This window comes from Cryobacterium sp. Y62 (genome assembly GCF_002929785.1).
Classification (GTDB): domain Bacteria; phylum Actinomycetota; class Actinomycetes; order Actinomycetales; family Microbacteriaceae; genus Cryobacterium.
This window is the reverse complement of sequence record NZ_PJJK01000121.1, coordinates 1-115343: the sequence shown is the minus strand read 5'-3', so window position 1 is coordinate 115343 and position 115343 is coordinate 1. Positions and strand designations below refer to the sequence as shown.

Below are 115343 nucleotides of genomic sequence, written 5' to 3'. Positions count from 1 at the left end.
CGCCTGGACTTACGATCACCTGTCCTGGCGGTCGCTCGCCGACGAACCCTGGAATGCGACTATTCCCACCCTGACCGCCGCGGCGGCCGCGACCGAACGCATCGCTCTGGGTACCTTTGTCTCCTCACCGAATTTTCGGCATCCGGTGCCGTTCGCCCGGGACATAGCGACGGTCGACGACGTGTCGAACGCACGGTTCCTGCTCGGTATCGGGTCGGGCGGCACCGGGTTCGATGCCACAGTTCTGGGCCAGCCGGAGTACACGCCGCGGCAGCGGCACGAACGGTTCGCCGAATTCGTCACCGACCTCGACCTCTTGCTGCGCGGCGAGGAGCCGGGTTCCACCGCGGGAATCAGTTTCGTTGGTGACTGGTACTCGGCCGTCAATGCGCGCATGGTGCTGCCCGAGTCGGCTGCCCCTGTGCGCCAACGCGTGCCGTTCGTCATCGCCGCCAACGGCCCCAAGGGTCTCGGACTGGTCAGTCGGTTCGGCCAGGGCTGGGTGACGACCGGCCAGGAAGGATCAACGGGGGAGGCCTGGTGGGATGGCGTGCGCGGCCTCGCGCACCGGCTGAACGACGTGGCGACCGCCGAAGGCCGGGACCCGGCCACCATCGACCGTTACCTCTCACTCGACAGCGGCGGAACATATTCCCTGCAGAGCATGAATGCATTCGAGGATGCCGTCGGCCGCGCTGCCGACCTCGGTTTCACCGACGTGATCACTCACTGGCCACGCGCCAGTGGAATCTATGCCGGCGACGAAGCCGTGCTGGAGGCGGTTTCTGAGACCCTCCCTGTACGCCGCCGCGGCGGAGATTCCGCGGTAGCCCCCCCCGAAACGATCCGAAATTGACATAGTCACGTTAATCTCCGCAGTTGTCCCGGCCGGAGGCAACGAAGTGGCCGGTCGATCGGGGTTTCTGCCCGATGCCTGTCTAGGCTGGGTGCATGCGCGCACATGACGACCCCACGCCCCTGGCACCTCGCACTCCGCTGAACGACCGGCTCGGCTGGCTCGGCCTGCGCAGCGGGCAAATTCTGCTCGTCATCGTGCTCGCGTCCGCCGTCATCTACGGACTCGTGCAGCTCAAGCTCGTCGTCATCCCGGTATTGATCGCCATCATCCTCGCCTCGGCGCTCAGCCCGGTGATCAACGGCCTGCGCAAGCGCGGTGTCGCCGCGATCCTGGCCACCTGGATCACCCTGCTCGGCGGCATCGCCGTGTTCGGCGGAATCATCACGCTCATCGTCTTCGCGGTGCGCGACCAGTGGGACGAGCTGTTCTCCTCGGCCTCCGAGGGCATCGACACGCTGCAGCAGTTCCTCATCGACGGACCGATCCGGATCGACGAGCAGCAGATCACCGACGCCCGCGATGGCGTCGTCGACTTTCTCACCAGCAGCCAATTTGGCACCGGGGCGCTCGCCGGGGCCTCCGCTGTCTTCGAATTGATCACAGGCGCCGTACTTCTCGTGGTTATCCTGTTCTTCTTTCTCAAGGATGGCGGACAGATCTGGAACTTCTTCCTGAGTCCGTTCAAGGGCGAGCGCCTAGCCCGTGGCCGACGCATCGGTCACACTTCTCTGCGCGTGCTGGGCGGGTACGTGCGTGGCACCGCGATCGTTGCCGCCGTCGACGCCACCGCGATCGGCATCGGCCTGGCAATTTTGCAGGTGCCGCTCGCCCTGCCGCTCGCGGTCATCGTTTTCCTCGGAGCGTTCGTTCCGCTGATCGGAGCGACGGCGGCCGGTGTGCTCGCCGCGCTCGTTGCCCTGGTCGCGAGCGGCCCGGTCGTGGCGCTCATCGTGCTCATCATCGTGGTCGCCGTCAACCAGCTCGAGGGCAACTTTCTTCAGCCGGTCGTCATGGCGCAGTCACTCAAGCTGCATCCGCTTGTCATTCTCGTCGGCCTGACCGCTGGAACCATTCTCGGCGGCATCGTCGGTGCCGTGCTCTCGGTGCCGATCGCTGCCGTCGCCTGGGCCATCGCCAAGGCTTGGAACACCCCGAACGCCCCGGGCGCCATTCCGCCGAAGCGGCGCGTTCGCAAGCGCTGATCTGCAGCGTTAGCGCGCCGCAGCTGCCACCCGTATGACTGGAGAACCATGACCGTGCCGAGTCCATTTCACCTGCCGCGCCCGCGACTGACGCTCGACCAGGCGGCCGAGCTCGGGCGTGCCCGGTTCGGCGTGACAGGCACCATCACGGAGCTCGGCAGCCACCAGGACCGTAATTTTCGTATCAAATCGGATGCCGCCACGCTCGTTCTCAAGGTCTCCAATCCGGCCATCGCCCCGATCGAACTCGAGGCGCAAAACGCCGCCCTGGCCCACCTGCGCGTCTTGGGACTCGACCTGCCAGCGGCGCTCAAGGGGATCGACGGCGGCGAGATCCAGCGCGTCACCCTCGACGGACAGACCCTCGATCTGCGCCTCCTGACCTACGTGCACGGGCAGCCGCTGACCGACTCACTCCGCCTGTCGGACGTGCAGATCCGCTCGCTCGGCGATGTAGCCGGCCGGATTACGCGTGGCCTCCATGACTTCGAGCACCCCGGAACCGACCGCGTTCTGCAGTGGGACCTGCGCCGCGGCGGCGAAGTCATCGACGTGCTCCTGCACTTCGTCGACGACGATAGCCACCGCGATCGCCTCCGGGAGGTGACCAGCGCGGCACGGCAGCAGCTCGCGCCGGTCGCGGCCGACCTGCGGGTGCAGACCATTCACGGTGACCTGACCGACGACAACGTCGTGTCGCGCGATGACACGGCAGACACGATCACCGGAGTCATCGACTTCGGCGACGTGGCGCTGGGCTGGCTCGTGGCCGAGCTGGCCGCGACCTGCGTCTGCGTGCTGTACCGCAGCCCGCAGCATCCGCTCGCCATCCTCGACACGATCGAGGCGTTCGCAGCGAGTGTCCCGCTGACCGAGGGGGAAATCAGCGCGCTCTGGCCGCTGATCGTGTTGCGCAGCGCGGTGCTCGTCGTGAGCGGTGAACAACAGGTGCGGCTGGACGGTGACAACGACTACGCCGACGCGAACCGCGCCCGCGAGTGGCGCGCCTTCGAAACAGCCGCCGATCTCGATGGCGCCGAGGTTGAAGCCCTCATCCGGTTCACGCTGACGGGCACCGGCGCCCCCATCGTGACAACCGAACACCCCCTGGCTGGGCCGCTCGATCCCGCGGTCATCATCGACCTGTCCGTGACGAGCGCCGGTTACGACGCCGGAGTCTGGCTGGAACCGGGCATTGATGCGCGCATTGCAGCGGATGTTGCAGCCCAGCTCGGCCACGCCGTCACCCGCTACGGCGAATACCGGCTCTCCCAAACGCGCATCAACACGGCCGAGGAATCGGTCACCCTGGTCCTCGGTGTCGAGGTGTTTCTGCCGGCCAGCAGCCAGATTACCGCGCCGATCGCGGGGACCGTTATGGTCGTCGATTCCGACACTGTGCGGCTCGAGGCCGGCCACTTCGACCTGTGGCTGACCGGTATCGACGCGGCAGCCCTGGCCGGCCAGACTATCGATGCCGGAACGATTCTCGGTACCGTTCCGGCCAGTTCGGCTGATGCACGCCACTCCAGCGCAGTGGCCCGCGTGACCCTGCAGACCAGTCGACTCCGCGGCATCCGCCCGCCGTTCTTCGTCGCACCGTCACACGCGGCGCTCTGGCAGCGGGTCTGCCCCGACCCGTCAGCGCTGCTCGGGCTGGAAACTGCCCGACCACTGGTCGATGCCGGTGCCCTGCTGCAGCGTCGGGACGAGTCCTTTGCGCGCGTGCAGGAACACTATTACGAGGCCCCGCCCCAGATTGAACGTGGCTGGCAGCACCACCTCATCGATACTCATGGCCAGGCCTACGTCGACATGGTCAACAACGTCACGACCGTCGGACATGGGCACCCGCGTATTGCCGAGGCCGCGCGCAGCCAATGGTCGCTGCTCAACACCAACTCCCGGTTTCATTACGAGGAGCTCGTGCGATTCACCGAACGCCTCGCCGAGCTCGCACCCGACCCGCTAGACACCGTCTTTCTGGTCAACAGCGGAACCGAGGCCGTCGATCTCGCCCTGCGCCTGGCCCTCAGTTACACCGGCCACGACACCGTGCTGGCGGTGCGGGAGGCGTATCATGGCTGGTCGCTGGCGGCGGATGCCGTCTCCTCTTCGGTGGCCGACAATCCCCGGGCGTTCGAAACTCGCCCCGACTGGGTGCATCTGGTCGAGGCTCCGAACGCCGTCCGTGGCAAGTATCGGGGCGCCGACTCGGCCCCGCTGTACCTCGACGATCTCGATGGCGACCTCCAGCTCCTCGCCGACGATGGGCGCACGGTAGCAGCGTTCATCGCTGAACCCGTGTTCGGCAATGCCGGCGGCGTGTTGTTGCCCGACGGCTACCTGACCGGCGTCTACGAGCGGATGCGCGCCCGCGGCGCACTCTGCATCGCCGACGAGGTGCAGGTGAGCTACGCCCGGCTCGGCAAGCACTTCTGGGGGACCGAGCAACAACGGGTGGTTCCCGACATCATCACGATTGCCAAGGCGATGGGCAACGGGCATCCGCTCGGCGCGGTCATCACCCGTCGCGACATTGCCGAGCGCTTTGCCGAAGATGGGCCGTTCTTCTCCTCGGCCGGCGGCAGCCCGTTGAGCTGCCGCATCGGCCTGACCGTGCTCGACATCATGCGTGACGAAGGCCTGCAGCAGAACGCCGAGGTCGTCGGCCGCTACCTGAAACAGGGCCTCGAACAGCTGGGCGAACGATTCGATCTGGTCGGGGCTGTCTACGGCATGGGGCTCTATCTCGGCGTCGAGCTAGTCAGCAACCGGGCCGCCTTCACGCCGGCGACCGGCGCCGCCGCCCGGCTCTGCGACGAACTCCTGCTGCGGGGCTGCATCGTGCAGCCCACCGGCGACTTCAAAAACGTGCTCAAGATCAAGCCGCCGCTCTGTCTCACCATCGACAGTTCGAACCATTTTCTGGCGTCGCTGGCCGACGCACTGGGTATCATCGCCCTCAGTGCGGTATAGCCCCAGACGCTTAGCGCCGCGTTTTCGCGCTGATGCTCGGCGGCGGCGAGGGCGACGGTGTCGGCTCGGCGATGAACACCAGGCCGCCGGCACTGTTGGCCGAGAGCATGAGGGCTTCGATCCAGTCCCGGTTGATCGACGGGGTTCGACTGCCAAAATATCGGTAGTACAGCGTGCTCGTCGGGTCGAGCCAGATGGCGCTGCGACCGCTTCCCTCGTCGGCGGAATCGGACCAGGTGAAAATGAAACTCTCCCGGCGCCGCAGCTTGGTGCTGATCACGATTTGCAGATGCATGAGGGTACGATCGTCGAAGGTGGTCACGATGCCCGGATTGCCGTACAGCAACGTACCCATGTTCGTGCACCTCCTCGATTATTCCCCCACTGTAGCGCTATGAGCGGGCTGGAACAGACCGGGTGAACCACACACTGCGTTCGCTCCGCTGACTGCGGGGGGCGCTGACTCTGCTAAAGTATGAAGGTTGCCGTTCAACGGCCGCGGATAAAGAGAGCTCAGGCATCCTGCCAAGGGCACCGCGCAGTGAGAGAAAGGGGATCCCACTTTATGGCACTCGAACCAGATGCTAAGAAGGCGATCATCGAAAAGTACGCTACCCACCCAGGCGACACCGGGTCCCCGGAAGTTCAGATTGCAATGCTCACGCAGCGCATTCTTGACCTCACGGAGCACTTGAAAGAGCACAAGCACGACCACCACTCACGTCGTGGTCTGCTTCTTATGGTTGGTCAGCGTCGCCGTCTGCTCGGTTACCTGTCGGACATCGACATCACTCGGTATCGCACACTGATCGGCAGCCTCGGCCTGCGTCGCTAATTCCGTGCAGTTTATTTGCACGTAGCGAATGCAGCGTTGATAACGCGAACTTCTTCACAACGGGTCGTCACCTTTTCAGGTGGCGGCCCGTTGTGCGTGCCGCCGACGAACGGGTGTAGAACGGCGGCTTGCTAACATGAGCGGTCGGCAATAACGAACGGATATCAGCATGAGTCTTAGGCGCACCAAGAGTATTGAAGATTCCATAGCAGACTCGCTGGAAAAGGGCCACAGCCTCAAACGCACCCTTAGCACCTGGGACCTCATGATCATGGGCGTTGCAGTCGCCGTCGGAGCGGGAATCTTCTCGGTCGGCGCCAAGGCTGCCGGCAGCTATGCCGGACCGTCGGTCACCCTGGCCTTTCTGCTCGCAGCTTTCACCTGCGCGCTCGCGATCATGTGTTACGCCGAGTTCGCCTCGGCCGTGCCCGTCGCCGGGTCTGCGTACACCTTCACCTACGCGACCCTCGGCGAGCTGCTCGCCTGGATCATCGGCTGGGACCTCATTCTCGAGATGCTCACGGCGGCCGCCGTCATCGCCAAGTACTGGGGCATCTACCTCAGCACAGTGTTCGACCTGGCCGGCTGGAACATTCCAGCGACGATCCCAGTACTCGGCCTCGACGTCAGTTGGGGAGCTTTCGTCATCGTCGCCATCTTCACCGCACTGCTCGTACTCGGCACTCAGCTCTCTGCCCGCGTTGCCAGCGTCTTCACGATCATCAAGGTCGCAATCGTAGTCTTCGTCATCATCGTCGGCGCGTTCTTCATCAACACTGCTAACTACACGCCGTTCATTCCGGCCGAAGTCCCCTCGACCGGCGGAGAGGGCGACGTCTGGATGCAGTCCCTGTTCTCCTTCATGACCGGTGCGGCTCCCGCCCAGTACGGCCTGTTCGGACTGTTGGCCGGTGCGTCCCTCGTGTTCTTCGCGTTCATTGGCTTCGACGTGGTCGCCACGAGCGCCGAAGAGGTCAAAAACCCGCAGAAGACCCTGCCGCGGGGAATCTTCGCCGGCCTGACCATTGTCACGGTGCTCTATCTCGGCGTCAGCCTCGTCCTCACCGGCATGGTGCCGTACACCGTACTGGCCGACGACCCAAACGCCTCCCTCGCGACCGCGTTCGTTGCGGTCGGCGCCGGCTGGGCCGCTCAGGTTATCTCGATCGGAATCCTGGTCGGCCTCACTACCGTGATCATGGTGCTCTTGCTTGGCCTGTCCCGCGTGCTGTTCGCTATGAGCCGCGACGGCCTGCTGCCGCGCTGGCTCAGCGTCACGAGCGAGAAGCGACGCACGCCGGCTCGCATTCAGATCATTTCCGGCACCGTCGTCGCGCTCATCGCGGGGCTCACCGACGTGGGGGTGCTCGAAGAGATGATCAACATCGGCACGCTGTCGGCCTTCGTGCTCGTGAGCATTGCCGTCGTCGTGCTGCGCAAGAAGCGCCCCGACCTGCCGCGCGCGTTCAAGGTTCCGTTCTCGCCGGTGCTGCCGATCCTGTCGGCCGTGCTTTGCGGCTGGCTGATGCTCAACCTCACGACCCTCACCTGGGTACGGTTCGCGGTGTGGCTGGTCGTCGGCTTGCTCGTCTACTTCGCCTACGGTCGCCGCCACTCCGTGCTCGGCATCAAGCAGCGTGCGGCTGCTACCGAGGCGGTTCGAGTCGAAGTTGGCGGCGCGACAAAGCCCGTAGGCTAGCTGGCGAACTCGCCTTTCGCGTGCATCTCTTCCTGAATCATGAGGGCGAGCTGGCGCAGCAGGACGGCATCGACCCCGGAATCCGCGCGCGGTTCCGGATCAAACACGCCGAGCGCGCCGATGCGCTCACCCGAGGCTGCTTCGATGGGGAATCCGGCATAGAAACGCATGTGTGGTGCGCCGGTGACGTAGGCCTTGCGCCGCCAGCGGTGATCGGCGAGCGTGTCGGGCACGATGACGGCACCGCGTGCGCGCACGACCATCGCCGACATCGAATCGTTCCAGGCCGGGCTGTACAGGGCTGGGCCGGTGCTCGACCGAATCTGCAGGCGATTATTTTCCCGAATAGCGAAGAGAGCGGATGCCGTACCGAAAGACTGCTGCGCCAGCGCCACAATATGATCCAACCGGGTATCACAGCCGCGTTTGAGTCGGCGCTGGCCATCGCCGCGAATGGGCGCCGTCCGGGACGGCGCGTCGGTGGATCCGAGCGGTACCGGATAAGGGCTGCGCTGCACGACGTCCAGACGCCCCGCCATCTTCTCGGCCAGCAATTCGCCCCAGTGTCGATAATCGGTTGAATCCGACAGACCAGTGGAGGCCAGAAACTCGGCGTCCGTCACGGGGACGAAAACGGAGCGACGCATCGACAGGCAGACCTGTTCGGTGATCGTGTCGAGCGACCGGGCGTGCCGATCAGCGATCGTTCCGCCGAGGCTGTTGAAGATTGGAATGGCGCGAATGGGTTGGATGCCTTGAACATAAATGTAGGCACTGTCATTCGTGTGTCGCTCGAGAAAATTCAGCAGCCGAGTGAGATCGGCCTGCCACGTTCGTTCGGCCGTGAGATGCAGCGCGTCACCGACGCCCAGAATGACGACGACCGCATCGAGGCGCCGAAGGTCGGCCCCGCGCAGTTGTACCTGAGCGGAGGCCAGCAGCCCGATCGAGCTCGCGATGAGGACGACGTCTGCTCCGCGCTGCGTGCGCCCCGATAGTGCGCGAGCGAGCGAACCGGGCAACGCGAGGTCGTGGCTGCTGACGCCCCAGCCGGCGGCCGGCCCGCTGCCGAGCACGAGAATGCGATCGCTGTCGATGCCGGGGGAGTGGGCCTCCGGGGTGTCGCTGGGCTGCGGAATGGTGACGCTGCCCTGCATGCTGATCGCGGCCCAGGCGCGCATTATTCCGGCTGCCGCCACTCGCGCGAGTCCCTGCATCAGTGCATCCCCATTTCAGTCACTAACACTCTGCCCGACACCGGAACCTGTGCCACCCATTCTCATGGCACCAGTTCGGGGCGCACTCGTGCCGGGAATACGGGCGACCAGACGGCGGTTACTGGTAATATCAATGCAAACGCATTGTTTTTCTGGAGGCTGGCATGCAGTTCGGAATCTTCACCGTCGGCGATCGTACCGTTGACCCCACGACAGGGCGGGAACCGTCCGAGCACGAACGCATCTCCGCAATGGTCTCGATCGCCCAGAAAGTCGAAGAAGTCGGCCTCGACGTCTTCGCCACCGGTGAACACCACAATCCACCCTTCGTGCCGTCGTCTCCGACCACGATGCTGGGTTACATCGCAGCAAAAACGAGCTGCATCATCCTCTCAACGGCGACCACCCTGATCACGACCAACGACCCGGTGAAGATCTCCGAGGACTACGCGATGCTGCAGCACCTGTCGGAGGGTCGGGTCGACCTCGTGCTCGGTCGCGGTAACACCGGCCCGGTGTACCCGTGGTTTGGCCAGGATATCCGCCAGGGTATTCCGCTGGCTCTGGAGAACTATGCGCTGCTGCGTAAACTCTGGCGTGAAGACGTGGTGAATTGGGAAGGCCGGTTCCGCACCCCGCTGCAGGGTTTTCAATCGACGCCGCGACCCCTCGATGGTGTGCCGCCCTTCGTCTGGCACGGCAGCATCCGCAGCCCGGAAATCGCCGAGCAGGCCGCCTTCTACGGGGATGGCTTTTTCGCCAATCACATCTTCTGGCCGGCTAGTCACACCGAGAAAATGGTCGGCTACTACCGCGAGCGGTTTGAGCACTACGGGCACGGCACGGCCGAGCAGGCCATCGTCGGTCTTGGTGGCCAGGTCTTCATGCGTAAGAATTCCCAGGACGCGGTGAACGAATTTCGCCCCTACTTCGATAACGCACCCGTCTACGGACACGGCCCGTCGCTGGAAGACTTCACCGAGCAAACCCCGCTCACCGTCGGCAGCCCGCAGCAGATCATTGACCGCACCCTCGGTTTTCGCGACTACGTCGGCGACTACCAACGCCAGCTCTTCCTCATGGATCACGCCGGCCTGCCGCTGAAGACCGTGCTGGAACAGCTCGACCTTCTGGGCGAAGAGGTCGTGCCGGTGCTCCGCCGCGAGTTCGCGCAGAATCGCTCGGCCGCCGTGCCCGCTGGCCCGACCCATGCTTCGTTGGTCGCGGAAGCAGCGAAAACGGATGCCACAGCTCCCGCCTCCGGTTCGCGCACCGGGGCAGCCTCCGGGCGGTCCGCGTCGGCGAAGCTGGCTTAGTCATGGCCCCAACGACCCGCACCATCGCGGTGGTTACTGCGGGACTGAGCCCGCCGTCATCCACTCGGATGCTCGCCGACGAGCTCGCCCGGGCGACCGCTGACCGTCTGATCGAGCGATCCGATCGCTCCACCGCGGTGCGCGACCCCCTCGCTGTAAACCCGTCCTTCAGTCTGACGAACGGCTTCTGAGACCGATTGCCACGGCGAACGCCTCGTCTTGGAAAACAACGACGACCCTGGCTTTCTCGGGGGCCAGAACTCTGGCGCTTGTACCGAGTTTTAGGCAGCTTTGGCCAGGTAGGCGTCGTTGAGGTAGCTGTCGATGTGGTCGTCGATAGCCCAAAATACTCGTATTCTGACGTTGGCACCGCCTGCTGCGTTATCCTCGCTGACCCAGCCAAATTATGAAAGCACCCAGCCGAAGTGTTGTCGCTGACCGTACACTACTGTCGGGTGTATAATTGACCAGAATAGATAAGATCATAGTAGGCACTCGTGCCACTGTTTCTTGATTTTGAACTTGAACTTGTCCTTGGTTAGCAGTCACCTGAACTTTAACGAGAGATAACGATAATCTTGCATGCGTGAATTTTTATCTAAAATCATTCAGACACCTCGGCTCTTGACGCCAACTCGTCATATTATGCAGCAACTACCAGAACTAGAAGTGATTGGTTCGGCCTTGCAGGATAACGTGCGACGGCTATTTAAGGGGTCGCTGGCTATACGACAGATTGATACTGGTTCTGACAATGCGACCGAACAAGAACTGGCAGCTTTAACGAACGCTTATTATGATATTGAACGGTTCGGTATTCACTTTGTCCCCTCTCCGCGCCACGCCGACATGTTGCTGGTGACTGGGCCGGTGACGCGTAACATGGCCGAAGCATTAAAGCGGGCGTATGATGCCACGCCCCATCCAAAGTTGGTGGTGGCTGTGGGTGACGATGCGATCGGCGGTGGAATTTATAAAGGTTCCTATGCCGTGCTTGACGGCGTCAGTCAGGTTATTCCAGTTGATTATCAGATTGCCGGCGACCCGCCATCGCCATTAGTAATTATGCAATCATTGCTGGCGATTTTGGACGGAGCAAAAAAGGCTCCCAAACAAAAGGGCCAGTCATGATGAGCGCCCTTGCCTCTCCCACTATGTTGATCGCCGCGATGGCCCTGTTTGGGATCGGTGGAGTTGGCGCTGTGTTGCTCCGAAAGTCAGATCGGCTAGCGAATTACTGGTCGAGTGCCTTCGCACTGTTCGGGTCCGTCGCCGCGCTGGTATTTGCAGTTTCGATGCTGGCGAGTGGGCAGACATTTGTGGCCCAGATTACCAGTGATAGTTTTCCGTTGCTGTCGTTCGCACTGAACATTGACAGGTTGGCAGCTTTCTTTTTAGTGACAATTTCGATCGTAACGTTTTTTTGCTCACTGTACGGAATCGGTTACATCAAACAATATTATGGCCGCTACAACATCGGGTACTTGGGATTTTTATACAACCTGTTTATTGTGGCGATGCTGTTGGTAGTCACGTCGTCAAACGGCATATTTTTCTTGATCGTGTGGGAAATCATGTCCCTGGCCTCTTACTTTTTAGTGGCCTACGATCGTCATGACCCCGAAAACGTAAAAGCCGGTTTCTTATACCTGGTGATGACCCATATTGGCACGGCTTTCATTTTGTTAGCTTTTATACTCCTTTACGTTCACACGGGAAGCTTTGACTTCACGGTTATTCAAGCCGCGATGCCGACGGTGCCGGCGCATATCAAAGACAGCGTATTTTTGCTGGCGTTGATTGGCTTCGGCGTCAAAGCCGGCATTATTCCACTCCATATTTGGCTGCCGGCTGCTCATCCAGCTGCCCCGTCGCATGTCTCGGCGATCATGTCTGGGGTGATGATAAAAACAGGAATTTACATGATGATCCGGCTCTTTTTGGACGTCCTGCAGCCAGCTCCGCTTTGGTGGGGCATTGTCGTGTTGGTGATTGCGGTCGCATCGTGTGTATTGGGGGTTTTGTATGCTTTGACCGAGCACGACATAAAGCGACTGTTGGCCTATCACAGCATCGAAAACATTGGTATTATTTTGCTCGGAGTGGGCAGTGCATTGGTATTTTCTGCCCTTGGAATGTCAGGGTTGGCGGTGCTGGCCTTGACTGCTGCGCTGTTTCATACCCTCAATCACGCGATCTTTAAGTCGTTATTATTTTTGAGTGCGGGCTCGGTCATTCATGCCACTGGAACTAGAAACATGGAAAAATACGGCGGCCTCATCAAGCTGATGCCAGCCACCGGGTTGTTCTTCTTAGTGGGTTCGATCGCCATTTCGGCGTTGCCACCGCTGAACGGCTTTTTTAGTGAATGGCTGACATTTCAGGCGCTATTTCAGGGTATCGCGCAGACTGACTTTTACATTAAGTGGCTGTTTATTGGGGTCACTGCCGCCCTGGCACTCACCAGTGGCCTGGCCGTGGCTTGTTTCGTTAAGGCTTTTGGTGTCACTTTTTTGGCCCGGCCGCGCAGTCAGCGAGCCGAAAAAGCCCACGAAGCTTCGGCGGTCATGATCGCTGGCATGGCGGGTTTGGCGGTCCTGTGCGTGGCTGTTGGCGTTGGCTCGTCATGGATTATCGCCCAGCTGCAAACGATTGCCCAGGGTGTTCTTTCGGCTGGTGACCACGCGACGCTAGTGACGGTCACATCGGGTCATATTCTGTCTATCGCGGAGGGTTTTGCTACCGTATCGGCACCGCTGCTATCACTGCTATTGATCGCGGTGCCATTGGTGGTATGGACGATTACCAGGTTTGGCATCAACCGTTCGCAGCGTGTGACGACTGGACGGACCTGGGACGGTGGAACGGATCTCACTAGCCGGATGGAAATCACCTCAACTGGTTTTGCCCGCTCGATCATCCTTATATTTCGGGGCCTCCTGAAGCCAAGTTTACAGCACAGTGTTGAATACGAAGACGCCGCCAGCCGCCTGATTCCCCGCTCTCGCTCGGTAACATTGAGCGTCCAGGATGTCTATCGTCGCTATCTGTATCGTCCAGTATTTATCGGCTTTATTCATCTGTCTCACTGGATTAAAAATGGTATCCAAAACGGAAACATTAATGCCTATATTTTGTACATCTTGGTGGTGTTGCTGGTAATGCTCGGATTGGTTGGTGTCTGGTGAGTTACCTCCTATGGATTATCCAGATCATGTTTGTGCCCCTGGTGGCGCCACTTGGCGTCGGCCTGATCAATAGCTTGAAGGCAAGAATTCAAAAACGGCGTGGTGCCAGTCTGTTGCAGCCGTACCGAAATTTGTGGAAGTTGTTTTACAAAGACGAAGTGATTAGCCGGGACGCGTCATTCATCTTTCGATTTGCGCCGTTTATCGCCATGGGAGTCACTATTATCGTTGGTGCCTGTCTGCCAATTTTTACGTCAACGCTCAGCACACCGATGAGTGATTTGCTGGCGGTTGTTTACACCTTGGCACTGGGGACGTTCTTTATGGCGCTGGCTGGTATGGACAGCGGCAGCGCATTTGGTGGTTCTGGGTCAAGCCGTGAAATGACGATATCGGCTATCGTCGAAGCATCATTCATTTCCTCGATTCTGACCGTAGCGTTCCTGAGTGGCACAACCAATATTGCCGTGATGTCTGCCGGCCTGTCGCCCGGTAGCGGCAACTTTTTGATCCCAATCGTGTTGGCCTTTGCTGCTTTTTGTATCGTGTTGCTCGCCGAAACTAGCCGCTATCCGTTTGATAATCCTGATACGCATTTGGAACTGACGATGATCCACGAGTCGATGTTGTTGGAGTTTTCTGGTAAGCGATTAGCTCTTATGGAATGGGCAGCTGCAAACCGGCTGCTTATCTTTTCAATTTTGGCGGTCAATTTATTTTTTCCGATTGGCATCGCGCACGACCAAGCGGTACTGTCGGTGCTACTCGGCATTAGTTCAACCCTTTTGAAAGTAGCAATTGTGTACATCGTGTTGGCTGTTCTAGAGTCAACGATCGCTAAATATCGCTTCTTTCGTCTGCCGGATTTGCTACTGGTGGCGTTTGTGTTGAACGTCGTTGCGATTGGGTTGGTCCTATGAACAGTCCACTGCTCGTCCCGATCTTGATAACGGTCATATATTTGACTAGCATTTATATGCACCTGGCTAAAAAAAACAATGGCGTCGCTGGCCTGTATGCGCTTCAATCGGTAGCCTTGGTGCTGCTGTTTGTTTCGTCGTTTCTTGCCAACCCAACCGTTTTACTTTTTCTGGTTATTGTCGTGTCCATAATAGTAAAAGTGATACTGGCACCGCGCTTTTTTAACCGACTGGTGACGCGTCATAAGGTGAAGTTTACGGTAAGTTCATACGCTAATACGCCCGTTACGTTGATCGTTATTATGTTCATTACGGCTTTTGTTAATTCAGACGTTTTTTTGCCGATCACCGATCTTTCGGCTAGCAATAGTACGTATGTTGCGCTAGCGATTGCTGCCATGCTGGTGTCAATATTTTTGATGGTCAATCGTAAAAGTGCACTGTCGCAGATTGTGGGCGTGCTATCGCTCGAAAACAGTATTGTAGCGTTTGGCATTATTGCTGGGCTCGAGCAATCCGCACTGCTGCAGCTGGGTACACTGTTTGACATCTTTGTTTGGATGTTGGTCGCGACGGTCTTTGTGTCGATGGTGTATCGGCATACGGGTTCGCTTGTCGTCACGACCATGCGGCATTTGAAGGATTAATATGATTATATATATTGTCGTTGGTGGACTATTGACAGCGAGTTTGTTGAGCCTGCTGTTTAAAAACCGGGTTGTGGGCGCTGCCGCCAGCATTATCGCTCATGGGCTGGGGCTGATTGGCGCCGTCGCCCTCTGTTTGCGAGTGGCCTCCGACGGCGACTACATCCCCTCTCTGTTTACGCTGGTGGATCCACTCAGCGCGCTGACTGTGCTGATCATTTCTATCGTTGGTCTGGCCGCCAGTGTGTACGCTGCCCCGTATTTAGACCGTGAAGTCTCGAAGGGAATTATTGGTCCCAAGCGCTTCCGGCAGTACTTTGGGCTGGTGAATTTATTCATGGCGTGCATGTTGTTATCGGTGACTGCCGCGCACCCGATTGCAGCTTGGATTTTTCTGGAGGCGACGACGCTGTCGACGGCCTTTTTGATTAGCTTTTATGACAGACCGTCAACGATCGAGGCCGCCTGGAAATATTTGATTATCAATTCAACGGGATTGCTGCTCGGGTTCTTTGGCGCGTTGCTGTTCTTTAGTGCTACTAGCCGATCTGGCCTTGATGGCTTTGTGACCTGGCAAAGTTTGCTCCAGCAGGCGCAGTCGATTGATCCAGGCGTCGTCAAGGTCGCCTTTGTATTTGTGCTGGTTGGCTTTGGCACTAAAGTTGGTCTGGCACCGATGCATGCCTGGAAACCCGATGCCTACAGTAAATCACCGGCTCCGGTTGGCGCCCTATTGTCGGGCGCGTTGCTGCCGGTTGCACTGGTGACGATTTTGAAGTTCAAGGTAATTACTGACACGGCCGTTGGGGTTGCGTTTAGTAGTCACCTGCTAATGGTATTGGGCGTGCTGTCGCTTCTCATTGCCGCCTTTAGTATTTTGACGATCCGCAACTACAAACGCATGATGGGATATTCGAGTATTGAACACGCTGGTCTGATGGCACTTGGTTTTGCGTTTGGCGGGCTTGGTGCCTTTGCTGCAATTTTACACCTGATATATCATTCGCTTATCAAAGCCGGACTCTTTTTTACTGCTGGTAACCTGCGGCTGTCGTTTCATTCGGCCAAGATTAAGAATGTTAGCGGCGCCCTGAAAGTGGTACCGGTCACAGCTGGTTTGTTTATGCTGCTGTTTTTGGCAGCAACGGGCCTGCCGCCGTTTGGCATTTTTATGTCCGAATTGTACATATTCGGGGCCGGTTTAAAGCAATATCCGATCGTGACGATTGTGGCACTGCTGGCCGTCGCGTTGGTGTTTGTCGGCTTTTTCCGGCAGGTATCGGCTGTGTTGTTTGGGGATCCGCCAGAGGGAGCGCAGGATGCAAAGTCGAATAAGTGGTTGCTGATCCCGCCTATTGTGCTGCTATCGCTGGTACTTGTTTTTAGCTTTTACCTGCCGCCCCCATTGCTCGATTTAATCAACGAAGCCGTCAGGAGGTATGACCTATAATGAACCAGTTATACCCCGACTACCTAACACAAATAGCGAATGTGACGAGTGATGGCTCTGTGCACCAGTTCGTCATCGAGTCGGCGGAAACTACCAAGACGTTGAGGCAGCTGCTTGAAAGTGACGATCTGACATTTAAGATGATAGATGCTACTCACGATAACCATCGTGAGTTCCGGTTGTACTATATTTTTACCGATACAAAACGGCATACGTTTATTGTTGCGGTGCTGCCGATACTCGATACGATGGAATTTGCCACCATCGCGAATGTGCTCCCAGCCGCAGGTAAGTATGAAGACAAGCTGTGCGAAATGTTTGGACTGCACGTCACGGGCCGAGGCCCGTCGCAGCGCATGCTGCTACACGAAAACTGGCCAGAAAACCTGCACCCGCTACGCAAAGACGTTAAGTGGGATACGCGGCCCGAACCTGCAGGCGGTAACTACCAATTCCAGGATGTGAGCGGTGAAGGTATCTATGAAATACCGGTCGGTCCGATTCATGCCGGCATTATCGAGCCAGGACATTTTCGCTTTAGTGTGGCTGGTGAAGAGATCGTACTGCTAGAGCCGCGCCTGGGCTACGCTCATAAGGGGAGCGAAAAGTTGTTTGAGCAATTACCCTTCGCTAGACAGATTGCATTGTCAGAAAAAATCGCTGGCGATACATCATTTTCGTACTCACTGGCCTATTGCCAAGCAGTCGAGTCACTAGCTGGAATATTGGTTACACCCGAGCACGGCCAAGCGCGCGTCCTATTCTCCGAACTTGAGCGGCTAGCCAACCACTTTGGTGATATTGGCGGTATTATGCTTGATGCGGGGTTTAACTTTGGCGGTGCCGGCGGCGCTAGAATGCGCGAGACGATATTACGGTTGAATGGTCGGTTGTCGGGCAGTCGTCTATTGCGCGGCATTAACACGTTTGGCGGTGTGGCGATTAGGCTGTCACGGGCCCAAATCACGGACTTGCGGGCTGAGCTGCCTCTTGTCGAAAAGGATTTCGAGCAAGTTGTGAGTATTGCCGAAAATACGGTGACGTTATTGAATCGGCTAAAAGGTACCGGCGTGCTTACGCTAGACGTTGCTGCTCGCTTTGGCATGATGGGTCCCGTCGGCCGAGCGAGTGGCCAAGATGTGGACGTTCGACGAGATTTTCCTTACGCCGGGTACGACACGCTGCCTGCAACACTTGTTCCGGTCGAGACCAGCGGTGATGTCTACGCTCGGTTTAGGGTGCGGGTACGAGAAGTTGGTGTCTCTTTCAAGATAATCGACGAGGTGCTCAGTAGCATGTCGAGTATTGCGCCTATACCTTCCAACAAAACGATTAAATTGTGCAGAAATAGCCTGGCCATAGGGTGTACCGAAGGCTGGCGCGGCGAGATACTCTGTGTCGTTCACACCAACGCCGAGGGGGTCGTCTCGCGCGTTGCTGTTCGTGACCCGTCTTTTGTCAATTGGCAGGGAGTAAGCGAAGCCGCGTTTGGAGGAGTGGTTCCCGACTTCCCGCTGGTGAATAAGAGCTTCGGCCTTTCTTACTCGGGGAACGATACGTAGAAAAAGCAGACCCGCTGCTTTACACGAAGGTCCATTACCGGCTTCTCATCGCGCTCTGCACTGCCGATCATCCACCCGCACCCACCGAACTCAGGAACGCTCTATGTACCATCGACGCACTTGAGCTACCGTGTCGCCCGCTGAGCCACGTAGTGCCTGTCAGCCGGTCTGATAGCATTACAGAGTTCAATCCTCGGATTGGCCAGTTATCTGGAGCGGCCAGGTAGGACGCTGGTTATCGGTGGTGATTTTCCAACACGGTTTGCGTGGTGGTGAGTTTCCTCTGGTGGCCAGCAAATACGCTGCCTGACACTGCTCGCTGACATTGCACGCTGCCCAACTCGCCTGTCATACGGGCATGCGAGCCTTCGTCGCCAGCATGGCGAGAAGCAAACTTAAAGGAGAAAACCCCCACATGGAGGGTCCAGAAATCACGTTCGCCGAGACCGTTATCGATAACGGCAAGTACGGCAAGCGCACCATCCGTTTTGAAACCGGGCGCCTCGCTCAGCAGGCACAGGGATCTGCCGCCGCTTACATCGACGAAGAGACGATGCTGCTCTCCGCCACGAGCGTCAGCAAGCAGCCGAAAGATAACTTCGACTTCTTCCCGCTCACCATCGACGTTGAAGAGCGTATGTACGCTGCCGGACGCATCCCGGGCAGCTTCTTCCGCCGCGAAGGTCGTCCCTCGACCGACGCGATCCTCACCTGCCGTCTGATCGACCGGCCGCTGCGGCCGTCGTTCGTCGACGGTCTCCGCAACGAAATCCAGGTTGTCATCACCGTCCTGGCGATCGAACCCGACGAACTCTACGACGTGCTCGCGATCAACGCGGCATCCATGTCGACCCAGCTCGCCGGCCTGCCGTTCTCTGGACCGATCGGCGGCGTTCGCCTCGCTCTCATCCCCGACGAGAACGGTGGCGGCCAGTGGGTTGCCTTCCCGAAGCACTCGCAGCTTGACGACGCTGTCTTTAGCATGGTCGTCGCCGGCCGCGTGGTCACGGATGCAGCGGGAGTGCAGGACGTCGCGATCATGATGATCGAGGCCGAAGCCACTGACGCCGCCTGGAACCTGATCAAGGGTGGCGCCATCGCGCCGAACGAAGCCGTCGTTGCCCAGGGTATCGAGGCTTCCAAACCTTTCATCAAGCAGCTTGTCTTCGCGCAGCAGCAGGTAGCGGATGCCGCCGCCAAGCCGACCGCCGACTTCGCGCTCTTCCCGCCGTACCAGAGCGCCACCTACGACGCGGTCGCCGCGCTGTCCTACGACCAGCTCAAGACGGTCTACACGATCGCCGACAAGGTCGAACGTCAGAACGCTGACGACGCGCTCAAGGCATCCGTCAAGACTGCCGTCGCGGCCCAGGTTGAAGCCGGCGAGCTCGATGCCAGCGCCAACAACCAGGTCAACGCGGCCTACAAGTCGGTCACCAAGCTTGTCGTTCGCTCGCGCGTACTCAACGAGGGCATCCGCATCGACGGTCGCGGGCTGGCAGACATCCGTCCGCTCGACGCCGAGGTTGCGGTCATCCCGCGCGTGCACGGTTCGGCCATCTTCCAGCGCGGCGAAACCCAGATCCTGGGTGTCACCACGCTGAATATGCTGAAGCTCGAGCAGTCCATCGACTCGCTCAACCCGGTCACCAAAAAGCGCTACATGCACAACTACAACTTCCCGCCCTACTCGACCGGTGAAACCGGCCGCGTCGGAACGCCGAAGCGTCGCGAGATCGGCCACGGAGCGCTCGCTGAGCGTGCCCTGGTCCCCGTGCTGCCGACGCGTGAGGAGTTCCCCTACGCCATCCGTCAGGTCTCCGAGGCGCTTAGCTCCAACGGATCCACGTCGATGGGTTCCGTCTGCGCTTCGACCCTGTCGCTACTGAACGCCGGGGTGCCGCTGCGCGCCCCGGTCGCTGGCATTGCCATGGGCCTGATCAGCGACACCGTTGACGGTCAGACCCGTTATGCGGCGCTGACTGACATCCTCGGTGCCGAAGACGCTCTCGGCGACATGGACTTCAAGGTTGCCGGTACGAGCGAATTCATCACCGCGATCCAGCTCGACACCAAGCTCGACGGCATCCCCGCTTCGGTTTTGGCTGGCGCGCTGACGCAGGCGAAGGATGCCCGAACCACGATTCTCTCCGTGCTGAACGCCGCGATCGACGCCCCAGACGAGATGGCGCCCACCGCGCCGCGCGTCATCAGTGTGCAGATCCCGGTCGACAAGATCGGCGAGCTGATCGGCCCGAAGGGCAAGACGATCAACTCGATCCAGGACACCACCGGTGCCGACATCTCGATCGAGGAAGACGGCACCGTGTACATTGGCGCCGTTGACGGACCGTCGGCTGAGGCCGCTCGCGCGCAGGTCAACGCCATCGCGAACCCGACCAATCCGGAGGTTGGCGAGCAGTTCCTCGGAACCGTCGTCAAGATCGCCGCGTTCGGTGCCTTCGTTTCGCTGCTCCCGGGCAAGGATGGGCTGCTGCACATCTCCGAGGTGCGTAAACTTGCCGGTGGCAAGCGCGTTGAGAACGTCGAAGACGTGCTCGGCGTCGGCCAGAAGGTTCTCGTGGAAATCACGAAGATCGATGACCGCGGCAAGCTGTCGCTCGCTCCGGTGCTCGATGAGGCTGCCGATACCGAGGGCCGCGACGCGTCATCGGCCGGCCCCGAGGCTTCGGCCGAGGGCTAGTACTAGCTGAAAACCTTGCTCCCACAGATCTCCCGATCACCTCTCGCCAGGTCGGTCGGGTAGACGGAAGACCCGCACTGCTTGCAGTGCGGGTCTTCTCGCGTCCGCCTTGTGGCGTGCTGCAGAAGGGGATCATTTACGCGCCTTGCCGAGTCTGATGTCGGGGTCTACGTTCGTCGCATGACAAAACAACGCTTGGTTTCACGATTCCTGCCGCGCCTCAGTGCCGTCGCTGTGCTCACAGCGGCCCTGCTGACTGGCGCGGTGAGCGCCCCGGCGCTCGCACACACCTCGCCGACCAGGCCGGCCGTGGTTGCCGGCCCAGCCGTCAAGGCCCCTGCAACCCGTTACGTCGCGCTCGGCGATTCGTTCACGTCTGGTCAGGGCGCCCCGCCGTACGTGCTCGACGGTACTCCATGCCTGCGTTCCAAGCAGGCCAGCTACCCGATTTTTGCGAACCTGGTCAGTCCCTTCAAACGCGTGTCGAATAAAGCATGTTCCGGGGCCAGCACAGCGGATGTTCCCGCTCAGCTCGTCGGGGTCAGCAAGGAAACTGCTCTGGTCACGTTGACCGTCGGAGGCATCGACGCCGGCTCCAACATCGTTTTGGCGGCGTGTGCGCCCGACCCGGTCAGTATGATCTGCCTCGGTACCATCCAAAACAGTGTCGCCCAGCTGAACGTTCTCGCCCCCAAGCTCGTGGGCACCTACGGTCTCGTGGCGGCGACGTTGCCGCAGGCGAAGATCGTGGTGCTCAGCTATCCGCGGCAGTTCAAGCCGGGATTCTCCCCGCTGGGCGATATGCTCAACGGGGCCACCGACGCGCTAAACACCGTTATCGCCGGATCCGTCGCGGCGATGGCGACGCCGCGCGTCCGCTTTGTTGATGCATCGCAGGAATTTGCCGCACACGGCGTTGGGTCGCGGGTTCCGTACTTCGCATTTGATCCGCTGAACCCGTACGCGCCGGCCAACTTTCACCCGAACGCGCTCGGCAACAGCTTTGGTTACACTCGCGCCCTCGTGCATGACGGGGTGCTGCGTGTCCGTTAGCGCCGATTCAGCGTTACGCATTCAGCGGCGGGTATCTAGTTGAAAGAATCATTAGGTAGCGATATACTAAACCTGTGTTGTCCTCTGGTTTGCCCGCCGCCCAATTGAAGTCCGACCTGTTCAAGGCGCTCGGGCATCCGCTGCGGGTGCAGGTTTTGGAACAGCTCGTCGCCGGCGAACGTTCGGTGGGGTCACTCGCCGAAGCCCTCGGCTGCGAGCTGTCCCACCTGTCCCAGCAGCTCGGTGTGTTACGGCGGGCCGGCGTAGTAGTGACCCGGCGCGAGGGCAACTCCATTTTCTATGCCCTGCGCGATCAGGGTGCGGTGGAGCTGCTGACCGCGGCCAAGCGCATGGTGCTGGCCAGCCTCACCGACTCGCACGCACTCCTGCGCCACCTCGAACAGGAGTAAGGCGCGCCCGCCGCGGTCAGCTCACGCGACGCGGCCTACAGGTCGTTGCCGGCGTAGGAGAGGTTGAAACTCTTGTTCGCGAGTGGAAAGTCGGGAACGATTGTTTCCGACAGGGCCTGCGGCACAGCGGGCCAGTTCAGGAACGACGGGTCGACGATCTTGACCCGGGCGAGCGTGCCGTCGGCGGCGAGTTCGACCCTGTGCGTTGCCGTACCCCGCCACGCCTCGACCAGAGCCAGCCCGGTGCCGGCCGAGGTCGGGTTCAGGCTGTGCGCGGTGCCCGTGTGCCCCTGCAGTCGCTTGAGCAGGTCGAGCAGGATAGCGGTCGACACCTCGACCTCCCGAGCGCGCACGGTGTAGCGAGCGAGCACGTCGCCGCCGTCCTCGGTCACGACGTGAAAGACCTCGCCGAGATTGACGAACGGATGCTCAAGGCGGGCATCGGTGTCGATGCCGGAAGCTCGGGCGACATAGCCGAGCGTGCCAAGCGTGGTCGCATGGGCGCGGGAAAGGCGGGCCGTGCCGGTGAAGCGGCCACGCACGATGGCGTGGCCGAGCGTGATCTCGGCTAGTTCGGCCATGGCTGCGGCAATATCCGCCAGATCGTCGGAGCTCGGCAGGGCGTTGACCCTGGTGCCACCGACGCTGAGGGCGCTGCGGAGCAGACGATGCCCGGTGACTGACTTGTTGATACGCATGAGTTGCTCACGCAGGCCCTGAGCCCGCGCGTCAATGATGCCAAAGCCCACATCGTTGGCGAGCGAGCCCAGGTCTGTGACGTGGTTGTACAGCCGCTCAAGCTCCAAGAGCAGGGCGCGCAATAGCCGGTCGGGTTCGGAAACCTCGATGCCAGCGGCCTGCTCGACAGCCATGACGAATGCGAGGGAATGGCCGACGGCAGTGTCCCCGCTGATTTGCTCGGCGAGCAGCACGCCCTCGGCGGCGCTCTTGCCCTCGAAGACCTTCTCGACTCCGCGGTGCAGGTACCACTGACGGGCTTCCATGCGCACGATCGTCTCGCCGACGACCGAGAAGCGAAAGTGTCCGGGCTCGATGATCCCGGCGTGAATCGGTCCGACGGCGATCTCATAGACCCCGGGACCTTCGACCGGGACAAACGGGAAGGATTCCACGTCGGGCTCGAACTCGGGTACGACCGAGTTGGACTTGAGCATCGGATACCAGCCGCGCGGCCAGTGGCCGTGGCGCACCAGGCGGTGAGGCTGCGGGTGATCCCGCGGCTCGACACCGTACAGATCGCGAATCTCCCGCTCGAAGTTGCCGGCCGAAAATGACAGTTCGGCGAGGCTGGGAATCCAGGCGTCCGTGCGGGGCACGCTCACTGAAAGGTCAGCGCGCAGTGAGGGGTCGGCTCCGACAAAGGAATATATGATGCGAAACTGGTCGTTGTCTTCGTGACACGCGATCAAGGCCAGACGGCTGCCGGCATCCAACAAGGCACCGGCTGCCGTGGCCAGCCTCGAACGGTCGAGGTGACGTAGCTCGGCACCGTCGCCGGCGGCCAGTCCGCGTTCGGTGGAGCGGCCTGAGGCTAACTCGTCGGCGGCGTGGTCTTCAGGGGTCCGCTCATCGCGCATCAGTTGGTACCTCCCAGAACGGCTGTGGCCTGCAGCAACAGAGCGCCGACCGGCTCGGCCACGAAGGCGATCGTCGCTGTGGTCGCCAGGGCCAGAATGATGGGCAAAATCGGCCCATGGGTGGAATAGTCCGGGGTGAAGGCTTGCGGGCTCGGGGGCACCGTGGCCGCGGGAGCGCCGATGGTCATCTGCACGGTCAGACGGGTGAAGGCGGCGAAGATGACGAGCAGCAGCACGAGGGCAACGCCGACGACTCCGCCAAGTCCCACCGACCAGCCGGCCATGATGATGCCGACCTCGGAGAAGAAGATGCTGAACGGGGGAAAGCCTACGATGGCCGCCATGGCGATCAGCCACGGGATGGCGAGCCCGGGTCGTCGCACCAGCAGGGCCCGCACATCGGCGATCACCGGGGTGCCCTCGATCTTCAGGATCCGTCCGGAGAGGACGAACAGGGTCGCCTTGATCAGGCCATGGCCGAGAATGTAGAGCAACACCGACGGGAGGGCAGCTGGGCCGATGGCCACACCGATTGCCATGAGGCCCATGTGTTCGATGCTGGAGTAGGCCAGCATCCGCTTGTAATCGCGTTGCCGAATGAGCAGGGATGCGGCAACGAGCAGGGAGAGCAGGCCGGCGATGCTGAGCATGGTGCGCAGAAACTCCGGGCCGATCACGAGGTTGGTGATCGACTGGATGCGCAGGATGGCGTAGAGCGCAACCGAGAGCAGCACGCCGGACATGAGGCCGGAAACCGGAGCTGGGGCCTGGCTGTGGGCATCCGGCAGCCAGCTGTGCATCGGGGCCAGGCCGGATTTGGTAGCGAATCCGAGCACGGCGAGGGCGCCGCCGGCCGTGATGAGTGCCGGGTCGAGGCCTCGCGTGGACTGGCTGAGGAGTATCCAGGAGAGCGTCGGGGTATCGGTGCCGACCGAGGCGGCGTAGATCAGCACGATCCCGAGCAGCGCGATGGCTACACCGACCGAGCCGAGAATGACGTATTTCCAGGCGGCTTCGAGCGAACGACGGGTGCGGTGGTGGCCGACCAAAAAGGCGGTGGCAATGGTCGTGGCCTCGACGGCGGCCCACATCAGGCCGATGCTGTCGGCGAGCACGGCGACGGACATCGCGGCCAGGAACAGGGCGATGAGTGCCTCGTAGCCGGCGGCGTTCTTGGTGCGGCTGGACGCGGCACTGCTGAGGCCGCCCCAGGTGGAGATGAGCCCGACCGCTCCGACGACACTGAGCATGTAGGCCGAGAGGGCGTCGGCACGCAGTATTCCGCCGCCGCCTTCGGGGATATCGCCGTTCAGGACGGCGCTGATCAGGAACAGACCGGAGACCAGCACGGCGCTCGACGCTGCGACGCCGACGAAGCGTCGCAGCGATGAGCCGCGCAGCAGCAGGCTCAGGGCTGCGAAGACGAGCGGGCCGACCAGGGGAATCCACAGAACAAATGACATCAATCGTGCAACTCTCTGAGCTGATCGACGGCCGTGCCGCCGAACTTGGTGCGCATGCGGCCGGTGAACACGTGCAGAATCAGCACGACCAGCAAAACGTCGAGGGAGACCGCGAACTCGAGCAGAATCGGCACACCGCCGCTGGTGAGGAACGTCGTGGTGGCGATGCCGTTGTCGAGTACCAGAAAGCCGATCAGCTGCGAGCGGGCCCGGCGGCGGCTGATCAACAGCAGAAAGCCGATCAGTACCATGGCGAGCCCGATCGGAGCGGCGTGCCCCGTGCTGCTGTCGCCTAATCCGAAGACTCGGCTGACGACGACGTAGCTGAGGATGCTCAAGAGTGTGACGGCGAGCAGAGCGGCCGTGGGGTTGAGTCGGGTCGATTCCTGAATCTGTTTGATCGACGCCTTGGACTGGTACGCGAGCACCCAGGGCAGGCCGATGCCCTTGACCGAGAGAATGAGCAGCGACACCAGCCCCAGTTCGGATTCGCCCTCGGCGATGCCGATCACGGCCACAAGCGCGGCCAGGGCCACGCCCTGCAGCGCGAGCAGACGGATGGACGCCAGTAGGGAGTGTCGCCAGACCATGAGCGCGCTGGTCAGCAGCAGGGCTCCGGTGCACAGGCCGATCAGTTGGGGAAAGAAAGTTTCAAACACGACGGATGCTCCTCAGGCGACCAGATAAGAGGCGGTAACGGCCAGGAAGGCGAGGGCGAAGGAGCCAGCGAGCAGCTCGGGCACCTGGAACAGTCGTACCTTGGCGAGAAAGATCTCGCCGACGCTGAGCAGCACCCCCAGCACCAGCACCTTCACGGCGATCGAGACGACGCCAATTAGGAGGCCCAGGGCACTGAAATCGGTGACGATGCCCCACGGCACGATCAGGTTGCTGACCAGGCCGAGCAGGGCGGCCAGCTTCAGCCAGGAGCCGACTTCGAGCCAGGCGAGGTCGCGTCCGCTCGCTTCGAGCGTCATCGCCTCGTGCAGCATGGTCACCTCAAGGTGGGTGCCGGGGTTATCGATGGGTAGTCGGGCGGTCTCGGCCATGATGGCGATCGACAGCGCGACGAGGGCCAGCACGCTGACCGGCGAGATGATCAGCTCGGGGGAGAGCAGTCGGGTTTCAACGATGACCGACAGGGTGCTGGTTCCGGCCGGAATCGAGAACGCGTAGACCGAGAGCAGCAGGGTTGGCTCAACCAGCGCGGCGACCGTCATGTGTCGGCTGGACCCCATGCCGCCGAAGGCGGTACCGCCGTCGAGGCCGACGAGGGCGAGGGCGACGACGCCGATCAGCATGATGGAGACGATGACGAACAGGTCGCTGGGAATCAGCGCGAACGGAATGGTTCCCACCAGCGGCAGCAGCACGCAGAGCAGCAGGCTCGACACGACCAGGGCGACCGGACCGACGCGCAGCATCCAGCTGCTGTCGGTGCCGCGCACCGGGTTCTTCGCGAGCAACTTGCGCAGGTCCCGCCAGGGCTGCCAGATTCCGGCGCCGGCGCGGCCCTCGATCGTGGCTCGCACCTGCCGGATCACACCCATTAGCAGTGGTGCAAGGAACACGAACAGGACAACCTGCACGAGGGCGATGATGATGGCGCTCATATCGTTCACAGGGAGACCACAATCAGGACGATCAGTAGGGCGACGAAGGAATAGGTGAGGTAGCGGTGAATGCTGCCGTTGGCGACGTGGCGAGCGGCTTTGCCGTAGCGCTGGAACAGGTTGAGCACCGGCCGATACAGTCGGGTTTCAATCACGTCGGAGACGGTTTGTTCGACCCGCACGTGTTCCACTAGGTAACGGGACTCAGCCACGTGGGTGACCTGTACGTCTCGCGAGGGCTTGAGCACGTCGTCGAAGACTCGAACCAGCGGCTCGGCATACGAGGTCGCGGTGTACTGCATGCGCGGCCGAGCCCTGGAGCCGCCGCCGCCCCAGGGCAGGTCGACGGTGCGATGCGGATGCCGACGGGCCGAGACGATGATCGCGACGATCACCGGGATCGCGACGAGGGCCGACAGCACGACGAGCATGATCGGGTCGAGCACAGCGCCGATGCCCGGCAGCGAAACGCCGCCGAGGCCGACCGTTTGCACCGCGGCCGTCGGGTCCGAGCTGACCGTGGTGGCCACGAGCGCGGCGATCGGTCCGGGTAACAGTCCGAGGGCGAGCACGGACAGGGCGCCGAGGGCGAGTGAAATACGCATCAGCGACGGCACTTCGCGGGCATCCGCTGCCTCTACACTGCGTGGGCGAGCGAGGAAGGCGATGCCGTAGGCCTTGACGAAGGTCAGCAGGGCCAGTCCCGCGGTCAGGGCGATCACCGCGACGGCGATCGGCATGGCAACGGATGCTGCGATCGAGACGACCGCCCCACCCTGGCGACCGCCGTGAATGAGCGACTGCAGCAGCATCCACTCGGCGACGAAACCGCTTGTGATCGGGATGGCGGCGGCGCCGAGGCTGGCGATGCCGAAGGCGACAGCGGTAACGGGCATGCGGGCGCCGAGCCCGCCGAGCCGGTCGAGGTTGCGTTCGCCGGTGGCATGAATGATGGCGCCAGCACCGAGGAACAGCGTGGACTTGAACGCGGCGTGACTGACCGCGAGAAGCAGAGCAGCGACGAGCGCGGCATCCGCTGCCGCCGTCGCGTCGTAGCCGCGCAGCAGCATACTCGCGCCGAGGCCGAGAAAGACCAGGCCCATGTTTTCGGTGGTGGAGTAGGCGAGCAGCACCTTGAGGTCGCTCGAAACGGAGGCCTGCAGAATGCCGTAGAGCGCTGACGCCCCGCCGACCAGCATGATCGCGATGCCCCACCAGGCCGGGCCGTCTGGCAGGAGCCGAACGCAGACCAGCAGGCCGCCATAGACGCCGATCTTGACCATGGCGCCGCTCATCGCGGCCGAGACGTGGCTCGGGGCTTCTGGAAGCACCCGGGGAACCCAGACGTGCAATGGTACGAGCTCGGCCTTGCCGCCGAAGCCGAGCAGAAGCAGCACGAAGGCAACGTTTGCTGCCGCGGAGCCGGGTTCGATGGCCTGCAGGTTGCTGAAGCTGGTGCCTCCGGAGGCGGCGGCGAGCACGGCGAATCCGGCGAGGATGAAGAAGAAGCTCAACTGCGACATAGCTGAGTACCAGATGCCGGCTGAGGCGACCGAGGCGCGGCTGGCGTGATCGGCCAGCAGCAGTACCGTGGAACCGAGGGTCATGATCTCCCAGGCGAGCAGGAACGACACCGAGTCGGTCGCGGCCGGCACCAGCTGCATACCCACGAGGAACACCGGCATGGCGACCCAAGCGGTGCGGCTCGCGTCCGGCCCGCTGGTGGAGCTCATCGAGTAGATCGAGACAAGAATGCCGACACCCGACACGATGAGCATGAACAGGCCGCCGAGGCGGTCGGGGGCCAGCAGTAGCGGGTCCATCGGCAGGGCCACGGGAATGAGCAGGCCTCCGGTCGCGCCGAGCATCGCGGCGAGACCGGTGATAAAGCCGGTCACGGCGATTAGGGTGCAGAGGATGCCGCCGGCTCGCGACCGCAGAGACGGTGCGGCCAGGAGGGCGGTCACCACGGCCAGCGCGCCGAGGCCCAGTTGCAGCAGAAGCCCCGCTCCGATACCGGTCATCGGCCGGTCATCCGGCGTAGGGCCTGCACGATCTCGGTCGGTTCCGGCGGACTGCCCGGCACTTCGATATCGACGTGCACGAAATCAGAAACCGGCCCCACAATACCGTAGCCGTCGCGGAAGGCGCCACCGTGGATGGCGCAGTCGCCGACCGCGATGACAAATCGGGGGGTGGGGGTGGCCTCGATCGTGCGGCGCAACGGCTCGGCCATATTGCGGGTGACGCTGCCGACGATGAGCAGCACGTCAGCGTGCCGCGGTGAAGGCACCAGACGGGCGCCGTAGCGTTCCACGTCATAGACCGGGCCGAACGCGGCAGAAACTTCCAGCGCACAGTCATTGCAGCCGCCGGCGTTGATGTAGCGCACCTGCACGCTGCCACCGAAGACTTCGGCTCCGGGAAACAGGGGCGGGGCGGTCGGTGCCGGTTCGGCGATGCGTCCGCCGTGGCGAATGAGGGTGGCCAATCGAAGAAAGCTCATCGGAGCCCCTGGTATGCATGCATGTTCACGAAGCTGGAGCCTTCTATGGGGAGCGCGAAGTCGAAGGGTGAAGGGCAGGCGACGGATTCTGCGGCGCGTCTGGTTAGGTGTAAGACTACCAGCGCAATTAACTTCATTACTTCTTTATATATCTATATGAAGAATTTAGCAAATAGATCAAACCGTGCTCAGGCGTGTCGGTCGAGCAGTGGGGTGAGTCGATAGGGGATGACCTCGCCCATCGCGAGCGAGGTCTCGGTGCGCTCGACCCCATCACAGGCGAGGATCGTGCCATCGATCCGAAACAGATCGGCGGCATCCGTGCAGACCACGCGTACGAGCAGATCGGCCTGCCCGCTCATGCCGTGCGCTTGCACGATTTCAGGAATTTTGGCAAGATCGATCACGATTTGACCGAGGCGCTTCTGCTGCACATGTACCTCGATGAACGCGGTCAGTGGGTAGCCGAGAGCGGCCGGATTGATGCGGCGGTCGAAGGCTAGAAAAGCGCCCGAATCTTCCAAACGTTTCATGCGGGCCTGCACGGTATTGCGCGACAGCCTCAGGGTGTCGGCGAGGGCGACGAAGGTGCTGCGCGGGTCGGCCGAGAGGGCTTGCAGGAGCTGAGTGTCGGTTTTGTCAAGGCTGTACATAGTGCAAAATTTTAACATGGTCCGGCAAGTCTGAATAGGGCACTCTGCTCACTTTTTTCGCCGGTGGTTGTGCTCTCTGTGGGGTCGACATAGGCTCAGGCCAACTTTAGCAACGACGCTCGGAGCGAACCATGATCGATTTCTCCCCTCAACCGGTGCAACTTCTCTCGCTTGACGGCGAGCGGATGCCCCGGCCTGACTTAGACCCTTGGGTCGATGATCTCGACGGGCTGGCACTGCTGGCCCTGTACCGCGACATGGTCGTGGTGCGCCGGATCGACACCGAGGCGACCGCGCTGCAACGACAGGGCGAACTCGGACTGTGGCCGCCACTGCTCGGCCAGGAGGCCGCCCAGGTCGGCTCCGCCCGTGCCCTGCGTGACGATGACTTTATCTTTCCGAGCTACCGCGAGAACGCCGTCGCCTACTGCCGCGGAGTCAACCTGACCGACATCGTCAAGGTCTGGCGTGGCAACGCCCAGTCCGGCTGGGATCCGTACACGGTCAATATGGCGACCCCGGCGATCATCATCGGCGCGCAGACCCTGCACGCCACAGGGTGGGCGCTCGGCGTGCAGCGGGATGAGGTCGATTCCGTCGCCATCACCTACTTCGGCGATGGTGCCACGAGTGAGGGCGACGTGAACGAGGCCATGGTGTTCGCGGCAAGCTTCCAGGCTCCGGTGGTCTTCTTCTGCCAGAACAACCACTGGGCCATCTCCGAACCGGTGGGGCTGCAGGCGCACCGCCAGATCGCTGATCGAGCGCCGGGCTTCGGTATTCCGAGCCTGCGCATCGACGGTAATGACGTGCTCGCGGTCATGGCAGCGACCCGCATCGCTCTCGACCGGGCCCGCACCGGTGGCGGCCCTACCTTCATCGAAGCGGTCACCTACCGTATGGGACCGCACACCACAGCGGATGACCCCAGCCGCTACCGAGACCCAGCCGAACTTGCTGAGTGGAAGACCCGTGATCCGCTGCTGCGGCTGCACCGGCTGCTGGAACGGCTTGAGGTAATCACCCCCGAGGTCGAAGCCGAGACCCAGGCCATTGCCGATGCCGTAGCCGCCGAACTACGCGCTGGCTGCATCGGTCTGGCCGACCCGGAACCGCTGAGCGTGTTCGACCACGTATACACCACCCCGAACGCGACCCTGGAGCGCCAACGCACCGATTATGCCGGCTACCTCACGAGCTTCGGCTCTCAGCCTGGAGAAGGACGATGACCATGACTACCCTGATGACCCCCGCAACCGTGTCCACCGTTCCGGGCCTCACTGTGCCGGCTTACACCGAACCGGCGCCGACCCCGTTGAGAGAGACGAAGACCCTCACCCTCGGCAAGGCCATCAATGAGGGCCTACGACAGGCGATGCTCGACGACCCCAAGGTCGTGCTGCTCGGCGAAGATATCGGAGCCCTCGGCGGCGTCTTCCGCGTTACGAGCGACCTACAGGCACAGTTCGGCGTCCGCCGCGTCATCGACACGCCGCTCGCCGAATCGGCGATCATCGGCACCGCGGTCGGTCTCGCCTACCGCGGTTACCGCCCGGTTTGTGAGATTCAGTTCGACGGTTTTATCTTTCCAGGCTTCGACCAGATCGTCAGCCAGGTCGCGAAATTCCACTACCGTACCCAGGGGGCTGTGCGCATGCCGATCACCATTCGGGTGCCGTTCGGCGGCGGTATCGGCGCGGCCGAGCACCACTCCGAATCGCCGGAGGCCTACTTCGCTCACACCTCCGGCCTGCGGGTGATCGCTGTCTCCAACGCGCAGGATGCCTACAGCCTCATTCGGCAGGCCATCGCGAGCGACGACCCGGTGCTCTACTTCGAGCCCAAGCGCCGCTACCACGTGAAGGGTGAGGTCGTGCCAGAGCTCGGCGCTCCAATGGAGCAGGCCGTCATCGTCACTCCGGGAACGGATGTCACGCTCCTCACCTATGGCGCGCTCGTGTCGACCGCGAAGGATGCGGCGCTCGCCGCGGGCGATGAAGGCGTTTCGATCGAGGTCATCGACCTACGGTCGCTGTCCCCGGTGGATTATGCGGTGGTGGAGGCATCCGTTCGTAAGACCGGGCGTCTGGTCGTGACCCACGAGGCGGCGCAGTCGGGCGGACTCGGCGGCGAGATCATCGCGACCGTCACCGAACGCTGCTTCAGCTACCTGGAATCCGCCCCGGTGCGGGTGACCGGCTTCGACGTGCCATACCCGCCGGCCAAGCTCGAAAGCCACCACCTGCCCGACCTGGACCGTATTCTCGACGGCGTCGACCGCGTGATGGGGCGACGATGATCAAGGTGTTCAAGCTGCCCGACCTCGGTGAGGGGCTTACCGAGAGCGAGATCGTAGCCTGGCTGGTCGCGCCGGGCGATGAGGTCGCGCTCAATCAGCACATCGCCGACGTCGAAACGGCCAAGGCCGTGGTCGAATTGCCGAGCCCGTTCGCCGGTGTGGTGAGCGAGCTGCACCGTCCGGCTGGTGTGGTCGTGCACGTCGGCGAGCCGATCGTCAGCTTTGACGTGGTTGGCGATGCCGACACCCCCGATGCCGGTGCAACGGATGCCGACACCCCCGATGCCGGTGCAACGGATGCTGCGGCCCCCGCTCAAGCTGAGAAACGCGAGGCCAACCTGGTCGGCTATGGACCCGCCGTCGAGCGCGGCGGCCACCCGCAGCGCCGAGCCCGACCGGGTGGCGGAGCGGCGGTCTTAGCCAGCGGGCTCGCCGTTGATGATCCTGCAGAAGATGGTTCCGCTGGCGGTCAGGCCGTTGGCGACACTGCTGCTTCCGTCGGCCGGGCAGCGCCAGACGCCGGGACCTCTGCCGTCACCGACCAGGTGACGTCCGTCGACCAGCCCGCAGTAACATCCGGTGCAGACCGGCCGCGCTCGACGCCGCCGGTGCGCGCCCTGGCCCGCGACCTCGGCATAGATCTCACCACGGTCACCGGAACCGGGCGCGACGGCCTGATCACCAGAGATGACGTGCGCGCCCACATCACCAAGTCGGTGCCGGCGACCGGTCTGCCCGTAACGACGCCCGACCGATCCGGGCCAGAAGCGTTCCCGCGGGAGACCCGCGCGCCGATCAAGAGTCTGCGTAAGCTCACGGCAAAGGCCATGGTGCAGAGCGCGTTCACGGCACCGCACGTGACCGAATTCCTCACCATCGACGTTACGCCGACCGTGGAGCTGCTCTATTCCCTGCGTGCCGACCGGGGCTTTGCCGATGCCGGCATTGGAATCCTGACCGTGGTGGCCAGGGCGCTCTGCATCGCCGTTGGCCGCACGCCCGCGGTGAACACCCGGTGGGATGAGTCGGCCGGCGAAATCGTGCAGTTCCACTACGTGAACCTCGGCATCGCTGCGGCCACCCCGCGTGGCCTGGTGGTGCCGAACATCGTCGACGCCGACCGACTCGACCTGCAAGGCCTCGCCGCGGCGCTCGCCGAACTCACGACGGCAGCCCGGGCCGGCACGACCGCCCCGGCGGCACTGTCCGGCGGCACGATCACGGTCACGAACATCGGGGTGTTCGGTATCGATGCCGGCACGCCCATTTTGAACCCGGGGGAGGCGGCGATCCTCGCGATGGGCGCCATCCGTTCGCGACCGTGGGAGTATCGCGGCCAGATTGCATTGCGCAAGGTGCTCACGCTCAGCCTGTCCTTCGATCATCGTCTGGTCGATGGCGAGCAGGGCTCCCGCTTTCTCGCCGACATCGGCACCATCCTCGCCGACCCGGCCCGGGTTCTGACCATGATCTAGCCCGGGCTGATCCGCGCTCACGCCTGCGCGTCGTGGCCAATTCAGGAAATCAGGTCGAAGTGAGGGCCTCAAGCGCGATTCTCGGGTGGTTATCCGACGGTTTTCCTGAATTAGCCACGCGGTGGGCCGGCATTTCTGCAACCATCCCCGGCACTCGTCGACCTCACCCAGCTCGCTGCGCATAACTCCTGCATCTTGTATGACTGACCGAAAAGTTCCGCGGAATTCCGGGGTACCTAATTTCTAATTCAGCAGATTTCAGGAGTTATGCACCAGACGGGCGGTTGACCGGGGCGCGGCAGCGGAGGACAGTGGAAGCATGAACGCTCACGGAGCACTCCTCGCCCCCTTCACGACGAAGAAGCAGTTGGCCGACACCGCTTTTGTGCACCTCGACGGGTGCCTGCACGCCTCTTTCCGCACCAAGAACTTCGCCTCAGCCCTCGAACTGGTCAACCGCGTTGGCGAAGTGGCGGAGCAGATGAACCACCACCCCGACCTGCGCCTCGGCTACGGCACCGTCTCGCTCATTCTCACTTCGCACGATGTTGGAGGAGTCACCGCTCGCGACGTCGCGCTCGCCGCGCGGGTGCAGCAGATCGCCGACAGCCTTGGTGCGACCGCTCGCCACCAGCAGCCAGCCCGCTACGACATCGCAATCGACTGCGCAGACGCGGATGCCGTGCGCCCATTCTGGCGGGTCGGTCTCGGCTACACCGAGGTCGCCGGCGACGACGGTATCGAGCTGGTCGACCCGCGTGGTCTCGCCCCCAAGGTCTGGTTTCAGCACATGGAAATCGCCCGCACCGACCGTAACCGCATCCACTTGGACGTCTACGTTCCGAGCGACGATGCCGAAGGTCGGGTCGCGGCCATGCTCTTGTGCGGCGGCGTACTGCTCACCGACGAACACGCACCCGACTGGTGGGTCCTCGCCGACGTCGAGGGCAACGAGCTCTGCGTCTGCACCGCCGCCTTTTGATTCGAGCGTGCAGTGCAGCTTCCGTCACGCGGAGGTGGCTACTGCATGGGGTGGTAGAAATGCAGGCCCACAAGCGCGCCAGCAGGGTCTGCCAAACAGTTCTACCGGTGTCGATTAGGACGCCCATATGCGACACTGGCGATCCGCCGCGACGAGACCGTTGGTGCTGCTGATACTGGCTGGCTGCTCAGTGCCGCCACCCACAACCGCCACCCACAACCGCAACCCACAACCGCAACCCACAACCGCTCTTGTCGGTGAAATACTCCTCGTCGCTCGGTCTCTGCTTGTAGAAGGGCCAGTCCTCATCGACCTCTCGAAACCTGTGGCTGAACTGGGATCTACCCATAACGATGGTGAGGCGCGGAGTCAGCGGACGCTGATCGCACAGTGTGGAACGAGGAGGGCTCCGTTCAGGTCATCGCTGGTCAACCGGGACCAGTGCAGCGAGTGCCATTTCGGTCAGCACCCTCCGCACATCGGTGCGCGGAGCGACGACGGCGCTGTGCGGCGTCGAATTCAGCAGGCCGAAGGTCGCGTGGGAGCGAATGCGCAGCAGCGTCTCATCGACCGTGGGATGCACCCGGTGCAACACCTCCACCCAAAGTTCCACGTACTCGCGTTGCAGCAGGCGCACGCGGTGGCGGTCGGACTCGGCGAGGCTGTCGAGGTCGCGGTCCTGCACCCGGATCACCTCAGGGTTCGACAGAGCGAAGTCGACGTGAAAGCGCACGAGGTCGCTCAGCGCGGCCGCGGCATCCGTTGTCTCAGCCACGACGGCCCTGCCACCTGCCACGAGGTCCTCGCTCACGTCGATGAGGAGAGCGGCGAGCACGGCTTGCTTGCCGCTGAAATGCCGGTAGACGGCGGGTCCGCTCACCCCGACGGCCGCGCCGAGATCTTCGATCGAGACCCCGTTGAAGCCTGAGCGCGCGAACAAGGAGGCCGCCGCACGGAGCAGGGCGGAGCGCCGGTCGGCCTTGGCCTGGCTGCGTGTGGTTCTCTGTGTGCTGGACATTTCAGTTAACACTAGCTAGCCTGATTTGAGTTACCGAACATTAACTGTGATTGGCACCCAGTCGAAGGAGACGCAGCCGGCGATGCACGTACTCACCAGTGAACTCGACCACACCGCTCCGGACTTTCTCGCCAACGACACCGGACAACGCGCCCTCGTCGCCGACCTTCGCTCGAGGCTGGCCGCAGCTACGCTCGGCGGTCCCGAGACATCCCGCCAGCGGCACGTCGCCCGTGGCAAGCTCCTGCCGCGGGACCGCGTTGACCGCCTGCTCGATGACGGCAGCCCCTTTCTCGAAATTGCACCGCTGGCCGCCAGCGGCCTCTACAACGACGACAGTCCCGGTGCCGGCCTCATCGCCGGAATCGGCCTCGTCCACGGCCGACCCGTGCTCGTGATCTGCAACGACGCCACCGTCAAGGGCGGAACCTACTATCCGCTCACGGTCAAGAAACACCTACGCGCCCAGGAGATCGCCGCCGAAAACCGGCTGCCGTGCATTTATCTCGTCGATTCCGGCGGCGCGTTTCTGCCCCTGCAAGACGAAGTCTTTCCCGACCGCGAACACTTCGGTCGCATCTTCTACAACCAAGCACGGATGTCCGCGGCCCGAATTTCGCAGATTGCTGCGGTGCTTGGCTCCTGTACGGCCGGCGGCGCCTACGTTCCGGCGATGAGCGACGAAACCGTGATCGTTCGAAATCAGGGCACCATCTTTCTCGGCGGCCCGCCGCTCGTCAAAGCGGCGATCGGTGAGATCGTCTCGGCCGAAGAACTCGGCGGCGGCGACCTACACTCGCGCGTCTCCGGCGTCACCGACCACCTCGCCGAGAACGACGAGCACGCCCTGCAGATCGTGCGCGACATCGTTTCAACTCTGCCGCTGCCGGCCGGGTCGGCCTGGCCGGTGCTGCCGGTGCGTGAGCCGGCCGTATCAACCGACGAGCTGTACGGCGTAGTGCCGGTCGACGTGCAGCAACCCTACGACGTGCGCGAGGTCGTGGCCCGGCTCGTCGACGCGAGTGAATTCCACGAATTCAAGAAGGAGTTCGGCACGACCCTCATCACCGGATTCGCCCATCTGCACGGCCACCCGGTGGGCATCGTCGCCAACAACGGCATTCTGTTCGCCGACTCCGCTCTCAAGGGGGCCCACTTCATCGAACTGTGCGACCAGCGCGGCATTCCACTGCTTTTTCTGCAGAATATCTCCGGGTTCATGGTCGGCAAGGACGCCGAGGCCGGTGGCATTGCCAAACACGGCGCCAAAATGGTCACCGCCGTCGCCACCACCCGGGTGCCCAAGCTCACGGTCGTCATCGGTGGCTCCTTCGGCGCCGGCAACTATTCCATGTGCGGCCGGGCCTACTCGCCCCGCTTCCTCTGGATGTGGCCGGGCAGCCGCGTGTCAGTGATGGGCGGCCCGCAAGCCGCCGCGGTGCTCGCGACTGTCAAACGCGAACAGATCGAGGGTCGCGGCGATGAGTGGTCGGCGGCGGACGAAGCTACCTTCAAGAAGCCGATCGCCGAGCAGTATGAACAACAGGGCAGCCCCTACTACTCGACCGCCCGACTCTGGGACGACGGCGTCATCGACCCGGCCGACACGCGCACCGTGCTCGGACTGGCGCTCGGAGTCTGCTCCGCCGTGCCGCTGCCCGACCCCGCCTTCGGCCTGTTTCGGATGTGACCCGATGAATACCCCCTTCGATACCGTGCTCGTCGCCAATCGCGGCGAGATTGCGTGCCGCATCATTCGCACCCTGCGCGAGCGGGGCATCCGCTCGATTGCGGTCTACAGCGACGCCGACCGCGGTGCCCGGCATGTTCAATTAGCGGATGCCGCGGTGCGGATCGGCCCCGCAGCCCCGGCCCAGAGCTACCTCAGCATCGAGCGCGTTCTCGCCGCCGCGGTGCAGACCGGCGCCGAAGCCATTCACCCCGGTTACGGGTTCCTGAGCGAGAATCAGGCCTTCGCGCAGGCCTGCGCCGATGCCAAAATCATCTTTATCGGGCCAAGCGTCAACGCCCTGGCCGTGATGGGCGACAAGATCCGTTCCAAGAACCACGTCGCCGGGTTCGGAGTGCCGATCATTCCTGGAATCGCCCGCCCCGGACTCAGCGATGAGCAGCTCATCGCGGCTGCCGTTGAGGTGGGCTATCCGCTGCTGATCAAACCGTCTGCCGGCGGCGGCGGCAAGGGTATGCAGGTTGTCGAGAGCGCCGAGCAGCTCGCCGACGCTCTGCAGACCGCCCGTCGCGTGGCAGCGAGCGCCTTCGGCGATGACACCCTGTTCCTGGAGCGTCTCGTCGCGACCCCCCGCCATATCGAGGTGCAGGTGCTCGCCGATAACTACGGCGCCGTCATCCACCTCGGTGAACGCGAGTGCTCGTTGCAGCGTCGCCACCAAAAAGTGATCGAAGAAGCCCCGTCGCCACTGCTCGATGCGGCCACCCGGGCCCGCATCGGCGAGGCCGCCTGTGCCGCCGCACGTAGTGTCGACTATCGAGGCGCCGGCACGGTTGAATTTCTGGTCGCCGCCGATGCTCCAGATGAATTCTTCTTCATGGAGATGAACACCCGCCTGCAGGTGGAACACCCGGTCACGGAACTCGTCACCGGCGTCGACCTGGTCGACTGGCAGCTGCGCATTGCCGCCGGGGAGCCGCTGACGCTCGAACAAGCCGATATATGCCTCAGCGGGCATGCGATCGAGGCGCGGGTCTACGCCGAGAACCCCGACCGTGATTTTCTACCGATGACCGGCACCGTGCTCGCCCTGCGCGAGGCGACCGGAGAGGGTATCCGGGTTGACAGCGCCCTTCTGGTCGGCCTGGAGATCGGCGGAGCTTACGACCCGATGCTGGCCAAGATCGTGGCCTGGGGCTCCGACCGGGCGACGGCGATCGCCCGTCTCGACCGCGCCCTCGCCGATACCCTCGTGTTCGGCGTACATACCAATCTGGAATATCTTCGCCTGTTGCTGCACGACCCGGCCGTGCTGGCCGGCGAGCTCGACACCGGGCTGATCGAACGCACCCTGCCGCATTTGGTGTTTCGGCAGGCCGATGAGCACGTGCTCGTAGCCGCAGCCCTGCTGCTGCATGCTGCCCGTGCCGATGTAACCACCTCCATCTGGCAGCAGCCGAGCGGCTGGCGCCTTGGCGAGCACCGCAGCGCGCAGTATCAGCTCGGTGTGGGCGGCGGAAGAATCGTGAACGTGAGCGTTCGCGGGGAGCCGCGCGCGGCATCCGTTGCCGTCGGCGAGCACCGGAACGTCCGCGGCAGTCTCGTGGCAGTGGATGCTGACCGGGTATGGGTCGAGTTCGCCGGCGAGACGCGCCTGTACGACCTGATACGCACGACCGGCCACCTGCACCTCGGGCACGGCGGGGTCGCGTTCGACCTCCTGCTTCCCACCCGGGCCGAACAACTTGCGGAGATGCTCGGCGGCCTTGGCCGCACACCGGGCGAGCTGCGCCCAGAGGTGCGCTCCCCGATGCCGGGCACCGTCGTGTCGGTGCCGGTCACGACCGGAGACCGAGTCGTCGCCGGGCAGACCCTCGCCACGATCGAGGCCATGAAAATGGAGCACAAACTTTTGGCAACGCAGCCGGGCACTGTCTCCATCACCGTCGTTCCCGGCGATCTCGTGCGCCTCGACCAGATCGTCGCAACCGTCAGGGCCGAACCCGGCGCCAGCACCACCCCAGACCAGGGAGCGTCACATTGAGTTACGAACTGAGCCCCACCCAGCAGGCCCTCAGCGACCAAGTACGCGACTTTGCCGACACCGTCGTCGCGCCCGCCGCCTACGAATATGACACCAAGCGCAGCCTGCCCTACGGCATCATCGCCCAGATGGGCGAGATGGGTCTCTTCGGCCTGCCGTTCCCGACGGAATACGGCGGCCAGGGTAGCGACTACTTCTCGCTCTGCCTCGCGGTCGAACAGCTTGCTCGCGTCGACCAGAGCATCGCCGTCAGTCTCGAAGCCGGTGTCGGCCTGGGAATCATGCCGGTGTACCGTCGCGGCACCGAGGAGCAGAAGCAGCGGTGGGTTCCACTGCTCGCGAGCGGCACGGCACTGTCTGCCTTCGGCCTCACTGAAGCGGATGCCGGCTCCGACGCCGCCGGCACCAAGACCACCGCAGAACTCACGAACGGTGAATGGGTGATCAACGGCAGCAAGCAGTTCATCACCAACTCCGGTACCGAGATCACCCGGCTGGTCACGGTGACCGCGGTCACCGGCCAATCGACCCGCACCGACGGTTCCATCAAGAAGGAACTCACCGCCATTCTGGTGCCGACCCCGGCACCCGGTTTCACCGTACTGCCCGCCTACGACAAGGTCGGCTGGCACACCTCCGACACCCATCCGCTGCTCTTCGACGACGTGCGTGTGCCGGAGGCCAACCTGCTCGGCGAGCGTGGCCGTGGATTCGCGAACTTCGTGCAGACCCTCGATGAGGGCCGCATCGCCTTCGCCGCGCTGTGCACCGGGGCGGCGCAGGGCTGCCTCGACGAGTCGGTGCGCTATGCCAGGAGCCGTAACGTCTTCGGCCGTGCCATCGGGTCCAACCAACACATCGCGTTCAAACTCGCGCGCATGCAGGCGCGCGTGCACACCGCGCGTCTCGCTTACTATGACGCGGCGCTGAAAATGATCAACGGCAAGCCGTTCAAGATGGAGGCCTCGATCGCCAAGATGGTCGGCAGCGAAGCGGCTATGGACAACGCCCGCGACGCCACCCAGATCTTCGGCGGATACGGTTTTCTGAACGAAAACCCGGTCGCCCGGCACTATCGTGATTCCAAGGTGCTCGAGCTCGGCGAGGGCACAACTGAGGTTCAGCTCATGGTCATCTCGCGGGCCCTGGGCTTCGCCGGCTGACCTGAAGAAATTGGAGAAGCGGATGCCCGATTCCAGTACAAAGGAACTGCAGCCGGGGGAGCGCCACCCGGTTCAGCAGCGCGGCCTGTACTTCGAGGAGTTCGACCTGAAGGCGCTCTACCAGCATCGCCCCGGTCGCACCGTGACCGAGGCCGACAACGTGCTGTTCACGACGATGACCATGAATACCCAGTCCCTGCACCTCGACGCGGCCTGGTCGGCAACGCAGCCGTTCGGTGAACGTCTGGTCAATTCCATGTTCACCCTCTCGACCATGGTCGGCAGCTCGGTCGCCCAGTTGACCCAGGGTACGATCGTGGCGAATCTGGGGTTTTCGGCCGTAGCGTTTCCGCATCCGCTGCACCATGGCGACACTCTGTACTCGGAGACCATCGTCACCGACAAACGCCTGTCGAAGAGCCGGCCGGGGCAGGGCATTATCACGCTCGAACATACCGGGCGCAACCAGGACGGCGTCATCGTCGGCACGGCTGTGCGCACAGTGCTGGTCTGGTGCCGGGGGGCATCAAAATGAGCGGCTCGTTCGACGGTGGCCCACTCGATCCCGACCCGTTTGAGGAGTATCCGACCGGCCCGGACCGCTTCGACGACAGCCCGACCGGACTGAGTCCCTTCACTCCGGCCCCGTTCACCCTCGGTCCCGCTCTGCTGTTCTGCCCGGCCGACCGTCCCGATCGCTACGCGAAGGCCGTTGAGCGGGCCGATGCGGTCATTCTCGACCTCGAAGACGCCGTCGCTCCCGCAGCCCGGGCCGACGCGCGTCGGGCGCTGATTGAGCATCCGCTCGACCCGATGCGCACGATCGTGCGCATCAATCCGGCCGACACGGCCGACTTCGCGCTCGACCTGGCCGCGCTGGAGCGCACGGAATACCGCGATGTGATGCTCGCCAAGACGGTCAGTTTCGGCCAGGTCGAGTTGCTCGATGCATTTCGAGTGATCGCGCTTTGCGAAACCGCCGCCGGCGTCATCTCTGCATCCGAGATTGCCGCGGCACGAAACGTCGTCGCGCTCATGTGGGGTGCCGAAGACCTGGTCGCGTCACTCGGTGGCACGTCCAGCAGGTTCCCCGACGGCCGCTACCGCGACGTCGCTCGCCAGGCCCGCTCCCAGGTATTGTTGGCTGCTCGAGCCCACGACAAAGCCGCGATCGACACCGTGCACCTCGACATCACCGACACGGTGGGGCTCAGTGACGAGGCAGTGGATGCAGTCGCGAGCGGCTTCACCGCTACCGCGTGCATCCACCCCAGCCAGGTCGAGGTCATCCGGTCGGCGTACCAGCCGACCGCCGCCGAGGTCGATTACGCCCTCGGGCTGCTTGAGGCGGCAGCCAGTGTGCGCGGCGTCTTCCAGCACGAGGGCCGCATGATTGACGGCCCGGTACTGCGTCACGCCGAGGCCGTGCTGCGCCGAGCCGCCCGCTGACGCCCCGCGCCGGGGCGTCTGCTCGCCGGGCCCACCTTAGGGTCCTGGGCCCATGCGGATCAGGCGGCTTTGGCGGCCAGAACCTTTTCGATCGCGTCGACGATTACGGTCGACTCCGGCTCCACTGACGAGGCGAAGCGGTCCACGATTTCGCCAGTCGAGGTCACCAGAAACTTCTCGAAGTTCCACTTGATCAGGCCGGGCATGAGTCCGTGCTTGAACTTCGTCAGCTCCGCGTAGAGCGGATGCTGCTGCTTTCCCCGCACATCGACCTTGGCCGTCATCGGAAAGGTCACCCCGTAGGTCATGCCGCAGAATTGAGCGATGTCCTCTTCGGTGCCGGGTTCCTGGCTCATGAACTGGTTGCTGGGTAGGCCGAGCACCACTAACCCCTCGTCGGCGTAGCGCCGGTACAGCGCTTCCAGACCGGCATACTGCGGGGTGAACCCGCACTTCGAGGCCACGTTGACGACAAGAACCGTCTTGCCGGCGTAAGCGCCGAATGTGGTTTCTGATCCGTCGATGAGGGTGAGGGGGATGTCGTACAGCGCAGAAGAGGTCATTAGAGAACTTTATCGATGCCGCATCTGAGCTGGCTGCACAATCCCTGTGTAAATTGTGCGCCGCCCCTATAGGCCGACCCGTTCACGTACTATAATATGAGTTCAGAAATCATGGCGGTCCATTAGAGGATCCGGATTTCTCAGCCCGCGCGGCGCAGCGCATTCTTCCCGCCGACCGGGCCACCATCCCCAGTTTCACTCGAATCAGGCTTTCGCCTCGAGCGACGCTGTCTGCTCTGGCCAGCCATCGGTATCCGTTTATAGATTGCACCAGGAGCAGCATGAATTCCTTCGTTTCGAAGCGCACTGTGCGCACCACCACGGCCAACGAGTACGTCACTCAAGACGTTCGACGCGCGATCACCGCCACCGGCTACGTCAGCGGCACCGCGCTACAGCTTGAAGCCGGTTGCTATGTGTCGGCACGGGTCACGCCGTGTAGTCGATAGCCAGACCGACCGCCAAGGTCGGTGACACACAAAAGGGGACTCCGCCGAGCGCGGGGCCCCCTTTCGTGTGCCCGAAACTCCGAGCGAGGATGCGTCGGTAGACTAGGAGCGTATCTGGCCGGTATTTTGCTTGCCCGCCAGCTGCGACACGAGGTACGCGTATGCGCGCTGAAGCCCCCGGAGCATAATCGCTGCGCTTCCCGTATGCCTGAGCTCGGTCCCCCCACACCTGGACATGCAGTACCGCAGACAACGAAATGAGATTCATGAATAACCACTACCTCGACCTGAGCACTCCGCCGGCACTGCCGGCCCGCGGCATGCGCATCATCCCGCTCGGAGGCCTCGGCGAGATCGGCCGCAACATGACCGTCTTCGAACACAAGGGAAAGCTGCTCATCGTTGACTGCGGCGTTCTCTTCCCCGAGGACAACCAGCCCGGCATCAACGTCATCCTGCCCGACTTCACCGCCATCCGCGACCGCCTGCAGGACATAGAGGCCATCGTGCTCACCCACGGCCACGAAGACCACATCGGCGCAGTGCCGTACCTGCTCAAGGAACGCGGCGACATTCCCGTCGTCGGCTCCAAGCTCACCCTGGCCTTCCTCGCTGCCAAGCTGCAGGAACACCGCCTCAGCCAGAACTTCATCGAGGTGAAAGAGGGCGAGCGCCGCACCATCGGCCAGTTCGACCTCGAATTCATCGCCGTGAACCACTCCATCCCCGACGGCCTGGCCATCGCCATCCGCACCGAAGCTGGCCTCGTGCTCGCCACCGGCGACTTCAAGATGGATCAGTTCCCGCTCGACAAGCGCCTCACCGACCTCGGCGCCTTCGCGCGCCTGGCCGAAGAGGGCGTCGACCTGTTCATGACGGACTCGACCAACGCCGAGGTTCCCGGATTCACCACCGCCGAGAAAGACATCGGACCGGCGATCGACACCGTGTTCCGCACCTCCCCGCGCCGCATCATCGTGTCGAGTTTCGCGAGCCACGTGCACCGCATCCAGCAGGTCATCGACGCTGCCGTCAAGCACAACCGCAAGGTGGCCTTCGTCGGTCGCTCCATGGTGCGCAATATGGGCATCGCGAGTGAGCTCGGCTACCTCAACATTCCCAAGGGCCTCCTCGTGGACATGAAGGCACTCGAGCGCATGAAGGACGACAAGGTCGTTCTCATCTGCACCGGTTCGCAGGGTGAGCCGATGGCCGCGCTCTCGCGCATGGCCAACCGCGAGCACGTCATCAAGATCGGCGAAGGCGACACAGTGCTGCTCGCGAGCTCGCTGATCCCCGGCAACGAAAACTCCATCTACCGCGTCATCAACGGCCTGATCCGCTGGGGTGCCAACGTCGTGCACAAGGGCAACGCCAAGGTACACGTCTCCGGTCACGCCAGTGCCGGCGAGCTCGTCTACTGCTATAACATCGTCAAGCCGGTCAACGTCATGCCGATCCACGGCGAATGGCGCCACCTCACGGCCAATGCTGACCTCGCCATCGCGACCGGTGTCCCCGAAGAGAACGTCATTGTCGTCGAAGATGGCGTCGTCGTCGACCTCATCGACGGTCACGCCAAGGTCACCGGCCGGGTTGTCGCCGACTACATCTTCGTCGACGGTATGACCGTGGGCGGGGCATCCACTGCCGCGATGGAAGACCGTCGCAAGCTCGCCGAAGACGGCACCATCACCATCCTCGGAATCCTCAACGCCAAGACCGGCACGCTCTCCGAGCCCGTCGAGTTCCTGGCGCGCGGATTCGTGCACGACGACGAGTGGGTCAAGGGCGCTACCAAGGTCATTGACGAGGCCATGAAGGCCGCGAACCGCATCAAGATCGTCGACGGCGCCGAGCTCGAAGACCTGTTCACCCAGTCCGTGAGTCGCTGGATGAACCGCAAGTATCGTCGCAGCCCGGTCATCACCTCCGTGGTCGTCGACGCGTAACAGCACCGACAGAACGAGAAAGGCCGCATCTTCCACGAGGATGCGGCCTTTGCTATTCAGCGCACCAGCTACATGAAGTCGTCCGCCGTCGCGTTCGCGATGTCGATCAGCACGAGCTTCGGGTTTTCCTTGGCAATCGCCTGCAACCGCCAGGGCGTGCTGAAGAGGGCGAGCAGCGTACCGTCGGAGCGGGTGAAGACCTCGACCTGACGGGTTCCGGCGAGCACGAGCGCGCTTTCCTTGTCGGTCTTGCGGGCCACCTGGTATGGCAGCGCTTCCATGCGAATGTCGGCGTGAAAGTCGTGCACCATGCGATCTTCGACAACCTCGAACTGCATTGGTCCGACGGCGCCGAGCACCGGAGCCTGTTCGCCCCGCACCTCCGAGCGCATCACCTGGATGATGCCCTCATGGTCGAGCTGGTCGATACCGCGGCGAAACTGCTTATGCTTGCTGCTGTCGACCGGGCGAATCGCCCGAAAGTGTTCGGGGGAGAACAGCGGCAGCGGCGGAAACTCCACCCGCTCGTCTTCGAAGATTGAGTCGCCCACGCGCAACGCCGACGCGTTCACAAGTCCGACGATGTCGCCGGGCCAGGCCTGATCGGTGACGGTACGTTCCTTGCCGAACAACTGCTGGGCGTACTTCGTGGCAAAGGGCCGGCCGGTCGCGGCATGCGTCACGATCATGCCGCGGCGAAATGCGCCGGAGCAGACGCGCACGAATGCCACGTGGTCGCGGTGCGCCGAGTTCATACCCGACTGCACCTTGAACACAAACCCTGAGAACGGCGAGCTGACCTTGCGCGGGTTGCCGTCGATGTCGATGCGGGCTTCAGCCGGTGGCGCGAACTCGACCAGGGTGTCGAGCAGCTGCTGCACCCCGAAGTTGGCCACGGCCGCGCAGAACAGCACCGGGGTGGTCTGCCCGTCCAGAAACAGCTCGGAGTCGTGATTCTGGGACTCTGCGTCGAGCAGCTCAGATTCTTCCACAGCGGATGCCCAAGCCGGACCCTCCTCGATCGCCGCGTCGGCCGCATCCAGCCGCACCGATTCGGCCACGGTCGCTCCACCCGCCGTGCGGGTGTAGCGCAGGAAATCCCCGGAGCGGCGATCGAGCACGCCGCGCAGGTCGCCCGCCTCGCCGACCGGCCAGTTCAGCGGGGTCGGCAACAGACCGGTACGGGTCTGGATCTCATCCATCAGTGCCAGGGGAGTGTCGCCCGGCCGGTCCCACTTATTGATGACGGTGATGACGGGGAGCCCGCGCTGCTTGCAGACGGCGAACAGCTTCATGGTCTGCGGCTCGAGACCCTTGGCGGCGTCGACGAGCATTACCGCGGCATCCACTGCCGAGAGTACCCGAAAGGTATCCTCGGAGAAGTCGGCGTGGCCGGGGGTGTCAACGAGGTTGATCACCGCGTCGTGGTACTCGAACTGAATCGCAGCGCTGGTGACCGAGATACCACGAGCCTTTTCCATCTCCATCCAGTCCGAGACGGTACCGTTGCGACCGGCCTTACCGTGCGTGGCGCCGGCCGAGGGGATCGCGCGGGCGTGCAGCAGCAGCGCCTCGGTCAGCGTGGACTTTCCGGCGTCGGGGTGGGAGATCACGGCGAAAGTACGGCGCCTGCGAGCCTCACGGAGAACCTGAGGGTTGGGCACGTCGGCGAGGTTGGTCATGGCTGCTTTCCTGCGGCTGATTTGGGCAGGATACCTCGCCAAAAGATCAAATAGTCGATTCGATAGCCAGCGGCCCAGGGCGGATGTGCACCTGCACATTCAACCCAATTTGCGCGCAATCGCCAGTCTAACAAATCATGCGCGTACCGACTGGCGACCAACGCATTCTGACCCTGCCTCGAGGGTCAGCAACACCAAATTGCCTCGTTCCGACGTACATTTTGGTAACGGTTTAGCGTGCCGCCGGGAAATGTCGGTGGCCTCGCCTACAGTCGGGCACAGAGCACGTCACGCATCAGAAAATCCGGCAAAAGCGACTGGCCCGGCGCACATTCCGCGGAAGGAGCAACACGATGACCAGACAAGCGGTCTCGACCTCCCTCGACGCGATGTCGATCGTCCGTTCCGGGCCGGTTGAGACGACCGCCGGTGCGCTTGAGGTACGCCGCCAGATTCCGGGTACCGAGCTGTTCGTGCATCCGCTCGCTCTGGGTTGCAACGCCTTCGGCTGGACGGCTGACGGTGAAACGTCAACCTCGATTCTCGACGTTCACCGCGATCTCGGCGGAAACTTTCTGGACACGGCCGACAGCTTTGCGGCCGGTCGCAGCGAGGTGATCATCGGTGGGTGGCTGCGCTCGCGTCGAGCGCGCGCCGAGACCATTGTGGCCACCAAAATCGGTTACAACCTTGACAACCCCGGGTTGAGCCAGCGCAGCATCGTCGGCGCCGTCGAGGCCAGCCTGGCTCGGCTTGGCACCGACTATCTCGACCTGCTTTACTTTCACTTCGACGACAAGTCCATCGCCCTCGAAGAGAGCCTCGTTGCCGTTGACACCCTCGTACGCGCCGGCAAGGTGCGCCACCTTGCGGCCTCCAATTTCTCGGCTGAGCGCCTGATGCAGGCTCGGGTGCTCTCCGCGTTGGGCCTGCCCAAGTTCGTCGCCGTCGAAACGCCGTACAACCTCGTGCACCGCACCGAACTGGAACCGAGCATTGCGGTAGCGGCCGGTGCACAGAACCTCGGTCTCATGCCCGGCTTCGCTCTGGCTCACGGCTTTCTGGCCGGCGCCTATCGCACCAAAGCAGATGCCGTCGGCACCGCGCGCGGTCAGCTCGCGCGGGTCTATGTCAACCGGCGGTCCCTGCGCGTGCTCGCTATGGTCGATCGCATCGCCGCCGCCCACAGCGTCGCGCCCGCGACGATCGCACTGGCCTGGCTCCTGGCCCGGCCCGATGTGGTCGCACCGATCGCTGGGGCCGGGCAACCGGGCCACGTGGCGGCACTCCTCGCGGCGGCAGGCATCCGTCTCGGTCGTACCGATCTGGCCGACCTGGATCGAGTATCGACCGTCTGACTGTGTGAGCGGTTCGGTGCTAGTCGCTCGACTCGTCGAGCACGCGCTGCACGGCACGAATCAGCGCGGTGTGTGCACCGACCGGGTCGCCCAGGTTGGCGCCGGCGAAGGCACCGTCCCTGGCCAGAAAGAAGTCGTCTGCTGCGTCACCAGGTCGGGCATGACCCATGCCGCGGAACAGGTCTTCGACGCTGCGGCCGTACCAATCGCGGTGCGCGGCGACGGCCTGACGTACCGGATGCGTGGGGTCGGTGAACTGCGCTGCAGCGTTGATGAACGGGCAGCCGTGGAATCCCTCGCGGATCACTTGAGCCGAAATTTCGGCTACAACACCGCGCAGGCGTTGCTCGGGGGTGTCGAAGCGTAGCTCCAGTTCGGCGAGAAGCTCCCGAGCGCGTCGGTCCCGACCCTGCAGGTAGACCACGATGAGGGCATCCTTGGACCGGTAGTACTTATAGAAGGTGGCTTTGGTGACCTTGGACTCGCTGATGATTCGGTCCACACCCACGGTGTGCACACCCTCGGTGTAGAACAGACGGTCGGCGGTGGCGAGAATGCGCACCTTGGCGTGTGTCGCCGGCCGTACCGCCTCATCTGTCAGCATGGTCATTCGGGCTCCTCTGTCGGGGGCCGATTAGGGCCCAGATCAGCGCAAAACCGGGGGGTTTGGGCCGGTCAGCACCCAGACTGTAACACACACTAGACAGACCAGTCTGTCGAATCTGACGGCTCGGTGCGATTTGGTCAAACTGGGGGTATCAAACGGTACTGGTGTTCAGCGGAACACTACTGGTACCAGTGTTTTGGCGGCTGCTCCTGCCGGTACGCCGGCGCGACCGGAGCGGTCAAGTAAGGTTGTGGTGATATGAACGGTGCAGTCGACTTTCCCCTAGATCAGGCCGAACTCTCGTTTCGGGCCGCCGGTGATGCCCTCGTGCGGCGGACCGTTCTGCCGAGCGGGGTGCGTATTCTCAGCGAGCAGGTACCGGGAGCCCGCAGCCTCACCATCGGTTACTGGGTTGCCGTTGGGTCGCGCGATGAACGGCCGGGCCATTTCGGCTCCACCCACTTTCTCGAGCACCTGCTGTTCAAAGGCACACCCACCCGGTCAGCGCTCGACATCGCCATCTCCTTCGATGCGGTCGGCGGCGAGCACAACGCCATGACCGCCAAGGAGTACACCTGCTACTACGCCAAGGTGCAGGACCGCGACCTCGGCATGGCCATCGACGTGCTGACCGACATGCTGACCTCGTCCAAACTGGATGCCGGTGAGTTCGAAACCGAGCGCGGCGTCATTCTCGAAGAACTCGCCATGGCCGATGATGACCCGGCCGATGTCGCCAATGAGCGCTTTTTTGAAGCCGTGCTGGGCACGCATCCGCTCGGTCGCCCGATCGGTGGCAGCGCCGACGACATTCGTGGTGCCACCAGGTCGGCTGTCTGGGAACACTATCAGGCGAACTATCGCCCGCAGGACCTCGTCGTTACCGTCGCCGGTGCCGTAGACCCCGACGTGCTCGTCGCCGCCGTCACCCGCGCCCTCGAACTGGCCGGCTGGGACCTCAGCGTTGCCCAGACCCCGGTCAGTCGCCGTGGTGGTGTTCCCGCCGTCATCACGCAGGGGCAGGCGCTCACCATCGTCAAACGGCCACTCGAACAGGCCAATCTGCTGCTCGGAATGCCCGGGCTGCTCGCCACCGACGACCGCCGCGTGACCATGAGCGTGCTCACCTCGATCTTCGGCGGCGGCATGTCGAGCCGGCTGTTCCAGGAGGTACGGGAGAAGCGCGGCCTGGCTTACTCGGTCTACTCCTTCGCTCCCGGTTACTCCGACGCCGGGCTGTTCGGCATGTACGCCGGGTGCACACCGGCCAAGGCTGGCCAGGTCGCCGAGCTCATGCTCAGCGAACTGCACCGCCTCGGCGATTCCGGCGTGACTGCCGACGAGATGAAGCGGGCGTCGGGGCAGCTGAGCGGAGCATCCGCTCTCGCGCTGGAAGATTCGGACACGCGGATGTCCCGGCTGGGTCGTTCCGAGATCACCCTCGGTGAGTTCGCCGATCTCGACGAGGCCCTGCGCCGCCTTGCGCTCGTCACCGCAGCCGACGTGCAGGAGCTCGCCGCCGAGCTCGCGAGCGGCCCCGTGTCGATCTCCGCGGTCGGAGCGCTCGACGATAACGCTTTCGCGGCGATCCTTCCCGGCTGACCGCAGCCGCAAAGCTTTTGCACTATCCGCACCCGCGGACTCCTTGAAATTTGAAATGGACAATGATGCCCCAGTACATCTACCTGGTCCGCCACGGCGAGCAGCAGGATGCCGAACACGGCTTGCATGACGGCCCACTGTCGCCACGAGGCAAGCGTCAGGCGTTATTGATCGCCGACCGGCTGAGCGGCGTTCCGTTCACGGGTGCGTGGCATTCACCGCTGCAGCGGGCGGCCGAAACCGCCGCGATCATGGCCGAACGGTTGCCGTCGGTGCAAAGCGAATCGTCTGCGTTGTTGTTCGACTGCATTCCCTCTGGCCGGGCGGCCGAAACCCCGTCGGCCTACGACCCCTTCTTCGGCTCGGTCACCGACGATGAAATTGCTGCCGGACGCGCGCAGATGGAAGACGCGGTCGCCGAATTTCTGCAGCCACGTCGCAGCCAGCGGCACGACCTGCTGATCACCCACAATTTTGTGATCGCCTGGTTTGTGCGTGAGGTGCTCGGAGCTCCCGACTGGCGCTGGGTCGGCATCAACCAGGCCAACTGCGGGCTGACCGTGCTGCAGCAGAAGCCGGGCCGTCCGTGGACGCTGGTCACCCACAACGACCTTGGCCACCTACCGGTCGAGCTGCGCACCGGATTACCCGAACCGCTGATGTTCTAATTGACCCGGTGAAGCTGACAACGATCAATTGGTAGGTTGGTTCCATGACAACACGGGTGGCCATCATCGGCGCAACGGGCAAGATGGGCCGCCTGGTCTCCGATCTGATCGACCGGACCGAGGGCTACGAGGTCGTCGCCCGGCTTGATTCTCGCAGCGAGCTGAGCGAGATGCTCGGCACCGAGATCGCCGTTGACCTGACCCGTGCCGACGTCAGCCGCACGGTTGTCGACTTCGCCACCGAGCACGGTCTGCGGGTGCTTGTTGGCACTTCTGGTTGGAGTCAGGAGGGCATCGATGCACTTCGCCGCCGCCTTGCCGATCGCGACGATACCGGTGTCATCATCATTCCCAACTTCTCGATCGGATCGGTGCTCGCAACGGCATTCTCCGCCCTGGCCGCTCGATTCTACGACTCCATCGAGATCGTCGAGGGGCACCAGCCCGGCAAGGTCGATTCGCCGTCGGGCACGGCCGTGCGCACCGCCGAACTGATCGGTCGCGCTCGCGCCGAACTCGGACCCGTGTCTGCTCCGCACACTGACCAGCGGGCCCGCGGGCAGCAGGTCTCCAGCGTGCCCGTGCACAGCCTGCGCCTGGCCGGCCTGCTCGCCCGACAGGACGTGATTCTGGGCGGGACCGGCGAAACGCTCACGATCAGCCACAACACACTCTCCCCGAGCGCCTACGAAAGCGGCATTCTGCTGGCTCTCGCCGCGACGCGCACTGCCACGGGGGTGACGGTGGGCCTTGACCAAATCGTCGACCTTGGATTCGGTTCAGACACGGCAGGAGCATCCGAATGAAGGGCAAAATCGCCGTCATCGTCATGGCGGTACTCCTGGTTTTCTATTTGCTGCTGGCCGGAGTGCGGGCCATAGCGTTCATCGAAAGTGGGGAGCCGCTCGGTATTGCGATCGGGGTGGCGCTACTCGTCTTGCCGCTGATTGGCTTCTGGGCGCTCGCGCGGGAGATCACCTTCGGCATCCGCTCCGAGCGGCTGGTGCGTCAGCTCGACGAACTCGGGGGGCTTCCTTCGGTCGACCTGCCGGTGCGTCCGAGCGGTCGTCCCTATCGGGACGCTGCCGACGATCAGTTTCCGGCTGCCCAAGCCGAGGTTGAGGCCGAACCCGATAACTGGCATTCCTGGCTGCGTCTTGGCCTCGCCTACGACGCCTCCGGCGACCGCAAACGAGCCCGCGGAGCGATCCGCACGGCGATCGCCCTCGAACGCACGCGCTAGAAACAGCCCGCTACGGCTGGCGCAGCATCCAGGCGATCGCAGTGGTCGGCGTACGCTGAGCGAACTCGAATCCGTCGTCGAGCAGCTTCTGGGGACTCACCTTTTGGTCGGCGAGCAGCAGTTGGCGGGCGGCATCCTGCAGTAGAAGGGTCAGAATCGATTTCGGTATCGGCAGCAGGAATGGCCGGTGCAGAGCCGCGGCGAGAGTGCTGATGATATCGTTGGCCGTCGCAGGGGTCGGCCCGACCAAGTTCACCGGGCCGGACAGAGTAGAAGTCAATAGGTGCACGATGGCCGCGGCCTCGTCGTGCAGGCTGATCCAGGCCCAGTGTTGCATTCCGCCACCGAGGGGGCCGGCGAGGCCGAGTTTGGCCAGCGGTAGCACGGGTTTGAGAGCCCCGGCCTTGGCCAAAACAAGACCGGTACGCAGGGTGACGACGCGCGTCGGTTCGGGTGCGAGCTGTGCCTCGGCTTCCCAGCTCGTGACCACCTCGGCGAGAAAATCGGTGCCGACAGCCGATGCCTCAGTCAGCTCTTCCCCAGGCCGATTCCCATAGACCCCCACCGCAGAGCCGTTCAGCAGAATGTTCGGCGGGTTCGCTGACCGACGCAGCGCGTCGGTCAGCGTGCGCGTGGCGTGCAGACGGGATCGGAGGATCTCCTGGCGATACCCGCTTGTCCAAGGCAGCCGCGCGAGCGACGCCCCGGACAGGTTGATGACGGCATCGATGTCGTCGAGCACCCTCGGATCCAGAACCAGCGCGGCCGGGTCCCAACGAATCTCGTTGGTGCCGAGAGCCTCGCGTCGCACCAGCCGCACCGGGGTGTGGCCGGCAGCTGCGACCTGGCGGCTGAGCTCACTACCGATGAGACCGGATGCCCCGGCGATCAGAACGCGCATGGCGTGGGCCTAGGCCAACTCGGCTTCAATGGTGATCGGAATGCCGGCGAGCGCCTTCGAAATCGGGCAGTTCTCCTTGGCGTCCTGGGCAAACGTTTCGAACTCTGCCTCGGTCAGACCGGGAATCTTCGCGCTGACCAGCAGGTGGCTGCCGATGACGCCGGTGCCGGCCGCAAAGGTGACAGCGGCAGTGGTCTGGATACTCTCGGGGGTGTGGCCGGCCGAGCCGAGGGCGTTGGCGAGGGCCATGGAGAAGCACGCTGCGTGAGCGGCGCCAAGCAATTCCTCGGGGTTGGTGGTGTTCGATACCCCTTCGGCGCGCGCCTTCCAATTCACTGAGAATTCCGCGGTATGCGAGGAATCGAGGGTGATGGTTCCGGCACCGGTCGGAAGATCGCCGGTCCAGACGGTGGTTGCTTCACTCGTGAGTGTCGTGGGCATGGTGTTACCTCCAGGTGATTGAATTCCACCCTATCCGTCAGACCTGTCCGGCGAACCTGTCCCGTCTGGGAACTTCCTGAGAGCCAGCCCGACACGCCCAGCTCACGTTCGAACCCGATCCCGAAACGCTCTCAGTCGAGGGGTCAGGCTCCGCTGACTCGCGCGCCCCGGTTTAGCAGGCCGAAGCGCACGAGCAGCAAATAGATCTGGCAGCCGAGGCAGTAATCAAACACGGCGTTGAGAAAGGCCGCAACGAAGGCTGCCGCCGCCGCGATGCCGACCGCGCCGGGCACTCCGGCCAGCCCGAGGGCCACGCCGACGAGCGTGACCGCGAGGCCGACGCCCTGGGCAAAGGTCGGTGCAGCAGCATCCTCGAGTTCGGCCGGGGGAGCAAGGCGGGGTCGCACGAATTTCTTGAACAGCACGCCATACGGATGCCGACCGGCTCCGGCCACCGCGCCCCATGCGAATAGTCCGGTCAGTACCGACAGCAAGATCACTGCGGCAACGGATGCCCCGGTCAGCGACAGAAAGACCACAGCGAGCAGTAGCACGGCGGTGATCGCCGCACCGAACCTGGGCCCTCGCGGATCGAGCCGTGGGCGCGCCCTGGGTAGCGTCGTGATCGGCGAATCAGCGGTTGACATAGGAACTCCCGAGGGTTGTAGAACGACGCGAACCGGGCTCGAAATCGTCAAGGGCAGCGGCGATGGCGGCGCGGTTCGGCGCGCCACCCACGCGGGCACGCACCCGTCCGGCTCCGTCGAGAATCAGGGTCGTGGGCGTTTGCAAAATGGAGTACCGGTTCGCCAAATCCGCGCGGTGGGTGAGATCCACGTCGACGTGCACGACGCCGGGGCGGGAATCCGCCACGGCGCCCAGCAGGCGGCGGGTGCCCGGGCAGCGGGCGCACAACTCGGTTGAAAACTGCAATAGGGTCGCCGCAGCGCCGAAGGGGGTCGTGGCCGCGACATCCGCTTGCCTGATGATTTGGCCGGAAATCTGGGTGACGCGACCCTGCCGGGCCCGCCAGAGAAGACCAAGCACGGTCGTGCCGGCCAGCAACGCCAACAGCAGGCCGAGCGCTTCGAGGGGATTCATGTTTGCAACGCTACGCCGACGTGCTGTGCATCTTGCAGTGTGACGAGAGATTACGCGCGCTCACGGTGTGGCCCGGCTCAGACCTGCGGTGGATGCGACTAACCTGAACCAGTGTCTGATACCGCCGAACAAGAGCCCCGCCCTGAAATTGAATTTCGATCGGAAATGACCGTCGAACTTGTACGCGCGAGCGCCCACGACTCCGATGTGCTGTTTGCCGCCCGGGTATCGACCCTAGGGGAGCTGACCCTGGAGCAGAGTCAGCTCGAGGGTTCCGAGAGCGAGACCGACGAGAAACGCGACCGTGGCCTGATCAACTACCTCATGCGCGACCGCCACGGCTCGCCGTTCGAACACAACTCGATGACGTTCTACGTGCGCGCGCCCATCTTTGTGTTCCGCGAGTTCATGCGGCACCGCATCGCCTCCTACAACGAAGAATCGGGCCGCTACCGGGAGCTGGGCCCGGTGTTCTACGTACCCTCCAATGAGCGCAACCTCGTGCAGGTCGGCAAGGCCGGTGCCTACGACTTTCTGCCTGGAACCGCCGAACAGACCGCGTTGGTGCAGCAGCAGACTCGTGCCGCCGCGATTCACGCCTATGAGGCATATCAGCGGATGCTCGAAGCCGGCGTCGCGCGCGAGGTCGCCCGCATCGTGCTGCCGCTGAACATTTACTCCTCGATGTACGTCACGCTCAACGCCCGGTCGCTGATGAACTTCCTCAGCCTGCGCACCAAGCGCGCGGGGAGTCAGTTCCCGTCCTTCCCGCAGCGTGAAATCGAGATGTGTGCCGAGCAGATGGAGACGCACTTCGAGGCTCTGATGCCCCTGACCCATGCGTCCTTCAATATGAACGGTCGCGTCTCTCCGTAACAGCATTTCGTTGAGAAGTGCCCGTTTGACTGGTTCACACGGGCACTTTTTGCGCTCTCGCAGAGCGAAGGGCGCGGAGACGATAACCTGTAGCTCGTGTCTACCTCTACGAATCCCTTTGGCCAGGTGCTGGTCGCACTGGTCACCCCGTTTACCTTTGATGGCGAAGTGGACTGGGTCGGGGTGGAGAAGCACATCGACGACGTCATCAACGCCGGAGCCGATGGCATCGTCGTGACGGGCACGACCGGTGAGACCAGCACACTGACCGACCCCGAGAAGATTCGCCTGGTCGAGGTCGGCAAGTCGGTCGCCAACGGTCGCGCCAAGATCATCACCGGCGGTGGCTCCAACGAGACCGCGCACGCTATGCAGCTGGCCCGACAGAGCGAAAAAGCCGGTGCGGACGGCAATATGATCGTCACGCCGTACTACAACAAGCCGACCCAGGCCGGTATCCTCACCCATTTCCGCATGATCGCGGATGCCACCGACCTTCCGGTCATTCTGTACGACATTCCCGGGCGCACCGGCGTCGCGATTGCCTACGAGACCATCCTGCGTGCGGCGAAGCACCCCAATATTCTGGCCATCAAGGACGCCAAGGGCGACTTCGCCCAGGTCAGCCGAGTGCTCAACCAGACCGACCTGATGTACTTCTCCGGCGACGATCCCAACGTGCTGGCCCACCTGTCCATCGGCGCGACCGGGCTCATCGGCGTCACCGGCAACATCACAGCGACTCCGTACCGGCACATGGTCGACGCGGTCAACCGTGGCGACCTCAAGGTCGCGACCGCCGCACATCAACAGCTCGAACCGCTCGTGCGCGCCGTGATGACGCACGTTCCAGGCACCGTTGCGGTGAAGTACATTTTGCACGGCCTCGGGCGCATCGGCAGCCCGCGGGTGCGCCTGCCCCTGGTCGGCCCGGAGGACTCCGAAGCGGCCCAGATCGAGGATGAACTCTCGCTCGTGCAGGACATCCCCGGCGTGGACTTCTCAAACTTTCGTCCGGACCGTAACGCGGCCGCCGGCGGATCGCTCCCCAAGGTCGCTGGCACCACCCGCTAAAGCGTTGATCGTGCTCACGGTACTCGTTGGCGTTCGCTGCACCCGTTCGTAGGGGGCCACAAACCTCAACTGGTGCCGTGCGCCCCCCTGGCCGCGACACGTCAGACCCACAAAACGCTAGGATCAGCCCATCGAGCTTGACCACGTCGGGTCGGCCGCGTGGGGAGTCTCGTGAACATTGCACGCCAATGGGTCTTTCCCATCCTTCGTCTGATCGTCATAGCAGCTATCGCCGTAGCCCTGGTCAAGCTCGCCTTCTACCCAGACACCGCGGCCGACAGCAACCCGGCCGAACCGACCGGCGTCGTCGTTGAGCCGCAAATTCCGGTGGCCCTCGGCACGATCAGCAACGATGTCACCCTGCCGGGAACGGTCAGCGCCGACCCGGCCGTGGCCGTAAAAGCGACCGCTATCGGAACGGTCGACGAAATATTCATCGCGGCCGGTCAGACCGTGAACAAAAACGACAAGATCTACGACATCCGAGTTGAGACAATCAAGGACCCGGTCGAAGCAACGGATGCCGATGGCAACGTGACCATTACCCAGCCGAAACCAGTGGTCACCTTCGTTAAAGTCCTCGCGCCGATCACCGGAATCCTGAGCTCGCTCACCGTGATCCCCGGTCAGAGCGTGGCCGTCGGTGATGCTACCGGACAGGTTGCGCCGCCGAGCTTCTCGGTGAGCGGCGCACTCAGCCCCGAGCAGCAGTATCGGCTGCTGACCAAGCCGACCGAAGCATCCGTTGCGATCACGAATGGGCCGGCTCCGTTCACCTGTACCGGCCTGACCATCACCACCCCGCTAGCGGGGGAATCGGCCGGTGGCGACGGGGGTGTGGGCGGCGAAGCAGGCACGGGCGGTACTACCGTCAGCTGCGCCATACCGACCGAGGTGACCGTGTTCGCCGGCCTCGCCGCACAGCTCACCATCGCCGCGGGCCTGGCCGAAAACGTGTTGGTCGTGCCGACCACCGCCGTCGAGGGCTCGGCCGAAACCGGCGTCGTCTGGTTCGTGCTGGTCGACGGCGGCACCGAGGAACGCCCGGTCACGCTCGGCATGACCGACGGCGTCAACGTGCAGGTGATCGACGGGCTGGTCGAGGGCGACCTGATCAACCAATTCGTGCCGGGCGCCGTTGCCGGTGGAGAAACGGGCTGCGAGTTGCAGCCGGACGGCAGCGAGGTCTGTTTCGGCCCGAGCATCTCCAGCTTCGGGATCTCGAAATGACCCTGCTGCACCTTGAGGGAGTCACCCGCACCGTGCAGCTCATCGATGCGCCGCCGCTGACGATTCTCTCCAGCATCGACCTCGATGTCGATATCGGCGACCGCGTCTCGATCGTGGGCCGGTCAGGCTCGGGCAAAACCACCCTGCTCAACCTGCTCGGGCTGCTCGACAACCCTACGAGTGGCACAATGCTGTTCGAAGACCGCCCGGTGCATTCGCTGTCCTCCGGCGCCCGGGACCGGTTGCGCGGTCGTGCGGTCGGCTTCATCTTTCAACAGTTCAATCTGCTGCAGGGCCGCACCGCCCTTGAAAACGTGATGACTCCGCTGCTCTACGCGGAAGGTCGTCAGTTCTGGCAGCGCGCCCGAATCGCCACCGAGATGCTCGAACGGGTCGGCCTCGGCGACCGGCTCGGTTCACTGCCCGACCGATTGAGCGGCGGCGAGCAGCAGCGCGTGGCGATCGCCCGCTCGCTGGTACGCGGTCCACGGTTGATTCTCGCCGACGAACCCACCGGAGCACTCGACCTTGAAACCGGGGAAACGGTGATGGATCTCATCGACGACGTCGCCGCCGAATCCGGGGCAGCGCTCGTCACCATCACGCACGACCCGGCCATCGCCGCCCGAGCCTCCCGGCATCTGCGGCTCGACCACGGCGTGCTCCAGGTCATAAGCGCGGTGCCGGCATGAAGCGTGTCGCGAGCAATCTGGTTGGCTCCGTCATCGAAGCCTGGCAGGAGGTGAGAATCCACAAGACCCGCGTCATGCTTTCACTGATCGGCGTGGCCGTCGCCGTCTGCGCCATCACAACCGTCGTCGGACTCGGCGCGGTCGCCCAGCAGGCGACCCTCGAATCGAGCGAGCGGTCGGGGGGTCGCGCCGCCAGCCTCTCCTTATTCGCCTCGACGAACGACGGCTCCACCCCGACTAAAATGCCCGAAATCTGGCGCACGGCGCTCGAACGCTACCAAATCGACTACGCCAGCCGGGTGGTCAACACTAGCCAGACGGTGCAATTCGCCGACGGCGCTGTCCCGGTGCAGACCGTCGGCGTCGATCTGCCCTACGGCACCATGCACCGCATTACCCTCGAGAAGGGCGTTTGGTTTACCGACGAAGACCAGGCCAGGCTCGCGCCAGCCGTGCTGGTCAACTCCATCTTCTGGGACCGCCTTGGCCGACCCGACCTGCGCACTCATCCAACTGCGACCCTGGTGGGCGAACGCACTACGACAGCCGTCGTAACCGGTGTCTACCCTGCACTCTCGTGGGAGACCGAACCTGCCATGTACATGCTCGCCGATGCGCTCACCGCCATTACGCCCGTCGTCACCGACCCGAACCTGCAATTCGGACCACCGTCCTACGAGCTGTGGGTGCCGGTCGACGTGTCCGAACAGCTAGTGACCGCCCTGCAACGTGACGTGCAGGGCGCTCTTGGCGCTGAGGCATCCGTTCAGGTGAACCGGCAGGACTACGCGGCGTACATGGACGGCGACCCGTACCTTTCGCTCAAGCTCACCGTCGGCGCCATCGCCGGACTCGTGCTGCTTCTCGGTGCCCTCGGCCTGGTCAACATCGCTCTGGTCACCCTCAAGCAGCGCATTCGGGAGATTGGCATTCGGCGCAGCTTCGGTGCAACCGCTGCCCGGGTGTTCTTCGCGGTCATGATGGAAAGCGTCGTCGCGACAGTTGTCGCCGGAATTGTCGGGGTGATCGCCGCCGTGCTCATCGTCAAGAGCCCGCTCGTTGAAGACTTCATCAGCCAGGGCCAGGTCACCGATTTTCCCCCGTTCCCGGTCGAAGCGGCCGTCGTCGGCTTGGTCTGCGCGACGGTCGTCGGCGCCCTGGCCGGGCTGATCCCCGCGCTGGTGGCGGTGCGGGTAAAGGTTATCGACGCCATCCGCTATTGACATTGAGCGGATGCCGCCGGACGGCCTTCGCATGCTAGTCACCGAGGCCGTGGGCGTGGGGTCGGCCGAATGTCGGTGCTGCTTGGTAGCGTTATTCCATGGCTACGAGCACTAAGTCGTCCGGGCGTGCCCGCACCCCGGCAGCGAAGGGCGCTCCGGCGCGCAAACCGGCAACCCGCGGGGCCGGCGCGACCGCCGCACAGAAAACCGTCAGGTTCACCGCCGTCGACGTGAAACCGAGCCTCGGTGCCCGTGCCTGGATGGGTCTGGCCCACCTCACCGGCGGCGCCGCCCGCGCCCTCGGCCCCGAAAAGCTCTCGAAAGATGAACGCCGCGATGGACTGCCGTTCTTTCTCGTACTGCTCGCCATCTCGGGAGCCGTCGTTGAATGGTTCCTCATCAACGACGTCGTGGCGCAGCAGCTCGACGCATACACCTTCGGCGGATTGTTCGGCCGGGTCGCCTTCGCCCTGCCGGTCATCCTGCTTCTGTTTTCCGTCTGGCTGTTTCGCAAACCCAGTTCCGTTCACGACAACGGTCGCATCGGCATCGGGCTCAGCCTTCTCCTCGTGACCATTTCGGGCCTCTGCCACATCTTCGGTGTGCAGCCAGAGCCGCAGGACGGCATGCCAGCCCTCGCGCTGGCCGGCGGGGTGATCGGGTGGATGATTGCCGCCCCGCTGATCCTGCTGACCACGTCGATCGGCGCCACGATCGTCGTCATTCTGTTGTTGCTGCTGAGTTTGTTCATCATCACCAAAACGCCGCCGAATCGCATCGGTCAGCGTTCCCGCGAGCTCTACGACTGGCTGTTCGGCGCGCAACTGACCGACGACGAAGAACGCGCGGCCGCGAGCAAGGGTGCTAAATCGGGCAAGACCGCTCAGGTCGAACTCGACGGTGTCGACGACGAAGACGGCCAAGAAGGCGCATTGCCGTGGTGGCGCCGAAACAACAGCAAGCGCGAGGAAGACCCTGACTTCGGCAGCGCATTGTCGACCGAATCCAAACCTGGTCCGCTTGAGGCCGACCCGCTCAGCGTGCTTCTCGGCGGCAATTCGTCCCGCGGCGGTTTCGACAGCGCCATCGAATCGGAGGTTACCGACCACACCGCGCCGCCCGAACGCGACCACTACGGCACCGAGGTGCTCGAAGACCTGCGCAAGGCCGAGCTCGCCGTCAAACGGTTCACCGGCGAGGTCGACCTCGCCGGTGAACCGTCCACCGGCCTGCACTCCGACGACCCGGCTGGCCACACCGAAGTCCTTTCCGGCTTCGACGATGTCTTCCCCGAACTGAGCCAGGCAGTGGATGCCGACGGTGCGACCCTGCCTCCCCTCGCTTCAGTCGATCCCCACCCGGCCATTCCGTATCTCGTGCCGGCGGCATCCACTTTGACGGCCGGGCCGCCAGCCAAGGCTCGCTCGGCTGCCAACGACGACGTGGTCAAATCGATCACGGAGGTGCTGCGCCAGTTCCAGGTCGATGCCAAGGTCACCGGGTTCTCCCGTGGTCCAACGGTCACCCAGTACGAGATCGAACTCGGCCCGGGCGTCAAGGTCGAGCGAGTCACCGCCCTGAGTAAGAACCTCTCCTACGCGGTCGCCTCCAACGAGGTGCGCATTCTCTCGCCGATTCCCGGCAAGAGTGCCATCGGTATCGAGATCCCCAACATCGATCGTGAAATCGTCACCCTCGGCGACGTGCTGCGATCGAGCACCGCCACCAACGCCACCCACCCGATGACCATCGGCGTCGGCAAAGACGTCGGCGGTGGCTTCGTCATCGCCAACCTCGCGAAAATGCCCCACCTGCTCGTGGCCGGCTCTACTGGTTCTGGCAAGTCGAGCTTCGTCAACTCCATGATCACGAGCCTGCTCATGCGCGCGAAGCCAAGTGACGTGCGCATGGTGCTGATTGACCCGAAACGGGTCGAGCTCGCCGCGTATGCCGGCGTGCCGCACCTGATCACGCCCATCATCACGAACCCGAAGAAAGCGGCCGAAGCGCTGCAGTGGGTCGTGAAAGAGATGGACATGCGCTACGACGACCTCGCCAGCTTCGGCTTTCGCCACATCGACGATTTCAACAAGGCCGTCGTTAACGAGGAGATTGTGCTGCCGGTCGGCAGCGAACGCAAGCTCAAGCCTTACCCGTACCTGCTGGTTGTTGTCGACGAGCTTGCCGACCTGATGATGGTTGCTCCGCGCGACGTCGAAGACTCGATTGTGCGCATCACTCAGCTCGCGCGCGCCTCCGGCATTCACCTCGTGCTCGCCACGCAGCGTCCGAGCGTCGACGTCGTCACCGGGCTGATCAAAGCCAACGTGCCCTCCCGGCTCGCCTTCGCCGTGACGAGCGTCACCGACTCCCGGGTCATCCTCGACCAGCCCGGCGCCGACAAGCTCATCGGCCAGGGCGACGCACTGTTCCTGCCGATGGGGGCCTCTAAGGCCGTGCGCGTGCAGGGCGCCTGGGTCACCGAAGGCGAGATCGAAAAGGTCGTCAAGCACGTCACCATGCAGGCCAGGCCCGACTACCGGCCCGATGTCTCCATGGTCGCCCCGCGCAAGGAGATCGACTCCGATATCGGCGACGACCTCGAGGTGTTGCTCGCCGCGGCCGAACTCGTCGTCTCCACCCAGTTCGGGTCTACGTCCATGCTGCAGCGCAAGCTGCGCGTCGGTTTCGCCAAGGCCGGCCGTCTGATGGACCTGCTCGAATCCCGCGAAATCGTTGGCCCGTCCGAGGGGTCCAAGGCGCGCGACGTGCTCGTCAACGCTGAACAGTTGCCGAGCGTGCTTGCACGACTGCGCGGCTCCGACGATGAACAGCACGCGCTCAAGGCTCAATCCGACGATTCCCGTGCAGCCACGGCGTCCGATCCGCGCTACGCCGACGACCCGGTGGAGAAAATGTCGCAGGGGTATCCTGAGGTGGACGGCACCGAAGACGACGAGGATGCCTGGAAACTAACGGGCAGGGACTGAGCCATGGCATCACCGCAAGCATCCGTCGTCCGCCCGAGCAACTGGAACCTGCCCAACCTGATCACGGTCGTGCGTATCCTGCTCGCCCCCGTGTTCATTTGGATGCTGCTGGCCGCCAATGGCCCACACGACGCTCTGCGCTGGGCAGCCGCGGTGCTGTTCATCATCGCGATCGCCACCGACGGAATCGACGGAATGATCGCCCGCCGCCAAAACCTCGTCACCGACCTCGGCAAGATCCTCGACCCGATCGCCGACAAGATCCTCACCGGCGGCGCCCTGGTCTGCCTATCCATCCTCGGCGAGTTGCCCTGGTGGGTGACCATCGTCATCCTGGTGCGCGAAATCGGCATCACCGTGTTCCGATTCGTCATGCTGCGCGACCGGGTCATCCCGGCCAGCCGCGGCGGCAAACTCAAAACCGTGTCCCAGTCGGTGTCGATCTCGCTCGCGCTGCTGCCGTTTTGGCTGGTCTTCGGCGAGTGGGTGCACTGGCTCAACACGGCCACTATGACCATCACCCTGATCCTCACAGTGGTGACCGGCCTCGACTACCTGCTCTCGGCCTGGCGACTGCGCAAACACGACGATGCCTGACCCGGCCGATTCGATCGATCTTCCCGACGGCACCCTTCGCGCCTGCAACGTTCCGAGAGATCTGCAAGTGGATGCTACGGCGGAGTTGATCGCGCAGCTCACCGCCCGGCACCTCACAATTGCGGTCGCCGAGTCACTGACCGGCGGGCTGCTCGTAGCCGAACTCGTGCGCATTCCCGGGGCATCCGTAGTGGTGCGCGGGGGAGTCGTCGCCTACGACTCGGACCTCAAACGGAGCCTGCTTCAGGTCGACAGTAGTGTGCTCAACGTGCACGGCCCCGTGCACGCTGACGTGGCCAAGCAGATGGCAGTCGGGGTACGCACACTCCTCGCCGTGAACGACGTGCGGGCTGACGTGGGTGTGTCCACCACCGGCGTGGCCGGACCGGGCCCGGACGGCGGCCACCCGGCCGGAACTGTGTATATCGGACTCTCCAAGGGCACGGGCTCCTGGGCCGTTCCACTGCAACTCGAGGGGGACCGGGCCGAGGTTCGCGCCGAAACAGTGCGCCAGGCCGTCGTTGCTGTGCGTGCGCTGATAGCCCAGGATGACGCGGAATAGTTCGTGTTACGGGCTGGTTACATCGAAGGCACTCACAAGCAAAGCCCAATGTTTCTCGGTTAGTGTCAGCTTGTCAGATGAATGACGTAGTGTTGGCACCAACTGGGAGTCCGATAGTTTGGGTTCACATTATTAGGCATAAGAAGGAGGTTCCGATGATTCTTGTTCGTCAGGAAATCGGCGATGTGCTCAGGGACTTCCGCCTGCAAAAGGGGCGTACCCTGCGTCAGGTCGCAAGCAAAGCCAGCGTCGCGCTCGGCTACCTCAGTGAGGTAGAACGTGGACAGAAAGAAGCCTCTTCGGAGATTCTTGCGTCAGTGGCCGATGCACTGGAGACTCCGATTTCGGTCATCATGCGTGAAGTTGGTGACCGTCTCGCTGTCATCGAGGGAATGGACCAATTCCCCGACACGGTGCCAGAGGACTTCGTCACCACGTTCGATTCCAATTTGATGGTGCGCTAGTCGCCCTCGCGCAGTCGATTACAAAACACCACCGCCGACACCTCGTGTCGGCGGTGGTTGTCTGTCAGGAGTGCTGTGAGCCAGTGCCATCCAGGGGAGTATCATGCGGTTGAGTGAATTTCGCACGGCACTGAAGCTCGAGTTCGGTGAAGCCTACGGGCGTGTACTGACACGCGACCTGGTGCTCACGCCTCTGGGCGGGCGTACGGCCGACCAAGCCATTGCCGCCGGCGTACCCGCTCGCGACGTCTGGCTAGCGCTCTGCGTAGAGGTCGATGTGCCGCGCAGTCGCTGGTACGGTGCCGGAATCCCCGCGCCTCGCCAGTAAAGCACCAGCCGATTGGTTCTGGACCGAGTGCCGTTGGCAGACTCGAGCGTTGGGTTCGGCGGACATTTCGACACGGCAGAAAATACTCTCGAAAATGCTCGAATACCTATTCGGGATTGATAGGCTCCTTCACAGCAGACAATCTGACAGATTGTTCACCGTTCGATCGCGTTCCCGGCCAATGTCGGAGGTGCGGCGTACAGTCGAATTTGTCAGAGAAAGTCGGCGATTGCCTTGTCGAAACAGGCATCGGGGTCCTCCCGATGAGCGGGCCGACAGCCTATAGGCGCCACCGTGCACGTCCCGAAGCTCCGTTCAAAGCTAGCGATCGTGCAGAACCCAGGAGAAGAAGACCATGGCATCACAAGCGGACCGTGAGAAGGCCCTCGAAACCGCCCTCGCGCAAATCGACCGTCAGTTCGGCAAAGGCTCGGTCATGCGCCTCGGCAGCGACGAGCGTGCCCCCGTTGAAACCATTTCGACTGGGTCGATTGCCCTGGACGTCGCACTCGGCGTAGGCGGACTGCCGCGTGGCCGCATCGTGGAGATCTACGGTCCGGAATCCTCGGGTAAGACCACGCTCACCCTGCACGCCATCGCGAACGCGCAGAAGAATGGTGGCATCGCCGCGTTCATCGACGCGGAGCACGCCCTCGACCCGGAATACGCCAAGAAACTCGGCGTTGACATCGATGCTCTTTTGGTCTCGCAGCCCGACACGGGCGAGCAAGCCCTTGAAATTGCTGACATGCTCGTGCGAAGCGGGTCCATCGACCTCATCGTTGTTGACTCGGTTGCTGCCCTCGTGCCGCGTGCCGAGATCGAAGGCGAGATGGGTGACTCCCACGTCGGCCTCCAGGCTCGTCTCATGTCGCAGGCGCTCCGCAAGCTCACCGGTGGTTTGAGCCAGACCAACACCACCATGATCTTCATCAACCAGCTGCGTGAAAAGATCGGCGTCTTCTTCGGCAGTCCTGAGACCACTTCGGGCGGTAAAGCACTCAAGTTCTACGCCTCGGTGCGCCTCGACATTCGTCGCATTGAAACCCTCAAAGAAGGAACCGAAGCCATCGGTAACCGCACCCGGGTCAAGGTCGTCAAGAACAAGATGGCACCGCCCTTCAAGCAGGCCGAGTTTGACATTATCTACGGCATCGGAATCTCTCGCGAAGGCAGCCTGATCGACTTCGGAGTAGACCAGGGCATCGTCAAGAAGTCCGGTGCTTGGTACACCTACGACGGCGACCAGCTCGGCCAGGGTAAAGAGAACTCGCGCAATTTCCTGCTCAAGCACCCCGAGATGGCCAACGAGATCGAAAGTAAGATTCTGATCAAGCTCGGCATCGGCCCGGAGGGCATCGCGGCCAAGGCCGCCGAGAAGGCCGCTGCGGCCATTGTCGCCGAGGCCGAAGCGAAGGCCAAGGCAGAAGCGGATGCCGCGGCGATGCTCGATGGTGGTCCGGTTGCCACCAAGGCACCGGTAGCGCGCAAGAGCGCCTAACCGACACCACCGCACGACAACGAAAGGCAGGTCACGGGAATGGTTCACTTCGAACCCAAGAATGACGCAGCAGAACGTGCAGACGCCGGTTTGGCTCCCGTGACCTACCTGCCCGGCGCGGCCCCGGGAATGAAGCGCCGGTCTCCACTGCAAACAGGGCCCGCGGAACCCGTCGCTGAAGCTGAAGCCGACGCTGAGACCGACGCTGAAACCGACGCTGATGCGCTCGACCAGCGTGAGCGGGCCGAGAAGGTGCTGTTGCACCGGCTCCGGGGCCGCTCACTTTCCATCGTCGAGGCCTTGCTTGTGTTGAACGGCAGCGGGGTCGACTCCGGCGAGGCGAGCGAGATCATAGAGAAGTTCATTCAGCTGCAATACCTCGATGAAGCCAAGCTCGCCGATCAGATCATCCACAGCCACAACGTGCGCAAGGGTCTCGGTCGCACCGCTGTCGAGGCTGAAATGCGTCGGCGCAAGCTCGATCCGGGCGTCATGATGGACAAACTCGAGGAGCTTCCCGACGACGAAGCCGAACGCGCCATCGACCTGGCCACCAAGCGTATTGGTCAGATGGAACGCTTTAACGATCAGACCATCGACCGCCGACTCACCGGGTTTCTCATGCGCAAGGGTTATGGGTCGGCCGCAGTACGAGTGGCGGTCAAAGCCGCAATGGACAGCCGCGGTGGCGGTGACGGCTCGCGTGTGCGCTTCCGCTGATATTTCCGCTCGTTATTCCTGACCGGGCGTCGTACACGGCGCACACACCGAATTGCTCGCGTAAACTATACCCACTATGAGTATCGTCGCCCCCGCACTTGCCCGCCGAACCGTGATCACCCCCTCGGTAGCTGCGATCGACGCCTCGGGGCGTGCGCGCACCTATGAGGTACGCACCTTTGGCTGCCAGATGAACGTGCACGATTCCGAGCGCTTGAGCGGCTCGCTCGAAGCCGCCGGCTACGTGTCGGCGAACGGTGGCGAGGCCGACATCGTCGTGATCAACACCTGCGCCGTGCGCGAGAACGCCGACAACAAGCTCTACGGCAACCTCGGTTACCTGGCCTCAGTCAAGCGCAAGCATGAGGGCATGCAAATCGCCGTCGGCGGCTGCCTCGCGCAGAAGGACAAGAACACCATCCTCGAGAAGGCGCCCTGGGTGGACGTCGTTTTCGGAACGCACAACATGGGCTCTCTTCCGAGCCTGCTCGAGCGGGCCCGCCATAACGGCGAGGCGCAGCTCGAGATTCTCGAGTCGCTCGAAACTTTCCCATCCACCCTGCCGACCAAACGTGACTCCAGCTACAGCGGCTGGGTCTCCATTTCGGTCGGTTGCAACAACACCTGCACCTTCTGCATCGTGCCCGCTCTGCGCGGCAAAGAAAAAGATCGCCGTCCAGGCGAGATCCTCGCCGAGATCCAAGCCCTCGTCGACGACGGCGCCATCGAGGTCACCCTGCTTGGGCAGAACGTCAACTCCTACGGCGTTGAGTTCGGCGACCGCCTCGCCTTCGGCAAGCTGCTGCGCGCGGCCGGAAAGATCGAGGGGCTGGAGCGCATCCGCTTCACCAGCCCGCATCCAGCCGCGTTCACCGACGACGTCATTGACGCCATGGCGGAGACGCCCTCCGTCATGCCCCAGCTGCACATGCCGTTGCAGTCCGGGTCCGACCACATCCTCAAGTCGATGCGTCGCTCCTACCGCTCGGCGAAGTTCCTCGGAATCCTCGACCGCGTGCGTGCACAGATGCCACACGCCGCCATCAGCACGGACATCATCGTCGGCTTCCCCGGCGAAACCGAGGAAGACTTTCAAGAGACCCTGCGGGTCGTCGAACAGGCTCGCTTTGCCACTGCGTTTACCTTTCAGTACTCGATTCGTCCGGGGACCCCGGCCGCAACGATGGCCGACCAGATTCCCAAGGCCATCGTGCAAGACCGCTACGAGCGTCTCGCCGCACTGCAGGAACGTATCTCCCTCGAAGAAAACCAGGCCATCATCGGCCGCGAGGTTGAACTGCTCGTCGCTAATGGTGGCCGCAAGGACAGCGAGACCCATCGCCTCAGCGGGCGCGCCCCCGACAGCCGGCTCGTGCACTTCGACGTGCCGGCCGGTTCGCCGCGTCCGCGTCCCGGCGACGTGGTCACCGTTGTCGTCACCCAGGCCGCACCGTTCCACCTCATCGCCGACTCGACCGACGGCGCGCCCCTCCGCATCCGTTCCACCCGTGCAGGCGATGCCTGGGACCGACTGGAAGCAGAATCCTGCGGCGTTCCATCACACGGTGGAGCAGGCGGCGGTACTGGTCCGGTCTCGCTGGGCCTGCCAACCATCGGCCTGCGAGTCGAGAGCCACTCGAGCACCATTCCCATCTACAACGTGAACGACGACGAGCGCTAGGAACGGTGTCGCCTGAAAGCCTCGTGCCACCCGAAACATTGGGGTCAGCCGCGTCGCCGATGCTGATTGCGATCGTCGGATCGACCGGCACCGGCAAGTCTGAGTTGTCACTTGACCTGGCCGAGCGGCTGATTGAGCGCGGCCAGCCGACTGAAATCGTCAACGCCGATGCCATGCAGCTCTACCGCGGCATGGACATCGGCACGGCAAAACTCACCCTCGCCGAACGCCGCGGCATTCCGCACCACCTGCTCGATGTGCTCGAGGTGACCGCCGAGGCAACCGTGAGCAATTACCAAACGGATGCCCGTGCAGCGGTCGCCGAGATCATCGCGCGTGGCGCCGTGCCGATCCTGGTCGGCGGTTCAGGATTGTATGTCTCCTCGGTCGTGTTCGACTTTCGGTTTCCCGGTACTGAACCGGAGCTTCGCGCCCGGCTCGAAGCGGAGTTGATCGACGTTGGACCCGGCCTGATGTATACCCGGCTGCAGGCCGTCGATCCGCAGGCTGCGCAGCGCATCGGCCCAAGCAACGGCCGCCGTCTCGTGCGGGCGCTGGAAATTGTCGAACTGACCGGCGCCCCGCACCTGGCCGCGCTCCCGGACGAGCCAGTCTTTTGGCGCCCCAGCATCTTGCTTGGCCTCCGCACCCCGCGCGAAGAACTCACCCCTCGGCTCGACGCCCGAGTCGAGCGGATGTGGACGACCGGCATCGTCGATGAAGCTCGCTGCCTGCTCGCGGACGGCATCGAGAACGGCGTGACGGCGAGCCGTGCCATTGGCTACGCCCAGGCGCTCGGCCAGGTACATGGAACGCTCAGCCAGGCCGAGGCAATCGAGGCAACTCAGCAACTCACTCGCCGGTATGCCCGCCGACAGGTGAGCTGGTTCAAACGCTATGCCCAGACGCACTGGATCGAATCCGACGCGCGCGACCGGGCCGATGACGCGCTCGCGCACGTCGACCGGGGCGTTTTGACTGCACAGCATCCAGCGACCGCCCCGTAAACTGGCGGCATGGGCATCACTCTGAACTTCACCAAGGGCCACGGTACGGGTAACGATTTCGTGATGTTCGCTGATCCCGACGGAAAATTGGAACTGACGCCGGCGCAGATTCGTGCGGTGTGCGACCGCAAGTTCGGAGTCGGTGCTGACGGCATCATTCGTGCCGTGCGCAGCCAGAACCTACCCGACGGTGCTGCCGCCCTCGCCGAAGACGATGGGGCCGAGTGGTTCATGGACTATTGGAACGCCGACGGCACCGTCTCGGAAATGTGCGGAAACGGCATCCGCGTCTACGCCAAATTCCTGATTGAAAACAACCTGGCCGAGCTGCTGCCCGGCGACACCCTCATCATCGGCACCCGCGGCGGCGTGCGCGACGTACAGCGGAATGCGTCAGGTTTTCAGGTCGATCTCGGCCGGTGGAAGCTCGACGGAACCGAGCCGCTCGTGCGCACCAAGAACCTGCCCGTCGCCCGTCCGGGCCTCGGCATCAACGTCGGCAACCCGCACACGGTCGTCGCTCTCGCCGACGACGACGAGCTGGATGCCGCGGACCTCACTTTCATCCCGCAGCTCGACCCGGAACCGGTCGGCGGCGTCAACATCGAATTCGTGGTGCCGAACGACCCGCTCGTCGTCAATGGCGTGGGGCGGTTCCGCATGCGCGTGCACGAGCGTGGGAGCGGCGAAACGTTGTCGTGCGGAACCGGTGCGGTCGCGGCCGCTCTGGCTACCCGGCACTGGGCCGGGAAAGCGGCACCGCATCAGTGGCGGGTCGAGGTTCCCGGTGGCGTGCTCGGGGTGCGGATGTTCCCGGCGGAGGACGGCGAGCACGTGTCGCTATCGGGGCCGGCTGAACTGGTCTTTGATGGGGTACTGAATTTGGGCTGACGGCGGTTTCTGGTCGTGGGGCCGTGGTGGCGGCGTCATCCGACCCTCGCTCAAGCATCGTGGGTGCTCAGGGTGCTCAAGGTGCTCAGGGCGCTCCGCGAAAAGCGTGAGCGGCGCCCTACCAGCCCGCGAAGCTCGTCACTCCGCGGAAGGCCCCGCCGTCACGGTCAGTTGCGAGTCGGAGGAGGTTACTTGCGGTGCACTTGGAGTACTCGGAAGCCCTTGCTGATGGCCTCACGGGTGGTCTCGAAGGTGTCGGGGAGTTCGGCAGTCAGCCAACGTTGGAGTGAGTCGGAGCCAAGGTTGCGCTGGACGACGAGCCAGGCATCCGCTTCTGATTCGAGGCGGGGCAGCCAATTCTGCATCAGGCCGTGTAGTTCGTCCTTGCCGACCCGAATGGGCGGATTCGACCACACGGTCCGAAAGCTGATGTCTGCGGGCACGTTGGCGGCGAGCACGGCCTTGACGTTGGTGAGTCCGAGGGTGGCGGCGTTGGTGCGCACGAGGTCGAGGGCGCGCTCGTTCACGTCCACGGCCCAAACGGTGGCCTCAGGGGAGGCCAGGGCGAGGTGGAGCGCGATTGGGCCCCAGCCGCAGCCGAGGTCTAGAAAGTGCCCGGTCAGGGGCGGATCGGGGGCGTACTTCAGCAGCACCTCGGTGCCGGTGTCGATGTGGGCGGGGCTGAACACCGAGTTGGCGGTCGTGAGTTCATGATCTTGCCCGTGCAACTGCACCGTAATCTGGCGGGTTTTCAGTACGGTGCCGGGCGCCGGAGAAAAATAATGGTCGGACGACATAAGAGGAACCTTTCAACTTCGTTGAACTAAGGTTAATGGGATGAATGATTCAACGGCGCCCCGCGGCAACGACGCAGTAGAAAACGAGCCCGTAGAACCGGCACTTGACGCCGACGATGTCGTCGCGCGCGTGTTGGCCAGCGCCGACAGCAAGGCTGCCGGCTATTCACTCTTTCGCAGCGGATCGGCTCAGGCCTTGCAAGCGCAGTCTGCCGGCGAGTATGACGGCAGCGACCACGACGGTGACCAATCCGAACGTGCCGACCGTAACGCCCTGCGTCGCGTCGGCGGCCTGTCCACCGAGCTTGAAGACGTCACCGAGGTGGAATATCGCCAGCTGCGCCTCGAAAACGTGGTCCTGGTGGGCGTCTATACCCACGGCACCGTCGACGACGCCGAAAACTCCATGCGCGAACTGGCCGCCCTGGCCGAAACGGCCGGTGCAACCGTGCTCGACGGTTTGTTGCAGCGTCGAGCCACCCCCGACCCCAGCACCTACCTCGGCAAGGGCAAAGCTCAGGAAGTCGCCGACATTGTCAAAGCGCTCGGCGCCGACACCGTCATCGCCGACACCGAACTCGCTCCCAGCCAGAGGCGAGCCCTCGAAGACGTGGTCAAGGTCAAGGTCATCGACCGCACCGCTGTGATCCTCGATATTTTCAGCCAGCACGCCAAGAGCCGGGAGGGCAAGGCGCAGGTCGAACTGGCCCAGATGGCCTACATGCTGCCGCGCCTGCGCGGCTGGGGTGACTCGATGTCTCGCCAGGCCGGTGGCCAGGTCGGTGGCGCCGGGGCCGGAATGGGCTCGCGTGGTCCCGGTGAGACCAAGATCGAACTCGACCGTCGCCGCATCCACACCCGGATGTCCAAGCTGCGCAAGCAGATGGTTGAGATGAAACCCGCTCGCGAGGCCAAACGCGCCAACCGCAAGCGCAACACCGTTCCCTCGGTCGCGATCGTCGGTTACACGAACGCCGGCAAGTCCAGCCTGCTGAACCGTATCACCAAGGCCGGAGTGCTCGTCGAGAACTCCCTTTTCGCGACCCTCGACGCCACCGTGCGCAAGTCGACGACCGCCGACGGCCGCCTCTATACCCTCACCGACACGGTCGGCTTCGTGCGCAACCTGCCGCACCAACTGGTTGAGGCGTTTCGCTCGACCCTGGAAGAAGTCGCCGACGCAGACGTCATCGTGCACGTCGTCGATGGATCGCACCCCGACCCGGTTGCGCAACTGGCGACCGTGCGCGACGTTATCTCCGAGGTGGGCGCTCGGGACATTCCCGAATTGGTCGTCTTCAACAAGAGTGACCTGATCAGCGACGACGACCGGCTCGTGCTGCGCGGCCTCGAGGCGAAAGCGACGTTCGTCTCGGCCCGAACCGGTGAGGGCATCGAAACCGTGCTGGCCGCGGTGGCACTGCTGCTGCCGACGCCGCAGATCGAACTCGACCTCCTCATTCCTTACGACCGCGGCGATCTGATAGCGGTGCTGCACGATCAGGGCCGCATCGAGACGACCGAATACGTCGAAGCGGGCACCCACGTGACGGCGTTTGTCACCCCGGAGATCGAGCCCCAGTTCGCCCCGTTCGTCATTCTGTCCGCGCTCTCTGCGTAGCTTTCTGCTTCAAGTCGGGCGGGCTCACGATGAAACGGCCTATTCCGCGGTTCCTTGTCTTCCTCGTCGTAATGGTTGCACCGAGTTCCGCTCTCATACTGGTCCTTTCGGCCAGTCTTGGTGTGGACGCCTCAATTCAGGCGTGGATTCCGATGGCGCTAGGTGTGCTCTTTGCGATTAGTGCCTTCGTGGCCTGGCTGGTTCGACCAAGTTGGAAACAGCTCACATCGCAATGGACGGAGTAAGTGGGTCTGAAGCCGCCGTTTTCGGGAGGGACCTGGCCATGAATGTCGCTTGTAAGCTGAACCCCGAATGGGAATGGCTACTAAAGCGCAGGCATGTGCAAGGTGGTGGTGGCGCGTGAGTACACTCAATCGACAGAATGCAGCAGTCTGCGATCCCGGATCGGTGATACTCACGATGCTTCTCGGGGTTTGTCTCGGCGTGGCCTCAGCGGCTGTATATGCCATCGGGTCACATCTCGCGGTCGCACTCGCAAATCCTTGGGCTGCGGCTCCGCCGCTGATGGTTGAACTCTTGTTCAGCACAGTTACTGGCCTTCTGTTCAGCCTGGCCGCTCTCGTTGGGGCGTCTCTCGCTTTGGGTATATTCGATCATCGTCTGCAAACTTCACGCGTCGCCCAGGGCATCATTGCGGGTATCGGCACCGTTCTCCCTGGACTAGGGCTTTTCGCCTACTTTGGCCAGAGCGCAGCCATCGGTTTTGGTGGCATTGTCGGCGTGCTCACTTTCATCGCAGGTGCCTCATTTACATTGATGTACGTCCGGTCGCGGGCACACGTCGCGACCGACCCGCATCGGCGGCAACGCCACTGAATGGCGGTGCCGCCGACGCCTACCCGCGGAACCGCCTACGGGACCATTGCGTGTGCGCCGTCTTGGACGCGGAACAGCAGTCCTGCAAAAAGCAGAAAGACAGCGGCACCCAGCCATTCGCTTATGCCTCCGGGCTCTGATGCAACGAATAACGCGCTCACCCCCAGCCAAATCAGTACCCCGGCCAAAACCGCGAATAAGCGCATGCCGTACAGCGAGATGAACACTAGGTAGTGCGCTCCAACGATGATGAGTGCGGCGGGGAAGAAAAGAACGGTCTCCTACGTGCCGAGGGCGATTGCAATCAGTATCCCGAACGGTACGGTGAACGCGTACTGCAGAGGTAGTGCCGCTGATGGATGCCCCTTCGGTAAAGCGATTGGGCCGCCCAGCATCTTCATGAGCAGAGTGCTCAGCGGGAAGATCAGCATGCCGCCGAAGAAGAGCGCAGCCATGCCAGCACTGACGGAGCCCCAGGTGAACACCGCGCTGGCCGCCGCCCAGACGACCGCGGACACCACCGGTCCCGGGAATCCGGCACGGTAGATGCGACGCACATCGGCCTGGGCTTGTGAAACTTCCATGTCATCCCCAATGATCGAGCGATTGAGCGAACCGCAAATACGGATGCAGCCCCGAGCCGATCATGGTGCACGCTCCGCTACCGCACCAATCAAAAAGGTGCAGCCGCGCTCGCCCGTACGTTGGCTGACTAAGGAATCGGGATCGTTTATGGAGGAATTCTTTGAAGTCTGGACCTCGCAGCAACTGGGCATCCACACGAAAACCGTGGCGCTGTACAACATCGATGGTTTCTGGGGCCCGCTCATAGCTGCCATCGATGCCAGCGTGGATGCAGGATTTCTCCGACCGACTTACCGGGCCGCACTGATCATTTCTGACAACGCTCTGGACCTATTGAATCAGCTCAAAGTCTGGAAACCGGCACCGCAGAAGTGGAATGAATCAGGCACAACGAGGGTGGTCCCTTTCGCGTAATTTCCCACCCATGCGAGCATTCGGCGACTGTGTCGCCGATCCTATTTGGGAAACCCTCTGGGGGACGAAAACAAGCATGGAGTCCACGATGGACTTTCGGCCACAGTGTGGCTATCGGTGCTCGAGAGCGAGCTTGACACCAAATCCGATGAGAACAGTTCCGGCGCACCGGTCAATAATGCGAAGCGCGCGGGCATGGGCCAGCCATCGACGCGCAGAGTTCGCCCCGACGATGATGACGGCGAACCAGACCAGGCTCATGAGCGCGTGAACGGCGGATAGAAGCAGCCCCATAGCGAGCGGGGAGGTGCCTTCTGGAATAAACTGAGGGATTGTTGCGATATAGAACACGCCAATTTTGGGGTTGAGCAGGTTGGTCCAGGTGCCGGTACTGAATGATCGCCATAGCGAGGCCGATTCGGTTGTCGCGGTGGTGGCGTGACCGTTGCCCGTGCTGTGGAAGCTCTTGACAATCATGCTGACACCCAGGTAACCCATATACAGTGGTCCGCCGATAGTCACCATTTGGTACGCAAGGTGAGACGCCGCGAGTAGCGCGGCGGCCCCAAGCGCTGCAGCCGCACCCCAGATGAGCGCGCCGGTTGCGATTCCGAAAGCTGTCACGACGGCTTGACGCCGACCCCGCACGAGCGCAGAGCGGAGCACCAGAGTCGTGTCCAGTCCGGGGATGACCGTGAGGATCGCGGCTACTGTCGCAAATCCGAGTACCGCTTGCGAGATCGTCACCGCATCATGCTACGTGTACACCTGCGGCCTTTGAACACGATTGCGCACGTGTCGCCCAACGACTGAAACCGGACGGCCGCACAAAACGCCATCCATACCCTTCGTGTCCGACATCAGCTGACGCTCACCGTCGGTCGAATTCTCGCCGACCTTCTCACGACGGCGAAACTCCCTGCCTCGAACGTTTGCGTCCTTGCCCAATAGATGCCGTCTGACCGCCGAGATGACACGAATTGTCATATTCGAATCGTTCGACGTCGGTGTTGTTACTGTCGAATCAATCGTTGCCGACGGAATTCATTTCCTTGGCATGGAGCGACAGCCGAGCCCGGCATCCGCCCGCGAAGAACCGCCAGCATGCTGGCGCGTACGCGGCCACCCGGCCATCACCCGCTGTACTGCTTCTGCCGAATGAGGAACCATGACCACGACAGGAATTTCCGCGTGCAACGCCCGCCCGGCGTTCTCGTTCGAGGTGTACCCGCCCAAATCGGCGGCCGCAGCATCCGCTCTCACGCACACCATCGACCACCTGGCCGCAGCCGGCCCCGAGTTCATCTCGGTCACCTACGGTGCCAACGGCTCCTCGCGCAACTCTTCTCTGGACGTGCTGCGCTACATCAAGGACCACACCGAAGCGGATGCGATGGCGCATCTCACCTGCGTCGGCTCCTCGCACGCAGACGCGAGCCGCCTCATTCGGGAGTTCCTCGACGCCGGCATACGCAGCTTTCTGGCCATTCGCGGCGACGCACCGCAGGGCGCGGTCGAAGACGACAACACTTTTCTCGGCGATCTGCACAGCGCGGGGGAGCTCGTGCAGCTTATTCACCGCGTGCAGACCGAACGGGTGCCGTACATCGAGACGGTGATTCCGGGCCTGCCCGGCGCCCGCGGGGTGAAAACGGAACGCAGCAAGGTGCGCATCGGAGTCGCGGCCTTTCCGAACGGACACCCCAACTCCCGGTCGGTCAGCCAGGACATCGACACCCTGCTGGCCAAACAAGCGGCCGGTGCCAACCTCGCCATCACCCAACTCTTCTTCCACGCCGACGACTACCTGAGCTTCATCCAGCGGGCTCGATCGGCCGGGGTGCTCTTTCCCATTCTTCCCGGCATCATGCCGGTGACCAGCCCGAACCGGTTACGCCGAATTCTGCAGCTCTCCGGCGAGAAGTTGCCTGCGGAACTCTGCATCGAGCTCGAGGTCGAACCGACCGAGGAAGGGCAGCGCCAGATCGGCATCGACTACGCCGTGCGCCTCGGGCAGGATGTGCTTGCGGGCGGCGCCCCCGGACTCCACCTCTACGCCTTCAACCAACACGAGACCGTGCTGCAGGTTCTCGAGGGGTGTGGGGCACTTCCAGTGCCGGCAGCCATGCTCTAGGCCTCACGCCCGCTTCAGCGTGCAGGCCCCCGTCACGTTCGATCTTTTTAACCATTCCAGCGACCAATGCTCCAATGAAGGAATATCCATGCCCAATTCACCCGCATTTCCCACCGGTACCATCCTCGGCTACCCGCGCATCGGTCGGCGGCGCGAGCTCAAGAAGGCCGTCGAAGCATTCTGGTCTGGGGCGATCGACGCGGTCGCTTTAGAGAGTGTGGCCGCCGAGCTGCGCTCGGCCACCCGCGAACGGCTCGTTGGCCTCGGGCTCGGCCGCACCGACTCGTCGATCCCCGAGTCGTTCTCGTACTACGACCAGGTGCTGGACACCATTGTCGCCGTTGGAGCGATTCCCACCCGGTTCGCCTCGCTCGTCGGTGCTGATGGAACCCTCGACCTGGCCGGGTACTTCACCCTGGCCCGCGGCGAGGGCGAGAACCTGCCGCTTGAGATGACCAAGTGGTTCGACTCGAACTACCACTACCTCGTGCCCGAGATTGGCCCGGAGACCGTGTTCTCGTTGGTCGGTGACCGCATCGTGCGCGAGTTTCTCGAGGCCAGGGCGGCCGGCTTCCTCACCCGTCCGGTGCTCGTCGGTCCGGTCACCTTTCTACTGCTCAGCAAGGCCAGCGATGAGGCGCCGGCCGGGTTCTCCCCGCTGTCCCGGCTCGACGACCTCCTTCCTGTCTACGCAGCGCTGCTATCGCGGCTAGCGGATGCCGGCGCCGACTGGGTGCAGCTCGACGAGCCGGGACTGGTCAGCGAATCGATCGACGTACCACGCGGGGACACGCTGGCGGCGATCGCAGCCGCTTATGGAGTGCTCGGTCGACTCAGTGGCCGCCCCGCCCTGTTTGTCGCGGCGCCCTACGGAAGCCTCGATGATGCCCTGCCGGTTCTTGCCGACACTACCGTCGAGGCGATCGGCCTCGACCTGGTGCGGGGCACTCTGCCGCAGGCGGTGCCCGGGCTGGCCGCCAAGACCCTCGTTGCCGGGGCGATCGACGGGCACAACATCTGGCGCGGCGACCTCGCCAGCGCTTTCGAGCGCGCCGAGAGCGTGCGCGCGCTGTCCGACTCCGTCACCGTATCCACCTCGACCTCGCTGCTGCACGTGCCGCACGACGTGCTCGATGAGATCTCGTTGCCGCTCGACCTGACCAGCTGGCTGGCCTTCGCCGACCAGAAGGTGGGCCAGGTTGCCACCCTCGCGTTCGGTCTCGCTGCGGGGCGGGCGGCCATTGCCACTCCGCTCGCGGATGCCGCTGCCGCGCTGACCGCGCGCCTCGCCGCTCCGGGGGTACGCGACGGTTCGGTGCGAGCGCGTGCAGCCGCACTCACCGACGCCGATTTCACCCGTGGCGACTACGCCGATCGCCTGACCGCTCAGAATGCTGCGCTGCAGCTACCGCCGCTGCCCACGACCACGATCGGATCATTTCCGCAGACCGCCGACATTCGCCGGGCCCGCGCCCAGTTTCTCAAAGGAACCCTGCCAGCCGATGACTACCGCGACCTGATGCGCGCCGAGATCGGCCGCGTCGTCGCCCTGCAGGAAGAGATCGGACTCGACGTGCTCGTACACGGGGAACCCGAGCGCAACGACATGGTGCAGTACTTTGCTGAGAACCTCGACGGGTTCGCCGTGACCGAGAACGGCTGGGTGCAGTCCTACGGCAGCCGCTGCACCAGACCATCCATTCTGTGGGGCGACGTCTCGCGCCCGGCCCCGATCACGGTGGACTGGTCGGTGTACACGCAGAGCCTGACAGCCAAGCCGGTTAAGGGCATGCTCACCGGACCGGTGACGATTCTGGCCTGGTCGTTCGTGCGTGACGACCAGCCGCTTGGCGAGACCGCTCGCCAGGTCGCCCTTGCACTGCGCGATGAAATCGGCGACCTGGAAGCTGCGGGTATCAAGATTGTTCAGGTTGACGAGCCGGCCTTGCGGGAGCTGCTGCCGCTGAAGAAGAAGGACCACGCCGACTACCTGGACTGGTCGGTCGGCTCCTTTCGGCTGGCCACGGCCGGGGTCGCGAAAGCGACTCAAATTCACACGCACCTCTGCTACTCGGAGTTCGGCGTCGTCATCGAGGCTATCCGCAACCTCGACGCCGACGTCACGAGCATCGAAGCGGCCCGCTCACGCATGGAGGTGGTACGGCAGATTGAGGCCGGCGGGTTCAACCACGGTATCGGGGCCGGCATCTATGACATCCACTCGCCGCGAGTGCCTAGCGTCGACGAGCTGACGACCCTGCTGGACACCGCCTTGGAGTCCATCCCCGAACGCCAGGTGTGGGTGAACCCGGACTGCGGCCTCAAGACGCGTGGCTACGAGGAGACGGTGCGGTCCCTGCACAACATGCTGGCTGCGACCCGGGTGGTGCGCGATCGCCGCGCTGCCGATGTGAGAGCTAGCGTCACCCGGTAGCTCACCCGCGTACCTGGCGCCGGCAGGCAGTCTTCAGGCCCGATCACCGTTTAGTGATCGGGCCTCACGCCGTGCTTTGGTCGTTCTCTTCTTTGCTTGGATCTGGCTCGCTAGACCGAGCGCAAAACGGCGACGACTTTGCCGAGGATATCGGCGTAGTCGCCAACGATGGGTTCGAAGTTGCTGTTGCGCGGCAGCAGCCAGGTGTGGCCGTCGCGCTTGCGCAGCACCTTTACGGTGGCTTCGTTGTCGAGCATGGCCGCCACGATCTCGCCGTTCTCCGCGGTTTTCTGCTGGCGAACGACAACCCAGTCGCCGTCGCAGATCGCCGCATCGATCATCGATTCACCGACGACCTTGAGCATGAACAGTTCGCCCTGGCCGACGAGCTGACGGGGCAGCGGGAAGATCTCGTCGATCTGCTGATCTGCCGTGATCGGAATGCCGGCAGCGATACGACCGACGAGGGGAACCATCGCAGCGTCGCCGACCTGCACGCCCGGGTGAAAACTGTCCTGGTCGCCGGTTCCGATGTCTTCGGGCGGGCGTTGAATCTCGATGAGCACTTCGAGAGCGCGGGGACGATTCGGGTCGCGGCGCAGATAGCCGCTTAGCTCAAGCTGGTTGAGCTGGTGAGTCACGCTCGACAGCGAGGCGAGGCCGACGGCGTCACCGATCTCACGCATGCTCGGCGGGTAGCCGCGTGAGCTGACGGAACGCTGAATCACGTCGAGGATGGCGAGCTGGCGCGGGCTCAAACTCTTGCGGCGCCGAGTGCCGGCCTTGTCGCGGGTACCGCTGGTGTTTTGTGTCACGAGGAGCGCTCCTTGAGTCGGTCCCGCGCGGATTGAAGGACGTCTCGCGGGAATGTCGGTGGTATCTGGTTGAGTAGCAATCAAGCAATTGACCTATCGAAAGTTTATCCAGTTCTCGGCCCTGAAACAAACACTTATTCGAGTGTGTTGCGCGATTTTCCGGGCAGAGACGAGGAAAAGCTTGCATGTTCGATTGTTCGAAGTTATATTCGGAACATAGTTTCGTATTCGGTCCTCCCGGCCGAGGGCCGAATACGAGACTCGCAGCCCGCCAACCTTGGAGGTTTGACATGACCACAGCATTTGCTCCCGCAGTTTCTCTCCCGCCCGTCATACGTCTTCGCCTCACCCGGCGTGGGCGAGTCGTTTTCACCACGCTCGCTGCATTGCCAGTTGTCCTGGGCGCCCTCGCATTCGCCGTCAGTGGGGGAGGGGCCGAAGCCTCTGGATCTGCTAGCGGCATCGATCTCGTGTCGTACACAACCGACTCAGGCATCCTGGCCACGCTGGCCTATTCGCCGACCGACGTTGGTTCAGCCCGATTCATCACGGTCGCACCCGGCCAAACTCTCTGGAACCTTGCCGAAGAGAACTTTCCCGCCGCCGACCCGCGCGACGTCGTCGCCGACATCAAGCGCCTCAACGCATTGTCCGTAGAAACGCTGCAGCCGGGTCAGCGCCTGGAACTCCCCGCTAACTCCTAGGTAGCGATGGGCAGCAGCACGTGGCCTTAGCATGGAGAGGGTGACCAGTCTCGAAGATCTTCCCCTCCGCACCAACCTGCAAGGCCGTTCGCCATACGGTGCCCCGCAACTGCATGTTCCGGTAGCCCTGAACGTGAACGAGAACACGCACGCCGTTCCCGAAGCTGTGGCCCGCGACATCCTCGCCGGCTTGGCCGAGGCCATCCGTTCAGTGAATCGGTATCCCGATCGAGAGTTCACCGCTCTGCGCGAGGCGCTCGCCCGATATCTTGGCGAAGGACTGACAGCCGACAATATCTGGGCGGCCAACGGCTCCAACGAGGTGCTGCAACAGGTGCTGCAGGCCTTCGGTGGACCGGGACGCAGCCTATTGGGCTTTGCCCCGACCTACTCGATGTACTCGATCCTCGCGTCGGGAACGGACACCACGTGGATTGCGGGAACGCGCGACGCGGACTACGAGCTGTCACCGGCTACCGCCGTGAGTGAGATCGTGCGTACCGACCCCGATATCGTCTTTCTCTGCTCGCCGAACAATCCCACGGGCACGCCGCTATCCCTCGAGACCATCGCGGCCGCCTACGATGCGACCGACGGCATCGTCGTAGTTGACGAGGCGTACGCCGAATTCGCACCCGTCGGCACGCCGAGCGCGCTCACCCTGCTGCCCGGTCGGGAACGCCTGCTCGTCTCCCGCACGATGAGCAAAGCGTTCGCCTTCGCTGGTGCCCGAGTGGGCTACCTGGCCGCCGATCCGGCCGTGGCGGATGCCCTGCGCCTGGTTCGTCTGCCGTACCACCTGTCCGCGCTGACCCAGGCGGCGGCGAACGCGGCCCTCGCTCACAGCGCCGAGATGCTCGCGATGGTCGATGACATCCGCGGGCAGCGTGACCGTCTCGTCGTCGAGCTCGCATGTCTGGGCTATGCCCCGCACCGTAGCTGGAGCAACTTCGTACTGTTTGGGGGAGTAACCGAACCGCGCGAGACCTTCGAAGCGCTGCTGGGTGAGGGAATCCTCATTCGCGATGTGGGCATCGCTAACCACCTGCGCGTGACGGCCGGCACCGAGCAGGAGACGACCCTGTTCCTCGACGCCATTGCCCGACTTGGTCGCAGTGACCGCCCCGGTCAAACCGTGCCCGCCCAAGCCGAATAAACTAGACCCATGAGCTCACCTGCTGACACTCCCGTGCCCCGCGTCGCACACCTGCAACGGGAGACGAGTGAATCCAGCATCGATCTGTCGCTGAATCTCGATGGCACGGGCGTGAGCGACATCCGCACCTCGGTGCCGTTCTACGACCACCTGCTGACGGCGTTCGCCAAACACTCCCTGACCGACCTCACGGTGCGCGCCTCCGGCGACATCGAAATCGACGTGCACCACACCGTCGAAGACGTTGGAATCGTACTTGGCCAGGCGATTCGTCAGGCGCTTGGCGACAAGTCGGGCATCTCCCGCTACGGAGACGCCCTCGTGCCCCTCGACGAGGCGCTCGCCCAGGCCGTCGTCGATATTTCCGGCCGTCCCTATCTCGTGCACACCGGCGAGCCGGCCGGCTTCGAATTCCACCTCATCGGTGGGCACTTCACCGGCTCTATGGTGCGTCACGTCTTCGAAGCGATTACCTTTCACGCCGGCCTGACGGTGCACGTCACCTTGCTTGGCGGACGCGATCCGCACCACATTGCCGAGGCCGAATTCAAAGCGTTCGCCCGCGCCTTTCGACTCGCCAAAGCCCTCGACCCGCTGGTGCACGGCATCCCGTCTACCAAGGGAGCCCTATGACGAACGTCGTCGTCTTCGACTATGGAACCGGAAACGTGCACTCCGCCGTCAAGGCGCTCGAGTTGGCCGGCGCCGAAGTCATTCTCACGAGCGACCGCATGACTGCACTAGAGGCCGACGGTCTCGTCGTGCCGGGGGTTGGAGCGTTCAGCGCCGTGATGGCAGCGCTCAAATCCGTGCGCGGTGACGACATCGTCGACCGTCGTCTGGCCGGCGGTCGCCCGGTGCTCGGAATCTGCGTGGGAATGCAGGTCATGTTCGAGCACGGAGTGGAACGCGGCGTGGACACCGAGGGCCTCGGCGAATGGCCGGGAACGGTCACCGAACTTCCCGCGAAGATCCTGCCGCACATGGGTTGGAACACCGTCACGAGCGCACCCAACTCCGAATTGTTCCGAGGCATCGAAGATGAGCGGTTCTACTTCGTGCACTCCTACGCGGCGCAATCCTGGACGCTCGAGGTCATGCCGCCGTTTCCAGAGCCCCGGCTGACCTGGGCTGATCACGGGGCTCCGTTCCTGGCGGCGATCGAGAACGGACCACTCAGCGCGACCCAGTTTCACCCGGAAAAATCGGGGGAGGCAGGCATCCGTTTGCTGAAGAACTGGATCGGCACGCTGCACAGATAGCCCTGCGCGCCTAGACTTCACAGTTCAATCCACACCACAGCCACGGCCCCTGCAATTGGTCGCACAGCGCGACCGCACCAATCAAGGACATCAATGAGTGAGTTCAACAAGACACCGAGGCTCGTCCTCCTGCCCGCCGTCGATGTGGCCGGCGGCAAGGCTGTGCGCCTGACCCAGGGCGAGGCCGGCACCGAAACGAACTACGGTGACCCCGTCGACGCCGCGGCCGACTGGGCACGGCAAGGCGCCGAGTGGATTCACCTCGTCGACCTCGACGCGGCCTTCGGCCGGGGCACCAACACCGGTGTGATCAAGAAGGTCATTCGTCAGGTCAAGGGCGTGAACATCGAGCTTTCCGGCGGTATCCGCGATGACGAATCGCTTGAAGCGGCACTGACCACGGGCGTCAAGCGCATCAACCTCGGTACCGCAGCGCTGGAAAACCCGGAGTGGGCGGCGAGCGTCATCGCACAATACGGTGAGGCAGTCGCCGTTGGCCTTGATGTACGTGGAACCACGCTGGCCGCGCGTGGCTGGACCAAAGACGGCGGGGACCTCTGGCAGGTTCTCGAACGGCTCGAAACTGCCGGGTGCGCCCGCTATGTGGTGACCGACGTCACCAAGGACGGCACCCTGCAAGGCCCGAACATTGACCTGCTACGTCAGGTACTCGACCGTACGCGCAAGCCGGTCATTGCCTCCGGCGGCATCTCGAGCCTCGATGACATTGAAGCGTTGCGCAAACTCGTACCACTGGGGCTCGAGGGTGCCATCGTGGGCAAGGCGCTCTACGCCGGCGCGTTCACCCTGGCCGAAGCCCTGGACGTCGCGGGGGACTAATGGTTCGGGCGCGAAACCTCGGCTCAACGGGAGACCCCTCGGGTGGGCCGGGCTCGGGGCGTTCAGATGACGCGAATGAGCCAGCCAACACGGCCGACTCGGCCGGCCAGCCATGGGCCGGCCGTGAATTCGAGGCCAATCCCGATGCCGGTGATGATGGGGTCGCGCCCGCCGCTCTTGCTGCTGCCGTCGCCCGTTTCCAGGCCCGAGAAGCCGGCGAAGAAACCGTCATTGACGCCATTCGCTCTTCGAGGCTGCTGATTCCGCTGGTGACCAGGCTCGGCGATGCTGCACTGAACGCGCGCGGGCAAACAATCGACAAGACCCAGGAACTATCGATTATCACAGTCGCCGGCCCGGACGGCCGCACAGTGCTCCCCGCCTTCTCGTCGACCGCGGCCATGACGGCGTGGAACCCTCTCGCCCGGCCCGTTCCAGCGGATGCCGTGCGTGTCGCCCTGGCCGCCGCGCAGGAAAACACCGATCTGGTCGTGCTCGACCCGACATCGCCCGGCGAATTTGTCGTTCGGCGGCCGGCGCTCTGGGCGATCGCTCAGTCGCTGCCGTGGACCCCGAGCTACGCGAGCCGCTTCATCGCCGACGCCTTCACTGCATCAATCGCCACGGAACTCTCGGTGCTCTCGGTTCAGCTCATGGCGGGTGACCCGCTGGCGCAGCTCAAGGGTCCCGAACTCGTGGTCCAACTGGAATTGATCGACGGCCTCACCCAGTCGGACCTTGACGCGATTCTGAGCCGCCTCGGCACCCGGTGGTCGGAGAGCGAGATCATCACGACCGGCGTGGATTCATTACGAGTCAAGCTCGTCGCTTCCGCGTAGGGTTCCAAGTGAAATCCGAATGTCGGTGGTGTGAGCGACAATAACGGTATGAGCGACGTTCTTGAACGATTCTCCCCGGCAGCTCGGGCCTGGTTCACCGAGGCCTTCGCGGCGCCGACAGCCGCGCAGCTGGGAGCCTGGGACGCCATTTCGCTTGGTTCGCACGCCCTCGTGGTGGCTCCGACCGGGTCGGGCAAGACCCTCGCCGCGTTCTTATGGGCCATTGACCAGCTGGCCATTGACCAGCTGGCCAGCGAGTCGGCAGTGCCCGGCACCCGAGTGCTGTATATTTCGCCGCTCAAGGCACTCGGCGTTGACGTGGAACGCAACCTCACCGCTCCGCTCGTGGGAATCACTCGTTCGGCCCAGCGGCTCGGTCTGGTACCGCCGCAGGTCACGATTGGCGTGCGCTCGGGAGACACCCCGGCCGCCGACCGGCGCAAATTGGTCAGCTCGCCGCCGGACATTCTTATTACCACCCCGGAGTCGCTATTTCTCATGCTGACCTCGGCCGCCCGCGAATCGCTGCGCGGCGTGCAGACCGTCATCCTCGATGAGGTGCACGCGGTCGCGGCGAGCAAACGCGGCGCCCACCTGGCCGTGTCCCTTGAACGACTCGACGCCCTGCTGAGCCATCCGGCTCAACGTATTGGGCTCTCGGCCACCGTGCGGCCGCAGAGTGAGGTGGCACGATTTCTCGGCGGTGCAGCTCCCGTGCAGATCGTGGCGCCGCCCGCGTTGAAGCGGTTCGACCTGCGGGTAGTGGTTCCGGTCGACGACATGAGCGACCTCGGGCCGGTACCGCAACGCGAGGGGGTCACGTCGGCCGCGGCCCCGCAGACCGGGTCGATCTGGCCGCACGTCGAGGAGGCCATCGTCGACGAGGTGCTCGCGCATTCCTCGAGCATTGTGTTCGCCAATTCCCGCCGGCTCACCGAACGCCTCACCGCCCGGATCAACGAAATTTATGCTGAGCGCCTGGCCGGGGAGGAGGCGTCCGCTCTCGTGAGGGTGTCGCAGGGTGACGCCGGTATGGTGGGCACACTTCAGGCCGCCAGGCCGCCGGCCGAGCTCATGGGCGCGAGTGGCGAGAGTGCGGGGGCCGAACCGCTGCTCGCGCGCGCGCATCATGGTTCGGTCAGCAAAGAGCAGCGCGCGCTCATCGAAGACGACCTGAAATCGGGGCGGCTGCGCTGTGTCGTCGCCACGTCGAGCCTCGAACTCGGCATCGATATGGGCGCCGTCGACCTGGTTGTGCAGGTGGAGTCACCGCCGTCGGTGTCGAGCGGGCTGCAACGGCTCGGCCGGGCCGGGCATCAGGTGGGTGAGATTTCGCGCGGAGTTATCTACCCCAAGCATCGGGCCGATTTGATTCACGCCGCGGTCGCCGCCGAGCGCATGGTCGCCGGAGCCATCGAATCGCTGCGGGTGCCGTCGAATCCGCTCGATATCCTGGCACAACAGACGGTCGCGGCCTGCGCGCTCGAACCGATCGACGTCGAGACTTGGTTCGACACCGTGCGGCGCAGCGCACCCTTTGCAACCCTGCCCCGCTCCGCCTATGAGGCCACCCTCGACCTGCTGGCTGGCCGGTATCCATCAGATCAGTTCGCGGAATTGCGCCCGCGCATCGTCTGGGATCGCGACGCCGGCACCCTCACCGGCCGCCCCGGCGCGCAACGGCTGGCCGTCACCAGCGGTGGCACCATTCCCGACCGTGGTCTATTTGGTGTCTTCATGGTCGGCGGAGAGCAGGTCACCGGCAAACGGGTCGGCGAGCTCGACGAGGAAATGGTCTACGAGTCGCGCGTGAACGATGTTTTCGCGCTCGGCACTACGAGCTGGCGCATTCAGGAGATCACGCACGACCGGGTGCTCGTCGTGCCAGCCTTCGGGCAGCCCGGGAGGCTGCCATTCTGGAAGGGCGACGGGCTGGGCCGACCGGCCGAACTCGGCCAGGCTATCGGCGCGTTCGTGCGCGAGGTCGGCAGCCTCCCGGACGACCAAGCCAGGGACCGCTGCGCCGTGGGTGGCCTCGACGAACGGGCAATCAGCAACCTACTGGCTTTTCTCGGCGAGCAACGCGCTGCGACCGGGCAGCTGCCGACCGACCGCACGCTCGTGGTCGAACGCTTTCGGGACGAACTGGGGGACTGGCGGGTCGTGTTGCATTCCCCGTACGGCACCCCGGTGCACGCACCGTGGGCGCTCGCAGTCGGTGCTCGAGTGCGCGAACGCTATGGAATCGATGGCTCCTGCGTGGCGAGTGACGACGGCATCGTCGTGCGCATTCCCGACACTGAAACCGAGCCGCCCGGCAGCGAATTGTTCGTGTTCGACCCCGACGAACTCGAACAGCTGGTCACCGACGAGGTCGGCGGCTCTGCTCTGTTCGCCTCCCGGTTTCGCGAATGCGCCGCCCGGGCCCTGCTTCTGCCCCGCTACAAGCCCGGCGCCCGCTCGCCGCTCTGGCAGCAACGCCAGAAGGCCGCCCAACTGCTCGACGTGGCCCGCACCTTCCCCACTTTTCCGATCATTCTCGAAACCCTGCGGGAATGCCTGCAAGACGTTTACGACCTGCCTGCCCTCGGGGTGCTGGCCCGGAAGATCGCCTCACGCGAGCTGCGCCTGATCGAAGTCACGACCGACACCGCCAGCCCGTTCGCGAGTACTCTGCTGTTCGGCTATGTCGCAGCCTTCATGTATGAGGGCGACACCCCGCTGGCCGAGCGGCGGGCGACCGCCCTCGCTATCGACTCGAGCCTGCTGGCCGAACTTCTGGGCCGGGTCGAACTGCGGGAGCTTCTCGACCCGGCAGTCATCGACCAGACCGACCGGGAACTGCAGCGGCTCACCCCCGACTATCGGGCCAAGGGCGTTGAGGGTGTCGCGGATCTGCTGCGCACCCTGGGGCCACTCAGGACCAGCGAGGTCGGCGAGCGGATGCTTATGCCCGCGCCCGAATCGCCGCCCGCGCACGATGCGATTGGCGTGGAGGAGGCCCTGCTCGCCCTCGTCGATGCCCGCCGCGCCATCCGGGTCAACGTCGGTGGTGAGGATCGCTGGGCGGCGATCGAAGATGCCAGCCGGTTGCGCGATGCCCTCGGCGTTCCCCTGCCGATCGGCGTTCCCGCCGCCTTTACCGAATCCGTGCCTGATCCGCTCGGTGATCTGGTGAGCCGCTATGCACGTTCCCACGGCCCCTTTACGACGGATGCCGTCGCCGACCGGTTTGGCCTCGGCACGGCCGTTGTACAGATCGCCCTGGGCCGACTCGCCGACGCCCGACGAATCGTGGCCGGCGAGTTCCGACCGAACGGCAGCGGCCTGGAATGGTGCGACGCTGAGGTACTGCGGCGGCTCCGTCGTCGTTCCCTCGCGGCGCTCCGGCACGAGGTTGAACCGGTCGACCAACGGGCGATCGGCCGGTTTTTGCCGGCCTGGCAGCACGTGGGCGGAAAGCTGCGCGGAATCGATGGGGTGGCATCCGTTGTTGAGCAGCTGGAGGGGGCACGTATTCCGGCATCCGCGTGGGAAACGCTCATTCTGCCCGCCCGGGTCAGTGACTACCAACCCGGAATGCTCGACGAACTTACCAACGCGGGGGAGGTGCTCTGGGCTGGTGCGGGAACGCTCGCCGGCAATGACGGCTGGGTGAGTCTGCACCTCACCGAAACCGCCCAACTCACCCTGCCGGTGCCCATCGATGTCGAAACGACGCCGCTGCAGCAGGAGATTCTGGCGACCCTGGGCAGCGGGGGTGCCTATTTCTTTCGGCAACTCGCCGATGCCGTCGGCAGCCAGGATGACCCGGAAATGGTGCAAGCGCTGTGGGACCTGGTTTGGGCCGGGCTGATCAACAACGACACCTTCGCCCCCGTACGGTCGCTCCTGTCCGGTGGTCACACCGCCCATCGACAGAGCCGGGCCGTGCCCCGGGCGCGCCTGCACCGTGGACGGTCGATGCCCCGGCCGAGCCTCCCGAGCCGCGGTGGACCACCGACGGTGTCGGGTCGCTGGTCGATTCTGCCCGTGGCCGATGACTCACCGACCCGTCGCGCGCATGCCCTGGGAGAGACCCTGCTCGAACGCTACGGAGTGGTGACGCGTGGCGCGGTCATAGCCGAGAGTGTTATCGGTGGATTCTCCCTCGTCTACCGCACGCTCACCGGATTCGAGGAGATGGCGCGCTGCCGACGCGGCTACTTCATCGAGGGGCTCGGCGCTGCCCAGTTCGCCACCGGCGGCACCATCGACCGGCTGCGCACCTTGGCCGCCGGGGTAGCCGACTCGTCGGCCGGGCATCCGGCTGTGGTGACCTTGGCCGCGACCGACCCGGCGAACGCCTACGGCGCCGCCCTGCCGTGGCCGGCATTACCCGGCGATACCACCCATCGCCCGGGCCGGAAGGCGGGCGCACTCGTTGTGCTCGTCGATGGCGCCCTCGTTCTCTACGTCGAGCGCGGCGGCAAAACCGTAGTTGCCTTTGAGAGGGATGAGACCACGCTCGTGGCCGCCACTGCGAGCCTGGCCGCTCTGGTCACGACGGGTCGCATCCAGAAAATCGCGGTCGAGACGGCCAATGGTGTGTTCGTCATCGGCACCGAGGTGGGTGCGGCTCTGCGCGCCGCCGGATTCACCGAGACTCTGAAAGGGCTGAGGCTTCGTGCCTGAGGGCGATACCGTCTATCGCACGGCCCGAAACCTCGACCAGGCGCTGCGCGGCAGCATTCTCTCCGGCTGCGACATCCGCGTGCCGGCATTCGCGACCGTCGATCTCACGGGCCAGACCGTGCACGAGGTCGTCAGTCGGGGCAAACATCTGCTGCACCGGGTCGGCGAGACGAGCATCCATTCGCATCTCAAGATGGAGGGCGCCTGGCACCTGTATCGACCCGGCACGCGGTGGCAGCGGCCGGCGTTCCAGGCGCGCATTGTGCTGCAGACCCCGGACTGGGTCGCGGTCGGGTTTGAGCTCGGTGTGCTGGAGTTGATTCCCACCCGGGCCGAGTCGGAGGTGGTCGGCTATCTCGGACCCGACCTGCTCGACACCGAATGGAATGCGGGCGATAGCGCCGAAGCTGCCACTCGCCTCGCTGCAAGGCCCGAACAACCGGTCATTCTGGCCCTCGCCGACCAGCGCAATCTGGCCGGGCTCGGCAACGTCTATGTCAACGAACTCTGCTTTTTGCGCGGACTATTGCCCGCCCGGCCCATGGCCGAGGTCACCGACGTCCCCGGGCTCATCGCATTGGCCCGGCGCTTGCTTCTGGCCAACAAAGACCGCGACGAACGCACGACCACCGGCAACCTACGACGCGGAGCCCAGACCTGGGTCTACGGGCGAGGCGGTCAGGCGTGCCGACGCTGCGGCACCCACATTCAACGCAGCACCCTCGGCCGCAGCGATGTCGAGCAGCGCAACACATTCTGGTGCCCACGCTGCCAGAGCTGACTCAAGCTGCGCAGAACGGATGCCATCAGTCGGGGTGACCGGCGACATCCGTTCGTAAGGCAAGGAGGTCAGTTGACCGGGCCGGTGAGCTTCTCGCCGGGGCCTTCGCCGATCGCGTCGGGAATGGCGGATGCCTCGCGGAACGCCAGCTGCAGTGAGCGCAGCCCGTCGCGCAGGCTTCCTGCATGAATACTGGAGATGTCCGGGGCGGCGGCAGTGACCAGTCCGGCGAGGGCCGTGATGAGCTTGCGCGCCTCGTCGAGGTCGATTTGGGCGTCGGGATCCTCGGCCAGCCCGCACTTGACGGCGGCCGCGCTCATCAGATGCACCGCGGCCGTCGTGATGATCTCCACTGCGGCCACATCGGCGATATCGCGTGTTGCCTGTGCTGCGTCCTGCTCAAAACCCGTATCCTGCTCAAAACTTTGGCTCACTGCATTCCTCTGCTACGATCGTTATTGGTTCCGAGACAATAGTCTCGGAACGAAAGTGGAGAATCTCCCACCCGCGCATACCGCTTCATCAAGGTTACCGGGTAGATTGCACTCCGCCGTCACGTTATGGCCTCCCTCGGGAAGGTAGCAGCGTGAAGGTAGACAGGGTGCCGTGTGGAACACGTCAACGAAAAAGTTGGTGTGGAAATCGCGTGATTTTCCTCTTTTCGTCCCCAGTCGGCATCCGCTGTCTGGTTGTGATCACGAAGTTAACCAAGAGGAGAGACGCATCAGCGATCCCCGTACAAATGACCGTATACGCGTCCCCGAAGTTCGTCTCGTTGGTCCCAACGGCGAGCAGGTCGGGGTCGTGGCGATTGATGTTGCCCTGCGCCTGGCACAGGATGCCGACCTCGACCTCGTCGAAGTCGCACCCGAAGCCAAGCCGCCCGTGGCCAAGATCATGGACTACGGCAAGTTCAAGTACGAGGCTGCGCAGAAGGCCAAGGAGGCCAGGCGCAACCAGGCGAACACGATCCTGAAAGAGGTTCGTTTTCGTCTCAAGATTGATACGCATGACTACGAGACCAAGCGCAAACGCGCCGAAGGCTTCCTGAAGTCCGGTGACAAGGTCAAGGCCATGATTCTTTTTCGTGGCCGTGAACAGTCCCGGCCTGATCAGGGCGTACGACTGCTCCAAAAATTTGCCGAGGACGTCGCCGAGTACGGTTCCGTGGAATCTACTCCGATGATCGACGGTCGAAACATGGTCATGGTGATTGGCCCGTTGAAGAACAAGTCAGAAGCCAAGGCTGAGATCAACGCCCACAAAGCTGCCGAGAAAGCAGACAAGGTCGCCGATAAGGCAGACAAGGTTGCCGACAAGGCAGCGAAACAGGAGGAACCGAATGCCTAAGATGAAGACCCACTCCGGAACCAAGAAGCGTTTCAAGGTCACCGGCAGCGGAAAGATCATGAAGCAGCAGGCCGGACTTCGACACAACCTCGAAGTCAAGAGCACGCAGCGCAAGTCCCGTTTGAACCAGGACCAGGTGCTGGCCAAGTCAGACCAGAAGGTCATCAAGAAGCTTCTCGGTCTGTAACACCAGGCCCCGTAACGAATAAGGATTTGTAAAAAATGGCAAGAGTAAAGAGGGCCGTCAACGCCCACAAGAGTCGCCGCGTTATTCTCGAACGCGCCAAGGGCTACCGCGGTCAGCGTTCACGCCTGGTTACCAAGGCGAAGGAGCAGCTCACTCACTCCTTCACCTATAGCTACCGTGACCGTCGTGCACGCAAGGGTGACTTCCGTCGCCTGTGGATTCAGCGGATCAACGCTGCATCGCGCGCGAATGGCCTGACCTACAACCGTCTGATCCAGGGCCTCGGCCTGGCTGGTATCGAGGTTGACCGTCGTATCCTCGCCGACCTGGCCGTCAACGAGGCAGCGACGTTTGCCGCCCTCGTTGAGAGCGCCAAGGCAGCCCTTCCCGCCGACACGTCGGCACCGAAGGTCGCCGTCAAGGCGTAATGCTCTACCTCGATTGACCACCACCGGCTGCCTCCTGGGCGTGAACGTGGTGTATCGGTCAGAGTTCCACAGCGAGGAGCGGGCGACCTGGTCGCCCGCTCCTTTTCTGCAAGTAAACTTGCCACATGCTTGATAACCCACGTTCACCGCGCGTCCGTGCCGTCGCAAAACTTTCCAAGCGCGACGCACGCCTCGAGTCCGGCCTTTTTCTCCTCGAAGGCCCACAGGCCGTCTCAGAAGCCCTCACCTTTCGCCCAGAGCTCGTCGTGGAGCTGTTCGCCACGCCCACCGCGCTCGACCGCTACACCGACCTGGCCCAGAAAGCTGTAGACGCCCAGGTCGAGGTGGAGTTCGTCTCCGAAGAGGTACTCGAGGCCATGGCCGATACGGTCACCCCGCAGGGCTTCGTGGCTGTCTGCCACCAGTTCCCCACCTCGGTGAAGAAGATCTTCAACGCCGAACCCAAGCTCGTCGCCATTCTCGAAGAGGTGCGCGACCCCGGCAACGCCGGCACCATCATCCGGGCAGCGGATGCCGCCGGCGCGGACGCCGTCATCCTCACCGGTCGCAGCGTTGACCTATACAATCCCAAGGTCATCCGTTCCTCGACCGGCTCCATTTTCCACCTCCCCGTCGCCGTAGCGGCCGATCTCTCCGACGTGCTCGACCGCGCCCGTTCCGCCGGTCTGCAGCTGTTCGCAGCCGACATCAAGGGTTCCAACCTGCTTTCCGCCCGCAATGAAGGGCTGCTCGTTGCTCCGACGGTGTGGTTGTTCGGCAACGAAGCTCGCGGCCTGAGCGACGAAGACCTCGCCCGGGTCGACCGCAGCATTAGCGTGCCGATCTACGGCGAAGCCGAGTCGATGAACCTGGCGACCGCGGCATCAGTTTGCCTGTACGAAAGTGCATTCGCCCAGCGCGCCTGACCTGCCCTTCCGCACAAAAACCCGATGCCCGGACAGCTCCGTCCGGGCATCCGGCATGCCAGGGGCGAGTGTGCTCGGGCCTGGCCGAGCCGACCCTTTTTCTGCGGCGGCCGAGCCGCTGAACGGGCCGGCTGGTGCCCGGTCGGAGACCGCCGGCTGACCGACTACATAGCACAGACAACGGAGGCCTGGACTGTTACAAATGCGTTACTGTCCGGGAATTTGGCACCCCTCATCTGATGATCTGTTCTAAGTTGGGGGGTATGGAGCCAATAGATTCGTCCCCGGCCACCTCGAATATCACCGTTCGTCGGGGCGAACCGCTAGTCGTCGTCAAGGACATCAACAAGCACTACGGAGAACTGCACGTTCTCAAGAACATCAACGCCGTGGTCAACCGCGGCGAGGTGGTCGTCGTGATTGGACCGAGTGGGTCGGGAAAATCGACGCTCTGCCGGGCCATCAACCGCCTCGAGACCATCGATGACGGCGTCATCACCATCGATGGCGTCAAGTTGCCGGAAGAGGGCAAAACCCTGGCCCACCTCCGTGCGGACGTCGGCATGGTCTTTCAGGCCTTCAACCTGTTTGCGCACAAGACCGTGCTTGAAAATGTGACCCTCGGTCCGATCAAGGTGCGCGGCCTCAAGAAAGCAGACGCCGAGAAGAAGGCGATGGCACTGCTCGACCGTGTCGGAGTAGCCAACCAGGCGCAGAAGATGCCCGCACAGTTATCCGGTGGCCAGCAACAGCGCGTCGCCATTGCGCGTGCCCTGGCAATGGATCCGAAGGTCATCCTTCTCGACGAGCCGACCAGTGCCCTCGACCCGGAGATGATCAATGAGGTGCTCGAGGTCATGGTCGACCTCGCCAACGACGGTATGACCATGATCGTCGTGACGCACGAGATGGGCTTCGCCCGCAAGGCCGCAGACCGCGTCATCTTCATGGCGGAGGGCGAGATCGTGGAGGAGACCACGCCCGAGGAATTCTTCACCAACCCCCAAAGCACGAGAGCGAAAGACTTCCTCTCCAAAATACTTGCCCACTAATCGGTGGACAGGGTTTACACAGCAGCAGTACCAGCAATCAGGAGAAAAACCATGAGACTCAAAAAAGGTCTAGTGATTTCGGCCGTTGCGATCGCAAGTGCGCTCGTGCTCAGTGGCTGCGCGGACTCGGGTGCCCCCACCGGCGACGCCGCCCCCGTGGAGACGGCGGTGTCGTTCCCCGAGGGAAGCACCATGGCCCGCCTGGCCGACGCCGGTTCCATCAAGATTGGAACCAAGTTCGACCAGCCGCTGTTCGGCCTGCTCGGCCCCAATGGCGATCCAGTCGGCTTTGACGTTGAGATGGGAAAGCTCATCGCAGCAAAGCTCGGCATTCCGGCATCGGGCATCAATTGGAGCGAGGCGGTGTCTGCCAACCGCGAGCCGTTCATTGAGAACGGCCAGGTCGACCTCGTGATCGCGACCTACACGATCAACGACGCCCGCAAGGAGGTCGTGTCCTTCGCTGGACCGTACTACTCCGCCGGGCAGGACCTGCTCGTACTCGCGGGCAACCCGGACAACATCACCGGTCCGGAGGACCTTGCCGGCAAGAAGGTGTGTACCGTGAGCGGTTCCACGTCGGAGAAGAACATCGCCGAGTACACGACGGACATCATTGCCTCGGATACTTACTCCAACTGCCTCGGTCCGCTGCGCAGCGGTGAAGTCGCCGCAGTGACCACCGACAACGTGATCCTGGCTGGTCTGGCTGACCAGAACGCCGGTCAGTTCGAGGTCGTCAACAACGCATTCACCGAAGAGCCCTACGGCATCGGCCTCGCGCATGACGACACCGAATTCCGTACGTTCATCAACGACGTGCTCGAGAAAGCGTATGAGGATGGTAGCTGGGTCTCGGCTTGGGAATCCACCGCAGGCACCGTGCTCGACACCCCCACCCCGCCAGCCGTCGACCGCTACTAGGTCGACCCCTGCTAATCGCTAGCTAGCTCGCGCTAACCAGCATTGAGCCGTGGCGATCCGCCCAGGGGCGGGTCGCCACGGTGACGAAATCAGCATGTTCCACGTATTGACAAACAGACAGACAAAAGACGAGGAGGTGAGTTGTGGACGCAGTCATCGACAACCTGCCGCTGTTCCTGGAAGGCTTCCGGAACACACTGGGCCTGCTCATCATCGCCGGCATCGGTGCATCCGTAATCGGCCTGATCGTCGCCGCCATGCGCATCTCACCGATTTCGTCATTTCGCGTGTTCGCAACCGCCTACACGGAACTGGTTCGCAATACCCCGCTGACGCTCGTACTGTTCTTTTGCGCCTACCTCCTGCCGCTGCTGGAGTTCAGCCCCGGATACTTCCAGCTGGCAGCCATCGGGCTCACGGTTTACACCTCGCCCTTCGTCGCCGAGGCACTTCGGTCCGGCGTCAACGGCGTGCACGTGGGGCAAGCCGAAGCAGCACGCAGTGTGGGCCTCACCTTCGGGCAGACGCTCACCTTCGTGGTGATGCCCCAGGCCATCCGCATGGTGGTGCCACCACTGATCAATGTGCTCATCGCTCTTACCAAGAACACCTCTGTCGCCGGTGCGTTCTTCGTCTTCGAGCTGTTCGGTGCCGCCCGTAAAGTGACCAACGACCGCGGTGATGCCGTTATCCCTATCCTGCTTGCGGTCGCAGCGTTCTACCTGGTGATCACCATTCCTCTTGGCCTTATCGCTGGCAGGATCGAGAAGAAGGTGGCGGTGCTCCGATGAGTTCTGTACTGTACGACGCCCCCGGGCCGAAGTCCCGCGCGCGATCGCGTCTCATCTCCGTTCTCGGAACGATCGTCCTGGCCGGTGGTTTTCTCGCCCTGATCGTGTTGCTCGGCCTGCCCAAGATCAGCGCCAACGGGGCGGTGGAGCCTGGCTTGTGGGATATCAGTCGCTGGGACGTCTTCAACGACCTGCTGGTCTGGCGTACCCTCGGGTTCGGCGCGCTTGCGACCTTGCGTATGGCCGCGGTCGCCGCCGTCTTCGCGCTGGTGATCGGAGTGCTGTTCTCCTTTGGGCGTTTGTCGGCATCTGCTTGGATCCGGGTGCCCACCACTGTGCTGCTCGAATTCTTCCGCGGTATGCCCGTGCTGCTCATGATGCTTTTCATCCTGCTGGTGTTCGCGACCGGGTCGTTCTGGGCGGGTGTGGCCGCCCTGTCGGTGTATAATGGCGCCATCATCGGTGAGGCACTCCGCGCTGGGATCAACGCCCTGCCGCGCGGGCAGCGAGAGGCTGGGCTTGCCATCGGGCTGACCCCGGTGGCCACGCGGTTCCGCATCGAGTTCCCGCAGGCTTTTCGCCAGATGCTGCCGATCATCATCGCCCAGCTGGTGGTGTTGCTCAAGGACACGTCACTGGCCTTTATCGTGGGCTACAACGAACTGCTTCGGGCCGGGCTCAACCAGCTTGCCAACTTCTTCGGCGAACAGTACAAGTTCTCGTTTTTCTTCATTGTGCTCGCTATCTATCTGACCATGAACCTTTCACTGTCCTGGCTGGCACGCAGAATTGCCAAGCGCACCGGGCCGCAGGCGGGCAGCGTCACCGACGAGGACTCGACACCTCCGGCTGACCCTGACCGGGTCGACCCGCAAGCGCTGGGTGCTCGGAGCAAAAGCCAGACCTTCTAAGGCGGGTAAACTCAGGGACTGTGTCTGATTCCGCTGGTCCCATCGACCCACCCGCCATTACCGAAGAGGCAGTGAACGCCGCGGTTGACGCGGCATTAGCCGCCATCGCCGTCGCCACAACGACCGCCGCGCTCAAGCTTGTGCGCAGCGAGCATGCGGGGGAGTCGTCGCCATTGTCGAAGCTCAACGCGCTGATGCGCAGCGTGCCCGGAAACCAGAAGGCTGCCGTTGGAAAGCTTGTCGGCCAGGCCCGCGGCACCGTCACTAAGGCGTTGACCGCCCGCGAAGACGAGATCGGCATGGCTGAAGCGGCCGCCCGGCTCCTCGCCGAAACGGTGGATGTGACAGCTGCGGCATCCGCTTGGAAAGCCGGGGCGCGGCATCCGATTTCGCTGCTCAGCGAACGAGCCGCCGACGTGTTCGTGGCCATGGGCTGGGAAGTGGCCGAGGGGCCAGAGCTCGAGAGCGAATGGTTCAACTTCGACGGGCTCAACTTCGACGAAGACCACCCCGCCCGGGCCATGCAAGACACCGTCTTCGTCGAACCGACGGACGCCCATCTTGTCCTGCGCACGCAAACCTCGCCCGTGCAACTGCGCGCATTGCTGAGCCGGGAATTGCCGGTCTATGTGGTTGCGCCCGGACGGGTGTTTCGTACCGACGAACTCGATGCCACGCACACGCCCGTGTTCCACCAGATCGAGGGCATTGCCATCGACAAGGGCCTCACCATGGCCAACCTGCGCGGCACGCTCGATCACTTCGTGCAGGCCCTGTTTGGTCCAGAAGCAAAGGTGCGTCTGCGCCCTAATTACTTTCCGTTCACCGAACCCAGTGCGGAGCTCGATGTCTGGCACCCCACCTTCAAGGAAGGTGCACGCTGGATCGAGTGGGGCGGCTGCGGCATGGTGCATGCCAACGTGCTGCGCGCCGCCGGAATCGATCCCGAGGTCTATTCTGGGTTCGCGTTCGGGGTCGGCGTTGAGCGCGCACTGATGTTTAGAAATGACGTAAAGGACATGCACGACATGGTCGAAGGCGATATTCGGTTCAGCCAGCAGTATGGGATGACGGTCTAATGCGGGTACCACTGTCCTGGCTCGGCGAATTCGTCGACCTCGCCTCCGGTACCACGCCGGAAGACGTGCATGCGGCGCTCGTGAGTGTCGGCCTCGAAGAGGAAGACATCCACCGATTCGAGGTCTCCGGCCCGATCGTGGTCGGCGAGGTCCTCGAATTCGTCGGCGAAGAGCAGACCAACGGCAAGACCATCAACTGGTGCCAGGTGCGCGTAGCGCCCGACGGCGAACTCGCTGCCGACGGCGGCCCGGCCATCCACGGCATCATCTGCGGCGCACACAACTTCGCCGTCGGCGACAAGGTCGTCGTGACCCTGCCCGGCGCTTCGCTGCCCGGTCCGTTTCCAATCGCGGCCCGAAAGACCTATGGCCACGTCTCCGACGGCATGATCGCCTCGGCTCGTGAGCTCGGTCTCGGCGACGAGTACGACGGAATTCTGCTGCTCTCTTCGCTCGGCATTGACGCTCCGGTGGGAACGGATGCGATCCCGTTGCTCGGCCTGGATGACAGCGCCGTCGAGATCAACGTCACCCCCGACCGTGGCTACGCTTTCTCTATTCGTGGCGTCGCCCGCGAATATTCGCATGCCACCGGAGTGCCGTTTCGCGACCCTGCGCTCGCCCTGACGGTCGTGGCGCCGGTCACCCGCTTTCCGGTCACGATCGACGACCAGGCTCCGATTCGGGACCGTGCCGGAGCGAGCGTGTTCGTGACTCGCGTTGTGCGCGGAGTTGACCCGACCCGGCCGACTCCGGCCTGGATGATCGCGCGGCTGGGACTGGTCGGTATCCGCTCGATCTCGCTGGTCGTCGACGTGACCAACTATGTGATGTTTGAGCTCGGCCAGCCGTTGCATGGCTACGATCTCGACAAACTGCAGGGCGGTATCATCGTGCGGCGCGCGACCGCTGGTGAGAAGTTAACCACGCTCGACGCGGTCTCCCGCACGCTCAGTGTCGAGGACCTGCTGATCACCGACGAATCCGGACCTATAGGTTTGGCCGGCGTGATGGGCGGGGCGAACACCGAGATCAGCAAGACGACCGTCAACGTGCTGGTCGAGGCCGCGAACTTCGACCCGGTGTCGATCGGACGCTCGGCCCGCCGCCACAAGCTGCCGAGCGAGGCGAGCAAACGGTTTGAACGCGGCGTCGACCCGCGTGTGGCCGCTGTCGCTGCCGCCCGCGTCGTGCAGCTGCTCGTGGACCTCGCGGGGGGAGTCGCCGACGATCTCGGTTCGGTCTACGATGAGGCTCTGGTGCCGCAGCCGATTCTGCTGCCGACCGGGTTCGTATCGGGCCTGATCGGCCTCGCCTACACCGGCGACGAAGTGCGCGATGCCCTGGTCGACGTCGGTGCTTCGCTGGCCGAAGTTGACGGCGACCTGCAGGTCACCCCGCCGAGCTGGCGCCCTGACCTCACCGATAAGTGGACCCTTGCCGAGGAGGTCGCCCGTATCGTCGGCTACGACCGCATCCCCTCGGTGCTGCCCGTTGCACCGCCCGGCCGCGGCCTGACCCGTACGCAGACTTTGCGCCGCACTGTCGCACACACCCTGGCGGCCACCGGTCACACCGAGGTGCTGACCTACCCGTTCGTCTCCGAGCGGGCCAACAATCTGTTCGGCGTGGCCGTTTCATCGGCTGTTTCAGCTGGTGAAGCGGATGCTGGCGCCGGTGTTGCCGACGCGGGTGCGGCATCCGCTACCCCGGTTTCGGTTCCGGTTTCTGTGGTGCAGGTGAAGGTCGCGAACCCGCTCGACGGTGAGGCGCCGTTCCTGCGCACGTCCATGTTGCCGGGCATGTTACAGATCGCACATCGAAACCGTTCACGCGGACTGGTTGACGTCGCCATTTATGAGCAGGGTCCGGTGTTTCGGCCCGAGGCTGGAGTGAGCTACGGCACGGCCGTGCTCCCGGCCGGGGCGCAGCGCCCGAGCGCCGAGGCCGAGGCGGCGCTGAACGCGGGAATTGTGCCGCAACCGCTCCTGGTCGGAGTCGTTCTTGTTGGCAACGACGTGCGGCACCAGCCGGGCCTCCCCGCGGTTGCCGCGGGTTGGCAGTCAGCGTTGGCCGCTGTGCAGCAGGTGGCGCTGGCTACCGGCGTGCGCATCGAGGTTCGCCAGGGGCGGCACCCGGCGATGCACCCGGGCCGTACTGCAGAACTGTTCGTGACCGTGCCGACCGCGGTCGCAGCGGCTTCGACCGATTCGGCGTCGACGGTGGCAGGCTTAACCGTGTCGGTCGGGTTCGCCGGAGAGCTGCTCCCGGCGGTTGCCGACGACTACGACCTGCCCGCTGTCGTTGCCGTCGCGGAGATCAACCTCGCGCTCGTCTTCGCGCAGGCCGACGGCGATCTTTCGGTCACGCCGATCCGTACGATGCCCGCCGCCACGCAGGATCTCTCGCTCGTCGTTTCGGCTTCCGTGCCGGCTGCCGACCTGCGTTCGGCCGTCGCGGAGGGTGCCGGCGATCTGCTCGAGAGCATCGAGCTCGTCGACGACTATCGCGGTGCCGGGGTCGACCCTGGTCAGAAATCGCTCACGTTCGCGCTTCGTTTTCGCGGCGAGGAGCGTACGTTGACCGCCGCCGAGGCGAGCGCCGCCCGCCTGTCCGGTGTCGCGTTGGCCGCAGACCGCTTCGGAGCGGCCCTCCGCGAGTGAGGCTGGCCTGAAGCGGATGCCGCGGCCCGACCTTCGGGGTCGGCCCGCGGCATCGGCTCGTCGTGGCATGTGTTTGGGAAGTTGGCACTGGTTTGAACACGTGCTGGCTTCTCAAATGCGTGCCGCGAGCCATATCGGGAACGCGACGGCGAGTGGATGCCCCGCCCGTTACTCTGCGCGCCGCCGGGCAAACGGGGCCGCCGGGGCCGCGCTAGGTTTAACCCATGGTGTTTTCGGTGGCAGTGGCGGGCGCGAGCGGGTATGCGGGCGGCGAACTGCTGCGGCTGCTCGCCGGTCATCCTGAGTTCGAGGTGCGCACGGTTACCGCGCACAGCAACGCCGGGCAGCGCCTGATCGATGTGCAACCATCGCTGCGTTCTCTCGCGCGCCTGACCCTCGTCGACACGACGTCAAAGAATCTGAGCGGCCACGACGTGGTCTTCGTGGCCCTGCCGCACGGAAAATCCGGCGAGCTCACGGCGCACCTGCCCGCCGAGACCCTCGTCATCGACTGCGGAGCCGACCACCGCCTCGAAAATTCCGAAGACTGGGCCGCCTTCTACGGCGGCGACTACTTCGGCGCCTGGACCTACGGCGTACCCGAACTACCCACCGCCCACGGCAAGCAGCGCGACAAAATCGTCGGCGCTCGTCGAATCGCCGCTCCCGGCTGCAACGCCAGCACCGTCGCCCTCGCCCTGGCCCCCGGAATCCAGGCCGGCGTGATCGAAGCGCAGGACCTCGTCGCCGTGCTTGCTGTCGGCCCGAGCGGAGCCGGAAAGAGCCTCAAGCTTCCGAACCTCGCGGCCGAGATCCTCGGTTCGGCCAACCCCTACGCTGTCGGCGGCACCCATCGCCACATTCCCGAAATCGTGCAATCACTACGCTGGGCCGCCGCCGCTCCTGTTGATAGGACTGGCCGATTCGCCACCAGCGACGCGGCCGCAACGACGAGCCCCGCCGCCACTTCGGCAAAAGACGCCACCATCTCCTTCACCCCGGTGATCGTGCCGATGGCGCGCGGCATCCTCTCGACGGCGACCGCCCGCATCGTGCCGGGCACAAGCGCCGCCGCGGTGCGCGCCGCCTGGCAGAACGCCTACGCCGACGAACCGTTCGTGCACCTGCTGCCCGAAGGGCGCTTTCCGCGCACGGCTGACGTCCTCGGAGCCAACACCGCTCTGATCGGCCTGGCCATCGACGAAGCAGCCGGCCGAGTGGTCACGATCACCGCGATCGACAATCTGGTCAAGGGCACCGCCGGCGCTGCCATCCAATCCGCCAACATTGCCCTGGGCCTGACCGAAACGCTCGGTTTGACCCTGAATGGAGTTGCTCCGTGAGTGTCACCCTTCCCGCTGGTTTTGCTGCTGCCGGTGTCACCGCCGGCCTGAAAAAATCTGGCGGGCTCGACCTCGCCCTCGTGCAGAATCTCGGTCCGCTGCAAAACGCCGCGACGGTGTTCACGAGCAACCGCTGTCAGGCCAACCCCGTCATTTGGAGCACCCAGGTCATGAGCGACGGCCGCGTCAGCGCGATCGTTCTTAACTCCGGCGGCGCTAATTGTTACACCGGCAGTATCGGCTTTCAGACCACCCACGCCACGGCCGAAGCCGTCGCGACTCGCCTCGACATCTCGTCCGGCGACGTTCTGGTTTGCTCTACCGGATTGATCGGGGAACAGCTCGACCTCGACCTCGTCACCGCCGGCGTCTGGGACGCCACCCTCGCTATCAAAACGGATGCGGCCACTACGCCCGCCGCCGGCCTCCTGGCCGCGCAGGCGATCATGACCACCGACACTCGTCCGAAGCAAGCCTCACATACCTCGCCTCACGGCTGGAGCATCGGCGCCATGGCCAAAGGTGCCGGTATGCTCGCGCCGGGCCTGGCTACGATGCTCGTCGTCATCACTACCGACGCCGTGCTCGACTCGGCCGACCTCGACACAGCACTTCGCGCGGCGACCCGGGTCACCTTCGACCGCCTCGATTCCGATGGCTGCATGTCGACCAACGACACAGTGAGCCTGCTCTGCTCCGGCGCGAGTGCCGTCCTCACCGACCACGTGGAATTCACCGCAGCGCTCACCGACATCTGCCGCGACCTGGTCCTGCAGCTGCAGGGTGACGCCGAGGGCGCCGCGCATGACGTGGCGATCACGGTCACCAACGCGGTCTCCGACGATGAAGCCGTCATCGTGGCCCGCGCCGTCTCGCGCAGCAACCTGTTCAAATCAGCCATCTTCGGCAACGACCCGAACTGGGGCCGCGTGCTCGCCGCCGTCGGCACGGTACCGCTCAACGACGCCGCCTTCGACCCGTACGGCATTGACGTCGCCATCAATGGTGTTCAGGTGTGCACAGCAGGGGAGCCCGACCAACCGCGCGAACTCGTCGACCTCTCGGGCCGAGCCGTCACCGTGCTGATCGACCTGCACGCGGGCAGTGAAACGGCCACGCTGTGGACCAACGATCTCACCCACGACTACGTCGAAGAGAACAGCGCGTACTCGAGCTGATCATGACCGAAACACCGAGAACTAGCGCCGACGAGACCAGCCAGGCCGAGGCATCCGTTAAAGCGGCGACGCTGATCGAAGCGCTGCCATGGCTCAAGTGCTTTCACGACCAGATCATCGTTGTGAAGTTCGGTGGCAACGCCATGGTGAGCGAAGAGCTTCAGCGTGCGTTCGCCGAAGACATGGTCTACCTGCGCTACGCCGGTATCCGCCCGGTCGTCGTGCACGGCGGCGGCCCGCAGATCTCGGCCATGTTGGCGCGTCTCGGCATCGAGAGTGAATTTCGCGGCGGCTACCGGGTGACGACGCCCGAAGCGATGGACGTGGTGCGCATGGTGCTCACCGGCCAGATCAACCGTGACCTGGTCAGCCACATCAACCAGCATGGCCCGCTCGCCGCCGGACTCAGCGGCGAAGACGCCGGCCTGTTCCGTGGAAGACGCCGTGGCGTGGTCATCGACGGCGAAGAGGTCGACCTCGGATTGGTCGGCGACGTCATCGGCGTCGACCCCGAAGCGGTGCTCGCGCAGCTCGCGGCCGGCCGCATTCCGGTGGTCTCGTCGATCGCGCCCGATACGGATGTCCCGGGCCAATCCCTCAACGTCAACGCCGACGCTGCTGCTGCCGCGCTCGCGATCGCGCTCGGCGCGGCCAAGCTCGTGATTCTCACCGACGTTGCGGGGCTGTACCGAGACTGGCCGAACCGGGATTCGCTGGTGTCGATCATCGACGTCACTGAGCTGCGAGACCTGCTGCCTGCGCTGGAATCGGGCATGATTCCCAAAATGACGGCCTGCCTCGACGCCGTTGACGGCGGCGTCGCTAAAGCCGCGATCATCGACGGGCGAGTGCCGCACTCGATCCTGCTTGAAATTTTTACTGGAAGCGGCATCGGCACGGAGGTAGTACCCGCATGAGTTTGTCCGCAGAAAAACCCTGGCAGAACCGGTTCGCCGACGCGATGATGCGCACTTTCAGTCCTCCGCTGGCGATGCTCGTGCGCGGTGAGGGCTGCTACGTCTGGGACGAGAAGGGCACGAAGTATCTCGACTTTTTGGCCGGCATCGCTGTGAACTCGCTCGGCCACGCGCACCCCGAGGTCGTCGCGGCCGTGACCAGGCAGATCGGCACGATCAGCCACGTCTCCAACTATTTCGCAACCCCGCCGCAGATTGATCTGGCCGAACGTCTCAAGCGCATCACCGGCGCCGGCGAGACGGGCCGGGTTTACTTCTGCAATTCCGGTGCCGAGGCCAACGAGGCCGCGTTCAAACTGGCCCGCCTCAACAATAAAGGCCACCGCACCCGCATTGTTTCGCTACACGATTCCTTCCATGGCCGTACCATGGGAGCCCTCGCACTCTCTGGCAAACCGCACATGCGCGAGGCCTTCGAACCGGTGCCCGGCGGTGTCGAACACATCGACAGCACGATCAAGGCGCTCGAAGCGACCATCGACAACACCGTTGCTGCACTATTTCTTGAACCGGTCAAGGGCGAGGCCGGCGTCATCGATCTGCCAGATGGTTATCTGAAGCGTGCGCGCGAACTGTGCACCGAGCACGGCGTGCTGCTCATCCTCGATGAAATCCAGACCGGCGTCGCCCGCACCGGCGCCTGGTTCGCTTATAACCACGCTGATATTCTTCCGGATGCCGTCACCATGGCCAAGGGAATGGGCGGCGGCGTTCCCATTGGCGCGCTCGTCACCTTCGGCTGGGCCTCCGAGCTGTTCAGTCGGGGCCAGCACGGCTCGACGTTCGCCGGCAACCCGCTCGTGACCGCGACCGCCAACGCCGTTCTCGGCGTGATCGAACGCGACGATCTCGCCGCCAACGCCGCCCGCCGCGGCCACCAACTGCGCGAGATTATTCTCGGCTTTCACTCGCCATTGATCGAAGAGGTGCGCGGACGTGGCCTGCTACTCGGCGTCGGCCTGACCGAACCGGTGGCGTTGAAGCTGGGCGCGGCCGCGCTCGCCCAGGGCCTCATCGTTAACGCCGCCAACGAGACCAGCATTCGCATTGCGCCGCCGCTGATCGTGGGCGACGCCGAACTCGCCGACTTCCAAGCGCGGTTCGGGCGTGCCTTGGCCAGCCTTTAGTCTCTGGCGGCCAGAAGTCGGGCGTTACCCGCTGATCGGCTGAGCGGCTCAGCTGCACCTGAAGTCGCTGACCGCGGGTCAAGAACTTGCGGGTGCAGCATTTTCGTCGGGGAGAATCGAATCGGTTTCAGCACCCACGATACGCAGCGCGAACCTCCCATAGTGCCGAGCCACGTCGATGTCGGATATTCCGCCGTCCTGGTGGAACCACGCTTTGGCGTTGTTGCCCATCTCGACCACGGCAAAGGCCGCCACGTACGGCACGTCAATGTTGAAACGAGTCTCTGCGCAGCCCAGCTCGATAATCTCGAGGATGCGCCCGGTATAACTGCGTCGTTTATCGATCACACGGGTTCGATTCGGCTCGTCCAGGCAATAAATCTCGGCGCGACACACCGTCACATCGTCGGGATGACGCAGGGACTGCAGCACGAGAGACTCCGTAGCCCGAAACAGCCGTGTGCTCGCGTCGGCGACGCCGTTCAGAGTGTGATCCATGGCCTCGAGGGCGCGATCCATCGTCGTCATCATGATCTCCACCAGGATGTCCTGCTTGGACTGCACGTGGTTGTAGAGGCTCGGGGCCACGACCCCAAGCGCGTCGGCCAGGTCGCGCATCGACGTGCCATGATAGCCACGGTCGGCGAACAGGCTCGAAGCCGCTTGCAGCACCGCCGCGCGATTCAAGGTTCTTGACCGAGTCATAGTTCACGGTATACCGTAACGAATGAACATTCGTTAGTTTAGAGTGTCATTCCATTACAAAGAGGTAATGATTCTCATGACTCAAATTCTGCAAGCTCCCGCCACCTCGTGGCCGCTTCGGCGCGTCGCCGCATCCGTTCTCATCGGCACCACGATCGAGCGGTCCGACTTCATGCTGTACGGCTCCGCCGCAGCCTTGGTCTTTGGGGCGCTGTTCTTCCCACCCGCCGCCCCGGTCACCGGCACCCTGCTGGCGTTCTCTACCTTCGCGGTCTGCTCCCGACGTATGCGTCCATCGGTGCTTGGGCCCCGATTCTGCTGGTTCTGATGCGACTCATCCAGGGATTTAGTACCGGCAGCGAGTGGGGCGGCGCAGTGCTGACCGCCGGCGAATACGCACCGCCCAGTAAACGCGGTCTGTACTGGAGCCTGCCGCAGGTCGGCGTTCCGGCCGGGCTGCTGCTCGCCACGATCGCGATTCTTGGAGTGTCGCAACTTTCGAAAGATCAGTTCATGTCGTGGGAGTGGCGGGTCCCCTTTCTGATCAGCGTCGTCTTGGTGGCGATCGGCCTCTCCATCCGGCTCAAGCTCGAAAAGACTCTGTCTTTGGTGAACGTCAAAGCCACCAAGAGTGAGGCGAAGGTGCCGCTCCTGACCGCAATCACGACCTACCCGAAGCAGATATTGCTCACCACCGGATCGATGATCAGCACGGGCGCCTATCGCTGCATCGCCAACACGTACTCCAGCACCTAAGCCACCACGGCCGACGCAAGCTGATTCTGGTCGGCCGGTTCAAGTTTCTCGTAGCTGGAATGAAACCATCCGATTAAAGGAGATTGTGAATGCTGTCATACACCAACGCGCCATCGGATCAGCCGCTGCTGGAGTGCACGATCGGCACGCATTTCGAGCAGACCGTCGCCCGATTCCCGACGCGTGACGCGCTGATCGAGGTAGTCACCGGGCGAAAGTGGACGTACGCCGGTCTGAACGCGGCCGTGGACGCGCTCGCGCGGGGCCTCTTGGCGTTGGGGATCGCGCGCGGTGACCGGGTGGGAATCTGGTCACCCAACTGCGCCGAGTGGACCATTGTGCAATACGCCACCGCCAAGATCGGTGCGGTGCTGGTGAACGTGAATCCAGCCTTCCGGCTCGGCGAACTGGAATTCGTGGTCAACCAATGCGGCATGCGGATGCTCATCACCGCACCATCGGATCGGTACAGCGACTACACAGCCATGGCAAGGGCGGCCCTGCAGAGCTGCCCGGAGCTTCGAGAGCTCGTGTTCATCGACGGCGACGCCTGCCAGGAGAACGAGTACACCTACGACCAGGTGGTCGTGGCGGCCACGGACGTCGCCCCGGTCGCGCTCGCCGCCCGCATGGCCGACCTCGAGGCCGCCGACCCGATCAACCTGCAGTACACCTCCGGAACAACAGGCTTTCCCAAGGGTGCCACGCTCACACACCGTAATATTCTCAACAACGCCTTCTTCATCGGCGAAATGCTCAACTACACCGAACACGATCGCGTTGTGCTGCCGGTGCCGTTCTACCACTGCTTCGGCATGGTGATTGGTAACCTCAACATCTACTCGCACGGGGCCGCAGCCATTCTCCCGGGTCGCAGCTTCGCTCCGGCATCTACTCTGCAAGCCGTGCAAGAGCACCAGGGAACCTCGCTCTACGGTGTTCCCACCATGTTCATCGCCGAACTGGCGCTGCCAGGCTTTGCTGATTACGACCTCTCGACCCTGCGCACCGGGGTGATGGCCGGGACAAGCTGCCCGGCCGAGGTCATGAAGCGCGTCATCGAAGAAATGAACATGAAAGACGTCGCCATTTGCTACGGCATGACCGAGACATCCCCCGTGTCCACGATGACCCGTCAAGGGGACAACATCGAACGCAGAACCTCAACCGTAGGCCTGACGATGCCCCACCTCGAGAATAAGATCGTCGATCCGGACACCGGCGAAACGGTGAAGCGCGGCCAGATCGGTGAGCTCTGCACGCGCGGATACAGTGTTTTGCAAAGTTATTGGAACCAGCCCGAGATGACGGCCGAGGCGATTGACCAAGACGGCTGGATTCATACCGGGGATCTGGCCAGCATGGATCAGGACGGGTATGTCGCTGTCGAGGGCCGGATCAAGGACATGGTGATCCGCGGTGGGGAAAACATTTATCCACGGGAGGTCGAGGATTTCCTCTACCGGCACCCCTCCATCCAGGACGTGCAGGTGATCGGGGTGCCCGATGAGAAGTACGGCGAGGAACTGGTGGCCTGCATCATCCTCAAGCCCGGGGCCGCAGCACTTTCCGCCGATGACGTGGCGGAGTTCTGCCGCGGCAGTCTGGCGCACTTCAAGATCCCGCGCTTCACGAACGTGCGAGACAGCTTTCCCCTGACGGTTTCCGGCAAAATCCGAAAGATCGCCATGCGCGAGGAGGCCATCGCCAGAATGGGCCTGGGCACCTAACACTTGCCGGTCGAAGACGAGCTCAGCCCGATCCATCATCGGGTCGGACTGGGCACAGGTACCCAACCAGGTGACAAAAAATGACCTGACCAGTACTTTTCAAAGTTTGAACGCGCCTGACCTGAAAACTCCCGCTAGGGTGGATGAATCCCACTTTGCGCGAGTCCGACCCGTTTCGCATGCCGCGCAATATCGTCAATTCTTCGAAAGTGACACCGTGACCCGCCATTTCCTGCGCGACGACGACATCTCCCCGGCCGAACAGGCCGAGATTCTCGACCTGGCCCTGGAACTGAAGCGAGACCGATTCGCGGTGCGCCCGCTCGCCGGCCCGCAGACCGTCGCGGTCATTTTCGACAAGTCCTCAACACGCACCCGGGTGTCCTTCGCGGTCGGTATCGCCGACCTCGGCGGCAGCCCCCTCATCATCAGCACCGCGAACAGCCAGCTCGGTGGCAAGGAGACCGCCGCCGACACCGCTCGCGTGCTCGAACGCCAGGTCGCCGCGATCGTCTGGCGCACCTACGGCCAAGCCGGGCTCGAGGAGATGGCGCTTGGCACGACGGTGCCCGTCATCAACGCGCTCAGTGACGATTTTCACCCCTGCCAGCTGCTCGCCGACCTGCTCACCATCCGTGAACACCGCGGAGATTTGGCCGGCCAAACTCTCGCATTTCTCGGCGACGGCGCCTGCAACATGGGCCAGTCTTACCTGCTCGCCGGCGCCACCGCCGGCATGCACGTGCGCATCGCGTCCCCGGTCGGGTACACCCCCACCGATCAGGTCGTAGCGGATGCGACGGCCATCGCTGCCCGCACCGGCGGCTCGGTCGCCCTGTTCACTGACCCGCGCGAGGCCGTCACCGGTGTCGATGTGGTCATCACCGACACCTGGGTGTCGATGGGTAAGGAAGAGGAGAAGGCCACGCGACTCGGTGACCTCGGTGAGTACCGAGTCGATGCGGCTCTGTTGGCCCTGGCCAAGCCCGGCGCGCACTTCATGCACTGCCTGCCGGCCGACCGCGGCTACGAGGTGACCGCCGAGGTCATCGACGGCCCGCAGAGCATCATCTGGGATGAGGCGGAGAACCGCCTGCACGCCCAGAAGGCCCTACTGGTCTGGCTGCTCGCCCACAACGTGGCCTGACCGCCGCGCCCGTGCCCATCCGCTCTGGAGCCGGCGCGGCCCAGGCCCGGCAACGCGGCCCGCGATAGATCATGGGCCCGTTTTCCGGCCCCGGGCGCAGAAAGAGTATCGGTTCTCAGCGGGCGACAGGGGCCAGCGCCCCAGCACGTAAACTTTAGTCAGATCAAGATTTTAGGGAGAACCATGGCGGAACGCGTTGTACTCGCATACTCGGGCGGACTGGATACCTCGGTCGGTATCGGCTGGCTCAAAGATGCCACCGGTAAAGAGGTCGTAGCCCTCGCCGTCGACGTGGGGCAGGAGGGCGAAGACATGGACGTGATCCGTCAACGCGCCCTCGATTGCGGCGCTGTCGAATCCATCGTCATCGACGCCAAGGACGAGTTCGCGAACGACTACATCGTGCCGACGCTCAAGACGAACGCTCTATACCAGAAGCGTTATCCGCTCGTTTCGGCCATCAGCCGTCCGCTGATCGCCAAGTACCTCGCCTCGACCGCCAAGGAACTCGGCGCGGACAGCGTCGCCCACGGCTGCACCGGCAAGGGCAACGACCAGGTTCGCTTCGAAGCGGCTGTCGCCGCCCTCGCTCCCGAACTGACCTCGCTCGCCCCGGTGCGCGACTTCGCGCTGACCCGGGACAAAGCCATCGAGTACGCCGCCAAGCACGACCTGCCCATCGTGCAATCCAAGAAGAGCCCGTACTCGGTCGACCAGAACGTCTGGGGTCGCGCCGTGGAAACTGGATTCCTCGAAGACCCGTGGAACGCACCGAGCGAAGACCTCTATACCTACACGCAGGACCCGTCGGTTACCCGCGCCCCGACCGAGGTTGTCATCTCCTTCGAGCAGGGCGTGCCCGTCGCCATCGACGGCAAGAAAGTCACCCCGCTCCAGATGATCCAGCTCATGAACCGCCTCGCCGGCGATCAAGGTGTCGGCCGCATCGATATCGTCGAAGACCGCCTGATCGGCATCAAGAGCCGCGAGATCTATGAGGCTCCGGCCGGTATCGCCCTGATCGCCGCCCACGAAGAGCTCGAAAACATGACCCTCGAGCGCGACGTTGCCCGCTACAAGCGTGGCGTCGAGAGCAAATGGGCTGAGCTCGTCTACGACGGTCTCTGGTTCTCCGGTTTAAAGAAGAGCCTCGATGCGTTCATCGAGGACACGCAGAAGTACGTGACCGGCGACATCCGTTTGAAAATGCACGCTGGCAGTGCCGTCGTCACCGGCCGTTCGAGCACGACCAGCCTGTACGACTTCAACCTTGCCACTTACGACACCGGCGACTCCTTCGATCAGTCCATGGCCAAGGGCTTTATCGAGCTGTGGTCGCTGCCGAGCAAGGTCGCCGCACGACGCGACTCCGCCGCGAAGTAGGGCATCTGTGTCGAGTGAGAAGAATGCGAACCGCGCCGGCAAGGCGGGCGCCCTCTGGGGCGGCCGTTTCGCCGGGGGACCGTCGCCGGAATTGGCACGGCTGAGCAAGTCGACCCAGTTCGACTGGATGCTGGCCGAATACGACCTGCAGGGCAGCTGCGCGCACGCCAGGGCCCTCGCCGCAGCCGGATATCTCACCGACACCGAATTGACCCTGATGGTCGGCGCGCTCGAAGAACTCGAGCGCGCCGTCCTGGCCGGCGAATTTCAGCCGACCGAGGCCGATGAAGACGTGCACTCCGCCCTCGAGCGTGGCCTCATCGACATCATCGGCGTCGAAGTGGGCGGCAAACTTCGCGCCGGCCGCAGCCGCAATGACCAAGTCGCAACGCTCGTGCGCATGTGGCTGCGCGACCATGCCGCAGTCCTCGCCTCCCTCGTCATCGAACTGATCGATGCCCTCGCCACGCAGGCCGAAGTTCACGAAACCGCCATTATGCCCGGCCGCACGCACCTGCAGCACGCCCAGCCGGTGCTGCTCGCCCACCACTTGTTGGCGCACTGCTGGCCGCTGGTACGCGACCTCGACCGCTTCGTGGACTGGGGTCGGCGAGCGGATGCGTCCCCCTACGGTTCTGGCGCCCTCGCCGGCAACACCCTCGGTCTTGACGCGACGCGAGTGGCGACCGATCTGGGCTTCTCCGCCGTGGTGGAAAATTCCATCGACGGCACCGCGAGCCGTGACCTGGTCGCCGAATTTGCCTACATCACCGCGCAAATCGGCATCGATATGTCCCGCCTGGCCGAGGAGATCATTCTCTGGAACACCCGCGAATTCGGTTTCGTCACCCTCGACGACGCTTATTCCACCGGCTCGTCGATCATGCCGCAGAAGAAGAATCCCGACATCGCCGAGCTCGCCCGTGGCAAGTCCGGCCGAATGATCGGCAACCTTACCGGGCTGCTCACCACGCTCAAGGGCCTGCCACTCGCCTACAACCGCGACCTGCAGGAAGACAAAGAGCCGGTCTTCGACTCGATCCAGACCCTCGAAGTACTGCTGCCCGCCTTCACCGGTATGGTCGCGACCATGACTTTTCACACCGAGCGGATGGCCGAGCTCGCGCCGCAGGGGTTTTCCCTCGCAACGGATGTTGCGGAATGGCTGGTTAAACGCCACGTTTCGTTCCGCGATGCGCACGAAATCACCGGTTCGCTGGTGAAGTTCGCCGAAACGAACGGACTCGACCTGCACGAGGTCGACGACGAGGCGCTGCTGGCCATTTCGCCGCACCTTGTTCCTGAGGTGCGAGAGGTGCTCACCATTCGCGGATCGGTCGACAGCCGCGACGGCGTCGCCGGAACCGCCCCTGTGCGGGTCGCCGAGCAGCGCGCCCACCTGGTCAACCGGGTACGCGACCTGACGACAGCGCTCAGCCGGTAGCCGTGGCATTCGCGCCGGGCCTGCTGGAGAGTCAGGACGATGACCATGCCGCTGACGAGAACCGTGTGCCAGAAAACATCATGGTTGGTGAGGCTGCCGCTGATGTTCAACAGAAGGTGAAAGAGCACGCCGGGCAGGATGCTGCGCGTTATTGCGACCACGTAACCCCGCGCCTCGCCGCCCAGAGAGAATTCAGCGAAAACCAACCGGGTTGAAGCGCGAGTGCACGGCTCAGATACCGGTTGCTCGATTTCATTCTCAGATCTACTGTGGAAATCCCATCGCAACGACCGCGAAGCAAATGAGCGCCCACGAGATACTGGTGAGTGTTCCTAAGATCCTCATGGCGGGGACGTGATTGGACGATGAAGTGTATTGTCCGAGCGCTTTTATGCCCAGAAGTATCGCTGCCACTTCAGGAAGGCCGAGAAGGAGGGCCAAAACAAACCCAAATCGCTCGATCATTCCGATCCACACGGTGGCGGGAAGAGCCTCACCAGCCGGGGCAGGGTCCTTGCGCAGAGCGAGCTTCAAGGTTGCTTGAACTACCGGACCACCTCCCATAGTTGCTGATGCGATCGCTGAAATTGTGACCCACCAGCGAAGTTCCTGTTCAAACGGTGTACCCAAGGCAGCGACAGATAAACAACCGCCGAGGAGCGCGAGCACCGCAACACCACAGAGGGTTGCTGCCACCGAGCGGCGGCTGAATGTTCCAATGGTTCCAGCAACGCCAGCAGCGGTCAGAAGTACACAGGCGAGCAGGGTCACGATACTGACATTACTGGCTGAAAAGTAGGACAGGAGACGGAATAGGGGCGCGTTCTGGCTGCCTCCCTTCGGCCGCACCGTAGGTGGCTTGTTTCTGGCTGGTAATCTGAACGCGTGTCAGACCCAACCATCCTCGCCCAGCAGACCAATGACCCTTCCTTCGATTCCGTCTGGGAGGAGATCAAGTGGCGCGGCCTTGTACACGTCTCCACCGACGAGAGCGAGCTCAAAACGCTGCTCGATGGTGACCCGATCACCTATTACTGTGGATTCGATCCGACCGCGCCGAGCCTGCACCTGGGCAATCTCGTGCAGCTATTGCTGATGCGTCGCTTGCAACTGGCTGGACACCATCCGCTTGGACTGGTCGGCGGATCCACCGGACTCATCGGGGATCCGCGCCCGACCGCCGAGCGCACCCTGACCCCGACCGACACCGTCGCCGAATGGGTCGGCTACCTGCAGGCTCAGGTTTCGCGGTTCTTGAGCGCAGAGGGCGACAATGCCGTCACCCTGGTGAATAACCTGGACTGGACCGCACCGCTCAGCGCGATCGATTTTCTGCGCGAAATCGGAAAGTACTACCGCGTCGGTACGATGCTCAAGAAGGATGCCGTCAGCGCGCGCTTGAATTCTGATGCCGGCATCAGCTACACCGAATTCAGCTACCAGATTCTGCAGGGCCTTGACTACCTCGAACTGTTCCGCAGCTACGGCTGCGTGTTGCAGACCGGCGGCAGTGATCAGTGGGGCAATCTCACGAGCGGAACTGATCTCATCCGTCGGGCGGAAAACGGCAGCGTGCACGCGATCGGTACGCCGCTCATCACCAACAGCGACGGCACCAAATTCGGTAAGAGCGAGGGAAACGCGGTTTGGCTCGACCCGAACCTGACGAGCCCCTACGCCTTTTACCAATTCTGGCTGAACACCGACGATGCCGACGTGATCTTTCGGCTCAAGGTATTCACATTTCTGTCCCGCATCGAAATCGAGAGGTTCGCCGAGCTCGTCGAAAACGAACCGTTTCGTCGTGAGGCGCAACGCCGACTCGCCTTCGAGGTGACCAGTCTCGTGCACGGCCAGGCGGCGACGAATGCTGCCCTCCACGCTGCCGAGGCGCTGTTCGGCCAGGGCGACCTTGCCGAACTCGACCCCGATACCCTTGAGGCCGCGCTGCGCGAACTTCCGCACACGACGACGGCGCCGCACGCCACCGTGTTGCAGTTGCTCGTCGACACGGAGTTGTCGAAGAGCCTCGGTGACGCGCGCCGCGCGGTACAGCAGGGCGGGGTCTACCTGAACAACGAGAAGGTCACGAGCGTTGACTTGACCATCGAAGGATCAGTGCTTCCCGGGGGAGTGGCTGTACTGCGCCGCGGCAAGAAGACCCTCGCCGGCATTTTCGTGGAGTAGCTTTCGCGAGGTGTGAGCTCGGTAGAGGGATCGGGCAGGTGCGAGTGGCAAAATGTCGAAGTGGACACTCTTCGAACCGAACGCTTGCTGCTGCGCCCCTGGAGCCTCGATGACACCGACTTTGTCTTCGGGCTGTACTCGTTGTGGTCTGTGCAGCAACACATCGGGCTGCATCCGCGGGTGATGACCGATCGCGCCGAAGCGATCGCGGTGATTACCCGGTGGCAGGGAATGGATCACCCCATTCACGCCATCAGAGCCGTAACGGATGCCGACACCGGCGAAATTTTCGGCAACCTGCTGCTCAAGTCGATTCCGGCATCGAGCCCGGTCACGCCGCTTGAACCGTCGGGGGATACCGAGATCGGCTGGCACTTTCACCCGAAAGCATGGCACCATGGCTACGCGACCGAGGCTGCATCCGCTGTACTAGCCGAAGGCTGGAAGACGGGACTCGACCGGGTGGTGGCCGTGACCACCCCGAGTAATCGCCCGTCACAGCGGGTCTGCCTGCGCATTGGTATGACGCATAAGGGGACAACCGACCAGTACTACAGCTCGGTGAGCGAGCTTTTCGTGACCGAGGCTCCGACGAACTAGCGCTCCCTGAGTGGATGCGGCACCCCACCCCATGCGCGTCGGCCTGGTAGCAGCGTCGTGTATGGGCTTGTCTGCGGAATGTTTCCATTTCGTTGATCGAGCTTGTCGAGATGGCCATCGGACCGGCGTGGGGTGGTTTGCGGTCCTGGTTTTGTGGTTGGTTGG

At 63.4% G+C, this 115343-nt stretch carries 106 protein-coding genes (1 of these 106 running past the window's edge); 82 read left to right on the top strand and 24 right to left on the bottom strand.

What is annotated here, in order from left to right; translation table 11 throughout:
* The 3 genes from CXY71_RS19850 to CXY71_RS19840 form a co-directional block, all read left to right on the top strand.
* Positions 1–856: the 3' portion of an LLM class flavin-dependent oxidoreductase gene (locus CXY71_RS19850; protein WP_104139706.1), read on the top strand. The gene continues 89 nt to the left of window position 1, outside the view; only the last 856 of its 945 coding nucleotides appear in the window; its start codon lies beyond the left edge, outside the window; its stop codon occupies positions 854–856.
* Positions 857–951: 95 nt separating this feature from the next.
* On the top strand, positions 952–2061 hold the full coding sequence (locus tag CXY71_RS19845; protein WP_104139703.1) for an AI-2E family transporter: 1110 nt from the start codon (positions 952–954) through the stop codon (positions 2059–2061).
* A gap of 48 nt (positions 2062–2109) precedes the next feature.
* Positions 2110–5040: an aminotransferase gene (locus tag CXY71_RS19840; protein ID WP_104139700.1), complete on the top strand. Its 2931-nt coding sequence runs from the start codon at positions 2110–2112 to the stop codon at positions 5038–5040.
* Positions 5041–5050: 10 nt separating this feature from the next.
* Here the strand turns inward: CXY71_RS19840 and CXY71_RS19835 are convergent, their stop codons facing one another.
* The gene (locus CXY71_RS19835; protein WP_104139697.1) at positions 5051–5395 is read right to left on the bottom strand and encodes an ATP-dependent DNA ligase; all 345 of its coding nucleotides are present in this window, start codon (positions 5393–5395) and stop codon (positions 5051–5053) included.
* 210 nt (positions 5396–5605) lie between these two features.
* Here CXY71_RS19835 and rpsO point away from each other — a divergent pair, with 210 nt between their 5' ends.
* Both rpsO and CXY71_RS19825 read left to right on the top strand, forming a co-directional pair.
* A complete protein-coding gene (rpsO, locus tag CXY71_RS19830) occupies positions 5606–5875 on the top strand; it encodes a 30S ribosomal protein S15 (protein WP_092112143.1) in 270 nt (89 codons plus the stop codon).
* 169 nt (positions 5876–6044) lie between these two features.
* Positions 6045–7574: an amino acid permease gene (locus CXY71_RS19825; protein WP_104139694.1), complete on the top strand. Its 1530-nt coding sequence runs from the start codon at positions 6045–6047 to the stop codon at positions 7572–7574.
* On the opposite strand, the gene CXY71_RS19820 is transcribed toward CXY71_RS19825, so the two are convergent.
* Positions 7571–8791, bottom strand: coding sequence for an SGNH/GDSL hydrolase family protein (locus tag CXY71_RS19820; RefSeq protein WP_104139691.1), 1221 nt, complete (start codon positions 8789–8791; stop codon positions 7571–7573). The genes CXY71_RS19825 and CXY71_RS19820 overlap by 4 nt on opposite strands.
* Positions 8792–8955: 164 nt before the next feature.
* Between CXY71_RS19820 and CXY71_RS19815 the strand changes: the two genes are divergently transcribed.
* The 11 genes from CXY71_RS19815 to CXY71_RS19765 all read left to right on the top strand — a co-directional run bounded on the left by CXY71_RS19815 (position 8956) and on the right by CXY71_RS19765 (position 22041).
* Entirely contained in the window at positions 8956–10107 is a 1152-nt protein-coding gene (locus CXY71_RS19815) for an LLM class flavin-dependent oxidoreductase (RefSeq protein WP_104139688.1), read from the top strand.
* 2 nt (positions 10108–10109) lie between these two features.
* Entirely contained in the window at positions 10110–10298 is a 189-nt protein-coding gene (locus CXY71_RS22250) for a hypothetical protein (RefSeq protein WP_233195228.1), read from the top strand.
* A gap of 391 nt (positions 10299–10689) precedes the next feature.
* Positions 10690–11238, top strand: coding sequence for an NADH-quinone oxidoreductase subunit B family protein (locus tag CXY71_RS19805; RefSeq protein WP_104139685.1), 549 nt, complete (start codon positions 10690–10692; stop codon positions 11236–11238).
* Complete coding sequence (gene hyfB / locus CXY71_RS19800; RefSeq protein WP_104139683.1) at positions 11235–13295, top strand: hydrogenase 4 subunit B; 2061 nt, start codon at positions 11235–11237, stop codon at positions 13293–13295. The genes CXY71_RS19805 and hyfB overlap by 4 nt, the downstream gene beginning before the upstream one ends.
* Positions 13296–13321: 26 nt before the next feature.
* The gene (locus CXY71_RS19795; RefSeq protein WP_146070716.1) at positions 13322–14215 is read left to right on the top strand and encodes a respiratory chain complex I subunit 1 family protein; all 894 of its coding nucleotides are present in this window, start codon (positions 13322–13324) and stop codon (positions 14213–14215) included.
* Entirely contained in the window at positions 14212–14862 is a 651-nt protein-coding gene (locus CXY71_RS19790; protein WP_104139680.1) for a hypothetical protein, read from the top strand. Before CXY71_RS19795 ends, CXY71_RS19790 begins: the two co-directional genes overlap by 4 nt.
* Position 14863: 1 nt before the next feature.
* Complete coding sequence (locus CXY71_RS19785) at positions 14864–16312, top strand: proton-conducting transporter membrane subunit (protein WP_104139677.1); 1449 nt, start codon at positions 14864–14866, stop codon at positions 16310–16312.
* Complete coding sequence (locus tag CXY71_RS19780) at positions 16312–17874, top strand: NADH-quinone oxidoreductase subunit C (protein WP_104139674.1); 1563 nt, start codon at positions 16312–16314, stop codon at positions 17872–17874. The genes CXY71_RS19785 and CXY71_RS19780 overlap by 1 nt, the downstream gene beginning before the upstream one ends.
* A gap of 415 nt (positions 17875–18289) precedes the next feature.
* Positions 18290–20578, top strand: a complete 2289-nt coding sequence (locus tag CXY71_RS19775; protein ID WP_104139671.1) for a polyribonucleotide nucleotidyltransferase — start codon at positions 18290–18292, stop codon at positions 20576–20578.
* A 180-nt stretch (positions 20579–20758) separates the two neighbouring features.
* Positions 20759–21631, top strand: coding sequence for an SGNH/GDSL hydrolase family protein (locus CXY71_RS19770; RefSeq protein ID WP_104139668.1), 873 nt, complete (start codon positions 20759–20761; stop codon positions 21629–21631).
* A gap of 74 nt (positions 21632–21705) precedes the next feature.
* Positions 21706–22041, top strand: a complete 336-nt coding sequence (locus CXY71_RS19765; protein WP_199184383.1) for a metalloregulator ArsR/SmtB family transcription factor — start codon at positions 21706–21708, stop codon at positions 22039–22041.
* Between the two features lie 35 nt (positions 22042–22076).
* Here CXY71_RS19765 and CXY71_RS19760 read toward each other — a convergent pair whose 3' ends face one another.
* From CXY71_RS19760 to CXY71_RS19730, 7 genes are all read right to left on the bottom strand, one after another.
* Positions 22077–23639 carry an NADH-quinone oxidoreductase subunit C gene (locus tag CXY71_RS19760; protein WP_104139665.1) on the bottom strand — a complete coding sequence of 521 codons (1563 nt, stop codon included), beginning with the start codon at positions 23637–23639 and terminating at the stop codon, positions 22077–22079.
* Complete coding sequence (locus CXY71_RS19755) at positions 23639–25102, bottom strand: proton-conducting transporter membrane subunit (RefSeq protein WP_104139662.1); 1464 nt, start codon at positions 25100–25102, stop codon at positions 23639–23641. Before CXY71_RS19755 ends, CXY71_RS19760 begins: the two co-directional genes overlap by 1 nt.
* Complete coding sequence (locus CXY71_RS19750) at positions 25102–25761, bottom strand: hypothetical protein (protein WP_104132403.1); 660 nt, start codon at positions 25759–25761, stop codon at positions 25102–25104. The genes CXY71_RS19755 and CXY71_RS19750 overlap by 1 nt, the downstream gene beginning before the upstream one ends.
* A gap of 12 nt (positions 25762–25773) precedes the next feature.
* Positions 25774–26715, bottom strand: a complete 942-nt coding sequence (locus CXY71_RS19745) for a respiratory chain complex I subunit 1 family protein (protein WP_104139659.1) — start codon at positions 26713–26715, stop codon at positions 25774–25776.
* A 5-nt stretch (positions 26716–26720) separates the two neighbouring features.
* Complete coding sequence (locus tag CXY71_RS19740; RefSeq protein WP_104139656.1) at positions 26721–28739, bottom strand: proton-conducting transporter membrane subunit; 2019 nt, start codon at positions 28737–28739, stop codon at positions 26721–26723.
* Entirely contained in the window at positions 28736–29221 is a 486-nt protein-coding gene (locus CXY71_RS19735) for an NADH-quinone oxidoreductase subunit B family protein (protein WP_104139653.1), read from the bottom strand. Before CXY71_RS19735 ends, CXY71_RS19740 begins: the two co-directional genes overlap by 4 nt.
* A 188-nt stretch (positions 29222–29409) precedes the next feature.
* Positions 29410–29874 carry an Lrp/AsnC family transcriptional regulator gene (locus CXY71_RS19730; RefSeq protein WP_104139650.1) on the bottom strand — a complete coding sequence of 155 codons (465 nt, stop codon included), beginning with the start codon at positions 29872–29874 and terminating at the stop codon, positions 29410–29412.
* Between the two features lie 131 nt (positions 29875–30005).
* On the opposite strand from CXY71_RS19730, the gene pdhA reads away from it, so the two are divergent.
* The 4 genes from pdhA to CXY71_RS19710 all read left to right on the top strand — a co-directional run bounded on the left by pdhA (position 30006) and on the right by CXY71_RS19710 (position 34630).
* Positions 30006–31103: a pyruvate dehydrogenase (acetyl-transferring) E1 component subunit alpha gene (gene pdhA / locus CXY71_RS19725; RefSeq protein WP_104139647.1), complete on the top strand. Its 1098-nt coding sequence runs from the start codon at positions 30006–30008 to the stop codon at positions 31101–31103.
* 2 nt (positions 31104–31105) lie between these two features.
* On the top strand, positions 31106–32173 hold the full coding sequence (locus CXY71_RS19720; protein ID WP_255412648.1) for an alpha-ketoacid dehydrogenase subunit beta: 1068 nt from the start codon (positions 31106–31108) through the stop codon (positions 32171–32173).
* Positions 32170–33648 (top strand): dihydrolipoamide acetyltransferase family protein, encoded by a 1479-nt coding sequence (locus CXY71_RS19715; protein WP_104139644.1) that lies wholly within the window; start codon positions 32170–32172, stop codon positions 33646–33648. The genes CXY71_RS19720 and CXY71_RS19715 overlap by 4 nt, the downstream gene beginning before the upstream one ends.
* Before the next feature lie 319 nt (positions 33649–33967).
* Positions 33968–34630: a VOC family protein gene (locus tag CXY71_RS19710; RefSeq protein ID WP_104139642.1), complete on the top strand. Its 663-nt coding sequence runs from the start codon at positions 33968–33970 to the stop codon at positions 34628–34630.
* Between the two features lie 418 nt (positions 34631–35048).
* Here CXY71_RS19710 and CXY71_RS19705 read toward each other — a convergent pair whose 3' ends face one another.
* On the bottom strand, positions 35049–35648 hold the full coding sequence (locus CXY71_RS19705) for a TetR/AcrR family transcriptional regulator (RefSeq protein WP_104139639.1): 600 nt from the start codon (positions 35646–35648) through the stop codon (positions 35049–35051).
* Between the two features lie 82 nt (positions 35649–35730).
* On the opposite strand from CXY71_RS19705, the gene CXY71_RS19700 reads away from it, so the two are divergent.
* The 5 genes from CXY71_RS19700 to CXY71_RS19680 are packed head-to-tail and all read left to right on the top strand — an operon-like array spanning position 35731 to position 41994.
* Positions 35731–37338, top strand: a complete 1608-nt coding sequence (locus CXY71_RS19700; protein ID WP_104140020.1) for a carboxyl transferase domain-containing protein — start codon at positions 35731–35733, stop codon at positions 37336–37338.
* Between the two features lie 4 nt (positions 37339–37342).
* The gene (locus CXY71_RS19695; RefSeq protein ID WP_104139636.1) at positions 37343–39382 is read left to right on the top strand and encodes a biotin carboxylase N-terminal domain-containing protein; all 2040 of its coding nucleotides are present in this window, start codon (positions 37343–37345) and stop codon (positions 39380–39382) included.
* Positions 39379–40545: an acyl-CoA dehydrogenase family protein gene (locus CXY71_RS19690; protein ID WP_104139633.1), complete on the top strand. Its 1167-nt coding sequence runs from the start codon at positions 39379–39381 to the stop codon at positions 40543–40545. The genes CXY71_RS19695 and CXY71_RS19690 overlap by 4 nt, the downstream gene beginning before the upstream one ends.
* A 22-nt stretch (positions 40546–40567) precedes the next feature.
* Positions 40568–41080, top strand: a complete 513-nt coding sequence (locus CXY71_RS19685; RefSeq protein ID WP_104139630.1) for a MaoC family dehydratase — start codon at positions 40568–40570, stop codon at positions 41078–41080.
* A complete protein-coding gene (locus CXY71_RS19680; RefSeq protein WP_104139627.1) occupies positions 41077–41994 on the top strand; it encodes a CoA ester lyase in 918 nt (305 codons plus the stop codon). Before CXY71_RS19685 ends, CXY71_RS19680 begins: the two co-directional genes overlap by 4 nt.
* A 59-nt stretch (positions 41995–42053) precedes the next feature.
* Here CXY71_RS19680 and CXY71_RS19675 read toward each other — a convergent pair whose 3' ends face one another.
* Positions 42054–42557 (bottom strand): glutathione peroxidase, encoded by a 504-nt coding sequence (locus tag CXY71_RS19675; protein WP_104139624.1) that lies wholly within the window; start codon positions 42555–42557, stop codon positions 42054–42056.
* Between the two features lie 281 nt (positions 42558–42838).
* Between CXY71_RS19675 and CXY71_RS21310 the strand changes: the two genes are divergently transcribed.
* Entirely contained in the window at positions 42839–43006 is a 168-nt protein-coding gene (locus tag CXY71_RS21310; protein ID WP_158253167.1) for a hypothetical protein, read from the top strand.
* Between the two features lie 266 nt (positions 43007–43272).
* On the top strand, positions 43273–44958 hold the full coding sequence (locus tag CXY71_RS19670) for a ribonuclease J (RefSeq protein WP_104139621.1): 1686 nt from the start codon (positions 43273–43275) through the stop codon (positions 44956–44958).
* Between the two features lie 68 nt (positions 44959–45026).
* On the opposite strand, the gene CXY71_RS19665 is transcribed toward CXY71_RS19670, so the two are convergent.
* Entirely contained in the window at positions 45027–46640 is a 1614-nt protein-coding gene (locus CXY71_RS19665; RefSeq protein ID WP_104139618.1) for a peptide chain release factor 3, read from the bottom strand.
* A 353-nt stretch (positions 46641–46993) separates the two neighbouring features.
* Here CXY71_RS19665 and CXY71_RS19660 point away from each other — a divergent pair, with 353 nt between their 5' ends.
* Positions 46994–47998: an aldo/keto reductase gene (locus tag CXY71_RS19660; RefSeq protein ID WP_233204729.1), complete on the top strand. Its 1005-nt coding sequence runs from the start codon at positions 46994–46996 to the stop codon at positions 47996–47998.
* Between the two features lie 19 nt (positions 47999–48017).
* On the opposite strand, the gene CXY71_RS19655 is transcribed toward CXY71_RS19660, so the two are convergent.
* Positions 48018–48608: a TetR/AcrR family transcriptional regulator gene (locus CXY71_RS19655; RefSeq protein ID WP_104139615.1), complete on the bottom strand. Its 591-nt coding sequence runs from the start codon at positions 48606–48608 to the stop codon at positions 48018–48020.
* A 255-nt stretch (positions 48609–48863) separates the two neighbouring features.
* Here CXY71_RS19655 and CXY71_RS19650 point away from each other — a divergent pair, with 255 nt between their 5' ends.
* The 4 genes from CXY71_RS19650 to CXY71_RS19635 all read left to right on the top strand — a co-directional run bounded on the left by CXY71_RS19650 (position 48864) and on the right by CXY71_RS19635 (position 52118).
* Positions 48864–50207: a pitrilysin family protein gene (locus tag CXY71_RS19650; RefSeq protein ID WP_104139613.1), complete on the top strand. Its 1344-nt coding sequence runs from the start codon at positions 48864–48866 to the stop codon at positions 50205–50207.
* 65 nt (positions 50208–50272) lie between these two features.
* Positions 50273–50875: a histidine phosphatase family protein gene (locus CXY71_RS19645; RefSeq protein WP_104140014.1), complete on the top strand. Its 603-nt coding sequence runs from the start codon at positions 50273–50275 to the stop codon at positions 50873–50875.
* 44 nt (positions 50876–50919) lie between these two features.
* The gene (gene dapB / locus CXY71_RS19640; protein WP_104139610.1) at positions 50920–51681 is read left to right on the top strand and encodes a 4-hydroxy-tetrahydrodipicolinate reductase; all 762 of its coding nucleotides are present in this window, start codon (positions 50920–50922) and stop codon (positions 51679–51681) included.
* Entirely contained in the window at positions 51678–52118 is a 441-nt protein-coding gene (locus CXY71_RS19635) for a hypothetical protein (RefSeq protein WP_104139607.1), read from the top strand. The genes dapB and CXY71_RS19635 overlap by 4 nt, the downstream gene beginning before the upstream one ends.
* Positions 52119–52128: 10 nt before the next feature.
* Here CXY71_RS19635 and CXY71_RS19630 read toward each other — a convergent pair whose 3' ends face one another.
* The 4 genes from CXY71_RS19630 to CXY71_RS19615 form a co-directional block, all read right to left on the bottom strand.
* The gene (locus CXY71_RS19630; protein ID WP_104139604.1) at positions 52129–53019 is read right to left on the bottom strand and encodes a TIGR01777 family oxidoreductase; all 891 of its coding nucleotides are present in this window, start codon (positions 53017–53019) and stop codon (positions 52129–52131) included.
* A 9-nt stretch (positions 53020–53028) separates the two neighbouring features.
* The gene (locus tag CXY71_RS19625) at positions 53029–53460 is read right to left on the bottom strand and encodes an OsmC family peroxiredoxin (protein ID WP_104139601.1); all 432 of its coding nucleotides are present in this window, start codon (positions 53458–53460) and stop codon (positions 53029–53031) included.
* A 143-nt stretch (positions 53461–53603) separates the two neighbouring features.
* Positions 53604–54107: a DUF4395 domain-containing protein gene (locus CXY71_RS19620; RefSeq protein ID WP_104139599.1), complete on the bottom strand. Its 504-nt coding sequence runs from the start codon at positions 54105–54107 to the stop codon at positions 53604–53606.
* Entirely contained in the window at positions 54094–54561 is a 468-nt protein-coding gene (locus tag CXY71_RS19615; protein ID WP_146072881.1) for a thioredoxin family protein, read from the bottom strand. The genes CXY71_RS19620 and CXY71_RS19615 overlap by 14 nt, the downstream gene beginning before the upstream one ends.
* Positions 54562–54726: 165 nt before the next feature.
* On the opposite strand from CXY71_RS19615, the gene thyX reads away from it, so the two are divergent.
* From thyX to dapF, 15 genes are all read left to right on the top strand, one after another.
* Entirely contained in the window at positions 54727–55437 is a 711-nt protein-coding gene (gene thyX / locus CXY71_RS19610; RefSeq protein WP_104139596.1) for an FAD-dependent thymidylate synthase, read from the top strand.
* Between the two features lie 96 nt (positions 55438–55533).
* On the top strand, positions 55534–56511 hold the full coding sequence (gene dapA / locus CXY71_RS19605; protein WP_104139593.1) for a 4-hydroxy-tetrahydrodipicolinate synthase: 978 nt from the start codon (positions 55534–55536) through the stop codon (positions 56509–56511).
* A 171-nt stretch (positions 56512–56682) separates the two neighbouring features.
* Positions 56683–57741 (top strand): efflux RND transporter periplasmic adaptor subunit, encoded by a 1059-nt coding sequence (locus CXY71_RS19600; protein WP_199184380.1) that lies wholly within the window; start codon positions 56683–56685, stop codon positions 57739–57741.
* Positions 57738–58433: an ABC transporter ATP-binding protein gene (locus CXY71_RS19595; RefSeq protein ID WP_104139590.1), complete on the top strand. Its 696-nt coding sequence runs from the start codon at positions 57738–57740 to the stop codon at positions 58431–58433. Before CXY71_RS19600 ends, CXY71_RS19595 begins: the two co-directional genes overlap by 4 nt.
* Positions 58430–59656 (top strand): ABC transporter permease, encoded by a 1227-nt coding sequence (locus CXY71_RS19590; protein ID WP_104139587.1) that lies wholly within the window; start codon positions 58430–58432, stop codon positions 59654–59656. The genes CXY71_RS19595 and CXY71_RS19590 overlap by 4 nt, the downstream gene beginning before the upstream one ends.
* A 98-nt stretch (positions 59657–59754) precedes the next feature.
* Positions 59755–62646: a DNA translocase FtsK gene (locus CXY71_RS19585; RefSeq protein ID WP_104139584.1), complete on the top strand. Its 2892-nt coding sequence runs from the start codon at positions 59755–59757 to the stop codon at positions 62644–62646.
* A 3-nt stretch (positions 62647–62649) separates the two neighbouring features.
* Complete coding sequence (pgsA, locus tag CXY71_RS19580) at positions 62650–63243, top strand: CDP-diacylglycerol--glycerol-3-phosphate 3-phosphatidyltransferase (RefSeq protein ID WP_104139581.1); 594 nt, start codon at positions 62650–62652, stop codon at positions 63241–63243.
* Positions 63236–63805 carry a CinA family protein gene (locus CXY71_RS19575; RefSeq protein WP_104139578.1) on the top strand — a complete coding sequence of 190 codons (570 nt, stop codon included), beginning with the start codon at positions 63236–63238 and terminating at the stop codon, positions 63803–63805. The genes pgsA and CXY71_RS19575 overlap by 8 nt, the downstream gene beginning before the upstream one ends.
* A 155-nt stretch (positions 63806–63960) precedes the next feature.
* A complete protein-coding gene (locus CXY71_RS19570) occupies positions 63961–64269 on the top strand; it encodes a helix-turn-helix domain-containing protein (RefSeq protein ID WP_104139575.1) in 309 nt (102 codons plus the stop codon).
* A 103-nt stretch (positions 64270–64372) separates the two neighbouring features.
* On the top strand, positions 64373–64597 hold the full coding sequence (locus CXY71_RS19565) for a DUF3046 domain-containing protein (RefSeq protein WP_104139571.1): 225 nt from the start codon (positions 64373–64375) through the stop codon (positions 64595–64597).
* Between the two features lie 355 nt (positions 64598–64952).
* Positions 64953–66098 (top strand): recombinase RecA, encoded by a 1146-nt coding sequence (recA, locus tag CXY71_RS19560; protein WP_104139568.1) that lies wholly within the window; start codon positions 64953–64955, stop codon positions 66096–66098.
* A gap of 39 nt (positions 66099–66137) precedes the next feature.
* On the top strand, positions 66138–66818 hold the full coding sequence (locus CXY71_RS19555) for a regulatory protein RecX (RefSeq protein WP_233204728.1): 681 nt from the start codon (positions 66138–66140) through the stop codon (positions 66816–66818).
* Positions 66819–66894: 76 nt separating this feature from the next.
* Positions 66895–68499: a tRNA (N6-isopentenyl adenosine(37)-C2)-methylthiotransferase MiaB gene (miaB, locus tag CXY71_RS19550; RefSeq protein WP_104139565.1), complete on the top strand. Its 1605-nt coding sequence runs from the start codon at positions 66895–66897 to the stop codon at positions 68497–68499.
* A 59-nt stretch (positions 68500–68558) separates the two neighbouring features.
* On the top strand, positions 68559–69506 hold the full coding sequence (gene miaA, locus CXY71_RS19545; protein ID WP_104139562.1) for a tRNA (adenosine(37)-N6)-dimethylallyltransferase MiaA: 948 nt from the start codon (positions 68559–68561) through the stop codon (positions 69504–69506).
* Between the two features lie 9 nt (positions 69507–69515).
* Positions 69516–70397: a diaminopimelate epimerase gene (dapF, locus tag CXY71_RS19540; RefSeq protein ID WP_104139559.1), complete on the top strand. Its 882-nt coding sequence runs from the start codon at positions 69516–69518 to the stop codon at positions 70395–70397.
* Between the two features lie 188 nt (positions 70398–70585).
* On the opposite strand, the gene CXY71_RS19535 is transcribed toward dapF, so the two are convergent.
* A complete protein-coding gene (locus CXY71_RS19535) occupies positions 70586–71194 on the bottom strand; it encodes a class I SAM-dependent methyltransferase (protein WP_104139556.1) in 609 nt (202 codons plus the stop codon).
* Between the two features lie 40 nt (positions 71195–71234).
* On the opposite strand from CXY71_RS19535, the gene hflX reads away from it, so the two are divergent.
* Positions 71235–72815 (top strand): GTPase HflX, encoded by a 1581-nt coding sequence (gene hflX, locus CXY71_RS19530; RefSeq protein WP_104139553.1) that lies wholly within the window; start codon positions 71235–71237, stop codon positions 72813–72815.
* A 1118-nt stretch (positions 72816–73933) separates the two neighbouring features.
* On the opposite strand, the gene CXY71_RS19510 is transcribed toward hflX, so the two are convergent.
* The gene (locus tag CXY71_RS19510; protein WP_104139540.1) at positions 73934–74236 is read right to left on the bottom strand and encodes a hypothetical protein; all 303 of its coding nucleotides are present in this window, start codon (positions 74234–74236) and stop codon (positions 73934–73936) included.
* 22 nt (positions 74237–74258) lie between these two features.
* Here CXY71_RS19510 and CXY71_RS21555 point away from each other — a divergent pair, with 22 nt between their 5' ends.
* Positions 74259–74651 (top strand): LOG family protein, encoded by a 393-nt coding sequence (locus CXY71_RS21555; RefSeq protein ID WP_199185422.1) that lies wholly within the window; start codon positions 74259–74261, stop codon positions 74649–74651.
* Between the two features lie 111 nt (positions 74652–74762).
* On the opposite strand, the gene CXY71_RS19500 is transcribed toward CXY71_RS21555, so the two are convergent.
* Positions 74763–75398: a LysE family translocator gene (locus CXY71_RS19500; RefSeq protein WP_104139535.1), complete on the bottom strand. Its 636-nt coding sequence runs from the start codon at positions 75396–75398 to the stop codon at positions 74763–74765.
* A 421-nt stretch (positions 75399–75819) separates the two neighbouring features.
* On the opposite strand from CXY71_RS19500, the gene CXY71_RS19495 reads away from it, so the two are divergent.
* Together CXY71_RS19495 and metE are read left to right on the top strand one after the other, a co-directional pair.
* Positions 75820–76785: a methylenetetrahydrofolate reductase gene (locus CXY71_RS19495; protein WP_199184378.1), complete on the top strand. Its 966-nt coding sequence runs from the start codon at positions 75820–75822 to the stop codon at positions 76783–76785.
* An 88-nt stretch (positions 76786–76873) separates the two neighbouring features.
* The gene (gene metE / locus CXY71_RS19490; protein ID WP_104139532.1) at positions 76874–79219 is read left to right on the top strand and encodes a 5-methyltetrahydropteroyltriglutamate--homocysteine S-methyltransferase; all 2346 of its coding nucleotides are present in this window, start codon (positions 76874–76876) and stop codon (positions 79217–79219) included.
* A gap of 110 nt (positions 79220–79329) precedes the next feature.
* Here the strand turns inward: metE and lexA are convergent, their stop codons facing one another.
* Positions 79330–80034, bottom strand: coding sequence for a transcriptional repressor LexA (lexA, locus tag CXY71_RS19485; protein WP_104139529.1), 705 nt, complete (start codon positions 80032–80034; stop codon positions 79330–79332).
* Positions 80035–80324: 290 nt separating this feature from the next.
* On the opposite strand from lexA, the gene CXY71_RS19480 reads away from it, so the two are divergent.
* The 8 genes from CXY71_RS19480 to CXY71_RS19445 all read left to right on the top strand — a co-directional run bounded on the left by CXY71_RS19480 (position 80325) and on the right by CXY71_RS19445 (position 90290).
* Entirely contained in the window at positions 80325–80738 is a 414-nt protein-coding gene (locus tag CXY71_RS19480; protein WP_104139526.1) for a LysM peptidoglycan-binding domain-containing protein, read from the top strand.
* Positions 80739–80769: 31 nt separating this feature from the next.
* Complete coding sequence (locus CXY71_RS19475; protein WP_104139523.1) at positions 80770–81894, top strand: histidinol-phosphate transaminase; 1125 nt, start codon at positions 80770–80772, stop codon at positions 81892–81894.
* A 9-nt stretch (positions 81895–81903) separates the two neighbouring features.
* On the top strand, positions 81904–82527 hold the full coding sequence (gene hisB / locus CXY71_RS19470) for an imidazoleglycerol-phosphate dehydratase HisB (RefSeq protein ID WP_104139520.1): 624 nt from the start codon (positions 81904–81906) through the stop codon (positions 82525–82527).
* Entirely contained in the window at positions 82524–83156 is a 633-nt protein-coding gene (gene hisH / locus CXY71_RS19465; RefSeq protein WP_104139517.1) for an imidazole glycerol phosphate synthase subunit HisH, read from the top strand. Before hisB ends, hisH begins: the two co-directional genes overlap by 4 nt.
* A 93-nt stretch (positions 83157–83249) precedes the next feature.
* Positions 83250–83996 carry a bifunctional 1-(5-phosphoribosyl)-5-((5-phosphoribosylamino)methylideneamino)imidazole-4-carboxamide isomerase/phosphoribosylanthranilate isomerase PriA gene (gene priA / locus CXY71_RS19460; RefSeq protein ID WP_104139514.1) on the top strand — a complete coding sequence of 249 codons (747 nt, stop codon included), beginning with the start codon at positions 83250–83252 and terminating at the stop codon, positions 83994–83996.
* The gene (locus tag CXY71_RS19455) at positions 83996–84835 is read left to right on the top strand and encodes an SseB family protein (RefSeq protein ID WP_104139511.1); all 840 of its coding nucleotides are present in this window, start codon (positions 83996–83998) and stop codon (positions 84833–84835) included. Before priA ends, CXY71_RS19455 begins: the two co-directional genes overlap by 1 nt.
* Positions 84836–84883: 48 nt before the next feature.
* Entirely contained in the window at positions 84884–89509 is a 4626-nt protein-coding gene (locus tag CXY71_RS19450) for an ATP-dependent helicase (RefSeq protein ID WP_104139509.1), read from the top strand.
* A complete protein-coding gene (locus CXY71_RS19445; RefSeq protein ID WP_104139507.1) occupies positions 89502–90290 on the top strand; it encodes a DNA-formamidopyrimidine glycosylase family protein in 789 nt (262 codons plus the stop codon). The genes CXY71_RS19450 and CXY71_RS19445 overlap by 8 nt, the downstream gene beginning before the upstream one ends.
* Positions 90291–90358: 68 nt before the next feature.
* Here the strand turns inward: CXY71_RS19445 and CXY71_RS19440 are convergent, their stop codons facing one another.
* Positions 90359–90724, bottom strand: a complete 366-nt coding sequence (locus tag CXY71_RS19440; RefSeq protein ID WP_104139504.1) for a DUF1844 domain-containing protein — start codon at positions 90722–90724, stop codon at positions 90359–90361.
* Positions 90725–91013: 289 nt separating this feature from the next.
* Here CXY71_RS19440 and infC point away from each other — a divergent pair, with 289 nt between their 5' ends.
* The 14 genes from infC (at position 91014) to CXY71_RS19370 (ending at position 105226) form a co-directional block, all read left to right on the top strand.
* Entirely contained in the window at positions 91014–91640 is a 627-nt protein-coding gene (gene infC, locus CXY71_RS19435; protein WP_104081252.1) for a translation initiation factor IF-3, read from the top strand.
* On the top strand, positions 91633–91827 hold the full coding sequence (gene rpmI, locus CXY71_RS19430; protein ID WP_092341054.1) for a 50S ribosomal protein L35: 195 nt from the start codon (positions 91633–91635) through the stop codon (positions 91825–91827). The genes infC and rpmI overlap by 8 nt, the downstream gene beginning before the upstream one ends.
* 35 nt (positions 91828–91862) lie before the next feature.
* Complete coding sequence (rplT, locus tag CXY71_RS19425) at positions 91863–92255, top strand: 50S ribosomal protein L20 (RefSeq protein WP_092449848.1); 393 nt, start codon at positions 91863–91865, stop codon at positions 92253–92255.
* Positions 92256–92380: 125 nt separating this feature from the next.
* Entirely contained in the window at positions 92381–93181 is an 801-nt protein-coding gene (locus CXY71_RS19420; RefSeq protein WP_104139501.1) for an RNA methyltransferase, read from the top strand.
* A 263-nt stretch (positions 93182–93444) separates the two neighbouring features.
* A complete protein-coding gene (locus CXY71_RS19415; RefSeq protein WP_104139498.1) occupies positions 93445–94233 on the top strand; it encodes an amino acid ABC transporter ATP-binding protein in 789 nt (262 codons plus the stop codon).
* Positions 94234–94284: 51 nt separating this feature from the next.
* Complete coding sequence (locus CXY71_RS19410) at positions 94285–95157, top strand: glutamate ABC transporter substrate-binding protein (RefSeq protein WP_104139495.1); 873 nt, start codon at positions 94285–94287, stop codon at positions 95155–95157.
* A 143-nt stretch (positions 95158–95300) separates the two neighbouring features.
* Positions 95301–95948 carry an amino acid ABC transporter permease gene (locus tag CXY71_RS19405; protein ID WP_104139492.1) on the top strand — a complete coding sequence of 216 codons (648 nt, stop codon included), beginning with the start codon at positions 95301–95303 and terminating at the stop codon, positions 95946–95948.
* Positions 95945–96859, top strand: a complete 915-nt coding sequence (locus CXY71_RS19400) for an amino acid ABC transporter permease (protein ID WP_104139489.1) — start codon at positions 95945–95947, stop codon at positions 96857–96859. Before CXY71_RS19405 ends, CXY71_RS19400 begins: the two co-directional genes overlap by 4 nt.
* A gap of 20 nt (positions 96860–96879) precedes the next feature.
* Positions 96880–97938, top strand: a complete 1059-nt coding sequence (gene pheS / locus CXY71_RS19395) for a phenylalanine--tRNA ligase subunit alpha (protein ID WP_104139482.1) — start codon at positions 96880–96882, stop codon at positions 97936–97938.
* Entirely contained in the window at positions 97938–100601 is a 2664-nt protein-coding gene (gene pheT / locus CXY71_RS19390; RefSeq protein WP_104139479.1) for a phenylalanine--tRNA ligase subunit beta, read from the top strand. The genes pheS and pheT overlap by 1 nt, the downstream gene beginning before the upstream one ends.
* A gap of 224 nt (positions 100602–100825) precedes the next feature.
* Positions 100826–101944: an N-acetyl-gamma-glutamyl-phosphate reductase gene (locus CXY71_RS19385; RefSeq protein ID WP_104139476.1), complete on the top strand. Its 1119-nt coding sequence runs from the start codon at positions 100826–100828 to the stop codon at positions 101942–101944.
* Positions 101941–103122: a bifunctional glutamate N-acetyltransferase/amino-acid acetyltransferase ArgJ gene (argJ, locus tag CXY71_RS19380; RefSeq protein ID WP_104139473.1), complete on the top strand. Its 1182-nt coding sequence runs from the start codon at positions 101941–101943 to the stop codon at positions 103120–103122. The genes CXY71_RS19385 and argJ overlap by 4 nt, the downstream gene beginning before the upstream one ends.
* 2 nt (positions 103123–103124) lie before the next feature.
* Positions 103125–104039, top strand: coding sequence for an acetylglutamate kinase (gene argB / locus CXY71_RS19375; protein WP_104139470.1), 915 nt, complete (start codon positions 103125–103127; stop codon positions 104037–104039).
* Positions 104036–105226, top strand: a complete 1191-nt coding sequence (locus tag CXY71_RS19370) for an acetylornithine transaminase (RefSeq protein WP_104139467.1) — start codon at positions 104036–104038, stop codon at positions 105224–105226. The genes argB and CXY71_RS19370 overlap by 4 nt, the downstream gene beginning before the upstream one ends.
* A gap of 78 nt (positions 105227–105304) precedes the next feature.
* Here CXY71_RS19370 and CXY71_RS19365 read toward each other — a convergent pair whose 3' ends face one another.
* Positions 105305–105931 carry a TetR/AcrR family transcriptional regulator gene (locus tag CXY71_RS19365; protein WP_104139464.1) on the bottom strand — a complete coding sequence of 209 codons (627 nt, stop codon included), beginning with the start codon at positions 105929–105931 and terminating at the stop codon, positions 105305–105307.
* A 67-nt stretch (positions 105932–105998) separates the two neighbouring features.
* Between CXY71_RS19365 and CXY71_RS22245 the strand changes: the two genes are divergently transcribed.
* The 7 genes from CXY71_RS22245 (at position 105999) to CXY71_RS19335 (ending at position 112606) form a co-directional block, all read left to right on the top strand.
* Complete coding sequence (locus tag CXY71_RS22245; RefSeq protein ID WP_233204738.1) at positions 105999–106259, top strand: hypothetical protein; 261 nt, start codon at positions 105999–106001, stop codon at positions 106257–106259.
* On the top strand, positions 106205–106687 hold the full coding sequence (locus CXY71_RS19360; RefSeq protein WP_233198435.1) for an MFS transporter: 483 nt from the start codon (positions 106205–106207) through the stop codon (positions 106685–106687). Before CXY71_RS22245 ends, CXY71_RS19360 begins: the two co-directional genes overlap by 55 nt.
* Before the next feature lie 89 nt (positions 106688–106776).
* Entirely contained in the window at positions 106777–108417 is a 1641-nt protein-coding gene (locus tag CXY71_RS19355; protein WP_104139461.1) for an AMP-binding protein, read from the top strand.
* A gap of 217 nt (positions 108418–108634) precedes the next feature.
* On the top strand, positions 108635–109564 hold the full coding sequence (argF, locus tag CXY71_RS19350) for an ornithine carbamoyltransferase (RefSeq protein WP_104140005.1): 930 nt from the start codon (positions 108635–108637) through the stop codon (positions 109562–109564).
* 183 nt (positions 109565–109747) lie between these two features.
* Positions 109748–110947 (top strand): argininosuccinate synthase, encoded by a 1200-nt coding sequence (locus tag CXY71_RS19345; protein WP_104139458.1) that lies wholly within the window; start codon positions 109748–109750, stop codon positions 110945–110947.
* Between the two features lie 7 nt (positions 110948–110954).
* The gene (argH, locus tag CXY71_RS19340; RefSeq protein WP_104139455.1) at positions 110955–112391 is read left to right on the top strand and encodes an argininosuccinate lyase; all 1437 of its coding nucleotides are present in this window, start codon (positions 110955–110957) and stop codon (positions 112389–112391) included.
* 2 nt (positions 112392–112393) lie between these two features.
* Positions 112394–112606 carry a hypothetical protein gene (locus tag CXY71_RS19335; RefSeq protein WP_104139452.1) on the top strand — a complete coding sequence of 71 codons (213 nt, stop codon included), beginning with the start codon at positions 112394–112396 and terminating at the stop codon, positions 112604–112606.
* A gap of 49 nt (positions 112607–112655) precedes the next feature.
* Here CXY71_RS19335 and CXY71_RS20790 read toward each other — a convergent pair whose 3' ends face one another.
* Entirely contained in the window at positions 112656–113162 is a 507-nt protein-coding gene (locus CXY71_RS20790; protein ID WP_146071806.1) for a hypothetical protein, read from the bottom strand.
* A 114-nt stretch (positions 113163–113276) separates the two neighbouring features.
* Here CXY71_RS20790 and tyrS point away from each other — a divergent pair, with 114 nt between their 5' ends.
* Entirely contained in the window at positions 113277–114578 is a 1302-nt protein-coding gene (gene tyrS, locus CXY71_RS19325; protein WP_104139446.1) for a tyrosine--tRNA ligase, read from the top strand.
* 60 nt (positions 114579–114638) lie between these two features.
* Positions 114639–115178, top strand: coding sequence for a GNAT family N-acetyltransferase (locus tag CXY71_RS19320; protein ID WP_104139443.1), 540 nt, complete (start codon positions 114639–114641; stop codon positions 115176–115178).
* Positions 115179–115343: the final 165 nt, after the last annotated feature.

Bases quoted from the DNA above. Each gene is read 5' to 3' on its own strand.
- CXY71_RS19695 (WP_104139636.1), top strand. From the start codon at position 37,343: ATGAATACCCCCTTCGATACCGTGCTCGTCGCCAATCGCGGCGAGATT.
- pgsA (WP_104139581.1), top strand. From the start codon at position 62,650: ATGGCATCACCGCAAGCATCCGTCGTCCGCCCGAGCAACTGGAACCTG.
- CXY71_RS19365 (WP_104139464.1), bottom strand. From the start codon at position 105,931: ATGACTCGGTCAAGAACCTTGAATCGCGCGGCGGTGCTGCAAGCGGCT.
- thyX (WP_104139596.1), top strand. From the start codon at position 54,727: ATGACCGTCGAACTTGTACGCGCGAGCGCCCACGACTCCGATGTGCTG.
- CXY71_RS19680 (WP_104139627.1), top strand. From the start codon at position 41,077: ATGAGCGGCTCGTTCGACGGTGGCCCACTCGATCCCGACCCGTTTGAG.
- CXY71_RS19825 (WP_104139694.1), top strand. From the start codon at position 6,045: ATGAGTCTTAGGCGCACCAAGAGTATTGAAGATTCCATAGCAGACTCG.
- CXY71_RS19775 (WP_104139671.1), top strand. From the start codon at position 18,290: ATGGAGGGTCCAGAAATCACGTTCGCCGAGACCGTTATCGATAACGGC.
- CXY71_RS19840 (WP_104139700.1), top strand. From the start codon at position 2,110: ATGACCGTGCCGAGTCCATTTCACCTGCCGCGCCCGCGACTGACGCTC.
- CXY71_RS19570 (WP_104139575.1), top strand. From the start codon at position 63,961: ATGATTCTTGTTCGTCAGGAAATCGGCGATGTGCTCAGGGACTTCCGC.
- CXY71_RS19710 (WP_104139642.1), top strand. From the start codon at position 33,968: ATGAACGCTCACGGAGCACTCCTCGCCCCCTTCACGACGAAGAAGCAG.
- CXY71_RS19385 (WP_104139476.1), top strand. From the start codon at position 100,826: ATGGTGTTTTCGGTGGCAGTGGCGGGCGCGAGCGGGTATGCGGGCGGC.
- CXY71_RS19730 (WP_104139650.1), bottom strand. From the start codon at position 29,874: ATGTACAGCCTTGACAAAACCGACACTCAGCTCCTGCAAGCCCTCTCG.
- CXY71_RS19595 (WP_104139590.1), top strand. From the start codon at position 57,738: ATGACCCTGCTGCACCTTGAGGGAGTCACCCGCACCGTGCAGCTCATC.
- CXY71_RS19740 (WP_104139656.1), bottom strand. From the start codon at position 28,739: ATGACCGGTATCGGAGCGGGGCTTCTGCTGCAACTGGGCCTCGGCGCG.
- rpmI (WP_092341054.1), top strand. From the start codon at position 91,633: ATGCCTAAGATGAAGACCCACTCCGGAACCAAGAAGCGTTTCAAGGTC.
- dapB (WP_104139610.1), top strand. From the start codon at position 50,920: ATGACAACACGGGTGGCCATCATCGGCGCAACGGGCAAGATGGGCCGC.
- CXY71_RS19795 (WP_146070716.1), top strand. From the start codon at position 13,322: ATGTTTGTGCCCCTGGTGGCGCCACTTGGCGTCGGCCTGATCAATAGC.
- CXY71_RS19745 (WP_104139659.1), bottom strand. From the start codon at position 26,715: ATGAGCGCCATCATCATCGCCCTCGTGCAGGTTGTCCTGTTCGTGTTC.
- CXY71_RS19655 (WP_104139615.1), bottom strand. From the start codon at position 48,608: ATGACCATGCTGACAGATGAGGCGGTACGGCCGGCGACACACGCCAAG.
- CXY71_RS19415 (WP_104139498.1), top strand. From the start codon at position 93,445: ATGGAGCCAATAGATTCGTCCCCGGCCACCTCGAATATCACCGTTCGT.
- CXY71_RS19565 (WP_104139571.1), top strand. From the start codon at position 64,373: ATGCGGTTGAGTGAATTTCGCACGGCACTGAAGCTCGAGTTCGGTGAA.
- CXY71_RS19705 (WP_104139639.1), bottom strand. From the start codon at position 35,648: ATGTCCAGCACACAGAGAACCACACGCAGCCAGGCCAAGGCCGACCGG.
- CXY71_RS19685 (WP_104139630.1), top strand. From the start codon at position 40,568: ATGCCCGATTCCAGTACAAAGGAACTGCAGCCGGGGGAGCGCCACCCG.
- CXY71_RS19845 (WP_104139703.1), top strand. From the start codon at position 952: ATGCGCGCACATGACGACCCCACGCCCCTGGCACCTCGCACTCCGCTG.
- CXY71_RS19420 (WP_104139501.1), top strand. From the start codon at position 92,381: ATGCTTGATAACCCACGTTCACCGCGCGTCCGTGCCGTCGCAAAACTT.
- CXY71_RS19585 (WP_104139584.1), top strand. From the start codon at position 59,755: ATGGCTACGAGCACTAAGTCGTCCGGGCGTGCCCGCACCCCGGCAGCG.
- CXY71_RS19535 (WP_104139556.1), bottom strand. From the start codon at position 71,194: ATGTCGTCCGACCATTATTTTTCTCCGGCGCCCGGCACCGTACTGAAA.
- CXY71_RS19670 (WP_104139621.1), top strand. From the start codon at position 43,273: ATGAATAACCACTACCTCGACCTGAGCACTCCGCCGGCACTGCCGGCC.
- metE (WP_104139532.1), top strand. From the start codon at position 76,874: ATGCCCAATTCACCCGCATTTCCCACCGGTACCATCCTCGGCTACCCG.
- CXY71_RS19630 (WP_104139604.1), bottom strand. From the start codon at position 53,019: ATGCGCGTTCTGATCGCCGGGGCATCCGGTCTCATCGGTAGTGAGCTC.
- CXY71_RS19805 (WP_104139685.1), top strand. From the start codon at position 10,690: ATGCGTGAATTTTTATCTAAAATCATTCAGACACCTCGGCTCTTGACG.
- CXY71_RS19835 (WP_104139697.1), bottom strand. From the start codon at position 5,395: ATGGGTACGTTGCTGTACGGCAATCCGGGCATCGTGACCACCTTCGAC.
- argB (WP_104139470.1), top strand. From the start codon at position 103,125: ATGACCGAAACACCGAGAACTAGCGCCGACGAGACCAGCCAGGCCGAG.
- CXY71_RS19665 (WP_104139618.1), bottom strand. From the start codon at position 46,640: ATGACCAACCTCGCCGACGTGCCCAACCCTCAGGTTCTCCGTGAGGCT.
- CXY71_RS19495 (WP_199184378.1), top strand. From the start codon at position 75,820: ATGACCACGACAGGAATTTCCGCGTGCAACGCCCGCCCGGCGTTCTCG.
- rpsO (WP_092112143.1), top strand. From the start codon at position 5,606: ATGGCACTCGAACCAGATGCTAAGAAGGCGATCATCGAAAAGTACGCT.
- CXY71_RS19510 (WP_104139540.1), bottom strand. From the start codon at position 74,236: ATGGAAGTTTCACAAGCCCAGGCCGATGTGCGTCGCATCTACCGTGCC.
- priA (WP_104139514.1), top strand. From the start codon at position 83,250: ATGAGTGAGTTCAACAAGACACCGAGGCTCGTCCTCCTGCCCGCCGTC.
- hflX (WP_104139553.1), top strand. From the start codon at position 71,235: ATGAATGATTCAACGGCGCCCCGCGGCAACGACGCAGTAGAAAACGAG.
- CXY71_RS19480 (WP_104139526.1), top strand. From the start codon at position 80,325: ATGACCACAGCATTTGCTCCCGCAGTTTCTCTCCCGCCCGTCATACGT.
- CXY71_RS19555 (WP_233204728.1), top strand. From the start codon at position 66,138: ATGGTTCACTTCGAACCCAAGAATGACGCAGCAGAACGTGCAGACGCC.
- CXY71_RS19650 (WP_104139613.1), top strand. From the start codon at position 48,864: ATGAACGGTGCAGTCGACTTTCCCCTAGATCAGGCCGAACTCTCGTTT.
- CXY71_RS21310 (WP_158253167.1), top strand. From the start codon at position 42,839: ATGAATTCCTTCGTTTCGAAGCGCACTGTGCGCACCACCACGGCCAAC.
- hyfB (WP_104139683.1), top strand. From the start codon at position 11,235: ATGATGAGCGCCCTTGCCTCTCCCACTATGTTGATCGCCGCGATGGCC.
- dapF (WP_104139559.1), top strand. From the start codon at position 69,516: ATGGGCATCACTCTGAACTTCACCAAGGGCCACGGTACGGGTAACGAT.
- CXY71_RS19370 (WP_104139467.1), top strand. From the start codon at position 104,036: ATGAGTTTGTCCGCAGAAAAACCCTGGCAGAACCGGTTCGCCGACGCG.
- CXY71_RS19735 (WP_104139653.1), bottom strand. From the start codon at position 29,221: ATGAGCTTTCTTCGATTGGCCACCCTCATTCGCCACGGCGGACGCATC.
- CXY71_RS19625 (WP_104139601.1), bottom strand. From the start codon at position 53,460: ATGCCCACGACACTCACGAGTGAAGCAACCACCGTCTGGACCGGCGAT.
- CXY71_RS19355 (WP_104139461.1), top strand. From the start codon at position 106,777: ATGCTGTCATACACCAACGCGCCATCGGATCAGCCGCTGCTGGAGTGC.
- CXY71_RS19820 (WP_104139691.1), bottom strand. From the start codon at position 8,791: ATGCAGGGACTCGCGCGAGTGGCGGCAGCCGGAATAATGCGCGCCTGG.
- CXY71_RS19455 (WP_104139511.1), top strand. From the start codon at position 83,996: ATGGTTCGGGCGCGAAACCTCGGCTCAACGGGAGACCCCTCGGGTGGG.
- CXY71_RS19675 (WP_104139624.1), bottom strand. From the start codon at position 42,557: ATGACCTCTTCTGCGCTGTACGACATCCCCCTCACCCTCATCGACGGA.
- CXY71_RS19615 (WP_146072881.1), bottom strand. From the start codon at position 54,561: ATGAATCCCCTCGAAGCGCTCGGCCTGCTGTTGGCGTTGCTGGCCGGC.
- CXY71_RS19620 (WP_104139599.1), bottom strand. From the start codon at position 54,107: ATGTCAACCGCTGATTCGCCGATCACGACGCTACCCAGGGCGCGCCCA.
- CXY71_RS19475 (WP_104139523.1), top strand. From the start codon at position 80,770: ATGGAGAGGGTGACCAGTCTCGAAGATCTTCCCCTCCGCACCAACCTG.
- CXY71_RS22250 (WP_233195228.1), top strand. From the start codon at position 10,110: ATGGCCCCAACGACCCGCACCATCGCGGTGGTTACTGCGGGACTGAGC.
- CXY71_RS19400 (WP_104139489.1), top strand. From the start codon at position 95,945: ATGAGTTCTGTACTGTACGACGCCCCCGGGCCGAAGTCCCGCGCGCGA.
- CXY71_RS19700 (WP_104140020.1), top strand. From the start codon at position 35,731: ATGCACGTACTCACCAGTGAACTCGACCACACCGCTCCGGACTTTCTC.
- CXY71_RS19590 (WP_104139587.1), top strand. From the start codon at position 58,430: ATGAAGCGTGTCGCGAGCAATCTGGTTGGCTCCGTCATCGAAGCCTGG.
- CXY71_RS19660 (WP_233204729.1), top strand. From the start codon at position 46,994: ATGACCAGACAAGCGGTCTCGACCTCCCTCGACGCGATGTCGATCGTC.
- pheT (WP_104139479.1), top strand. From the start codon at position 97,938: ATGCGGGTACCACTGTCCTGGCTCGGCGAATTCGTCGACCTCGCCTCC.
- CXY71_RS19410 (WP_104139495.1), top strand. From the start codon at position 94,285: ATGAGACTCAAAAAAGGTCTAGTGATTTCGGCCGTTGCGATCGCAAGT.
- CXY71_RS19645 (WP_104140014.1), top strand. From the start codon at position 50,273: ATGCCCCAGTACATCTACCTGGTCCGCCACGGCGAGCAGCAGGATGCC.
- CXY71_RS19755 (WP_104139662.1), bottom strand. From the start codon at position 25,102: ATGTCATTTGTTCTGTGGATTCCCCTGGTCGGCCCGCTCGTCTTCGCA.
- pdhA (WP_104139647.1), top strand. From the start codon at position 30,006: ATGATCGATTTCTCCCCTCAACCGGTGCAACTTCTCTCGCTTGACGGC.
- hisH (WP_104139517.1), top strand. From the start codon at position 82,524: ATGACGAACGTCGTCGTCTTCGACTATGGAACCGGAAACGTGCACTCC.
- CXY71_RS19720 (WP_255412648.1), top strand. From the start codon at position 31,106: ATGACTACCCTGATGACCCCCGCAACCGTGTCCACCGTTCCGGGCCTC.
- CXY71_RS19790 (WP_104139680.1), top strand. From the start codon at position 14,212: ATGAACAGTCCACTGCTCGTCCCGATCTTGATAACGGTCATATATTTG.
- hisB (WP_104139520.1), top strand. From the start codon at position 81,904: ATGAGCTCACCTGCTGACACTCCCGTGCCCCGCGTCGCACACCTGCAA.
- CXY71_RS19345 (WP_104139458.1), top strand. From the start codon at position 109,748: ATGGCGGAACGCGTTGTACTCGCATACTCGGGCGGACTGGATACCTCG.
- CXY71_RS19715 (WP_104139644.1), top strand. From the start codon at position 32,170: ATGATCAAGGTGTTCAAGCTGCCCGACCTCGGTGAGGGGCTTACCGAG.
- miaB (WP_104139565.1), top strand. From the start codon at position 66,895: ATGAGTATCGTCGCCCCCGCACTTGCCCGCCGAACCGTGATCACCCCC.
- CXY71_RS19635 (WP_104139607.1), top strand. From the start codon at position 51,678: ATGAAGGGCAAAATCGCCGTCATCGTCATGGCGGTACTCCTGGTTTTC.
- recA (WP_104139568.1), top strand. From the start codon at position 64,953: ATGGCATCACAAGCGGACCGTGAGAAGGCCCTCGAAACCGCCCTCGCG.
- rplT (WP_092449848.1), top strand. From the start codon at position 91,863: ATGGCAAGAGTAAAGAGGGCCGTCAACGCCCACAAGAGTCGCCGCGTT.
- CXY71_RS19770 (WP_104139668.1), top strand. From the start codon at position 20,759: ATGACAAAACAACGCTTGGTTTCACGATTCCTGCCGCGCCTCAGTGCC.
- miaA (WP_104139562.1), top strand. From the start codon at position 68,559: ATGCTGATTGCGATCGTCGGATCGACCGGCACCGGCAAGTCTGAGTTG.
- CXY71_RS19815 (WP_104139688.1), top strand. From the start codon at position 8,956: ATGCAGTTCGGAATCTTCACCGTCGGCGATCGTACCGTTGACCCCACG.
- CXY71_RS19760 (WP_104139665.1), bottom strand. From the start codon at position 23,639: ATGCGCGATGAGCGGACCCCTGAAGACCACGCCGCCGACGAGTTAGCC.
- CXY71_RS19450 (WP_104139509.1), top strand. From the start codon at position 84,884: ATGAGCGACGTTCTTGAACGATTCTCCCCGGCAGCTCGGGCCTGGTTC.
- CXY71_RS19780 (WP_104139674.1), top strand. From the start codon at position 16,312: ATGAACCAGTTATACCCCGACTACCTAACACAAATAGCGAATGTGACG.
- CXY71_RS19785 (WP_104139677.1), top strand. From the start codon at position 14,864: ATGATTATATATATTGTCGTTGGTGGACTATTGACAGCGAGTTTGTTG.
- CXY71_RS22245 (WP_233204738.1), top strand. From the start codon at position 105,999: ATGATTCTCATGACTCAAATTCTGCAAGCTCCCGCCACCTCGTGGCCG.
- CXY71_RS19575 (WP_104139578.1), top strand. From the start codon at position 63,236: ATGCCTGACCCGGCCGATTCGATCGATCTTCCCGACGGCACCCTTCGC.